The sequence below is a fragment of the Candidatus Baltobacteraceae bacterium genome (assembly GCA_036489885.1).
GTDB lineage: Bacteria > Vulcanimicrobiota > Vulcanimicrobiia > Vulcanimicrobiales > Vulcanimicrobiaceae > JAFAMS01.
In genome coordinates, this window is record DASXEW010000003.1 from 1720349 (window position 1) to 1835691 (window position 115343).

At 60.0% G+C, this 115343-nt stretch carries 113 protein-coding genes and 3 tRNA genes (2 of these 116 running past the window's edge); 77 read left to right on the forward strand and 39 right to left on the reverse strand.

The window, feature by feature from the left end:
* Positions 1-878, reverse strand: the 5' portion of a protein-coding gene (locus VGG22_14425) for an NADH:flavin oxidoreductase/NADH oxidase (protein HEY1729571.1). Its footprint begins 211 nt before the window's first position; only the first 878 of its 1089 coding nucleotides appear in the window; it begins with the start codon at positions 876-878; its stop codon lies beyond the left edge, outside the window.
* A 1-nt stretch (position 879) separates the two neighbouring features.
* On the reverse strand, positions 880-1605 hold the full coding sequence (locus VGG22_14430; protein ID HEY1729572.1) for an SDR family oxidoreductase: 726 nt from the start codon (positions 1603-1605) through the stop codon (positions 880-882).
* 42 nt (positions 1606-1647) lie between these two features.
* Here VGG22_14430 and VGG22_14435 point away from each other — a divergent pair, with 42 nt between their 5' ends.
* Together VGG22_14435 and VGG22_14440 are read left to right on the forward strand one after the other, a co-directional pair.
* A complete protein-coding gene (locus VGG22_14435) occupies positions 1648-2097 on the forward strand; it encodes a MaoC family dehydratase (protein ID HEY1729573.1) in 450 nt (149 codons plus the stop codon).
* A gap of 20 nt (positions 2098-2117) precedes the next feature.
* On the forward strand, positions 2118-2759 hold the full coding sequence (locus tag VGG22_14440) for a hypothetical protein (GenBank protein HEY1729574.1): 642 nt from the start codon (positions 2118-2120) through the stop codon (positions 2757-2759).
* A gap of 135 nt (positions 2760-2894) precedes the next feature.
* Here the strand turns inward: VGG22_14440 and VGG22_14445 are convergent, their stop codons facing one another.
* A complete protein-coding gene (locus tag VGG22_14445) occupies positions 2895-4400 on the reverse strand; it encodes an aldehyde dehydrogenase (protein ID HEY1729575.1) in 1506 nt (501 codons plus the stop codon).
* Between VGG22_14445 and VGG22_14450 the strand changes: the two genes are divergently transcribed.
* Together VGG22_14450 and VGG22_14455 are read left to right on the forward strand one after the other, a co-directional pair.
* A complete protein-coding gene (locus VGG22_14450; protein HEY1729576.1) occupies positions 4399-5349 on the forward strand; it encodes a CoA ester lyase in 951 nt (316 codons plus the stop codon). The genes VGG22_14445 and VGG22_14450 overlap by 2 nt on opposite strands.
* 35 nt (positions 5350-5384) lie before the next feature.
* A complete protein-coding gene (locus tag VGG22_14455; GenBank protein ID HEY1729577.1) occupies positions 5385-5774 on the forward strand; it encodes a hypothetical protein in 390 nt (129 codons plus the stop codon).
* On the opposite strand, the gene VGG22_14460 is transcribed toward VGG22_14455, so the two are convergent.
* On the reverse strand, positions 5760-6674 hold the full coding sequence (locus VGG22_14460; GenBank protein ID HEY1729578.1) for a pseudouridine-5'-phosphate glycosidase: 915 nt from the start codon (positions 6672-6674) through the stop codon (positions 5760-5762). The two genes, VGG22_14455 and VGG22_14460, sit on opposite strands and share 15 nt — an antisense overlap.
* 35 nt (positions 6675-6709) lie before the next feature.
* On the opposite strand from VGG22_14460, the gene VGG22_14465 reads away from it, so the two are divergent.
* The 6 genes from VGG22_14465 to VGG22_14490 are packed head-to-tail and all read left to right on the forward strand — an operon-like array spanning position 6710 to position 11432.
* Entirely contained in the window at positions 6710-7666 is a 957-nt protein-coding gene (locus tag VGG22_14465) for a 2-dehydropantoate 2-reductase (protein HEY1729579.1), read from the forward strand.
* 14 nt (positions 7667-7680) lie between these two features.
* Positions 7681-8067: a hypothetical protein gene (locus VGG22_14470; GenBank protein HEY1729580.1), complete on the forward strand. Its 387-nt coding sequence runs from the start codon at positions 7681-7683 to the stop codon at positions 8065-8067.
* Positions 8064-8975, forward strand: a complete 912-nt coding sequence (gene dapA, locus VGG22_14475; GenBank protein HEY1729581.1) for a 4-hydroxy-tetrahydrodipicolinate synthase — start codon at positions 8064-8066, stop codon at positions 8973-8975. The genes VGG22_14470 and dapA (VGG22_14475) overlap by 4 nt, the downstream gene beginning before the upstream one ends.
* The gene (locus VGG22_14480) at positions 8972-9670 is read left to right on the forward strand and encodes a fumarylacetoacetate hydrolase family protein (protein HEY1729582.1); all 699 of its coding nucleotides are present in this window, start codon (positions 8972-8974) and stop codon (positions 9668-9670) included. The genes dapA (VGG22_14475) and VGG22_14480 overlap by 4 nt, the downstream gene beginning before the upstream one ends.
* 11 nt (positions 9671-9681) lie before the next feature.
* Positions 9682-10548, forward strand: a complete 867-nt coding sequence (locus VGG22_14485; GenBank protein ID HEY1729583.1) for a hypothetical protein — start codon at positions 9682-9684, stop codon at positions 10546-10548.
* Positions 10549-10553: 5 nt separating this feature from the next.
* On the forward strand, positions 10554-11432 hold the full coding sequence (locus VGG22_14490; GenBank protein ID HEY1729584.1) for a hypothetical protein: 879 nt from the start codon (positions 10554-10556) through the stop codon (positions 11430-11432).
* Here the strand turns inward: VGG22_14490 and VGG22_14495 are convergent.
* From VGG22_14495 to VGG22_14505, 3 genes are read right to left on the reverse strand one after another with little or no spacing between them, the layout of a single operon-like run.
* Positions 11421-11864, reverse strand: coding sequence for a hypothetical protein (locus tag VGG22_14495; GenBank protein ID HEY1729585.1), 444 nt, complete (start codon positions 11862-11864; stop codon positions 11421-11423). The two genes, VGG22_14490 and VGG22_14495, sit on opposite strands and share 12 nt — an antisense overlap.
* A gap of 21 nt (positions 11865-11885) precedes the next feature.
* Complete coding sequence (locus VGG22_14500) at positions 11886-12446, reverse strand: CoA pyrophosphatase (protein ID HEY1729586.1); 561 nt, start codon at positions 12444-12446, stop codon at positions 11886-11888.
* A complete protein-coding gene (locus tag VGG22_14505; protein HEY1729587.1) occupies positions 12427-12927 on the reverse strand; it encodes a MaoC family dehydratase in 501 nt (166 codons plus the stop codon). The genes VGG22_14500 and VGG22_14505 overlap by 20 nt, the downstream gene beginning before the upstream one ends.
* A gap of 11 nt (positions 12928-12938) precedes the next feature.
* Between VGG22_14505 and VGG22_14510 the strand changes: the two genes are divergently transcribed.
* Entirely contained in the window at positions 12939-13694 is a 756-nt protein-coding gene (locus tag VGG22_14510; GenBank protein HEY1729588.1) for a sulfite exporter TauE/SafE family protein, read from the forward strand.
* On the opposite strand, the gene sdhC is transcribed toward VGG22_14510, so the two are convergent.
* The 5 genes from sdhC to VGG22_14535 are packed head-to-tail and all read right to left on the reverse strand — an operon-like array spanning position 13691 to position 18449.
* Positions 13691-14530, reverse strand: a complete 840-nt coding sequence (gene sdhC / locus VGG22_14515) for a succinate dehydrogenase, cytochrome b556 subunit (protein ID HEY1729589.1) — start codon at positions 14528-14530, stop codon at positions 13691-13693. The genes VGG22_14510 and sdhC overlap by 4 nt on opposite strands.
* Positions 14520-15239, reverse strand: coding sequence for a succinate dehydrogenase iron-sulfur subunit (gene sdhB, locus VGG22_14520; GenBank protein HEY1729590.1), 720 nt, complete (start codon positions 15237-15239; stop codon positions 14520-14522). The genes sdhC and sdhB overlap by 11 nt, the downstream gene beginning before the upstream one ends.
* A complete protein-coding gene (locus VGG22_14525; GenBank protein HEY1729591.1) occupies positions 15236-16942 on the reverse strand; it encodes an FAD-dependent oxidoreductase in 1707 nt (568 codons plus the stop codon). Before VGG22_14525 ends, sdhB begins: the two co-directional genes overlap by 4 nt.
* A complete protein-coding gene (locus tag VGG22_14530) occupies positions 16939-17532 on the reverse strand; it encodes a FumA C-terminus/TtdB family hydratase beta subunit (GenBank protein ID HEY1729592.1) in 594 nt (197 codons plus the stop codon). The genes VGG22_14525 and VGG22_14530 overlap by 4 nt, the downstream gene beginning before the upstream one ends.
* Positions 17532-18449 (reverse strand): fumarate hydratase, encoded by a 918-nt coding sequence (locus VGG22_14535; GenBank protein ID HEY1729593.1) that lies wholly within the window; start codon positions 18447-18449, stop codon positions 17532-17534. The genes VGG22_14530 and VGG22_14535 overlap by 1 nt, the downstream gene beginning before the upstream one ends.
* A gap of 67 nt (positions 18450-18516) precedes the next feature.
* On the opposite strand from VGG22_14535, the gene VGG22_14540 reads away from it, so the two are divergent.
* Genes VGG22_14540 through VGG22_14555 form a run of 4 tightly spaced genes read left to right on the forward strand, consistent with a single transcriptional unit; the run spans position 18517 to position 23133 of the window.
* Positions 18517-19848, forward strand: coding sequence for a M28 family metallopeptidase (locus tag VGG22_14540; protein HEY1729594.1), 1332 nt, complete (start codon positions 18517-18519; stop codon positions 19846-19848).
* The gene (locus VGG22_14545) at positions 19836-21404 is read left to right on the forward strand and encodes an ABC transporter substrate-binding protein (protein ID HEY1729595.1); all 1569 of its coding nucleotides are present in this window, start codon (positions 19836-19838) and stop codon (positions 21402-21404) included. The genes VGG22_14540 and VGG22_14545 overlap by 13 nt, the downstream gene beginning before the upstream one ends.
* Entirely contained in the window at positions 21380-22339 is a 960-nt protein-coding gene (locus VGG22_14550; protein ID HEY1729596.1) for an ABC transporter permease, read from the forward strand. Before VGG22_14545 ends, VGG22_14550 begins: the two co-directional genes overlap by 25 nt.
* On the forward strand, positions 22336-23133 hold the full coding sequence (locus tag VGG22_14555; protein ID HEY1729597.1) for an ABC transporter permease: 798 nt from the start codon (positions 22336-22338) through the stop codon (positions 23131-23133). Before VGG22_14550 ends, VGG22_14555 begins: the two co-directional genes overlap by 4 nt.
* Here the strand turns inward: VGG22_14555 and VGG22_14560 are convergent.
* On the reverse strand, positions 23130-23936 hold the full coding sequence (locus VGG22_14560; protein HEY1729598.1) for an ABC transporter substrate-binding protein: 807 nt from the start codon (positions 23934-23936) through the stop codon (positions 23130-23132). The two genes, VGG22_14555 and VGG22_14560, sit on opposite strands and share 4 nt — an antisense overlap.
* Before the next feature lie 15 nt (positions 23937-23951).
* Here VGG22_14560 and VGG22_14565 point away from each other — a divergent pair, with 15 nt between their 5' ends.
* The 5 genes from VGG22_14565 to VGG22_14585 all read left to right on the forward strand — a co-directional run bounded on the left by VGG22_14565 (position 23952) and on the right by VGG22_14585 (position 29994).
* Complete coding sequence (locus tag VGG22_14565) at positions 23952-24749, forward strand: amino acid ABC transporter permease (GenBank protein HEY1729599.1); 798 nt, start codon at positions 23952-23954, stop codon at positions 24747-24749.
* Positions 24749-25588: an MBL fold metallo-hydrolase gene (locus tag VGG22_14570; protein HEY1729600.1), complete on the forward strand. Its 840-nt coding sequence runs from the start codon at positions 24749-24751 to the stop codon at positions 25586-25588. Before VGG22_14565 ends, VGG22_14570 begins: the two co-directional genes overlap by 1 nt.
* A gap of 17 nt (positions 25589-25605) precedes the next feature.
* Entirely contained in the window at positions 25606-27249 is a 1644-nt protein-coding gene (pgi, locus tag VGG22_14575) for a glucose-6-phosphate isomerase (protein HEY1729601.1), read from the forward strand.
* 188 nt (positions 27250-27437) lie between these two features.
* Positions 27438-28952, forward strand: a complete 1515-nt coding sequence (locus VGG22_14580; protein ID HEY1729602.1) for a serine protease — start codon at positions 27438-27440, stop codon at positions 28950-28952.
* A gap of 31 nt (positions 28953-28983) precedes the next feature.
* On the forward strand, positions 28984-29994 hold the full coding sequence (locus tag VGG22_14585) for a mechanosensitive ion channel family protein (protein HEY1729603.1): 1011 nt from the start codon (positions 28984-28986) through the stop codon (positions 29992-29994).
* Here VGG22_14585 and VGG22_14590 read toward each other — a convergent pair.
* Complete coding sequence (locus VGG22_14590) at positions 29991-30734, reverse strand: flagellar hook basal-body protein (protein HEY1729604.1); 744 nt, start codon at positions 30732-30734, stop codon at positions 29991-29993. The two genes, VGG22_14585 and VGG22_14590, sit on opposite strands and share 4 nt — an antisense overlap.
* 251 nt (positions 30735-30985) lie before the next feature.
* Between VGG22_14590 and VGG22_14595 the strand changes: the two genes are divergently transcribed.
* The gene (locus VGG22_14595) at positions 30986-31402 is read left to right on the forward strand and encodes a DUF1761 domain-containing protein (GenBank protein HEY1729605.1); all 417 of its coding nucleotides are present in this window, start codon (positions 30986-30988) and stop codon (positions 31400-31402) included.
* Here VGG22_14595 and VGG22_14600 read toward each other — a convergent pair.
* The 3 genes from VGG22_14600 to VGG22_14610 form a co-directional block, all read right to left on the reverse strand.
* On the reverse strand, positions 31399-31947 hold the full coding sequence (locus VGG22_14600) for a mismatch-specific DNA-glycosylase (protein HEY1729606.1): 549 nt from the start codon (positions 31945-31947) through the stop codon (positions 31399-31401). The two genes, VGG22_14595 and VGG22_14600, sit on opposite strands and share 4 nt — an antisense overlap.
* A 37-nt stretch (positions 31948-31984) precedes the next feature.
* Positions 31985-32061: transfer RNA gene (locus VGG22_14605), tRNA-Glu, on the reverse strand.
* 1 nt (position 32062) lies between these two features.
* A tRNA-Gln gene (locus VGG22_14610) sits at positions 32063-32136 on the reverse strand.
* Positions 32137-32830: 694 nt separating this feature from the next.
* Between VGG22_14610 and VGG22_14615 the strand changes: the two genes are divergently transcribed.
* From VGG22_14615 to VGG22_14735, 25 genes are all read left to right on the forward strand, one after another.
* Positions 32831-33901 (forward strand): NDP-sugar synthase, encoded by a 1071-nt coding sequence (locus VGG22_14615; GenBank protein HEY1729607.1) that lies wholly within the window; start codon positions 32831-32833, stop codon positions 33899-33901.
* Positions 33902-34140: 239 nt separating this feature from the next.
* Positions 34141-35199: a glycosyltransferase gene (locus VGG22_14620; protein HEY1729608.1), complete on the forward strand. Its 1059-nt coding sequence runs from the start codon at positions 34141-34143 to the stop codon at positions 35197-35199.
* 10 nt (positions 35200-35209) lie between these two features.
* Complete coding sequence (locus VGG22_14625; GenBank protein HEY1729609.1) at positions 35210-36256, forward strand: hypothetical protein; 1047 nt, start codon at positions 35210-35212, stop codon at positions 36254-36256.
* Positions 36257-36297: 41 nt separating this feature from the next.
* Entirely contained in the window at positions 36298-38457 is a 2160-nt protein-coding gene (locus VGG22_14630) for a DUF3553 domain-containing protein (protein ID HEY1729610.1), read from the forward strand.
* A 4-nt stretch (positions 38458-38461) separates the two neighbouring features.
* The gene (locus VGG22_14635) at positions 38462-39157 is read left to right on the forward strand and encodes a dihydrodipicolinate reductase C-terminal domain-containing protein (protein ID HEY1729611.1); all 696 of its coding nucleotides are present in this window, start codon (positions 38462-38464) and stop codon (positions 39155-39157) included.
* The gene (locus VGG22_14640) at positions 39154-40176 is read left to right on the forward strand and encodes an aspartate-semialdehyde dehydrogenase (GenBank protein HEY1729612.1); all 1023 of its coding nucleotides are present in this window, start codon (positions 39154-39156) and stop codon (positions 40174-40176) included. The genes VGG22_14635 and VGG22_14640 overlap by 4 nt, the downstream gene beginning before the upstream one ends.
* On the forward strand, positions 40173-41408 hold the full coding sequence (locus VGG22_14645; protein ID HEY1729613.1) for an aspartate kinase: 1236 nt from the start codon (positions 40173-40175) through the stop codon (positions 41406-41408). The genes VGG22_14640 and VGG22_14645 overlap by 4 nt, the downstream gene beginning before the upstream one ends.
* Before the next feature lie 10 nt (positions 41409-41418).
* Positions 41419-42312: a 4-hydroxy-tetrahydrodipicolinate synthase gene (gene dapA, locus VGG22_14650; GenBank protein ID HEY1729614.1), complete on the forward strand. Its 894-nt coding sequence runs from the start codon at positions 41419-41421 to the stop codon at positions 42310-42312.
* Entirely contained in the window at positions 42309-43073 is a 765-nt protein-coding gene (locus VGG22_14655) for a WecB/TagA/CpsF family glycosyltransferase (protein HEY1729615.1), read from the forward strand. Before dapA (VGG22_14650) ends, VGG22_14655 begins: the two co-directional genes overlap by 4 nt.
* A 5-nt stretch (positions 43074-43078) precedes the next feature.
* The gene (locus VGG22_14660; GenBank protein HEY1729616.1) at positions 43079-44098 is read left to right on the forward strand and encodes an NDP-sugar synthase; all 1020 of its coding nucleotides are present in this window, start codon (positions 43079-43081) and stop codon (positions 44096-44098) included.
* 37 nt (positions 44099-44135) lie between these two features.
* Positions 44136-44741 (forward strand): hypothetical protein, encoded by a 606-nt coding sequence (locus VGG22_14665; protein HEY1729617.1) that lies wholly within the window; start codon positions 44136-44138, stop codon positions 44739-44741.
* Entirely contained in the window at positions 44738-45019 is a 282-nt protein-coding gene (locus tag VGG22_14670; protein HEY1729618.1) for a DUF427 domain-containing protein, read from the forward strand. The genes VGG22_14665 and VGG22_14670 overlap by 4 nt, the downstream gene beginning before the upstream one ends.
* The gene (ribD, locus tag VGG22_14675; protein HEY1729619.1) at positions 44992-46113 is read left to right on the forward strand and encodes a bifunctional diaminohydroxyphosphoribosylaminopyrimidine deaminase/5-amino-6-(5-phosphoribosylamino)uracil reductase RibD; all 1122 of its coding nucleotides are present in this window, start codon (positions 44992-44994) and stop codon (positions 46111-46113) included. The genes VGG22_14670 and ribD overlap by 28 nt, the downstream gene beginning before the upstream one ends.
* Positions 46106-46711 carry a riboflavin synthase gene (locus VGG22_14680; protein ID HEY1729620.1) on the forward strand — a complete coding sequence of 202 codons (606 nt, stop codon included), beginning with the start codon at positions 46106-46108 and terminating at the stop codon, positions 46709-46711. The genes ribD and VGG22_14680 overlap by 8 nt, the downstream gene beginning before the upstream one ends.
* Before the next feature lie 113 nt (positions 46712-46824).
* Positions 46825-48234: a bifunctional 3,4-dihydroxy-2-butanone-4-phosphate synthase/GTP cyclohydrolase II gene (locus tag VGG22_14685; GenBank protein HEY1729621.1), complete on the forward strand. Its 1410-nt coding sequence runs from the start codon at positions 46825-46827 to the stop codon at positions 48232-48234.
* Entirely contained in the window at positions 48231-48698 is a 468-nt protein-coding gene (ribH, locus tag VGG22_14690) for a 6,7-dimethyl-8-ribityllumazine synthase (protein HEY1729622.1), read from the forward strand. The genes VGG22_14685 and ribH overlap by 4 nt, the downstream gene beginning before the upstream one ends.
* 412 nt (positions 48699-49110) lie before the next feature.
* Positions 49111-50151 carry an S-methyl-5-thioribose-1-phosphate isomerase gene (gene mtnA / locus VGG22_14695; protein ID HEY1729623.1) on the forward strand — a complete coding sequence of 347 codons (1041 nt, stop codon included), beginning with the start codon at positions 49111-49113 and terminating at the stop codon, positions 50149-50151.
* Positions 50111-51109, forward strand: a complete 999-nt coding sequence (locus VGG22_14700) for a hypothetical protein (protein HEY1729624.1) — start codon at positions 50111-50113, stop codon at positions 51107-51109. The genes mtnA and VGG22_14700 overlap by 41 nt, the downstream gene beginning before the upstream one ends.
* Positions 51106-52503 (forward strand): adenylosuccinate lyase, encoded by a 1398-nt coding sequence (purB, locus tag VGG22_14705; protein ID HEY1729625.1) that lies wholly within the window; start codon positions 51106-51108, stop codon positions 52501-52503. Before VGG22_14700 ends, purB begins: the two co-directional genes overlap by 4 nt.
* Entirely contained in the window at positions 52500-53696 is a 1197-nt protein-coding gene (locus tag VGG22_14710; GenBank protein ID HEY1729626.1) for a phosphoribosylaminoimidazolesuccinocarboxamide synthase, read from the forward strand. Before purB ends, VGG22_14710 begins: the two co-directional genes overlap by 4 nt.
* A complete protein-coding gene (gene purL / locus VGG22_14715; protein HEY1729627.1) occupies positions 53644-55947 on the forward strand; it encodes a phosphoribosylformylglycinamidine synthase subunit PurL in 2304 nt (767 codons plus the stop codon). The genes VGG22_14710 and purL overlap by 53 nt, the downstream gene beginning before the upstream one ends.
* Complete coding sequence (gene purQ, locus VGG22_14720; GenBank protein ID HEY1729628.1) at positions 55944-56720, forward strand: phosphoribosylformylglycinamidine synthase I; 777 nt, start codon at positions 55944-55946, stop codon at positions 56718-56720. Before purL ends, purQ begins: the two co-directional genes overlap by 4 nt.
* The gene (locus VGG22_14725; protein HEY1729629.1) at positions 56717-57172 is read left to right on the forward strand and encodes a hypothetical protein; all 456 of its coding nucleotides are present in this window, start codon (positions 56717-56719) and stop codon (positions 57170-57172) included. Before purQ ends, VGG22_14725 begins: the two co-directional genes overlap by 4 nt.
* A 2-nt stretch (positions 57173-57174) precedes the next feature.
* Positions 57175-58236 (forward strand): formate--phosphoribosylaminoimidazolecarboxamide ligase, encoded by a 1062-nt coding sequence (locus tag VGG22_14730; protein ID HEY1729630.1) that lies wholly within the window; start codon positions 57175-57177, stop codon positions 58234-58236.
* On the forward strand, positions 58229-59341 hold the full coding sequence (locus tag VGG22_14735; GenBank protein ID HEY1729631.1) for a DUF1297 domain-containing protein: 1113 nt from the start codon (positions 58229-58231) through the stop codon (positions 59339-59341). The genes VGG22_14730 and VGG22_14735 overlap by 8 nt, the downstream gene beginning before the upstream one ends.
* Here the strand turns inward: VGG22_14735 and VGG22_14740 are convergent.
* Positions 59334-59717 (reverse strand): hypothetical protein, encoded by a 384-nt coding sequence (locus tag VGG22_14740; protein ID HEY1729632.1) that lies wholly within the window; start codon positions 59715-59717, stop codon positions 59334-59336. The genes VGG22_14735 and VGG22_14740 overlap by 8 nt on opposite strands.
* Positions 59718-59885: 168 nt before the next feature.
* Here VGG22_14740 and guaA point away from each other — a divergent pair, with 168 nt between their 5' ends.
* Together guaA and purD are read left to right on the forward strand one after the other, a co-directional pair.
* Entirely contained in the window at positions 59886-61442 is a 1557-nt protein-coding gene (guaA, locus tag VGG22_14745; protein HEY1729633.1) for a glutamine-hydrolyzing GMP synthase, read from the forward strand.
* 2 nt (positions 61443-61444) lie between these two features.
* Complete coding sequence (purD, locus tag VGG22_14750) at positions 61445-62713, forward strand: phosphoribosylamine--glycine ligase (GenBank protein ID HEY1729634.1); 1269 nt, start codon at positions 61445-61447, stop codon at positions 62711-62713.
* A gap of 1 nt (position 62714) precedes the next feature.
* Here the strand turns inward: purD and VGG22_14755 are convergent, their stop codons facing one another.
* The gene (locus tag VGG22_14755; protein HEY1729635.1) at positions 62715-63068 is read right to left on the reverse strand and encodes a hypothetical protein; all 354 of its coding nucleotides are present in this window, start codon (positions 63066-63068) and stop codon (positions 62715-62717) included.
* Between the two features lie 104 nt (positions 63069-63172).
* Here VGG22_14755 and VGG22_14760 point away from each other — a divergent pair, with 104 nt between their 5' ends.
* Positions 63173-63505, forward strand: coding sequence for a metalloregulator ArsR/SmtB family transcription factor (locus VGG22_14760; GenBank protein HEY1729636.1), 333 nt, complete (start codon positions 63173-63175; stop codon positions 63503-63505).
* Here VGG22_14760 and VGG22_14765 read toward each other — a convergent pair.
* Positions 63493-64137 (reverse strand): hypothetical protein, encoded by a 645-nt coding sequence (locus tag VGG22_14765; protein ID HEY1729637.1) that lies wholly within the window; start codon positions 64135-64137, stop codon positions 63493-63495. The two genes, VGG22_14760 and VGG22_14765, sit on opposite strands and share 13 nt — an antisense overlap.
* Before the next feature lie 43 nt (positions 64138-64180).
* On the opposite strand from VGG22_14765, the gene VGG22_14770 reads away from it, so the two are divergent.
* Genes VGG22_14770 through VGG22_14785 form a run of 4 tightly spaced genes read left to right on the forward strand, consistent with a single transcriptional unit; the run spans position 64181 to position 67862 of the window.
* Positions 64181-64849 (forward strand): Bax inhibitor-1 family protein, encoded by a 669-nt coding sequence (locus tag VGG22_14770; protein HEY1729638.1) that lies wholly within the window; start codon positions 64181-64183, stop codon positions 64847-64849.
* Between the two features lie 15 nt (positions 64850-64864).
* Positions 64865-66223 carry an amidophosphoribosyltransferase gene (gene purF, locus VGG22_14775; GenBank protein HEY1729639.1) on the forward strand — a complete coding sequence of 453 codons (1359 nt, stop codon included), beginning with the start codon at positions 64865-64867 and terminating at the stop codon, positions 66221-66223.
* Positions 66220-66969 carry an NAD(P)-dependent oxidoreductase gene (locus VGG22_14780; protein HEY1729640.1) on the forward strand — a complete coding sequence of 250 codons (750 nt, stop codon included), beginning with the start codon at positions 66220-66222 and terminating at the stop codon, positions 66967-66969. The genes purF and VGG22_14780 overlap by 4 nt, the downstream gene beginning before the upstream one ends.
* Positions 66966-67862 carry an NAD(P)-dependent oxidoreductase gene (locus tag VGG22_14785; protein ID HEY1729641.1) on the forward strand — a complete coding sequence of 299 codons (897 nt, stop codon included), beginning with the start codon at positions 66966-66968 and terminating at the stop codon, positions 67860-67862. Before VGG22_14780 ends, VGG22_14785 begins: the two co-directional genes overlap by 4 nt.
* On the opposite strand, the gene VGG22_14790 is transcribed toward VGG22_14785, so the two are convergent.
* Both VGG22_14790 and VGG22_14795 read right to left on the reverse strand, forming a co-directional pair.
* Complete coding sequence (locus VGG22_14790) at positions 67863-69929, reverse strand: DUF6600 domain-containing protein (protein ID HEY1729642.1); 2067 nt, start codon at positions 69927-69929, stop codon at positions 67863-67865.
* Between the two features lie 141 nt (positions 69930-70070).
* On the reverse strand, positions 70071-71612 hold the full coding sequence (locus VGG22_14795; GenBank protein ID HEY1729643.1) for a leucyl aminopeptidase: 1542 nt from the start codon (positions 71610-71612) through the stop codon (positions 70071-70073).
* 40 nt (positions 71613-71652) lie between these two features.
* On the opposite strand from VGG22_14795, the gene purM reads away from it, so the two are divergent.
* Positions 71653-72687, forward strand: coding sequence for a phosphoribosylformylglycinamidine cyclo-ligase (gene purM / locus VGG22_14800; protein HEY1729644.1), 1035 nt, complete (start codon positions 71653-71655; stop codon positions 72685-72687).
* Positions 72677-73819: a formyltransferase family protein gene (locus tag VGG22_14805; protein HEY1729645.1), complete on the forward strand. Its 1143-nt coding sequence runs from the start codon at positions 72677-72679 to the stop codon at positions 73817-73819. Before purM ends, VGG22_14805 begins: the two co-directional genes overlap by 11 nt.
* Here VGG22_14805 and tsaD read toward each other — a convergent pair.
* The 3 genes from tsaD to VGG22_14820 are packed head-to-tail and all read right to left on the reverse strand — an operon-like array spanning position 73791 to position 75779.
* Positions 73791-74813, reverse strand: coding sequence for a tRNA (adenosine(37)-N6)-threonylcarbamoyltransferase complex transferase subunit TsaD (gene tsaD, locus VGG22_14810; GenBank protein ID HEY1729646.1), 1023 nt, complete (start codon positions 74811-74813; stop codon positions 73791-73793). The genes VGG22_14805 and tsaD overlap by 29 nt on opposite strands.
* Before the next feature lie 4 nt (positions 74814-74817).
* Positions 74818-75297 (reverse strand): phosphohistidine phosphatase SixA, encoded by a 480-nt coding sequence (sixA, locus tag VGG22_14815; protein ID HEY1729647.1) that lies wholly within the window; start codon positions 75295-75297, stop codon positions 74818-74820.
* Positions 75294-75779 (reverse strand): 4a-hydroxytetrahydrobiopterin dehydratase, encoded by a 486-nt coding sequence (locus VGG22_14820; protein ID HEY1729648.1) that lies wholly within the window; start codon positions 75777-75779, stop codon positions 75294-75296. The genes sixA and VGG22_14820 overlap by 4 nt, the downstream gene beginning before the upstream one ends.
* On the opposite strand from VGG22_14820, the gene VGG22_14825 reads away from it, so the two are divergent.
* Entirely contained in the window at positions 75713-77179 is a 1467-nt protein-coding gene (locus VGG22_14825; GenBank protein HEY1729649.1) for an aldehyde dehydrogenase family protein, read from the forward strand. The two genes, VGG22_14820 and VGG22_14825, sit on opposite strands and share 67 nt — an antisense overlap.
* A gap of 40 nt (positions 77180-77219) precedes the next feature.
* Positions 77220-77534, forward strand: coding sequence for a hypothetical protein (locus tag VGG22_14830; GenBank protein ID HEY1729650.1), 315 nt, complete (start codon positions 77220-77222; stop codon positions 77532-77534).
* A gap of 4 nt (positions 77535-77538) precedes the next feature.
* On the opposite strand, the gene thrS is transcribed toward VGG22_14830, so the two are convergent.
* The 6 genes from thrS to VGG22_14860 form a co-directional block, all read right to left on the reverse strand.
* Positions 77539-79269, reverse strand: coding sequence for a threonine--tRNA ligase (gene thrS, locus VGG22_14835; protein ID HEY1729651.1), 1731 nt, complete (start codon positions 79267-79269; stop codon positions 77539-77541).
* A 46-nt stretch (positions 79270-79315) separates the two neighbouring features.
* A tRNA-Val gene (locus VGG22_14840) sits at positions 79316-79390 on the reverse strand.
* A gap of 118 nt (positions 79391-79508) precedes the next feature.
* Positions 79509-80276, reverse strand: coding sequence for a hypothetical protein (locus VGG22_14845; GenBank protein HEY1729652.1), 768 nt, complete (start codon positions 80274-80276; stop codon positions 79509-79511).
* Between the two features lie 1151 nt (positions 80277-81427).
* A complete protein-coding gene (locus tag VGG22_14850; protein HEY1729653.1) occupies positions 81428-81961 on the reverse strand; it encodes a hypothetical protein in 534 nt (177 codons plus the stop codon).
* A gap of 89 nt (positions 81962-82050) precedes the next feature.
* Entirely contained in the window at positions 82051-82353 is a 303-nt protein-coding gene (locus tag VGG22_14855; GenBank protein HEY1729654.1) for a hypothetical protein, read from the reverse strand.
* Between the two features lie 78 nt (positions 82354-82431).
* Positions 82432-82953, reverse strand: coding sequence for a hypothetical protein (locus tag VGG22_14860; GenBank protein ID HEY1729655.1), 522 nt, complete (start codon positions 82951-82953; stop codon positions 82432-82434).
* Positions 82954-83875: 922 nt separating this feature from the next.
* Here VGG22_14860 and VGG22_14865 point away from each other — a divergent pair.
* The 3 genes from VGG22_14865 to VGG22_14875 all read left to right on the forward strand — a co-directional run bounded on the left by VGG22_14865 (position 83876) and on the right by VGG22_14875 (position 87149).
* On the forward strand, positions 83876-85165 hold the full coding sequence (locus VGG22_14865) for a LanC-like protein (protein ID HEY1729656.1): 1290 nt from the start codon (positions 83876-83878) through the stop codon (positions 85163-85165).
* 18 nt (positions 85166-85183) lie between these two features.
* Positions 85184-85792: a YqiA/YcfP family alpha/beta fold hydrolase gene (locus VGG22_14870; protein HEY1729657.1), complete on the forward strand. Its 609-nt coding sequence runs from the start codon at positions 85184-85186 to the stop codon at positions 85790-85792.
* An 862-nt stretch (positions 85793-86654) separates the two neighbouring features.
* Positions 86655-87149: a hypothetical protein gene (locus VGG22_14875; GenBank protein ID HEY1729658.1), complete on the forward strand. Its 495-nt coding sequence runs from the start codon at positions 86655-86657 to the stop codon at positions 87147-87149.
* A gap of 836 nt (positions 87150-87985) precedes the next feature.
* On the opposite strand, the gene VGG22_14880 is transcribed toward VGG22_14875, so the two are convergent.
* Positions 87986-88375: a VOC family protein gene (locus VGG22_14880; protein HEY1729659.1), complete on the reverse strand. Its 390-nt coding sequence runs from the start codon at positions 88373-88375 to the stop codon at positions 87986-87988.
* Positions 88376-88719: 344 nt separating this feature from the next.
* Here VGG22_14880 and VGG22_14885 point away from each other — a divergent pair, with 344 nt between their 5' ends.
* Positions 88720-89136 carry a nuclear transport factor 2 family protein gene (locus VGG22_14885; GenBank protein ID HEY1729660.1) on the forward strand — a complete coding sequence of 139 codons (417 nt, stop codon included), beginning with the start codon at positions 88720-88722 and terminating at the stop codon, positions 89134-89136.
* Positions 89137-89261: 125 nt separating this feature from the next.
* On the opposite strand, the gene VGG22_14890 is transcribed toward VGG22_14885, so the two are convergent.
* The 4 genes from VGG22_14890 to VGG22_14905 form a co-directional block, all read right to left on the reverse strand.
* Positions 89262-90551, reverse strand: coding sequence for a sulfotransferase (locus tag VGG22_14890; GenBank protein ID HEY1729661.1), 1290 nt, complete (start codon positions 90549-90551; stop codon positions 89262-89264).
* Positions 90552-91068: 517 nt separating this feature from the next.
* Positions 91069-92097, reverse strand: a complete 1029-nt coding sequence (locus VGG22_14895) for an NDP-sugar synthase (protein HEY1729662.1) — start codon at positions 92095-92097, stop codon at positions 91069-91071.
* A gap of 5 nt (positions 92098-92102) precedes the next feature.
* The gene (locus tag VGG22_14900) at positions 92103-92726 is read right to left on the reverse strand and encodes a helix-turn-helix transcriptional regulator (protein HEY1729663.1); all 624 of its coding nucleotides are present in this window, start codon (positions 92724-92726) and stop codon (positions 92103-92105) included.
* Between the two features lie 230 nt (positions 92727-92956).
* Positions 92957-93832 carry a DUF6492 family protein gene (locus VGG22_14905; protein HEY1729664.1) on the reverse strand — a complete coding sequence of 292 codons (876 nt, stop codon included), beginning with the start codon at positions 93830-93832 and terminating at the stop codon, positions 92957-92959.
* Between the two features lie 92 nt (positions 93833-93924).
* On the opposite strand from VGG22_14905, the gene VGG22_14910 reads away from it, so the two are divergent.
* The 13 genes from VGG22_14910 to VGG22_14970 all read left to right on the forward strand — a co-directional run bounded on the left by VGG22_14910 (position 93925) and on the right by VGG22_14970 (position 107761).
* Positions 93925-95064 (forward strand): SLBB domain-containing protein, encoded by a 1140-nt coding sequence (locus VGG22_14910; GenBank protein HEY1729665.1) that lies wholly within the window; start codon positions 93925-93927, stop codon positions 95062-95064.
* A 46-nt stretch (positions 95065-95110) separates the two neighbouring features.
* The gene (locus VGG22_14915; GenBank protein ID HEY1729666.1) at positions 95111-95683 is read left to right on the forward strand and encodes a sugar transferase; all 573 of its coding nucleotides are present in this window, start codon (positions 95111-95113) and stop codon (positions 95681-95683) included.
* Entirely contained in the window at positions 95683-97005 is a 1323-nt protein-coding gene (locus tag VGG22_14920) for a UDP-glucose/GDP-mannose dehydrogenase family protein (GenBank protein ID HEY1729667.1), read from the forward strand. Before VGG22_14915 ends, VGG22_14920 begins: the two co-directional genes overlap by 1 nt.
* Position 97006: 1 nt before the next feature.
* Positions 97007-98350, forward strand: coding sequence for a Wzz/FepE/Etk N-terminal domain-containing protein (locus VGG22_14925; protein ID HEY1729668.1), 1344 nt, complete (start codon positions 97007-97009; stop codon positions 98348-98350).
* Positions 98351-98364: 14 nt separating this feature from the next.
* Positions 98365-99003: a hypothetical protein gene (locus VGG22_14930; protein ID HEY1729669.1), complete on the forward strand. Its 639-nt coding sequence runs from the start codon at positions 98365-98367 to the stop codon at positions 99001-99003.
* A 4-nt stretch (positions 99004-99007) separates the two neighbouring features.
* Positions 99008-99979, forward strand: a complete 972-nt coding sequence (locus VGG22_14935) for an NAD-dependent epimerase/dehydratase family protein (protein HEY1729670.1) — start codon at positions 99008-99010, stop codon at positions 99977-99979.
* Between the two features lie 102 nt (positions 99980-100081).
* On the forward strand, positions 100082-100822 hold the full coding sequence (locus VGG22_14940; GenBank protein HEY1729671.1) for a hypothetical protein: 741 nt from the start codon (positions 100082-100084) through the stop codon (positions 100820-100822).
* Positions 100810-102234, forward strand: coding sequence for a lipopolysaccharide biosynthesis protein (locus tag VGG22_14945; protein ID HEY1729672.1), 1425 nt, complete (start codon positions 100810-100812; stop codon positions 102232-102234). Before VGG22_14940 ends, VGG22_14945 begins: the two co-directional genes overlap by 13 nt.
* On the forward strand, positions 102219-102992 hold the full coding sequence (locus VGG22_14950; protein HEY1729673.1) for a WecB/TagA/CpsF family glycosyltransferase: 774 nt from the start codon (positions 102219-102221) through the stop codon (positions 102990-102992). The genes VGG22_14945 and VGG22_14950 overlap by 16 nt, the downstream gene beginning before the upstream one ends.
* Positions 102989-104239, forward strand: coding sequence for a glycosyltransferase (locus VGG22_14955; GenBank protein HEY1729674.1), 1251 nt, complete (start codon positions 102989-102991; stop codon positions 104237-104239). The genes VGG22_14950 and VGG22_14955 overlap by 4 nt, the downstream gene beginning before the upstream one ends.
* Positions 104236-105159, forward strand: coding sequence for a glycosyltransferase family 2 protein (locus VGG22_14960; GenBank protein ID HEY1729675.1), 924 nt, complete (start codon positions 104236-104238; stop codon positions 105157-105159). Before VGG22_14955 ends, VGG22_14960 begins: the two co-directional genes overlap by 4 nt.
* Before the next feature lie 77 nt (positions 105160-105236).
* Positions 105237-106511, forward strand: a complete 1275-nt coding sequence (locus VGG22_14965) for a hypothetical protein (protein HEY1729676.1) — start codon at positions 105237-105239, stop codon at positions 106509-106511.
* Entirely contained in the window at positions 106508-107761 is a 1254-nt protein-coding gene (locus VGG22_14970; protein ID HEY1729677.1) for an O-antigen ligase, read from the forward strand. The genes VGG22_14965 and VGG22_14970 overlap by 4 nt, the downstream gene beginning before the upstream one ends.
* Here VGG22_14970 and VGG22_14975 read toward each other — a convergent pair.
* The gene (locus tag VGG22_14975; GenBank protein ID HEY1729678.1) at positions 107709-108878 is read right to left on the reverse strand and encodes a hypothetical protein; all 1170 of its coding nucleotides are present in this window, start codon (positions 108876-108878) and stop codon (positions 107709-107711) included. The genes VGG22_14970 and VGG22_14975 overlap by 53 nt on opposite strands.
* Positions 108879-109764: 886 nt before the next feature.
* Here VGG22_14975 and VGG22_14980 point away from each other — a divergent pair.
* Positions 109765-110874 carry a diguanylate cyclase gene (locus tag VGG22_14980; GenBank protein HEY1729679.1) on the forward strand — a complete coding sequence of 370 codons (1110 nt, stop codon included), beginning with the start codon at positions 109765-109767 and terminating at the stop codon, positions 110872-110874.
* Between the two features lie 223 nt (positions 110875-111097).
* Here VGG22_14980 and VGG22_14985 read toward each other — a convergent pair whose 3' ends face one another.
* Together VGG22_14985 and VGG22_14990 are read right to left on the reverse strand one after the other, a co-directional pair.
* Positions 111098-112051 (reverse strand): alpha/beta fold hydrolase, encoded by a 954-nt coding sequence (locus VGG22_14985; GenBank protein HEY1729680.1) that lies wholly within the window; start codon positions 112049-112051, stop codon positions 111098-111100.
* 122 nt (positions 112052-112173) lie between these two features.
* Entirely contained in the window at positions 112174-112695 is a 522-nt protein-coding gene (locus tag VGG22_14990; GenBank protein HEY1729681.1) for a GNAT family N-acetyltransferase, read from the reverse strand.
* Positions 112696-112706: 11 nt separating this feature from the next.
* On the opposite strand from VGG22_14990, the gene VGG22_14995 reads away from it, so the two are divergent.
* Together VGG22_14995 and VGG22_15000 are read left to right on the forward strand one after the other, a co-directional pair.
* Positions 112707-114692, forward strand: a complete 1986-nt coding sequence (locus VGG22_14995; GenBank protein HEY1729682.1) for a S9 family peptidase — start codon at positions 112707-112709, stop codon at positions 114690-114692.
* A gap of 51 nt (positions 114693-114743) precedes the next feature.
* Positions 114744-115343, forward strand: partial view of a tetratricopeptide repeat protein gene (locus tag VGG22_15000; GenBank protein HEY1729683.1) — the 5' portion only. It continues 60 nt past the right edge of the window; the window shows 600 of its 660 coding nt (coding positions 1-600); its start codon is at positions 114744-114746; its stop codon lies beyond the right edge, outside the window.

Here is a 115343-nt window from a genome sequence, read left to right on the forward strand (position 1 = left end):
GGGACTTTGGCGTCACGCCGGATTTGCTCTGCAAATGGAACCTGATAGAGCGGAACCGCCGGAATCTTGGCGTCTGCGACGTTGCCGCCCGACGAGCAATCGATGAGGTCAACGCCGCGAGCCTTCAGCTGCTTTGCAAGCTCGACCGAGTGCGTGATGTCCCAACCGCCTTCCACCCAGTCGGTTGACGAAATGCGCGCAAAGAGCGGTAACCGCTCGGGCCAGACTTTGCGGACTGCTTCCGTCGTCTCCAGCGCGAAACGAATGCGATTCTCGAGCGACCCGCCGTATTTGTCGGTACGCGTGTTGCTGAGCGGTGAATAAAATTCGTGAGCGAGATATCCGTGCGCGAAATGGAGTTCGATCAGCTCGAAGCCTGCTGCGAGCGCGCGTTTTGCGGCTGCAACGAAATCTTGTGTGATCGCGGCGATTCCGGCTTCGTCGAGCGCGATCGGGACCGGATAGTTCGACGCGAACTGCGCGGTAGTCGGGCCGACCGTCGTCCATCCGCCTTCTTCGGGCTTGATGACACCCGCGGGTTGCTCCCATGGACGCCGGGTTGAGGCTTTGCGTCCGGCGTGAGCGATCTGCATTGCGGGAATCGCGCCTTGACCCTTGATGAATTTCGTGATGCGCGAGAGCATCTCGATGTGCTCGTCCTTGTAGATGCCGAGATCTTGCGGCGAGATACGTCCGCGTGGTTCGACTGCGGCAGCTTCGGTGAAGACGACGGAGGCGCCACCGACAGCGCGGCTTCCGAGATGAACGAGATGCCAATCGTTCGCAAACCCATCCTCGGAAGAGTATTCACACATCGGCGAGACGACGATGCGGTTGCGCAGGGTTAAGTCACGGAGCTTATACGGTTCGAATAACATCCTATTCCGTTTCGCGTGCGTTGAGATCGACGAGGTCGCCGTTGATGCCGTCGGAGGCCGAGCTCGCTAGAAACGCCAGAACACGCGCTACTTCATCAGGGGATGCAGCCTTCTCGAAATCTTCGGCATCCAGGTACGAGCGCGCGGCCTCCGTCGCGACGCCGCCCAGGACGACGGCATTTGCGACAATTCCGTCAGCTTTGTGTTCGCGCGCGATGGCCCGCATGAACGTATTCACGGCGGCCTTGGCGGCGCCGAAGAGCCCGAAGCGCGGTTGCGGGTCCTTCGAGCTGCCCGCAGTTACGGTGACGAGGTGGCCGCGCGAGCGTCGTCCTGGGCGATACTCTTGTTTGAGCATCACGCGCAGTCCGGCGACCGCGAGGTTGTAGGCGGTGACGACGAAACCGTCGAGATTGACTCGCAGATCGTCGAGCGTCGAGTCGACGATCGGCACGAACTTGCCGCGTCCCGCCATGTTGACGATTGCATCGATGCGGCCGAACTTTTCGGCGGCGTCGGTGACGAGTTTTTCGGTGGAAGCCGCGTCGGCCAGATCGGCGACGAACGGCGTCGCGCGCTCAAAACCGCTGCAGAGCTTCTCGGCGGCCTCGCGCGTACGCGAGACAACGGCGATTCGGGCCCCGTTTTCGTGCAAAGTCCGCAAGGTTGCGCCGCCGACACGCCCCGTTGCGCCGGCTAGGATGATGACGTCGTCTTCAAAAAGCACGCGGCGAAACTCCGGTGACCATACGGTAAGTCCTGCGGAACGATGAAAGACGGACCATATTTCGAGGACTTGCCCGTCGGGACGGTTTGCGAGACCGGGACGTACACGATGTCGCGCGAGGCGATCATCGAGTACGCGAAAGTCTATGACCCGCAGCCGTTCCACTTGACCGACGAGGGTGCGGCGAAGTCATTTTTTGGCCGGCTCGTCGCAAGCGGTTGGCACAGCGCATCGGTCACGATGAAATTGATGGTCGAATCCGGGTTTTTCGGGACGACGGGCTTGATCGGTCTTGGGGTCGACGAGCTGCGCTGGCCAAAACCGGTTTTGCCGGGCGACGTGGTGCGCGTTCGCGCCGAAGTCACCGAAAACACGCCGACGAAAAGCGGAGGCCGCGCACGATTGCGCTGGGAGACCACGTTGCTCAACCAGCGCGATGAAGTCGTCTTCTCATTTGTCTCGCTGACGCTCTTCCCAGGACGTCCGCGCTAAGTCACGAACATTGTTCGTCCATGAGAACATCATCCTCATGGGCTAGTCTGATCACCGCCGTCGCACTCGTTTTGTGCAGCTTCGTAGCGGTTCGAGCAGATGTCCCCGCAGGCACCAACGTTTTCGCAACGTTGCAGCAAACGCTCGATACGCGCAGCGCCAGGTCCGGTGATGCCGTCGTCTTGACGGTAACAGGAGTCGTGCCGCAGGACGCGGCGGACGCCGGCGCCCTACAAGGCGCGACGATTCGCGGTCACGTTCAACAAGCTTTTGCCGCAACCCCGACCAAGAAAGCTTACATCGGCATCGCGTTCGACACGATCACGCTTGCAGATGGGCGTACATTTCCGTATCCCGCGAAGATCCTCGCGTTGCAAAAGAAGAAGAGCGTGAACGCGGTTCAAGCCGCGGGCGAGATCCTCACCGGTATGGTCGTCGGCAACATGCTCTTCAAGAGCGTCGGATCACCTGCGGGTGGTGCGGTCGGTGCGATGGGCGGCGTCGTGTACGCGTCGCAGATGTCGCAGAATTTCAAGATTCCCGCGAGCTCGACCGTGAAGATGCAGACGACGGACGTCCTCGGAACGGTGCCGCATCCGCAAGCCCCCGCGAACGGAATGCAGCCTCCACCGGCCATGCCGATGCCCGCAGCGACGCACTAGCCGCGCTTGTCATCCCGAGCGTAGCGCCGAAGGCGCGTAGTCGAGGGACCGCAGTAGTCTTGAGACTGCGGAAGCCTCCATGGTCGTTGTCCCTCGACTACGGAACGCTGCGCGTTCCTACGCTCGGGATGACAGTTAAATTTTGATGCTGAACGGGTCCCCGGCGACCGGTTCGGTTTCGATCCAGACCGATTTCGTCTGCGTCCAGTCGTAGATCGCTTCGACGCCGTTCTCGCGCCCGATGCCGCTGTTCTTGTAGCCGCCGAACGGCATCTGATACGACATTGCTCGGTACGTATTGACCCACACCGTACCAGCTTTGATGCCGCGCGCCATGCGGATCGCGCGCCCGATATTCGTCGTCCACACACCTGAGCCAAGTCCATACATCGTGTCGTTGGCGATGCTGAGAGCTTCGTCTTCATCCGTGAACGGAATCAGCGAAAGAATCGGGCCAAAGACTTCTTCGCGAGCGATCCGCATGGTGTTGTTCACGTCTGCGAAGATCGTCGGCTCGTAATAGAAACCGCGCTGCAGGGCGGGGTCGGCCGGACGACGTCCGCCGGCGACGAGCTTTGCGCCGTCGCCTTTGCCGACCTCAACGTACTGCTGGACCTTCGCGTACTGCGGCTCGTTCGATATCGGGCCCATCTCCGTCTCCGGAAGCAGCGGATCGCCGATCTTGACGGTTTTGGCGCGTGCCATCAACCGTTCTTGCACTTCGGCGTAAATCTCGCGCTGCACGAGCGCACGCGAACCCGCGATGCAGGTTTGTCCGGCCGCAGCAAAGATGCCGGAGAGCAGTCCGGAGACCGCCGCGTCGAGCGGTGCGTCGGCGAAGACGATGTTCGGCGATTTTCCACCAAGCTCGAGTCCGACCGTGGCATAGTGTCCGGCGGCGGCTTGCGCGACACGCGCGCCCGTACCGGCGCTGCCCGTGAACGCGATGCGCGCCACCGACGGATGCTTCGTGAGCGCATCGCCGGAGACGGCGCCGCTGCCGGTCACGACGTTGAACACGCCTTTCGGGAAACCGGCGGCTTCGATGCATTTCGCGAACTCGAGTGATGAGACCGATGCGAATTCACTCGGTTTGAGGACGACGGTGTTTCCGGCTGCGAGGGCAGGCGCGAGCGTGAACGCGAGGATGAGGAGCGGCGAGTTCCACGGCGTGATGAATCCGACAACGCCGAGCGGCTCGCGCAGCGTGAAATTGAAGAGCGTCGGACGTTCCATCGGGATCGTCTCGCCTTCGATCTTGTCCGAGAGGCCCGCGTAGTAGCGATACCAGCCGGGAATCGCGCGCAATTGCGCGCCCATCTCGCGCAGCAGCTTCCCGTTGTCTCGTACTTCGATCTCGGCAAGCTCAGCGGCACGTGCTTCGATGGCGTCCGCGAGCTTGTGCAGCAGTCGTCCGCGCGTGGCGGGCGTCGTTTTGGACCACTCGCCTTCGAATGCGCGTTTCGCAGCTCGTACGGCTGCGTCGACGTCCTCGGCGCTCGCATCGACAATCGTCGCCCACGTCTCGCCGTTGGCCGGATTGATGACGGGAAGCGTCTTCGCGCCGCCCGAGTTCCGGTATTCACCGTCGATGTAGAGACCGTACTCGGTGACCTTTGCGTCGCGAACCTCGACTGCCATGACCGCGCTCCTCTCTGCAGGGCGCCGAGCCTTCGCGAAACCAGGCGGAGGAATCCCCCGTGGGCTGCTCTATCTCGCGAGCATGAGATCGATGTTGTTCACGCCCGGAAATCATGCGCGCCGGATGGAGAAGACGCTGGAGGTCGATTGCGATGGGGTCATTCTCGATCTCGAAGACGCGGTCGCGACTGCGGAAAAGCCCGCAGCGCGTTCGACGATCCTCGACTGGCTGGAGCGGCCGCGCGGTCGCCGTCTCGCGTACGTGCGCGTGAATGCGCTTGGAACGCCGTTTGCCTTCGACGATTTTGCGGCCGTCATCGTGCCCAAGCTCGATGGCGTCATCCTCCCGAAGGTCGAGATCGCGAGCGATCTTGCGATAGCCGACTACATCATGGCTGCTCACGAACGTGCGCGCGGAATCGAAATCGGAACGATCGATTTGATGCCGATCATCGAAACCGCGAAGGGTGCCCTGAACATGTTCGAGATCGCAAGCGCGGTCAAACGTGTGCGGCGGCTTTGCTTCGGCAGCGGCGATTATACGAACGACACCGGAACGGCGTGGACACTCGACAATCCGCTCACGACCCTCTATCGCGCGCAGCTCGTCAACGCCAGTCGTGCGGCCGGGATCGAGCCGCCCATCGATACCGTGTGGCCGCATCTCGAAGACGAGCCCGGCCTCGTGGTTGAGGCCAAGCAAGGCCGCGCCATGGGGTTCCAAGGGAAGATGTCAATCCACCCCAAGCAGCTCGAAATCATCAATCGAACCTACTCGCCGACGCCCGAAGAGCTGGCATTTGCTCGCAAGGTCAGCGCCGCGTTCGAGGCTGCAGAGGAGGCCGGCTCCTCGGCGCTGGTCGTGGATGGGGTCTTTGTCGACTATCCGGTCGTCTATCGGGCCCGAGCCCTGCTGCGGGAAGCGCAGCGGGCCGCGGCCGCGTCCTAAGGCCGGCTTTCCCAGGGGCCGATTCTACCTATAACGTGTCTGTAGGTCCGATCGCCGGCATTATCCAGATTCCGCCCGCTATGGTCGCGGCCGCGGAAGCGGCAGCACAAGAGTCGATGTCGGGCGCGTTACAGCAGGCTGTTCTCCAACAAGAGGCGGCGGCTACGCGTTCGGGAGGCGGCGGTGGCGGTCACGGCGGCCCGCACAAAGATGCGCTCGATGCGATCACGCGTCTTGCCGCGAGCATCGATGCAAAACCGACGCAGCGCGTCAAGACGATTGCGGAACGTCAAGCCGAAGTCGAAAAGATGAAGCGCGAAGCGCAACAGAATCCGCAGCAGCGCGATCTCGCCGACGATCGTCAGCCGGACCAACAACAGCAGCAGCAAGCGTTCGAGAAGAATCCGCTTCTAGCGTTTTTCTGATAGCGCGAGCGCGAGCAGCGCTGCGAGTCGCGCGTTTGCACGCAACAACGCGATGTTCGTTGCGAGACTTCGGCCGGATGTCGACGTCGCGATGCGATCGAGGAGAAACGGCGTCAGCGCCTTTCCACTGATCTTGCGCGTCTGCGCCTCTTTTGTCGCGGCTTCGATGTGTGCGGTGATCGCGCTGAGCGGGATCTCGTCGGCTTCGGACGCCGGATTTGCGACGATGATGCCGCTGCGGAGCCCCAGCGAGCGTTTCGTGCGAACGATGCGCGCAAGCTGGTCGACCGATTCGGTTCGGAGTGGCGACGGTATTCCGCTCGAGCGGCTCCAGAACGCGGGGAAATCGTCGCTGCGATACGTGATCAAGGTGACGCCGAGCGTTTCGAGCATCTCGAGCGTCTTGGGGAGGTCGAGGATCGCTTTCGCGCCGCTGCAGACGACCGTCACCGGCGTCTTTGCGAGCTGCACAAGATCCGCCGAAACATCGTAGGTCGTTTCGGCGCCGCGGTGTACGCCGCCGATTCCGCCGGTGGCGACGACTTCGATGCCGGCCATCTCTGCGCAAACAATCGTGGCTGCGACGGTTGTCGCGCCATCGGCGCCAGTTGCCACCGCGTAGGCTAGATCGGCGCTGCTGAGCTTGTGAATTCCCGTTCCGGTTGCGAAACGTTCGAGCTCGGGATCACCCAGTCCAACGCGAATCCGCCCCGCGAGCACGCCGATTGTCGCGGGCATTGCGCCAAGTCCGCGCACGGCCGCTTCGAGTTCGCGCGCCGTCTCCAAATTCTCGGGGTGCGGCAATCCGTGACTGATTACCGTCGTCTCGAGCGCGACGACGGGGCCTTTTCGTTCGATGACCGCGCGAACTTCGGGATCGATCGAGAGCGCGTCGTTCACGGGACCCCCTTTGCCGTGCTGCGAAGGCGGCCTGCATGCGATTTGCGATTCTTGGTGCGGGTGGTATCGGAGCGTATTTAGGCGCGCGGCTCGCGACGGCCGGAGAAGACGTCGTTCTCGTCGCGCGCGGCGATCATCAGCGAGCGATGGCGGCGCGTGGCGTGCAAGTGCACGATGCGGATGGCACGCGTACCGTGAAGCTACCGGCACTCGCGCCGAACGAGTCGTTCGCGCCGGCCGACGTCGTCGTCATCACCGCCAAAGCGCACGACATCACGGCGATGCTTCCGCAGATTCGCGCGGCCGGAAAACCGAACGCGCTGATCGTTGCTGCGCAAAATGGAATTCCGTGGTGGTATTTTCAGTGTCACGGCGGCAAGCTCGAAGACCTCGTGCTCGAATCGGTCGATCCCAGCGGAGTACTGGCGAAAGAGATCGATCCGAATCGCGTCGTCGGCTGCGTCATTTATTGTCCGATCACGCTCATGGGTCCAGGAATCGTCGAACACCAAGGTCCCAAGCGTCTCGAAATCGGACGGCCCGACGGAAAGATCACGCCGGAGCTCGATACACTCGCGGAAGCGTTTGAACGCGCCGGCTTCGCCGCGCCGCGCAGTGAAAATTTGCGCAAAGAGATTTGGGTCAAGCTGCTTGCTAACGCACCACTCAACCCGATCGGCGCGCTCGTGCGCAAGACCTCGGGTGAGATTGCCGAGGTTCCCGCCGGGAAGCAGCTGGTCGGCGAGATCATGCACGAATGCCTGGCGGTCGCCGCCGCGACCGGCCTGCGGCTCGATATCAGCGTCGAAGCACGTCTGGCGCAGATACCCGGCCAGGTCGGAAGGCACAAATCATCGATGCTGCAAGACGTCGAAAAAGGCCGGCGCGTCGAAATCGACGGCTTGGTCGGCGCGGTCGTCGAGCTCGGGGATCGCCTCGGCGTCGACATTAAAGCCTTACGCTACGTCTACATGCTTGCGCAACTGCTTTAAGGACGGACCTTACGATGCCGCACATCACGATCGAATGTTCCGAAAACGTACGAGATCACGTCAACGTCGATAAGCTTCTCCGGCATGTCCATGACGCAGCGATCGAGACGGGTGTTTTCCCGCCGGACGGAATTCGTTCGCGCATCCACATTCTGGAACATTACCGCGTGGCCGAATCCGGGAAGAATGCATTCGTCCACGCCGTACTGCGCATCGGTCCCGGCCGGGATCAGGAAACGAAACGGCGCGTGCTCGATCACGTCTTCGCCGCGCTGACGGAGTCTTTGCAGAAGATGTATGATTCGCAACCGCTCGCGATCTCGATCGAGCTGCAAGAGCTGGATTCCGATCTGCGGCGCAACCAGAACAATCTCAAAGCGAGCGTGGCGGCCGCGCGATGAATCCTCCCGAATGGCTGCGCGGCTCGATGCCCCCGCTGGTCACGCCGTTCGCCGACGGGAACGTCGATACAGTAGCGTACGCGCGGCTCGTCGAGCTGCAAATTGCGGGCGGCTCGCAGGGTATCGTGGTCAACGGTACGACCTCTGAGCCTTCGACGCTCTCCGTCGACGAGCGCAACGCGCTGATTGACGTTGCGGTGAAGACGGCGAACAAGCGCATTCCGATCGTCGCCGCGACCGGTTCACAGTCGCTTGCCGAGACCGCCCTGTTGACGCAACATGCCATGCGCGCCGGCGTCGATGCACTCTTGATCGTGACGCCGTATTATATCCGTCCGCCGCAACGGGGGCTCATCGAATATTATCTGAGCGTCACGCGCGGGCTGCATATCCCGTGGATGATCTATCACATTCCAGGACGCACGGCAGTAAGCGTCGAGGTGGAGACGGTTCGAAAACTCGCCGAGCTTTCGCCCACGTTCGTTGGGATGAAACATGCCTCGACCGATCTCGCGTACGTTTCCGATCTGCTCGCACACTTGCCCGAGCTGCGCATCTTCGTCGGGTTGGAAGAACTCAGTTTCCCGATGATGGCGCTCGGCGCCGTCGGATTGATGAATGCCGTCGGGAATCTCAATCCGCGTGTCCTCGCCGAGATGTGTGATGCCGTCTGGAGCGGCGATCTCGCGCGCGGGCGCGAGATGCACGAACGATTGCTCGAAGTGAACAAAGCCGTCTTCTTCGATACGAACCCGATCCCGATCAAGTACATGATGAAGCGGCTCGGCATTCTTGCGCGAAACGAGCATCGTCTGCCGATGGTACCGGCCACGCCGGAGCTTGAGCGAAGGCTCGACGGCGTTTTGGAACGTGCCGGGATGTTGGCTGAGGCCGCTCGGACGGCGTGAGGGTTGCAGAATTCGAGGCTCAGCGCTTCACGCCGCCGATCGCACTGCGCGGCAAGATATTTTGCATAGGCGTCAATTACGGCAATCGAAACGCGGAATATAAGGACGGCACCGACCAACCGAAATATCCGAGCGTCTTCATGCGCACGTCCGGATCGCTCGTCGGCGACGGCGAGAAGATTCTGCGTCCACCCGAATCGGAGCAGCTCGACTATGAAGGCGAGATCGTGCTCGTGATCGGAAAGCGCGGGCGGCGCATTCCGCGCGAATCGGCGCTCACCCACATCGGTGGGCTGACGTGCGGCAACGAGGGCAGCGTTCGCGACTGGATGCGTCACGGCAAGTTCAACGTCACTCAGGGTAAGAATTTCGAGCGCTCCGGTGCGATCGGACCGGCGCTGGTAACAGCCGATGAGTTCAAGCGCTTCGACGATCTTCGTGTCACGACGCGCGTCAACGGCGAGGTTCGCCAAGACGACACGACCGCGAATCTGATCTTCCCGTTCGATTATCTGATCTCATATATCTCGACGTTCTCCGAGCTCGCACCGGGCGACGTCATCTTCACAGGCACGCCCGTAGGCTCCGGCGCGCGTTTCGATCCGCCGCGGTATCTGCGGGCGGGAGACGTGGTCGAAGTCGAAGTAGGCGGGATCGGCGTGCTGCGCAATACAGTCGCCGACGAGCAGGTGTAAGGAGCAAGCGCATGTCCTACCTCACGAACGTCAACGTCATCCCGTCCCACATCCCGGCCGAGGATCTAAAAACGTTCGGAACGCTCGAATCGTACGAAGAGTACATTCAGAATCAGGCGCGCGACACCGAGCAGTTGCTGCAAAAATATCGTGCCGCGAAAGTCCACGACCCCAAGCTTTCCAAAGAATATCGTGAAGCGATGCGCCCGATCATGGTGACGACGTGTTGGGGCGAAGCCCAGACGGCCAGCCAAGTTGCGCAGATCATCACCAAAACCAACAAGCCGAGCGTGCAGTATTTCTATACGACGCACGCGATCGACGAAACGCGCCACACGCAAATCGAGTGGCGGCGCATCGAAGACCTGCAGCTGGCGGATTCGCTCGACGTGCCGTACGAACAAACGGAACTCTTCCGTTTCGTGAACGGGCTGCCGACTTTCCTAGAGATCGTGTACGGTCAAGTCTGCACGCTCGAAGCCTACTCGGCGCACGTTCTCTTCAACTCGATCATCGAGCTTGCGAAGAATGCTGGTGATCTCGCCACCGCAGTAACCTACGAGCACGTCATGCACGACGAAGTCCGGCATATCGGCGTCGGCTTACGCCTGGTGCGCGAAGCGATCGAATCGGCGCCCGACCCGGAAGAAGCAAAGTTCCGCATTCTCGATCTCGAGGAGAAGCTCTTGCCGATTACGATTCGCAAACTCGGCCGCGAGTCGAAGATCGCGGAGTCACTCTACGAGTACGGGCTCATCAAGAGCAAAGCCACCTTCGAAGAAGACGGCTGGCGGCAATTCCTCACGTTTCGCTCGAAGATCGGCGTTCTGCCGCCGATGCGTTTCAAAGGTCCGTTGCCCGAACCCAGCGTCGCCTAAGCCGCGTGCTCGTCGCAGGTCTGTTCTCGACGCACGTTCCGCGCCTGATGATCCTCGATCCCGAGGCGCGGCGCGCCTACATGGGAAAAAACGTCACGACGTTTTACGACGCGCTCGAAGAGATTCGTGCCAAACGCATTGCGTCGCTCGATTTCGATACGTTCGTCATCGTTGATACGCATTGGCACACGACCCTGGATTTCGTCGTGAACGCTGGCGAGCGTTTACAGGGCGTCTATACGTCGGATGAGATTCCCGACATGCTGCACGAGTACGAGTACGACTATCCCGGCGATCCGGAGCTCGCCGATGCGATCGTAGCCGAGGCGCAAGCCGGCGGCGTCCCGGCCGTTACGTCGCGCCATCGCGGATTGCCGGTACATTACGGGACCCTCAATCCGATGCACTACTACAACCCGGGTCCGAACAGGAAGCGCGTCCTCTCGATCAGCGTCTGCGACACGGCGGAGGTCGAGCCGAATCTCACGCTCGGTGAAGCGATTGCTCGTGCGGCGCAACGCATCGGCCGTCGCGCGCTTCTGATCGCGAGCGGCGGAATGTCACATCGCTTTTGGCCGCTTGCGACGATCCGTGCTCGCGCAAGCGCCGATCCTTCCGATATCTCCTCGCCGAAGTTGCGCGAGTGGGACGAGCGGATCATGGAATGGTGGAAAAACGGCGATCACAAGAGCGTGCTCGCTGCAGCCGAAGAATTCCGTCGCGAATGTTCACCCGAAGGACGCTTTGCGCACTACCTCGTGCTCGCCGGTGCATTCGGACGCGAGTCGTTCAAGACGCGGGGCGAGCAATTCGGCCGTTATGAGGCCGCTATAGGAACCGGGCAGAGCAATTTCTGGTTTGCCGTCAATGGATCAGAGCGTTAAGCGCAATCCCGCGAACACGGACGTCGGCCGGTTGCTCCCAAGGTACACGCGGCCTTCGACGGCGAGATGCGGCGCGATCGATTGTGCGACGATTCCGTCGTAGAGAAAGCGCGATTGTCCGAGTGCCACCTGTCCGATGTTGCCCGCGCCGGCACCGGCGCCGATCGTCGTGCCGCCCAGTTTGAAACGCGCATCGGCGGTTGCAGCGAATCCGTGACCGTTAAATGGCGCAGCCGCGGTTGCTTCGACGCTGAGCGGTATGACCGGCGTCTTGAACAGCTGGAGTGAGACCGCCGCGCCGACCGATCCATTTCCGCTCGTATCGAAATAGCCGCCGTCGACGGAGACTTGCGCGCGTGCGGCTTGTGAAGAAGCCACGACGAGCACCGTCGCCAGCGTTGCAACAAATGAAAATTGTGTGAAGAAACGCATGCTGATTTCCTTCAACAAATGCTACGCGAATGCCGCTTCGACGTCGGCCCGCAGCGTCGAATTCTCAGCATTCCAAGCATCCGAGAAATGTTTGAGAATTCTCGCCGTCAGGCCCCAGATATGGCGGCCCTCGAAATCGAGCGCGTAGCTGATGCGTCCACGCTCTTTCGTCATCACGGCGTCCTCGTAGATTCCGTCGCTCGCAAGTATCGTCGCGAGCGGGACGGTGAACACGCCGACGATCTCATCTTGATCGATGGTAAGCGGTGTGCCGGGCTCGATGACGCCGACGACCGGCGTCACGAGAAAACGATTCGAAACTTGCTGCACGTCGGGCAATCGCCCAACGATGCGAACGCGATCGGGTTTTACGCCGAGCTCTTCGTAGAGCTCGCGCAATGCGGTCGTCGCAGGCTCGTCGCCGTCGATCGGATCCGCGCTGCCGCCGGGAAGGCCGATTTGGCCCGCGTGTTTGCGAAGATGCGGCGAACGCTCGATAAAGACGACGGCGTGCGGCGCCGACGCGTAGATCGCCAAGATTACGGCGGCTTTAGTCCAGACCTCAGGTGTTGAGCTCGACACGCGGAATCTTCGGCGCTTGGCCGCGTTTGTACACCATGATAGTGCGGTTGAAGCTGATGACGACGGTTCCGTTTTGGTTGAAGCCGTGCGTCCGTACCGTCACGATGCCGACGTTCTTGCGCGATTTGGACTCGCGCTTCTCCAGAACCTCGCTCTGCGAGTAGAGCGTGTCACCTTCGAACACCGGTGCGGGAAGACGAATCTCGTCCCAGCCGAGATTTGCCATGACGTTCATAGAGACATCAATGACACTTTGTCCGGTTACCAGCGCTAGCGTGAACGTCGAGTCCACGAGAGGTTTCCCGAATTCGGTCTGCGCCGCGTAGTGATGGTCGAGGTGAACCGGGGCAACGTTTTGGGTCAGCAACGTGAACCACATGTTGTCCGTGGTAATCACGGTGCGTCCGAACGGATGTCGATAAATGTCGCCGACTTCGAAATCCTCGTAGAATCTGCCGGACCAGCCAGGTTTTTCACCCATGACGCTTGACTATGTTCGACGTGCTGCATTTCCTCGTTTCGCTCGCAATCGGCGCCGGCGCGGGGCTTATGGGGGGAGTTTTCGGCGTCAGCGGAGGGACGGTCGCGATCTCCGCGATGGCGCTCCTCGGTTTCAAGCAGCAGCTGGCGCAAGGCACCAGCATGGTGATGCAGCTTCCGAATCTCGCCATCGGGGCGTATCAGTACACGCGCCGCGGAAGCGTCAACGTTCGAGCCGCCTTGACGATGTCGGGGGTCGCTCTGCCCTTCACGTTCGCGGGCGCGTTCATTGCAACGCACGTCCCAAGTCACAATCTGCGGATCGCGTTCTGCTGTTTTTTCTACTTCATAGGGTCGTTCTCGCTATGGAATGCGCTCCGAAAGAAAAAGCAGCTGATGAACCTTCCGCTGCGCTGGTATTACCTCACCGTGCTCGGCGCGCTCGGCGGTATCGCAACGGGACTGTTCGGAATCGGTGGGCCGGCGCTCGCGGCGCCGTCGCTGGTCGTGTTCTTCGGATTCACGCAAACGGCGGCACAGGGCATGTCGATCTATCTCTCTGTCCCTTCGACGATCATCAGCATCACGCAGTACGCGCGAACGCACGACGTCGACTGGCCCGCGGGGATTCTTCTTGCTATCGGTGGTGCGCTTCTCGTCAATGTGGGAGTTACGATCGCGCACCGGCTATCGGAGAAGGCGCTGCGTATCGCCTTCTCGTGTTTTATCTACGGGATGGCCACGCTGCTATTGATCAAAGGGCATTAGCTGCCTCGGACCAGCACAAAGATGCTGGGCAAGACCAGCGCGACCGTGATGATGATGACGCACGCGAACGTGCCGATTGCAGCTTTCGAGGTCTGCTGATCGAGGAATTCAAGAATCCATAGGCGCGTGCCGTTGAGCGCATGATAAATGACTGCGCATACGAGCCCGATCTCCATCGGCATCAAGAACGGATTTGCGTAGCTCGCAACCGTGGCGTCATAGAGGTTCGGCGCGAGCGGTAAAAGTGCGAGATCGAGCACGTGCACGAAGAGGAAGAAGAAAATCCCGATGCCGGTTGCGCGATGCAACGCCCAGGCCCATTGTCCGTGAAACTGCCACCAGCCGATCGGCAAGCGCAGCGTTGCACGTACGATGAAGGCGATTGCGATTGCAACGATGGCCAGATACGTGATGACGGCCAGCAGACCCAGCAATGTGTCAAGCGTCGGAACGATCCAGGTCGAGCCCGAGAGCGGGCCGCGGGTTTCTACGCCGCGCGCAACGCTCACGATCGATACGGTTCCGAGAGCCAGAAAGCCGGCAGCGAGCACCCCGAGAACGCCTTCGCCGGCGCGGCGGCCAATACGGCTCGGCACCGCATCCGCGATAACATTGCGCATCCCGACCAACCCGTGCGTGAGCGCAAGTAGTAGGAGTCCCCAGTCGAAGTCGCGCCAGAAGGCGTCGGACCAGCGCACTAGTACGAACGCGCTCGTCGTCCTGGAGGGCGCGTTCGCGTAGTGCATTACGAACAGGTGTCCGAGCACGAGCGAAATCACGAGCAAGCCCGAAATGCGAAGATACCACCACGCGATTCCCGTCGCGTTAGGTTGCACTCGCCGACTTTCCGCGTCGCAAGAGCTGAATTGCGGCGAGTGGCGCGACGCCGGCCGGACAAACGCTGACGCAGTTGCCGATAGAACGGCAGCTATACGCACCCTCGGGGCCACTGATGAGCGCGAAGCGATCGGCTTCACGATCGCGTTCGTCGGCCGCGAGCGCGAAGGCGCGATTGAGCGCGGCGGGCCCAAGATATGCGGGATTGCTTGCGACCGTCGGGCAGGCCGAGTAGCATGCGCCGCACGAGATGCAGTCGATCGCGCGATTCGCGCTCTGCCGTAGCGGCTGTGTGGGATCGACGCGCAGCGGCTCGGGCGTTTGCTCCGCAAACGAGGGCGAGTCTCCGACGAAGAACGGATCGATCTTGCGGTATTTATCGAAGAACGGCGTCATGTCGGTCGTGAGATCTTTGACGATCGGCAGCGAGCGCAGCGGCTCGACGCTGATCGTCGCACCAAGGTTCTCGAGACGGATCCGGCACGCGAGGCCTTCGCGTCCGTCGATCCGCATCGCACACGAGCCACACATTCCGGCGCGGCATGAATAACGGAATCCTAGCGTCCCGTCCTGATTTTCGAGAATCGCAAAGAGACCGTCGAGCACGCTGAATTTCGGCTTGGCTTCGATCGTGTACGTCGCCCAATAGGGATGCGCGTCGTTGCTTGGATCGAAGCGGCGGATGCGAAAGGTCTTGTGAACGCTCATGCCGGGACGGCGGCATCCGGCTTGAGGCGCGTCATCACGACCGGAACCTCGAAGATGCGATCGTTTTGCAGATGGATGTTGACGAGCCAGCGACCGTCATCGCGCTTCGCGAAGTCGCTGCGCGCATGCGAGCCGCGCGTCTCGGTACGATGCTCGGCAGCACGGGCGGTGAGCGATGCAACCGTAATCAGATTGCGTACGTCGAGGACTTGCTGCCACGCGAGATTCCAACGGCGTTCGTTAGGTGCGGCGCAGTGCAGGGCGCGATCCGAAAGCTCGTCGAGCGTCGCACGCGCACGCGCAAGTTGCGGGCCGCTTCGGACGAGACCCGCATCCTCCCACATCACCGCTTGCACGCGATCGCGAATCGCGAACGGATTCTCACCTTCTGGACGCGTCAGGGGCGCAAGTGCTGCGTCCAGCGCCGTATTGACTGCGGATGCGTCAACAGCGTGCATGTCAAGTTCGGAACAGATTTGCGCGGCTGTAACGCCGGCGCGTGCGCCGAACACGCACGATTCGGCAACCCCGTTGCCACCGAGACGATTCGCGCCGTGGACGCCGCCTGAATCCTCTCCCGCGACGAGGAGCCCGGGCATCGCGGTACGGCAGCGATCGTCGATTGCCACGCCGCCCATGTGAAAGTGCGCGGTCGGAGTGACCTCGACCGGTCTGCGCGTCAGATCGTAGCCGACCTCGGCGCAACGCCGGACCATCCCGGGAAAGGTTTTCGCAACGAAATCGGCGCCGAGATGCGATGCATCGATGTAAACGCCGCCCGCGGGCGTGCCGCGTCCTTCCATGATCTCGATATATGCCGAGCGTGAGACGACATCGCGTGTCGCGCGCTCCATGCGTTCCGGATCGTAACGCTGCATGAAGCGCTCGCCGTGTGCATTGAGCAGATAGGCGCCGGCGCCGCGCAAGCCTTCTTCGAGGACCATTCCGGAAAGCCGCGATGCGCCCGCTAAAATCCCCGTCGGATGAAATTGCATCATCTCCATGTCGACGAGATCGCAGCCGGCGCGATACGCCATCGCATATCCGTCGCCGACCTTTTCGATCGACGGCGCGGAGAATTTGTACATACGCGGACCGCCGCCGGTCGCCAGCAACGTCGTTCGCGCGCGCGCCAGCGTGAACGCGCCGGTACGTTGGTGAAGAAGCAGGGCGCCGGCAATGCCGCTGCCGTCTTTGGTTGGAATCAGATCGAGCGCGCGTGTCTCATCGATCAGCGTGATCTTGCGCGCGAAGAGTTGATCGTGCAGCCGGCTGACGATTTCGATGCCGGTGAGGTCGCCGCGATGAACGGTGCGATCGAAAGATTGTCCGGCAAATGCCTTCTGATGAATCGTTCCATCCGGACGGCGATCGAAGAAGACCCCAACCTTGGTCTCCAGTTTCCGGATGATTTCGGGCGCGTCGGAAACGAGCGCCCACGCCAAGTCCTGATTGTTGAGGAAGGCGCCGCCCTTAACCGTATCGAGAAAATGTTTTTCGACCGAGTCTTTCGGATCGAGCGCGGCGTTGAAGCCGCCTTGGACGAGGCGCGTGCAGCCGCTCTTGCCAACCAGGCCTTTGGCAACGACGACGATGTTGAGGCGCGGATTCAGATCGTAGGCGTGCAGCGCCGCCATCAAGCCCGCGCCGCCGCTCCCGATGATCAGAAAATCACAGGTGAGCTCGTCGTAACCGGGGCTCATGTGATGCCGAGTTTAGCGTAGATCGACGCGAGACGTTCTTGTGCGGTCGCCGCAACGTCACGGTAAATGCTGGCCCCGTGGGCGTCCATCGCGACTGTAAGCGGTCCGAAATCGCGAACGCGAAATTCCCACAGGCACTCCGGCATTAGGTCTTCGAAATAGACGTTTTCGATTGCTTCGACTTGCTCGGTTTCGACCGAGGCAGCTCCACCGACGATTGCGAGGTAGACGCCGCCCAGCGATTTGAGCGCCGCGCTAGCTTCCTCGGAGAGCCCGCCTTTCCCGATGATGGCGCGAACGCCGGTTTCTCGCAGCGATGGTTCCGTGAAACGATCCATTCGCATGCTGGTCGTGGTGCCGACGGTCATTGGTTCGTACTTGCCGTTCGGCAGCTTGCGCACGTTTGGCGCAACATGCAAGAATACGCTCCCGCTCAGGTCGACGGGGGAGGGTCGCTTGCGATCGTACATGGCGATGTACGTTGCGTCGCGGATGCCCCAGATCGTCCCTGTGAAATAGACGACGTCGCCCGTGCGCATCGCGCGCACGTCGTCCTCGGAGAGTGGTGGCGTTAGACGATGCTCGGCCATCAGTATCCGAATTCGTATTCGCCGTCGGCATAGATCTTGGCGCGCCGGCGTTCGCCGCGCCAACATTGGAAATTGATCGCGACGGGATTGCACGTGATGTGCGTCCAGGCAGCTTCGATGTGAACGTCGAGTGCCGTCGTGTCGCCCCCGAGCCCCATCGGCCCGATTCCGGTCGCGTTGATCGCCTCGAGCAGCTCGAGCTCGAGCGCCGCGATCTGCGGATCGGGATTACGCTCACCGAGCGGTCGAATCGAGGCTTTCTTGGCAAGCAGCGTGCAAAGATCGGAGGTTCCGCCGATTCCGACGCCGACAATCGTCGGCGGACACGGCTTACCGCCCGCGCCGACCGTCATTTCCATGACGAATTTCTTGACGCCGTTGATTCCGTCGGAGGGCGAAAGCATTTTCAGGAACGACATGTTCTCGGAGCCCGATCCTTTCGGGATCATCAAGAGGTCGATGTAGTCGATCTCTTTCGAGAACTCGATGTGCACGACGGGGATGCCGTCGCCCGTGCTCGTTTGGCGGTTCTCGCGCGTGATCGGCGAGACGATGCTGCTGCGCAGCGGATGGTCGACCGTTGCGCGTTCGATGCCGCGCGTGAGCGCATCGATCAAACGTGCCCCGTCGATCAAGAACCCCCGGCCGATCGTCACGAAGAAGATCGGAAACCCGGTGTCTTGACAGACGAGCGTGTGTTTCTTGTCGGAGATCGCCATGGCGCGCAGCATCGTGTTTACGATGCCTCGCGCTACCTGGCTGCTCTCTCGCTCCATCGCCGCGTCGATGGCCGCTCGAACGTCCGGTGGAATATCGATTTGAGATTCGATGTACAAGCGTTTTCCGAGCTCTTCGAGCTGATCGTAAAACGCATCGGTATTGATCGCGGCTCCCATCATGATTGGGAGATAGCACACCCCGCGGAACCATCCCTATGTGGCAATCTTGCGCAGGAGTTTCAGGGAAGCATTCGTAGGCTCAAACGTGGATAATAGCTTTGAGCAGGCGTTTTCGTTGGAAGAGCTTCGCTCCGATCTGAACGCGCTGTGCGACTTCGGAGGCCGGTTCGCCGGATCGGAGAGCGAAATGCGCGCGCGTCGATTCGTTGAAGCGCGCCTCGACGAGATCGGCGCCGGCCAGTCGCGCAGCATCGATTATCCCTATTCGGGATGGGCGAGAGGAGCGAGCAGCGTCCAACTCAGCGGCGGAACCGCCATCGAGAGCACGAGCCTCGTCCTATCGCCGTCGACGCCGCCGGAGGGACAGGAGCTGGAGCTCATCGATCTCGGTCGTGGCACATCGGACGACTTCGTCCGCGAGCGCGAAAGGCTGCGAGGACGTGCCGTCCTGGTGCGACACGAGTTTCCATTCAGCGTGCACCATGTGCACCGCCGGCGAAAGTACGATTGGGCAAAGCGCGGGGGCGCGGCCGCGTTCTGCATCGCCAATTACCTGCCCGAGGTCGGCGTCGTGAGCGGTTCGTCCGGTCGCGGCGAGTCGGACGACATTCCAGCTGTGGGGCTTTCTTACGAAGGTGGCGCGAAGATCGCCGCATCGACATCGGATGGCATAACGAGAATACGTTTACGCGTCGATGCTCATCGCGTTCCGCTGGAAGGCCGGCACATCGTCTACGAGATCCCGGCTCTAACGGATGAGTGGGTGATCGTTTGCGCGCATCTCGATGGGCACCATCTTGCCGAAAGCGCCCTCGACAATGCCAGCGGTGTCGCGTCGGTGCTCGAGATTGGACGCCGCCTTGCCCCTTTGGTGGGCTCTTTGCGGCGTGGTTTGCGTTTGATGCTCTTCACGTTCGAGGAATGGGGATTGTACGGGTCAAGCGTGTATGTCAACGAGCTCTCGCCGGAAGAGCGCGAGAAGATCGCGCTCGTCGTGAATCTCGATACCATCGTCGGGGCCGACCGTCTTTCGGCACTGATCAGCGGGATGGAAGACGTCGGCCGTTTTGTCCAGCGCCACACGGAGAACGCTCCGATACCTGTTGATCTCATTCGTCCGGTTATGGGCAACTCGGATCACTACAATTTCTTCTTGGGCGGGATCCCGTCGTTCCGGCTGATCGCCGGCTACGAAGACCCGGGTGCACAGACACGCTTCCTTCTAACCCCCGGCGACACACGTGCACGTATCGATGTCGAGCGGCTGCTCGTCGCCGCACAGATGGCAGGGCGTATTGCGTATGAGGCGTGCGCGTCGGACCAGCCGATCGCCGAGCATCTCGACGCGGAAGCCGTGCGCTCGCGGCTCGACATCGAAGATCCCTGGGTTTCGGACCGAGTCAAATGCGCATCATAGTCGTCGGGGCGTTCATCCTCGCACTCCTCGCGCCGCTCAGTGCAGCGCAGGGACAAGCGCCGGTTCATGGCGGAACGTTTGTCTTTGCGATCGGCTCGGACCCCGAGACGCTCAATCCTGCCATCACGACCGGAGTCGAAGCGCTATCTACCGATTGCAAGATGTTCAACGGGCTAACATATCGCGATCGCCAAGGGAAATCGCACCCCGAGCTTGCGACCGACTGGTTCATCCCGCCCGACGGAATGCAATACACGTTCAAACTGCGTCGCGACGTGCTTTGGCACGATGGCCAACCGTTCACGTCGGCTGACGTGAAGTACACATTCGTCAACGTGCTTGCAAAATTTCATCCGCGAGCGAAGGTTGCGTTTTCGAACGTCGCAAGCGTCGAAACGCCTGACGCCTACACTGTCGTCGTCAAGATGAAGAAGCCGTACGGGCCGTTCCTGGAGCAGATGACGTGTCAGGACGGCGCAATTCTTCCGCGTCACATTTACGAAGGAACCGACGTTCTTCGTAACCCGCACAACACCGACAACCCCATCGGTACCGGGCCCTTCAAGTTTTCGAGCTACACGCGCGGCGACCGCGTCGTAATGGTGCGCAATCCCAATTACTTCCGCAAGGGGCTGCCGTATTTCGATACGGTGATCGCAAAAGTGGTGCCTGACGCGGGCTCGCGCGTGCAAGGGCTCGATACCGGCGAGATCGACTACGTGCAGAGTTTCTTTTTGCCCAAAGAGCAAATTGGTTCACTTCGTAGCCATCACAAGATCCAGCTCAAGTACGATACCGACGTTCCGGGAAACTATCTTTTGTTCCTAAACGACGCGAAGCCGCCGCTCAACGACCCGCGGGTACGCGCGGCTGTGCTACAAGGCATCAACCGCAAGCAAATTCTGGATCAAGCGTACTTTGGGATCGGTTATGTTGCCAAGAGCGCATTTCACCAGAAGCTTTGGGCATACGATCCACAGGTCGATCTAACGAAGTTGTACCCATACGATCCAAAAGCGGCGAACGCAGCGCTCGACAAATTGGGCTTGACGCGCAAGAACGGAACCCGCTTCACGTTCCGGTTGGTATACAACGTTGCGCAAGCGGGCTTCCCGGCGACCGCGCAGATCATTCGCGACGACTTGCAAGCTGTTGGCGTCGCCGTAACGCTCTTGCCGCTCGAGCGCAACGTCCTGAACGATGTCGAGTTCACGAAACGCGACTTCGAGGGAGCGATCGAGGCCTATACGACCGGCGGGGATCCCGCAATCGGTATTGCGCGCGAGTACATCACGACGGCGCCGGGAATCCCGTTCTCGAATCCGACCGGCTATTCCAACTCCAAAGTTGACGAATTGTTCCGCGAGGGAGCGCTCACGGTGCGCATCGCCGACCGGAAAAGGTATTACGATGAGTTGCAGGTTTTGCTTTCTCATGAGTTGCCGCTGTTTCCGCTGATCGACCGAACCGAAGTCGATGCGGCGCAAGCAAATCTGCACGGCTTGTGGGAGAGCGGTCAGCCCTACGACGAATGGGATCAAGCCTGGCGCGGATAGCGCTGGTCGTACCGCAGCTTTTCGGCGTGATCGCTATCGTCTTTGCGATCACACATCTGCTCCCGGGAGATCCGATCACCGCGCTCGTCGGTGACTATCCGGCTCCGCCGGATTACGTTGCGCAGCTACGTCACGATCTCGGCCTCGATCAATCCGTCTGGGTGCAGTTCCTCGATTACGGCGGGCGTTTGCTGCACGGCGATTTAGGTTTTTCGTTCTCGTACAACGCGCCGGTCGTGAGCGTGATCGGTGAGCGTATCGGGCCGACGTTCGTCTTGGCGGCCTCCGCGTTCGTACTCGGGACGTTCGGGGGAATCATCTTCGGAACGGTTGCCGCGGTACGGCATCTGCGCCTGGCCGATCGGCTCGTCACCGTTCTAGCTCTGGTTGGATTCTCGATTCCGGGATTTTGGCTCAGTCAGCTGCTGATTTTGGCATTCGCCGTGAAGCTCGCCTGGTTGCCCTCGCTCGGTATGCACTCGCTGCATACGGCGCCGTCAGCATTCGGCGAACTCGCTGACGTTGCGCGGCATCTGGTGCTTCCGGTGCTGGCGCTCTCGACCGGTCACTTGGCGCTCATGACGCGGTTGGTGCGTACGAGCATGATCGAGACGCTGCAGTTCGATTTCGTGCGCACCGCCCGCGCGAAGGGCTTGAGCACATACCTCGTCGTCTTCAAGCACACTCTTCGTAACGCGCTCATACCGGTGATCGCGGCAGGAGGCTACAGCGTCGGCCTGCTGTTGTCGACGTCGGCGCTCGTGGAGACGGTGTTCAGCTGGCCGGGCATGGGCCGCTTGCTGTACGACTCACTCTTTAAACGCGACTATCCGGTGTTGATCGGGATATTCATCGTCACCAGTCTGGCTGCTATCTTGGCGAATCTTGCCGCCGACATGCTTCAAGCGCGGGTCGATCCGCGCTCGCGCGCATGAGAACCGGCGCCCTTCTCGTCGCGCTCGTGACCCTCGCCGCAATCGCGGCTCCGTTAATCGCGCATCGCGATCCGCTTGCAACAAGCGCATTTGCGTTTGCGCCGCCGCTCACGAATGGAGCGTTCGGCACGGACAATCTGGGACGCGACGTGTGGAGCGAGGTCGTGTACGGCGGTCGAGTCTCGTTGATCGTCGGCATCGGCGCGTCGCTGCTGCAGACAGTCATCGGTATCGTCATCGGCGCCATCGCGGGTTACCGCGGCGGCATCGTCGACCTCATTTTAATGCGTGTCTCCGAGTTCTTTCAGATAATTCCGCAGTTCTTTTTGGCATTGGTGCTGGTCGCAATCATCGGACGTGGACTCGACAAAGTCATCCTCGTGCTCGGCATCGTGGCGTGGCCGCTGACGGCGCGCGTCGTTCGTGCGCAGTTCATAGCTCTGCGGTCGTCGGAGTTCGTGGAAGCAGCGCGCGCCATTGGTGCCGGAAATTGGTACATTGGCGTTCGCGTGATGCTTCCAAACGCGCTTGCACCGGTAATTGTGACGGCGACGCAGGGCATCGCCCACGCCATCCTGCTCGAAGCGGGCATCAGCTTCTTCGGTCTCGGTGATCCTGCGCTCATCAGTTGGGGTCAGATGCTGAACAATGCCCAACCGTTTTTGGGGCAGAGCTGGTGGATAAGCGTGTTCCCCGGTGCGGCAATCTTAGCCAGCGTTCTCGGATTCAGCTTGCTGGGAGATGGCCTCAACGATCTGCTCAATCCGCGCCTGCGAGGCGCTCTCCGCGCTTAGCTCTTAGCTCCGTTGATCGTCGGGTCGCTGAGCGCGCCGTTCGCGACACCGTAGTTTTCGAGTATCCTCTTATACGTGCCGTCCGCGATGATCGCGCGCAATGCTTTTTGCAGCTCGTCGCGCAGGGCGACGTTCGATTTCGCAATGCCGATGCCGAGCGGGACGGGCTGATACTCTTTGCCCGTGACGACGTCGAAGATCGTTCCGCCGCCCGCCGTCTTCGCAAGATAGATCATGACGGGCGAGTTCCCGAGGAACGCGGCGACGCGACCGTTCTGCAGCTGCAAGCGCGCATCGGCAGGCTGCGTGTACTCGAGATTCTCGACGAGCGGTTTACGATCGGCCGTGCAGCGAGCGTTTTGTTCGTCGATGAGTAAGATCTGCGTCGAGCCGCGTACGGTCGACACGGTCTTACCGCAGAGACTCTCGAGCCCGGTGATCTTCTGCGGATTGCCCTTTTGGATGAGCAGCATCGTGCTCAAGCGAAAGAAGTCGACGAAGTCGAGGACCTTCTCGCGTTCGAGCGTGTCGTTCATCAACGTGAACGCCACATCGATGCGTCCGGCCTGCAGTGCGGGGATCAAGCCGTCGAAGGTCGTTGGCGTGAATGCGATCGGGTGCGGCAGATGCTTGCTCATCGCGACCGCAAGATCGACGATGACGCCTTGTAGCGTCGTGCCGTCCGAGGCGTAGCTCACCAGCGGCGGACTGTTAGTGATGGTGCCTGCGGTAATCGTGTTGTCCGCCGCACCTGCGGGCGCCGTCAAGGCGAGTGCGAGCAGGAGCGCTGCGAAAAGGCGCATGTAAGAAGCTTTTGTATGCGCTATCTGTGGACCTGGATTGCGAGCGCGGTCGTGCTGGCCGCCATAATCGCGATCGGGCTCTCCATCGCCCAAAATCCGAATATCGATCACGCCGCGATCGCGCAGTATCAATTTGCACCTGCGATTTTGGCAGGTTTGCGCACCACGGTCGAGCTGGCCGTTATCTCCGGCGCCGTCGGGCTTGGGCTGGGCCTCGGGCTTGCGCTCATGCGGCTCTCGCACAATCCCGTGTTCCGGTGGGCGAGCAGCGCCTATACATGGGCATTCCGCGGTACGCCCCTGTTGGTTCAGATTTTATTTTGGGGAAATCTGGCACTGCTCTTCAAACGTGTCGGGATCTTCATTCCGTTCACGGATATCGCACTGATTTCGGCTGGAACGAATTTCATCGTCACGCCGTTCGTCGCGTCGATCCTCGCGCTGGGTCTCAATGAAGGCGCATACATGTCCGAGGTCATCCGCGCGGGGATCCTGGCCGTACCGCGAGGCCAGGTTGATGCCGCGCGGGCGCTGGGCATGTCGAGCGGTCTTGCGATGCGCAGAGTCGTTCTTCCGCAAGCATTTGCAGTGATCGTGCCGCCGACGGTCAATCAATTCACCAATCTCTTGAAGGCGACGTCGCTCGTCTCGGTGATTGCGGGGGGTGACTTGCTAACTGCGGCTGAGAACATCGCATCGTCGAATCTGCACACGATCGAGCTGCTCTTGGTCGCGACGTTTTGGTTCCTCGTCATCACCTCACTGTCGAGCGTCGCACAACACGCAGTCGAAACGCGATTGGCGCCGGCTTAGTGGCGACCCGAATCGTGCTCTTGGGGACGGCGGGCGGACCGTCTCCGAAACGTTCGCGTGCAGCGCCGGCCAATGTCGTCGTCGTTGACGACTCGCTGTACGTCGTCGATTGCGGGAACGGAGTCGCGCGTCAGATCGCACTGGCCGGTCTGGACATTCGCGGCTTGCGTGCGGTCTTCGTAACGCACCATCATTCGGATCACAACGTTGACGCCGGGACATTGATTCAGCTCGCTTGGAGCGCCGGATTCGATCGCGGCGTCGACGTCCTCGGGCCTCCGCCGCTTCGCTCCATGCTGGCTGCGTTTCGTCGCTTTGCCGACGTCGATATCCGAACGCGTCTGGAGGACGAAGGGCGCCCTGACATCGATGCGCTGGTTCGGATTCACGAAATCGCACAACCCGGTCTCGTCTATCGGGATGCGCGCGTGATCGTAAATGCTGCGCTGGTCGAGCACCCGCCGATGGTTCCATCCTTCGCGTTTCGGTTCGACACCGCGGATCGATCGGTCGTGTTCTCGGGAGACACCGCACCCTGCAAAGCGCTGATCGATCTTGCGAGCGGCGCGGATGTCTTGGTCCACGAGGTACTGCACGAAGGCGGGGCGGCCGAGATATTAGGACGTCTTAAGAATGCTACCAGACTTCGCGAACATTTGACGGCGAGTCACACGCGGCTCGAGGACGTCGGCACGGTTGCGACCCGAGCCGGGGTGCGCACGCTGGTGTTGAATCACTTTGTGCCGTCCGAGGGAATCGACGATGAGGTGTGGCGCAGCGGAGCGGCCCAGGGTTTCGCAGGGGAGATAATCGTCGGCAGCGATTTGATGGAAATATAAAAGAAGGAGAACGAAACGTGGCGACTGTCGTGGATGCATCGCTTAGAGAGTCCGCTTGGAGCGCTTTATCGGCGCACTGTGAGAAGATTCGCGGACAACATCTGCGTGAGCTGTTCGCGCAAGATCCGAAACGCGCCGAAAAGTTCAGCGTTGAGGGCGCCGGCGTCTTCATCGATTATTCCAAGAATCGCGTCACTACGGAGACGATGAGCCTACTCGTCGGTCTTGCAACGGCTTCCGGCCTGCGCGAGAAGATCGACGCAATGTTTAGTGGCGAGAAGATCAATATTTCGGAGCAGCGTGCGGTTCTGCACGTTGCGCTGCGCGCACCGAAGAATGCGTCGATCATGGTCGACGGCGTGAACGTCATTCCTGAAGTTCACAAAGTGCTCGACAAGATGAGCGCGTTCTCGGAGCGCATCCGTAGTGGCGCGTGGAAGGGTCATACCGGCAAGCGCATCAAGAACGTCGTTAACATCGGCATCGGCGGCTCCGATCTCGGTCCGGTCATGGCCTACGAAGCACTGCGGCACTACAGCGACCGTAACATGACGTTCCGGTTCGTTTCGAACGTTGACGGCACGGACTTCTGCGAAGCCGTTCGCGATCTCAAAGCCGATGAGACGCTCTTCGTCGTCTCGTCGAAAACGTTTACGACTTTGGAAACGATGACCAATGCGAAAGCGGCGCGCACATGGGCGCTCGAGGAGCTGGGCGGCGACGAAAAGGCGGTCGCCAAACATTTCGTAGCGGTTTCGACCAACGCGACTGAAGTCGCAAAATTCGGTATCGATACCGCGAACATGTTCGAGTTCTGGGATTGGGTCGGCGGCCGCTATTCGATGGATTCAGCGATCGGTCTCTCAACGATGATCGCAGTTGGTCCGGACAACTTCCGCGAGATGCTCGCGGGCTTCCATGAGATGGACGAACATTTCCGCACGACGCCGTTCGAGAAGAATCTGCCGGTACTCATGGGCTTACTCTCGCTCTGGTACAACGATTTCTTCGGTGCGCAAACGGTCGCCGTGCTTCCGTACGAGCAGTATCTCAAACGTTTCCCCGCCTATTTGCAGCAGCTCACGATGGAAAGCAACGGCAAGCACGTTACCGTCGACAGCAAGCCGGTCGCACACGACACGGGCCCGATCTACTGGGGCGAGCCGGGAACCAACGGACAGCATTCGTTCTATCAGCTGATCCATCAGGGGACGAGGCTGATTCCCTGCGATTTCATTGCGTTCATCGAGACCCTCAACCCGCTCGGCATGCAACATGACATGTTGATGGCAAACGTCTTTGCCCAAGGCGAAGCGCTTGCGTTCGGCAAGACACCCGAGGAAGTAAAAGCTGAAGGCTCGCCGGATTGGCTCGTGCCGCATCGCACGTTCGAAGGAGACCGGCCTTCGAATACGATCATGCTCCAGAAGCTCACGCCGGCTGCACTCGGCAAGCTGGTTGCGTTGTACGAGCATAGCGTCTTCACGCAGGGGATCATCTGGAACATTGATTCGTTCGACCAATGGGGAGTCGAGCTCGGTAAAGTTCTCGCGGTGCGCATCATCCCGGAGCTGGATACGTCGAAAGACGTGCCGCTCAAACACGATAGCTCGACCAACCAATTGATCACCCGCTACCGTAAATTGAAAAAGGGGACATAACGGCGCGACAAACGGCTGCCGCGCTTCTTGCGTTCGCTCTCTTTCTGACTGCGCCGTCCTACGCCGGCGCCGATACCCGAGCAAACCTCGCACAGTTTTTTCAATCGGCGTTTGCGCTGGCGGCAACCGATTTCAATACCGTGCGTGGCGCCGCCGTTAAGGATCGCGCAAACCTTTTCGTATCGTCAATGAGCGTCGATCCCGCGGTGGTGACGAACTGTGAGGTCACCGCCGGTAGAACGGGCCGCTTGACGTGCATCTTGACCGGCTATTCGGCCGATTCGCCGGATGCTGCGATCAAAGCGATCAGCGCCGCGCTGCCGAGCGACTTCGTGATGGCTCCGGCTCCCGCGCCGTTTCTGCCGTCGTGGGTGCGCGAACGCGACTACATGACGGTGTTGTTGTCCGCGACACGTTTGGGCCTTGCGATGTCGATCGAGCAAAGCATCAAAGCGCCGCCGGCGTCGTTCGTCCTGGACGGAAACGTCACGCCGATTCCGATCGTGACCGGGAAGGGCGACGCCGGAGGCTTCGCACGCACCCAAATCGCGGACGGCGTGGTCGTTGCAGCCGACGCGACCCACTCGTACGTGGCTACCGTCATTCCGCCGGGTGCGCTCGGCGCGCTGCGCGTCGGGAATCCGTATACGGTAACGCCGCGACAGATTTGGCGCTTGGAGAAAGCCACGGTCGTTGCCCGCGACGATCAAACGAATCTCACGCTGCTCTCCGTCGACAAGCTTCGCGTGATGCCGGCGACGTTTTCGCATCGATCGCGCGAGCTTGAAGATGTTCGCGTCTATTATTTCGACGGCACGGCGGGCGACGTCGCACGCTCGCTTGATTCAGATTGGGCGCGGGACGTCGCGAGCGACGAAGGTACGATTCGCGTGGTCCATGCCTCGCCGCCGGGGTTCGACTTCTCGGACGATCGCGGTGGCAATTGGAACGGTTCCGTCATCGTCGATAAAGGGACGCACCAGGTCCTCGGGATCACGAACAGCGCCGGCCGCTCGACGCAGAACATGTGGTTCGGCGCATCTGCCGCTCCGATCGTCGCGCTTGCGGCCAAAGCGCATCTCACGCTCGCATTCGGATCCGAAGAGCAAACGGGCGGCATGACGCTGTCAAACGTCCCGACGCCGGGCATGATGTTCATGCGTCGCGCGCTACCGTCGATCGCGCGCATTTCCGTTGAGGATAGCACCGGGAGCGGCGTCGTCGTCGCGCGCACCGGAAATTCGGCATATATTCTCACTGCCGCGCAAATATTGAAGAAGAAAACCTCTGCGACGGTCTATTTTGCGAACGCGACGAAGGGGACGCGCGCAACCGTCGTGCGGACCGATCCAAAATCGGATCTTGCCTTGTTGCGCGTTGAAGGGCTCAACGTTTCTGCGGTCAGCCTCGCGCGCACCGTGCTGCCCGGGCTTGACGTCGCCGTCGTCGCCTTCAACCCGGGCGACATTCAATTCAGCGGTGCTCCGCATCTCGCGCAGGGTGTCGTCAGCAGCACCGATGATGCGCACGGAACGTTCGAACACGATGCCCCGGTCGACGACGGAAATCTCGGTGCGCCGATCTTCGAGCTCTCGACGGGTTCGCTGGTCGGGCTTGCCGAGGGACAACCGAGCGCCGGCGAATTTGTGGGCATTTCCTTGGCGCCGATTCGTCGCTTGCTAAGCGGGTTAGCGGGTACGTAAAAGCCGTCCGAAGCCGGGAATAAGCGGCTTGATGCACGACAGGATACTGGCGCTCCTTTGGCCGCTGCTGTACGTCGCTCTCGGGGTCGCCGCGGGAGTCGCGACGCAACAACTTTGGATGTGGTCCGTCGGCCGGCGTATCGAGCGCCGCTTTGACGGAATTTCCGTTGCGACGAACGCCGCCGGAAATGCAATCTTTATTTGTTTCGTGCTGCTTGGCATCTACGCGGCGACGATCTCGTATCAGCTGCCGGAGCAGACCCTCGACTTCGTCCGTAAGCTGCTCTTGGGCATTGCGCTCATGACGGCGACGTGGGTCGCCGGCCGAACGTCGTATGGCGTTGTGGCATTCTACAGCCGGAGCGCTGCGGGCTTGCTGCCGCAAACATCGCTGATGTCGTCGATTGCGCAGCTCTCGATCTTCGTCATCGGCGGGTTGATCGTGCTCGGATCGCTCGGGATTGCGATTGCGCCGATCCTCACGGCACTTGGTGTCGGCGGCTTGGCCGTCGGCCTCGCGCTCTCAGCGCCGCTCGCAAATCTCTTCGCGGGAATTCAAATTATCGCGTCGCGCGAGCTCAGGCCGGGTCAGTATGTGAAGTTCGACGGTGGGGTCGAAGGTTGGGTCGTCGACATCGCGTGGAACAATACGTCGGTTCGCGATCGTTCGGACAGTTTGATCGTCATTCCGAATTCGAAAGTCACGACGACGTCGTTCACGAATTACGATTTACCCGACTCGCACATGACGATCGAGATCAAAGCCACGATTAGTGCCGATAGCGATCTCGATGCGGCCGAAAAGGTCATTCACGATGTAGCGGTCGAGGTTTTGAAGGCGTGTAAGGTTGCTTCGCAGTTTGATCCGCAAGTACGGTTCCTCGAGCTGACGGACAGCCGCATCGAATTCGTCGTGTTTCTGCGCTCGGAAACGTTTGTCGATCAGTTCCAGATCCGGCACGAATTTGTGAAAAGGCTGCACAAGCGCTTCCGGCACGATCCGAAAGCGCTGCCGATTCTTACCGGAGTCCCTGCGGCTTAATCCGGAAGATCGACAATCGTCTTGAGCGTCGAGCCGGCGACCTCAACGCTCTTCGCGTTGGCATCGAAGGCAGTCTTCGCCGCGATCATCTTGACGAACTCGCCGCCAACATCGACGTTCGAGCTTTCGAGCATCCCCGAGGCGAGCGTCCCAAAGCCCGCGGTTCCTGCGCGTCCAACTTGCGCCGCACCGCTTGCAGCCGAGGCCTGATATCCGCCGCTGACACGCCGCAGGCCGCCGGCATTGTGGAATGTCGCGAGCGCGACGGTTCCAAGTGCCGTCGTTTGACCGTTGGCGTAGACGCCGTAGATAGCGCCGTTTGCGCCGATCGAAATGCTTTGCACGCCCGGAGGAATCTGCAGCGGCGCAACGCCCCCGTCGGCTGTGATCGTCATGACGTCAAGACCGCTCGACGGATCGACGAGCGTTCCGTTTGCATCCAGCGTGAAGTTGCCGTCACGCGTGTAAACAGGGTCACCGTCGCCGCCTTGCAGCACGAAGAAGCCGGAGCCTGAGATCGCGACGTTCGTGCCCTGATCGCTTGGCACGAGACTTCCTTGCGCGGAATTGCTCGTGATCGTTGCGACCGTAACACCGCCGCCGGCTTGGTTTTGGAAATTTACGCTTTGAGCCTGAAAGCCCGTGCTGCCAACGTTTGCGACGTTGTTAGCATTTACGTCGAGTGCCTCGGCATACGCAGCGAGTCCTGAAGCTCCAATATTAAGTGGGTCGACCGACACAACGTCCTCCTCGTCGTGACGACTGAACGCGACGTACTTAGCTTGTTTCGCGTTCCTGACCTCTTAAACGCTTAGGAGGCGAGCAACGTTGCGCAGGTCCTTGATGAAGTTAGCAAGCTCACGTTTGCGTGCTTCGTAATCCGCTGGCAGCAGTGTCGCAAAAACGTCGCAACGAGAGGCCTTCAGGGAGGTATTCTTCAGGCGACCGAACCTCAGAATTCACGATCCATTTATAGATGGGGGGATTCCACATGCCAGCAGGGATCAATCACGTTGCCGCGTGGGTCGCGGCGATCGTCTATTTTCTCCTCGGGTGGGTTTGGTACACGATATTCGGTGCTGCGTGGGCGGCGGCAATGGGCAAGACTTCGATGGGTGAGGGATCGCCAATGACCTATTTCTGGTCGTTTCTGCTTGGACTCATCCTTGCGTATGCGACGGCTGTTGCGCTCGCGCGTCACCCTGAGGATCAAAGCGTGCAGCAAGGCGTGAGCTTTGCACTGTTCATGGGGATCGCGCTTTTTGCAACGCAGACGCTCAACCAAGTGCTGTATGCGGGGACGTCGTTTACGCTGTGGCTGATCAACACGGGCTACGTCGTCGTAGGGTTTGCGATCATCGGCGCGATCGTCGGCGGCTGGAAGAAGAAGCCGCTCGCGACCGCTTAGGGCCGCCTAAGCCACTTCGAGATTTCATCGTACGCGCGGACTTGATCCGCGCGCGTGAAGTGAGCGTTTGCGCCGCTTGGATTCGGCGCGAGGTAGATTCGTGTGTCGCCGAGCCGCAGCGGTTGAAAGCCGTGTTTTGCGACGGTCGATTTGTCGCCTAGCAGAGCGTGGACGTGGCGATAGCCGGTGATGCCGTGGAAGCACGCGACGCGCGGCTTGAATTTCTTGAGCTTGTCGAGCAAAGCGTCGACGCCGGCCGCGAGCTCTTTCAATGCGAGTTCGCTCGCTTTGGCGGTTGGGCGTTTGACGAGATCGGTGAAGCCGATCCCGTATTTTTGCAGCGCGCGATCGTGCTCGGGCGTCAGCACGTGTACGCGCAGACCCTTGCATGCTTCACTGCTGAGTTTCGATCGTGAGAGACACGGCCAGAATCGATTGCCGGGCCGCGCGAAATAATGTCCGTGCTCGACGGAATAAATCGACGGATTGATCCCGACGAAGATAACGTCGAGATTTCGGTTCAAGAGATCGCCGAGTGTTTTCAAAAGTGAAAGACCCTTATTGCTAAGGGTCTTTCTTTCATGGTAGCCCCAACCGGATTCGAACCGGTGTTACCGCCGTGAGAGGGCGACGTCCTAGGCCAGCTAGACGATGAGGCCTTGGCTCCCGGGCAGAGACTCGAACTCCAATAACGGCCTTCAGAGGACCGCGTCCTACCATTAGACGACCCGGGAATAAACTGTACTTGCCTCTATTTCTGCTCGCGAACGTCTCCGTTTGGCTATGACAATTCGGGCAAAGCATTCCGAGATTCTCAAGTCGATTATCGTCCCGAATGCCATTTACATGATCGATTTGAATCGATAGCCGCTTACCTCTCCATTCCGTTAGACCGCATTCCTCGCATCTATTCTGCAGGATGCCCGCCTCGAGAAGACGGTTTTTTAAATTCGTCCGGCTTTTCGCTTCGGCAGGCACACGGTCTATCGGCCGTTTCACCGGACGCGCGCGGATATCACCACGCACGACCGCTTTGTGCCAGGATCCGGCAGCAAAGCCGAAGCGGATTCGGCACTCTCGGTATGTGTGCCCTTCGTCGTAATATTGCTGAACAGCAAGCCAATCGTATTGACGTACGCGATTAGCCCATGCTCCGTCTTCCGGCAGAACGATGTCGCCGCGCCGGACTGCCTTTCGCCACGAGGCGTAACAGAAGCCGAACAAGCTGCGGCACTCCGTTATCGACTTGCCAGAGTCAAAGGCGTTTTGGATCGCGGGCCAGTTGAAGCGTTTGATTCGCATATCGAACAAATGTTCGCATGCTTGAGTGCCATCAGTCTTGCACGCTGAAAGGCTCGCCTCGATGCGCCGGGTATAGTCTCGTCCCTGGCGCTCAACTAAGAGGAGGCTTTTACGCAAGCTATTGTCCTGGTCGGCGGTGAGGGGACGCGTCTGCGGCCGCTGACGTACGGGACACCGAAGCCGATGATCCCGATCATGGGTGTTCCGTTCCTCGAGTTGATGCTGCGCCGCATCAAAGACGCCGGTATCGAGCATGCAATCTTGGCCTCCGGCTATCTGCCCGATGCAATCAGCTCGTATTTCGGCGACGGGTCAAAGCTCGGCTTGCGAATCACCTACGTAGTCGAAGAAACACCGATGGGCACCGCCGGCGCGATCAAGAACGTCGAGCAACACATCGTCGGGCCTTTCTTCGTCTTCAATGGCGACGTGCTCACTAGTCTCGATTTGCGCGCGATGATGGCGTTTCACGACAAGCACGGCGGAATAGGTGCGCTGCATTTGATCACCGTCGACGATCCGTCCGCGTTCGGCGCGGTCGTCCACGACGGGGACGGACGCATTGCAAAGTTCATCGAGAAGCCGCCCACGGGCACGTCACCTTCGAACGACGTGAACGCCGGGACGTATCTGCTCGAGCGCGAGATCCTCAACTACATTCCGGCCGGGCGCGCGGTCTCGATCGAGCGCGAAACTTTTCCGGCCGTCATCGACGGCGGCAATGCGCTGTACGCGTACGTCACAGGCGACTACTGGATCGATCTTGGGCGCCCCGAGCACTATCTCGACGCGCACCACCACATCTTCGACGGCGCAATGCCGCTCTCGATTCCGTTCGCCAAAGGCGAGGTCTCGGGTCCCGGCAAGGTGCAGCCGGCCGGTACCGTCACGGCGCCCGCCTTCATCGGCTCGAGCGTCGTCATCGAACCCGGCGCGCACGTCGGTCCATTCGTCGTTCTGGGCGACGGCTGCCGCGTCGCGCGCGGCGCGCGGGTCGAAGACTCTCTTCTCTGGGACGGCGTTTCGATTGGTCAGGACGCGGTCGTCGAGCAATCGATCCTTGCGAGCGGAACACGCGTCGGCGCGCGCGCACACGTGGCCCCGCGCTCGGTAATCGGACATAATGTCGTCATCGACGACGACACCAACCTACCGGAAGGTTCGCGTGTCGCGGTCGAGGGTGTGCCTACCGTCTAAGCTCCATTACCTCGCCGTTTGCAACCGAAAGCCCAGGGGTACGACTCAAACGATCACCGGGGTAAGTACCCCAAGGAGTCCGTTTCCTCTTGGACCTTTCACATCGTGCGGCTTCGCCAATAGAAGCGCCGCGAACACTGTTTATGGGGAGCTATCCTCCTCGTGAATGTGGCATCGCGACTTTTACGCGCGATACCGTTGACAGCTTCGATTCGCGTTTCGATACGAAGAGCGAGATCGTGGCAATCGACGAGCCCGGTGGCGAGATGCGCATTTATCCTCCGGAAGTCGTTGCACGTCTGATCGAAGAGGATCGCAACTCATACGCCGATATCGCAGCGATCGTCAACGCCCATCCGTGCGAGCTTTTCAACGTTCAGCACGAGTACGGTCTTTTCGGCGGTGAAGACGGTGAGTGGTTCCTCGACGTCCTAGCCGGCATAACGAAACCCGTCGTCGTCACGTTGCACACAGTGCTCCCGGAACCTAACGATCATCACCGCCATGTCGCACAATCGATTTGCGAGCAAGCGACGACGATCGTCGTCTTATCGCAGACCGGCAAAGACATTCTGATCGATCGCTACGGCGTTGAGCCGGCGAAGGTGCGTGTGATCCATCACGGCGTTCCGGACGTTCCGTTCCGCTCGACCGACGCGGCCAAAGCCGGTTTCGGGATAGGCCAGCGCATGGTGATCTCGACGTTCGGACTCATCAGCCGGGGCAAAGGTCTCGAGTTCGCAATCGAAGCGATGCGCCGCGTCGTGAAGACGCACCCCGAAGCGCTTTATCTTGTCTTAGGTCAAACCCATCCGGTCGTACGCCGTCACGAAGGCGAGTCGTATCGTGAATCGCTCGTCGAGATAGTCGAACGCTTTGGTCTGCGAAACAACGTGCAATTCGTCGACCGTTATCTCGACTTTCCGGAGCTTGTCGAATATCTGCAAGCGACGGACATCTATCTTACGCCGTATCTCAACCCGGTGCAGATCGTCAGCGGCACGCTTGCCTACGCGATCGGCATGGGGAAGGCAATCGTCTCGACGCCGTATCTCTATGCCGAAGAGTTGCTTTCGCATCATCGCGGTGCGCTCGTTCCATTCCGCGACGCCGATGCGATTGCGTCCGCGGTCGTCGCGCTGCTCGACGATCCGGCCCTTCGCCGTGCAACCGAGCGGCGTGCGTACCGGTTTGGACGTCAGATGACGTGGCCGAACGTATCGTTCGCGTATGGACGCCTCTTCTCTGAATTGACGCCGGCCCGCAACGCGCGGGCGGAGCTCGCGACGTCCGCTTAGGCGGACGCCCATGCGTTATCCCTCGCTCGAGCATCTCGAAACGCTGACGGACAACGTCGGCGTTATTCAGCACGCCATCTACGACGTGCCCAATCGTTCGACGGGCTACTGCACCGACGACGTTTCACGCGCGCTCATGGTAGCGATCGCGGCCACCAGCGACCGCCAGCAGCACGACATCGCGATGCGGCTCACGGAAACCTATCTCGCGTTCCTTTATGATGCGCAGTTGCGCGACGGACGCTTCCACAATTTCATGGGGTACGACCGGCGCTGGCTCGACATCGTCGGGACGCAAGACTCGATCGGCCGTGCGCTGTGGTCGGTCGGCTACGGGATGCGCTTTGCGCCACTCGAATCGTGGCGCCGGGTTTGCTCGCTGATTTTCGAACGAGCGTTCCAGGTCGTCTCGACCCTCGAAGCCCCGCGTTCGCGCGCCTACGCGCTGATCGGAATGGCACATGCCTTCGATGCGCGGCGCCGAGAAGACGCAACCCTCGAACACGCAATCCGTTGTGAAGCCGAAGCCCTCGTCCAAGCTTTCGAACAAAACGTCGGGCCGGATTGGCGATGGTTCGAAGGGATCATGACTTACGACAATGCGCGATTGCCCGAAGCAATATTGCGCGCCGGCGCCCTTTTAGAGGAAGACCGATTCGTCGAAGTCGGCCTCGATGCGCTGAATTTCTACGAAAGCGTCACAGTCGAGGAACGCATCTTCGTGCCCATTGGCAACCAGGGTTGGTACCGGCGCGGAGGCGAGCGGGCGCGTTATGGACAGCAGCCGCTGGAGGCTGCGGCGATGGTGAGCGCGGCCCTTGTCGCGGGCGACATAAGTCGCGATCCACGGTACGAAGGGCTCGCCGAGCTCACACACGGGTGGTACTTCGGACGCAACTCATTGGGTGCAACATTGGTCGTAGATGGGGCCTGCCGTGATGGAATCGACGACCACGGCGTCAGCACGAATATGGGTGCAGAATCGACGCTCGCCTACCTGTCGAGTGCGATTTCCCTTGCGGAACCCCGTGCAGAACGGCTGCGAGTGGCTCGTTAATCGAGGCAACGGGCCCTGGCGCGTCGAATTATTAGGGTGAAATGATCGTAAAAACTGAAGAGTTGAATAGCGTCCAAACGGCCGCTATCGAGCATACCGATGGCCCCTGCCTGATATTTGCAGGAGCCGGCAGCGGCAAAACGCGCGTGCTGACACACCGCATCGCGTACCTGCTGGAAAAGAAAAAAGTAATCCCGGATCGCATCCTTGCGATGACGTTTACCAATCGGGCAGCCGGCGAAATCAAGAGGCGCCTGCTCGAGATGGTCGGTGACGTTGCGCAAGACATTTGGACCGGCACTTTTCATTCGGTGTGCGTACGCATGCTGCGCCGCGACGGCAAGAAGGCCGGCATTTCGTCCAACTTCGTTATCATGGACGAGACCGATCAGCGCCAGATCATTAAAGACGTTCTCCACGATCTGAATTACGACGAGCGGCAGATGACGATGGGTCAAGCGCTCTCGGAGATCAGCAAGGCGAAGAATCAGCTTCTCGATCCCGACCAGTACGAGACAAAGAACGCCTCGTTCGCGGGTGAGCGGTATGCCGCCGTCTATCGCGAGTACGAGCGCCGGCTCTCCGAAAGCAACGGACTCGATTTCGACGACCTGATCATCCGCACGATTCGTTTGCTCGAATCGGATGAAGACGTCCGCACCCGCTATCAGAATAAGTTCCGCTACATCCTCGTCGACGAATATCAGGACATCAACTACGCGCAGTACAAGCTGTGCGCGATCCTGGCGGACGAGCATCGCAATATCACGGTTGTCGGCGACGACGATCAGTCGATCTATTCGTGGCGCGGCAGCGACTACAGAATGATCTTGAACTTTGAGCGCGACTTCAAGGGCGCCAAAGTCTTCAAGCTCGAGGAAAACTATCGCAGCACGCAGTCGATTCTCGATGCGGCGAACGAGCTGGTCGAAAAGAACGTAACGCGCCATCCGAAGAAACTCTTCACGCGCCGGGCGGAAGGTGACAGAGTCACCGTCTACGGCGCCGAGAGCGAACGCGCCGAAGCTCGCTACATCATCGAGAAGGTGAAGGAGCTCGTGCACGACGGTGCTTCTTACCGTGATGTGCTCGTTCTGTATCGCACGAACGCGCAATCACGCGTCTTCGAAGAAGCGATGCTTACGGAAGGCATTCCTTACCGGGTTGTGGGCGGCGTTGGCTTCTATGCACGCGCTGAGATCAAAGACATGCTTGCGTACCTGCGGTACGTGGTCAATCCGTCGGACGCGGTTGCGTTCCGCCGGATCGTCAACGTTCCGCGCCGCAGCATCGGACAGCAAACGCTGGCATCGCTCGTCGAAGCTGCGAACGCCGCCGGAATCTCCGTCGGCCAAGCCATCTTCGATCGCGATCTCCTGCGCCGCGTCGTACCGAAGAAACAACGCGAGCTGGAGCGCTTCGCGGAGCTCATCGAGAGCCTGCGCAGCCGCCGTGAAAGCTTCTCGATCTCGGATCTGCTCGTCGCGGTGATGGAAGAATCCGGCTACGTTCGCGAGCTGCGCGCCGATGATTCGGCCGAAGCACGCGGTCGTCTCGAAAATCTCCAAGAGCTCATCGGCGTCGCGCGCGAGTACGAAAGCGGCGAGAATGCCGGTTCCCTCGAGGATTTCCTGGCCAACGTTGCGTTGATCAGCGATCTCGATACGCTCGATGCCGACACGTCGTACATGACGCTCATGACGATGCACTCGGCCAAGGGCCTCGAGTTCCCGATCGTGTTCATGACCGGCCTGGAAGAAGGCGTCTTCCCGCACACGCGTGCGCTGACCGACAATGACGAGCTCGAAGAAGAGCGGCGTCTTGCATACGTCGGCGTAACGCGCGCGATGGACCGTCTCTTCCTTTCATATGCGATGCGCCGTTCGCTCTTCGGCAACACGTTCTCGCATCCGAAGTCGCGCTTCATCGAAGAGATGCCAAGCGTCGAGCACATCGGTGTCGTCCCCGCGGGCCCGCGTCCGCAGGGCGGCCGCTGGCGCGAGGTCGCGATCCACGAGAGCGCGGGTGCCGGCATCAACATGAATCTGAAAGCCGGCGACAAGGTCCGTCATCCCAAATGGGGTGAGGGCACGGTTGTCGATGCCGTTGGTGCGGGCGGCGATGGTTTGCTGACCATCAATTTCCCGAACGTCGGCCAGAAAATGCTGATGCTCAAATACGCACCGTTGGAGAAAGTCTGACGCAATGACGCCCGTGCGCGTCGGCGTCGCCGGCGCGCTTGGCCGTATGGGCCGCGTGACCTGCGCGGCGGTCGAATCTTCCGAAGATATGGAGCTCGTTGCCCGATTCTCACGCGGTGATGATCTGCAGACGTTCCTTGCCCAAAAACCGGACGTGGTCGTCGACTTCACGGTCTATCCTATCTCTCGCCAGGTGGCCGGTGAAGCGATCCGAGCGGGGGCACGGGTGGTCGTCGGCGCAACCGGATGGCCCGAAGCAGACGTTATTTCTTTTCGAGACGCGGTGGAGAACGCGAAGCTCGGCGCGCTGATCGTCCCGAACTTTGCAATCGGCGCAGTGCTGCTGATGCGACTAGCCGAGATTGCCGCCCCGCACTTCCGCGGCGTTGAAATCATCGAGATGCATCACGACCAAAAGAAAGACAAGCCGAGCGGAACCGCGCGTCTTACGGCGGAGCGGATAGAGTTCGTTGCGCCCGCGCTAGGCAAAGTCCCCATTCATAGCATTCGGCTTTCGGGATTGGTCGCGCACCAAAGCGTCCTGTTCGGTGCTCCCGGTCAGACGCTGGAGATTCGTCACGATTCGCTGGCTCGCGAATCGTTTGCCGACGGCATTCTGCTTGCGATTCGCGACGTCATGAAGCGCCGCGGTCTGAGGATTGGTCTCGATTCCGTTCTTTTTAGCGAGGCATCCCCGTGAAACTGGGACTTATCGGCGCGACTGGCGTCGTCGGTGGAACAGTTTTGCGCGTCCTCGAAGAGCGACGCGTTCCCATCGACGAGCTGCGCGCGTATGCGTCGCGCGACCGGGACATAACAGTTCGATTCCACGATCGTGACGTGCGCGTCTACGGCGCCACGCTCGAGCGGCTCAAGTCCGACGCCAACGACGTCGTCATCTTCGCGAGCAGCGATGACGCCAGCGCCGAGCTTGCGCAGGCGTTGGTGAACGCGGGTTCGCTGGTCGTCGACAACTCGTCGACCTTCCGAATGGATCCGAGCTGCCCGCTCGTGATTCCGGAAGTCAATCCGGGCGCGATCGAGCCCGGGCACAAGATCTTCCCGGTCGGCAACTGCACTGCGATCGTCCTTTGTGTCGCCTTGGCGCCGGTTACGAAAGCCGCGGGCCTGCGCAGCGTTCGCGTCGCGACATACCAGGCAGTCAGCGGCGCGGGACGCGCGGGACTCGAGACGCTCGAAGCCGAGGAGAACGGCAACAAGCCGAACGGCACGTTTGCGGCGCCGATCTTCCGCAACGTCGTTCCGCAAATCGGTTCCTTCGACGCCTTCGGCGACTCGGGCGAAGAAAAGAAAGTCGTTGCGGAGACACGCAAGATACTCGGGCTTCCGAACTTGCACGTCGCGGCGACGACGGTGCGCGTTCCGGTGCGGCGCGCTCATAGCGAGGCTGTTTTCTTCGAGACGGAACGTGCGGTCACGCGCGAAGAGTTGGCGCGCGCGTTCGATCTGGCCGACGGCGTCGTCTATCACGCGGATGGTATCGTGACGCCGATCGACATCGAAGACACCGATGACGTCCATGTTGCGCGCTTGCGTCCCGAGGCTGACTCGCTTCGCGACGAAGGCCTTCCCTCGACACACTTCCAGATGTGGATCGTCGGCGATCAGCTCCGCAAGGGGGCAGCCACGAACGGCGTGCAGATCATCGAGCTGTTGCTCGAAAAGGGCATGCTGCGCGCGCGAGCCCAAGCGTCATGAACAATCCGCGCGTCATCGTTCTGAAGTTCGGCGGGTCGTCGCTCTCGACAGCGGAGCTGCGCGAGATCGCGGCATCGCGCGTCCTCGAAGCACGCACGCGGGGATTTTCGCCGGTCGTGATCTGCTCGGCTTTGGGACGCGCCCCCGATCCGTACGCCACCGACACGCTGCTCTCGCTCCTCGGTCCCGCGCGCAGCAGCCCCAATCGCGATTTGATGCTCGCCGTCGGCGAGCTGATTTCGTGCGCAATCTTCGCCGAGCTGTTGACATCGTGGGGCGCGGAAGCCCAGGCGATGACGGGCGAACAAGCCGGCATTCTGACCGATAACAGCTGGTGCGACGCGAACATCAAGCGCGTCGATCCGCGCAATCTCGTCCGTGCCATCGTCAATAACGTCATCCCGGTCGTCGCCGGATTCCAAGGCGCCGACGAAAACAATGCGATCACGACGCTCGGCCGCGGCGGCAGCGATCTTTCGGCGATTTCCGTCGGTGAAGCGCTCGGTGCCGACAGCGTCGAGATTTACACCGACGTCTCGGGCGTGATGTCGGGCGATCCCCGCCGCATCGCGGGCGCGCATACGGTCGATCGCGTTAACTGGTCGGAGATGGTCGAGCTGGCCGGTAACGGCGCAAAAGTCATGCACGCGAAAGCGGCGACGCTCGCACAGCGCGGCAACACGCCGTACGTCATCAAGGGACTGCGCTCGAACTTCGGGACGGCGATCGACGAAGGCGTGGCGCTTGACCGCGATCGCCCGGTCACGGGCGTGACGGCGCTACGCGACATCGCGTTCGTGCGGATCATCGCCGGTGAAGAAGACGTTTCCAAGCGTGCGGAGCTCGACAAGCAACTGCTGCACCGTATCGCCGAGCGCGGTATCTCGATCGATATGATCAACGTCAACGCGGCCGGCGTGTTCTTCGTGTGCGATCACGAAAATATTGAGAACGTGCGGGATGAGCTGCGCGATTTGAACTTGGCCGTGCGCATCCGGCCGCATTGCGCGAAGATCTCGATTGTCGGTGCGGGCATGCGTGGAACGCCGGGTGTCATGTACCGCGTCGTGCGCTCCGTCTCGGACGCCGGCGTCGAAATCATTCACTCGACCGACTCGAATATCACCATTTCGGTGCTCGTACCGGAGGAGGACGCCCAGCGGGCGGAACAGGCTCTCCACGATGCCTTCCATCTCGGCCGGAGAAGTGCCGAAGAACCGGTTCGGGGCTAGGAGAAAGACGATGCTTGGACGGCTCCTGACAGCGATGCTCACGCCCTTCCGCCTAAGCGGAGAGGTGGACTACGGTGAGGCTGCGCGGCTCGCCGACCATCTGATCGAAATCGGAAACGAGGGTCTGGTGGTTTGCGGAACGACGGGCGAATCGCCGGCGCTCGAAAACGATGAAAAACTCCAGCTCTTCGAGGTCGTCAAGAAGAAGATCGGCAATCGCGGTTCGGTTATTGCCGGGACCGGGACGTACAACACGAGTCATTCGGTTAAGCTGACGCGCGAAGCCGCGAAATGCGGCGTCGACGGCATTCTTGCGGTCGTCCCCTATTACAACAAGCCGACACAAGACGGAATGTTGAGGCATTTCGGCGCGATTGCGGAATCGACCGAGCTGCCGGTGATCGTCTACAACATCCCCGGCCGCACGAACGCGAACATGCTTCCTGCGACGTTACGTACGTTGCAAGACCGTTATCCGAACATCGCCGGCGTCAAAGATTCGACGTCTGACATCGCGCAAATGACAGCGATCTTGCGCGATCGCCGCGACGGCTTCATGTTCTACAGCGGTGACGACCACATGTTCTTGCCGACGCTTGCGATCGGCGGCGACGGGCTCGTCGGCGTCGCCTCTCATTTGTGTGCGCCGCAGTTCAAGCAGATGATCGAAGCCTTTGATGCCGGTGACCATGCTCGTGCTGCGCGGATCCATCGCGAGCTTGCGCCACTCTTCTCGGCCTTGTTTGCAACGACGAGCCCGATTCCGGTGAAGTGGGCGATGGGCGAGCTGGGCTGGCATGTCGGAACGTGCCGTTCGCCGCTCGGTATGATGCCCGACGATCTCAAGCCGCGTTTGGGCGGATTGCTGGAAGCATACCGTCCGGCAAAAGCCGCCGCGGTTTGACATCGATCGAAATCCTCGGCTGTCGCGTCGACGCTGTCGGACGCGAGGCCGCAATTGAACGCGTCGTCGCGCTCGCGCATGGCACGACTCCTTCGATCGTCGTAACGCTCGGGACCGAGATGGTGATGGAAGCGCAGCACAATCTGCAATTTCGCGCCGTCATCGACGGAGCCGCGCTGGTCGTGTGCGATACGATTGGCTTGCTGCTTGCATCGCGTTTACGCGGAGGACCGCTGCGCGAACGCGTGACCGGCGTCGACCTCGTGCAGTTACTCGCGTCGCGTTCGCATCGCGAGAAGCTTCGCATGTTCTTGCTGGGCGGGCGCGCCGAAACCTCAGAACGCGCGTCGGCGTCGCTGGTTGCGAACGGCGCAATGGTCGCGGGCTCGCATCACGGTTACTTTACGAGCGGCGATGATGCTTCAGGCGATGATGCTTCAATCGTTGCGCAGATACGGGCCAGCGGCGCGAACGTGCTGCTCGTTGGACTCGGATCACCCAAGCAAGAACTCTGGCTTGCGCAGCACTTGGCGGCGACCGGTTGCAGCGTCGGAATCGGCATCGGCGGGACGCTCGACGTCCTAGCCGGAAGCGTTGAACGAGCGCCGGAAATCTGGCAAAAGCTGGGACTTGAGTGGTGTTACCGCTTGGTCCGTGAGCCGTGGCGCTGGCGCCGGCAATTGGCGCTGCCTGCATTCTTCATACTAGCGCTGCGCGAAGCGGCGCAACTCTGCGTATCGAGGGGTAAGACAACCGGGTGAAGGCCATGCTTCTCGCGGGCGGGATGAGTACACGACTCTATCCGCTGACGCGATCGGTTCCAAAACCGCTCGTGCCGATTGCCGGCGAGCCGGTCTCCGCCCAGATATTGCGTTATCTGCATTCGTTCGGTATCAACGACGTCGCGATCAACGTGCATTATCACGCCGACCAAATCAAGGAAGCATTCGGCGACGGTTCGCAGTACGGCGTGCGCTTGCATTATCTCTTCGAACCCGAGTTGATGGGTAGCGCAGGTGCTGTCAAGCAAATGGAAGACTTCTTCCGGGACGACACGTTCATCGTGATCGGCTGCGACATCCTCACCGACGCGAACCTCCACGACCTGGTTGCGTTCCATCGGATGCACGGAGCAATTGCGACGATTGCGCTCACGCACATGGAGCGTGTCGAGCAATACGGCGTCGTCATCACCGATCCGAATGGGTTGATCGTCGACTTCCAAGAGAAACCCGCGCCGGGAACCGAGCGCGCCAAAGATGTCAACACCGGCATTTACTGCTTCGATCCGGAGATTTTCAAACACATCGCGCCGAATGTCTTCATCGACTTCGGTAAGAATGTTTTCCCGGCGTTGCAGAAAGCGCGCGCACCGTTTTACGGTATGCCGGTCCCAAACGCGTACTGGTGCGACATCGGGACGCCCGAAGAATATCGGCGCGGTACCGACGACGTGTTGTCGGGGCGCCTCGGCACGCTGGCTGGCCGCGTTGGGATTCCCGCCGGGACGGCGATCGGCAAGAGCGTCCAGATCGACGAGAACGTGCACATCGGTGCGGGCGTGACGATCGGAGATCGTGTGCGCGTCGTTGGCCCGTCGGTCATCGGCGATCGTGCTCGAATCGCCGCCGACGCGTTCATCGAGCGTTCGATCCTGTGGGACGACGTCGTGGTCGGTGAGGGCGCGCATCTCGACTACGCAATCATCGGCAACAGCTATCAGATCGCGCGCGGCGCCAAAGTCAACGGCGTCATCATCGCGAACGGCGAGCGCGTCGCGGGCTAAGCTCTAGCCGGATCGTTCCGCCGCAACAACGAGGAGCATGCTCGACATGCTGCTCGGTTTGGTCTTTCCGCGCACCTGTATCGGATGCGATCGAGACGATGTGCTCCTGTGCTCGCAGTGCGCCCGGAGTGACGAGAATGCCCACACGAGCGTGCTTGCGGGCTTGCTCGTTCGTTCATGCGTCCCGTACGCCGGCGCCGTGCGTGATGCAATCACCGGCTTCAAGCACGGACGCCGCGCGTTTGCACGCGATCTAGCCGCGATTCTGATCCCGTTCGTCGACGCGGACATGACCTTGATTCCTGTCCCGACCACGCGGCGGCGACGCGCAGAGCGCGGTTTCGATCAGACCGTCGTGCTCGCGCGCGTCTTGCACCGCGAGTGCGGAGTCGGCGTATCAGAATTGCTCGGACGGCGGGGTGCCGGCGCGCAGCAAGGGCGCTCGCGCGCGGAGCGTCTTGCCGCGACCGGGCGGTTTTTCGTGCGCCCGAAACGGGCTGCATCCCGGGGCAGATTTGTTCTGTTCGATGATGTGCGCACGACGGGTGCAACGCTCGCCGATGCGGCGGGGACACTCGAGCGTAGCGGCCTGTGCGTCTCCGAAGCACTGACGCTCGCGTGGGCACCAAGGGAGAACTCGTGAAAGCGATCTGGAACGGCAAGGTCGTCGCCGAAAGCAACGATACGGTCGAAGTCGAGGGGAATCAGTATTTTCCGCGCACGTCGGTCAAAAGCGACTATCTCAAAGAATCACCGACGCACACGACCTGTCCGTGGAAGGGCGTTGCGAGCTATTACACGCTCGACGTCGACGGAAAGCAGAATGAAGACGCCGTGTGGTACTATCCGACGCCGAAAGACGAAGCAAAAATGGTTACCGATCGCGTCGCGTTTTGGCGCGGCGTCGAGGTTGTGCCGTAGCCTTCAATCCGTATCTTGCGCGAGCATGCGAACTCGCGCAGCGCGGCCTCGGTAGTACCTCACCGAATCCGCCCGTCGGTGCCGTCATCGTGCGCGACGGCATGACGCTCGGCGAAGGCTATCATCACGTTCGTGGTGCGCCGCACGCCGAGGTCGAGGCGCTCGCGGCCGCACGTGCCGCCGGTTGCGACGTGCGTGGAGCAACGCTCTACGTTTCGCTGGAGCCATGTAACCATCAGGGCGCAACGCCGCCCTGCACGGATGCGATCGTCGCGGCCGGAATCGCGCGCGTTACGATCGGCGCCGCAGATCCGAATCCGAAAACGAATCGTGCGGGCATCGAGCGCTTGCGCGCGAGCGGCATCGACGTCGCGCTTGTCGAGGATACATGGTCACGCGAGCTGATCGAGCAATTTCGCGTGTCGATTCGTTCACCGCGTCCGTACGTTACGCTCAAAATGGCCGCGTCGCTGGACGGATATGTTGCGCCTAAAGCCGGCTCGCACTGGTTGACCGGACCGCAAGCGCGTGAGCGCGTTCGCGAGCTGCGTTTTTGGCATGATGCGGTCATGGTCGGAGCCGGCACGGCGCGCGTCGACGATCCGCAGCTCACCGTTCGTCCGCCGCACGCACGCATGCATCCCTACGTGCGCGTCATCGTTTGCGAGGAGCACGCGATTCCATCGAGCTCGCGCGTCTTTCTCGGGGAACAAGGATATACGCGCACGATTCTGCTTGCGCCGTCCGGTGCTCGTAACGAATTCGGCGAGCTCGAAAGCCGCGCCGAATGCATTTTCGTCGGGCCAAAGAACGCGGGGCGGCTCGATATCGGTGAAGGCCTCGTCGCCTTGAAGGCTGCGGGGATCTCGAGCGTCCTATGCGAGGGTGGACCGACGTTCGCCGCGTTGCTGCTTGCGGGGGGGTTCGTTGACCGGCTGGTGTGGCTCGTCGCGCCGGTGTTCTTGCGGAATCCGCAAGCCGTCCCCGCCCTGGCCGGAGACGTCGCTGGGAAGCTCGACGACTGGCGTTTCGAGAGCGTCGAGCGTTGTGGAGACGATTTGCTCTTGACGGCGAAACTAAGCCCCGATGTTTAGCGGATTAATTGGATTTCGCGGTACCGTCGTTGCAAACGAGGATCGTCATGGTGGCCGCCATCTCGTCATTTCGGCTCCTGAGGCGATCGCGGACGGGATCGAGCCCAAAGACTCGGTTGCCATAAATGGCGTCTGCCTCACGGCGACCTCGGTCGGGAAAGAGCGGATCGCGTTCGATATCGTCCCTGAGACCGTCGGGCGCACGACACTGAGCACCCTGCACGAGGGCGACCGCGTCAACGTGGAGCTTTCGCTCAAGATGGGTGACCGTCTGGGCGGACACTTCGTCTACGGCCACGTCGATGCAGTGGCGCAGATCCTCGAACGCCGGCCCGAGGGCCAGGGCGAACGCATCGTTATCGCGACGCCGCCGTCCCTGGCGCGCTACATTATCGAGAAGGGCTACGTCGCGATCGACGGCGTCTCACTGACGATCGCCGCGGTCGATCAGAACCGCTTCGAGATCGCGCTGATCCCGGAGACCGCCGCCCGCACCACCCTCGGTAGCCGGCCGGCCGGCAAGCACGTCAACGTCGAGGTCGACCCGATCGCGCGCTACGCCCTCGGCGAAGCGCCCCTGCCCAGCCTTACGGGTTGAGGACCGCGTGTCATCCCGAGCGTAGGCGCGCATAGCGCGCCGTAGTCGAGGGACCGGCCACATCTCAAGCATATAAACTTGACAACTGTTAAGTCCAGGCATAGCCTGGGCTCGTGGGACAACGTTTCGCAGAAGATCTGAACGAGGCCATGAAGGCAGCCGGTCTGACGGCTGCCGAGCTGGCTGAACGAAGCGGCCTAACCGAGGCCGCGATCTCGCTCTTGCGTGCCGGCCGTCGCTCGCCGACGCTCGATTCGGCGCGCCGGCTTTCTTCGGTACTGCCGGCTCTCGCCGAGCGGCTGCGTTCCGACATGGACACGCCGAACCCGTTCGACGCGATCGAATCCGCAATCGCCGACGTCCGGGCCGGCAAGATGGTCGTCGTCCTCGATGACGAGGATCGTGAAAACGAAGGCGATCTCGTTATGGCCGCGCAGCTCGTGACCGCTGACGCGATCAACTTCATGCGCAAAGAAGGCGGTGGACTGATCTGCGTGCCGATGCTCGGCGAACGGCTCGACGAGCTTCACATTCCGCCGATGGTCCGCGAAAATTCATCGCTGCACGAAACGGCCTTCTCAGTGTCCGTCGAAGCGCGGGGACGCACGACGACCGGGATCTCCGCGCAGGATCGCGCTGCGACGATTCAAGCGCTGCTGGATCCGACGTCGCGGTCGACGGATTTCTTGCGTCCCGGTCACACCTTTCCGTTACGTGCACGCGACGGCGGAGTGCTGGTACGCGTCGGGCAAACCGAAGCCGCGGTCGACCTTGCCCGGCTTGCGAATTTGTATCCCGCGGGCGTCATCTGCGAGATCATGGATGATGACGGAACGATGATGCGGCTACCGGCGTTAAAAGAGTTCGCGAAGAAGCACCAGCTCAAACTGATCACGGTCAAAGATCTGATTGCGTACCGCATGCGCACGGAAAAATTGGTCGAGCGTATTGCAGAATTCGATCTCCCGACGCCGTTCGGTGTTTTTCGCGGATATGCGTACGAAAGTAAGATCGATGGGATCGCGCACGTCGCACTCGTCATGGGCGACGTCGGCGACGGAAAAGACATTCTGGTACGCGTGCATTCGGAGTGCTTGACCGGCGATGCGCTGCACTCGATTCGATGCGATTGCGGCGCGCAGCGCGATGCGGCGCTCGAAAAGATCGCGAAAGCAAAACGCGGCGTTTTTCTCTACCTTCACCAGGAAGGCCGTGGAATCGGACTTGCCAACAAGCTGCGCGCGTACGCGTTGCAGGACGGCGGCGCCGATACGGTCGAGGCGAATCTCGCGCTCGGGCTTCCCGTCGACAAACGCGACTACGGCATCGGCTCGCAGATCCTCAACGATCTGGGTGTACGTGAGATGAAGCTGCTTACGAACAACCCGAAGAAAATCGCGGGGCTCGAAGGCTATGGCTTGCGCATCCTCGAGTGGATTCCGCTCATGACGGAGCCGACGGAATTCAACGCGCGCTACCTCGATACGAAACGCGAGAAGATGGGACACGTCTTCACCGCGTGAAAATCGAAGAGCGCAATACCAAATCGCTGCCGCAAATCAGCGGAAAACGCATTGCTCTGCTGGTCGCGCGCTTCTACGACGATCTTGCAGCGCAGCTCGAAGGCGGCGCTCAACGTGCGCTGGCAGCCTGCGGCGTCGATGCAACCGACGTCGTGACATACGACCTTCCCGGCTGCTTTGAGATTCCACTCGCGGCGAAGCTCGCGTTCGAGCGCGGTTTCGATGCGTGTGTTGCACTAGGCGTTGTCATTCGCGGCGAGACGCCGCACTTCGATTACGTCGCCGGGGAATGTGCGCGCGGGATCATGGACGCTCAGCTCGCCGCCGGCAAGCCGATCGGCTTCGGAATCCTGACGACGAACACGCGCGAGCAAGCCGAAGAGCGCGCGGATCCCGAGCGTGGCGACAAGGGTTTCGAGGCCGCCGTGGCCGCTGCGACCCTCCTGGCGCTCCCGGCCGCCTAGTTCCCAAGAAAAGGCCTGTTTGCCCGGGGAGCTTTCTTGCCAATCCCCTGGGCCCTCGCTTATACTGCTGGCCTACGGTATGAAACCGGGGGTCCTATCTTTTGCCCGGACAGGGGCAAAGCGGCGGCAACTCGGCGGTCCGGGAGGTTCTGGTGGAAGACAAAAGTATCGCGTGCAAGGACTGTGGGGTCAATTTCACTTTCACGGTTCGTGAACAGCAATTCTACGTCGAAAAGGGTTTCGAGAACGAACCACAGCGTTGCAGGGATTGCCGAAACGCAAGGAAGGCCCAGCGAGCGCAGGGCGGCACCGGTGGCGGTGGCGGACCCCGCGAGATGTTCGAGGCGGTGTGCGCCTCGTGCGGAATCAATACGACCGTACCATTTAAGCCACGAGGTGATCGTCCGGTCTATTGCCGCACCTGCTACACGGCGAACGCGCCGCAGCCCGTAAGGGCCTAACATCCGACGTTCCCGTCGCTTGGGACGGGGATGGAATTGAGTTCATCGATCAACGCGCGCTTCCGCGCGAGTTCGTCGTGCTCAAAGCGCGCAACGTCGATGAAGTCGTCGATGCGATAGCGACGCTTGGCGTCCGCGGCGCACCGGCGATTGGCGTCTTTGGTGCGTACGGCTGCGCGCTTGCGGCGCAAGAGCACAACGGGACCGAGCTGGAGCGGGCCTTCGCCCGTATCCGCGATGCGCGCCCGACTGCAGTCAATCTCGCGTGGGCGGTCGATCGCGTGCGTGCCCGCGCTGACGGTGACTATCTGGCCGAGGCGCGCGTGATTCACGAGGAGCAAATCGAGATCGACCGGCTCATCGGCGAATCGGCGATCGAGCTGTTCCCGAGCAGCGGCAACATACTGACGCACTGCAATACCGGGCCGCTCGCGACAGCCGGAGGCGGAACGGCGCTCGGCGCCATCGTCGCCGCCTATCGCAGCGGAAAGTCGATTGCGGTCTTCGCCTGCGAAACGCGGCCGCTGCTGCAAGGCGCGCGTTTGACGATGTACGAGCTTGGCCAAGCCGGCGTTCCGGCGACCTTGATCGTCGACGGGGCGGCCGCGATTACGATGCAACAGAAAGATATTCAGCTCGTCATCGTCGGCGCGGACCGTATCGCGCGCAACGGCGACGTCGCGAACAAGATCGGCACGTACGCGCATGCGATTGCGGCTGCACATCACGGCATTCCCTTCTACGTCGCGGCACCGCGCTCGACGTTCGATTTCTCACTCGCATCCGGCGACGCAATTCCGATCGAGGAACGCCGCGCCGAAGAAGTGCGCATCTCCGAGGCCGACAAAGTCTACAATCCCGCCTTCGACGTCACGCCGGGCCGATTAGTCACAGCGTTCATCACGGAGTACGGCGTCATCCGGCCACCGTATTTCGATAGCATCACGGATATTGAAACGCGCCCGAACTTCTTGGCGGCGAGGCGCCATTAAGTACTACGAATTCGTCGACCGCTCTCCGAAGGTCGGGACGCTGGTCGTCGTCGACGGAAACGAACGGCTTTTCGCCGAGCGTGCGATCAACGCGATCGTCGACAAGCTGCTTCCGGGTGCCGAACGCGATCTGAATCTTGAAACGTTTACCCCGGAAACGTTCGATAGCGGACGACTCGAAGGCGCCGTGCAGGGCATGCCGTTTCTGGCCGAACGCCGCGTCGTCGTGGCACGCGATCTCGGCGCACTGCGTGTTGCAGACCGTCGCGTCGTTTGGGATATCGCGCAGAAGGTCCCCGAAGGCAATACGCTTTTGCTCGAAGATCTCGATGTCGTGCGGCGTGGCGCAAAACCCGAAAGCTTTGCAACGCTTGCGGGTCGCCACGCATTGCGCATCGATACGACCCCAAACGGCGACGCGCGCGTCCGCTTTATCGAGGAGACGCTCGAAGAACTCAAGATGACCGCCGAGCCGCGCGTCGTCGCAACGCTGGCGGCAAGCGAAGCCGACCTCGGCTCGGTGCGCACCGATCTCGAAAAACTTGCGCTTCTCGGCTCGAAGATCACTTTCGCGCAGCTCGAAGCCGAGACGCTCACGACCGTCGAACCGAAAGCCTGGCAGTACGCGGCCGCACTCGTCGAAGGTCGCGCTCGCGAAGCGCTTGCGATTGCGGTCGAACTCTTCGAGCGCGACTCACGCGGCGCCGCAATTCCATTGCTTGGCGCGCTTGCCGCCGAGTACGATTTGATTTGGCAAGTCGTTCGCGGTGCGGAATTGGAACCGCGCGTCCGATGGCGGGCCGGGAAGCTGGCGCCGCTTGCACGGCGCTTGGGCGAACGGCGCGCACGGCGCGGATTCGATCTTGCGGTGCGCGGGTTCGAAATGATCGTGACGGGACAAGCGGATGATCCACGCACGGTCGTCGAACTGGTCACCGCGGAAGCCGCAAAACTGTGAATCACGAATCATACACCTCACCGTTCGCATGGCGCTATGGACGCGAAGAGCTGCGCAAACTCTTTGGCGAGCGCGAACGGCGCCGGCTCTGGCGCGCAGTGTGGGTGGCGCTCGCGGAGTCGCAGATGCGAAGCGGGCTCGTGACGGAAGAAGAGCTGGCCGACATCAAAGCGCACGCAAACGATATCGACATCGATGCGGCGCTCGCGATCGAGCGCGAAATCGGCCACGATCTGATGGCCGAAATCCGCGTCTTCTCATCGCAGGCGACGGTCGGTGGCGGCAAGATTCACTTGGGCGCAACGTCGATGGACGTCGAGGACACCGTCGAGATGTTCCGAGTGCGCAAAGCGCTGGACGTCATCCTGCCGTCGATCGATCAGCTCTTGCTCGTCTTCGCCGAATCGATCGCGCGCTGGTCGCGGCTCGTCTGCATGGGATACACTCACGTGCAGCCGGCCGAACCGACGACCGTCGGATATCGGTTGGCGCTCTATGCGCAAGACGTACTCCTCGATCGTGCCCACCTGCACTTCGTTTGTGACAATCTCACGGCCAAGGGCATTCGTGGCGCCGTTGGGACGTCGGCCGCATATGCCGACTTGCTTGCCGGCGGCACGCGTACAGCGCGGCAACAAGAAGAAGAAGTCCTAAGCGCGTTCAATCTGCGGGCCGGCGAAGTCAGCTCGCAAACGTATCCGCGCAAGCTCGACTATTTACTACTCTCCGCGCTGGCCGGCCTGGGCGCATCGCTTTCGAAATTTGCGCTCGACGTGCGCATCCTCTCGTCACCCGCGATCGGCGAGATGTTCGAACCGTTCGGCGAACGCCAGGTCGGCAGCTCGGCGATGCCGTTCAAACGCAATCCGATTCTCTCCGAGCGGATCGGTTCGCTCGCACGGCTGCTGCCGGCCTACGCCGACGTGGCGTTCGCGAATGCGGCAACGAACATGCTCGAACGAACGCTCGACGACAGCGCGAACCGTCGCACGATTCTGCCGGAGGCGCTGCTCTGCACCGACGAGATCGTCGGCCTCGCAATCCGGGTCGCGCGTGGTCTGCGCCTCGACGAAGGTCGCATCTCGCAGAATCTGCGGACGTTCGGCCCCTTCGCCGGAACCGAAACGGTGATGATGATTGCGGCCAAGGCCGGTGCGAACCGCCAAGACCTGCACGAAGTAATCCGGCGCGCGTCGATGCAGGCGTGGGAGGCAATCGCGCGCGGCGAGGTCAACCCGTTGGCACGCAACCTCGCCGATGACGAGTCTATTTCGCAGTATGTCGACCCTGCGGAGATTCGTTCGCGGCTCGACCCCAGCACACACGTCGGAGACGCAGCGGAGCGGGCCGAAAACCTCGCAAAACAAATTGTGGAGACGATAGCAACACCGTGAACAAAGGGCTGGAGATCACCCGCGGCAAGACCAAGGCGCTCTTCGAGTCGCCCGAGCAGCCGGACGTCGCGATCATGAAAAGCATGGACAGCATCACGGCCGGTGACGGCGCGCGGCGCAACGTGATCGAAGGCAAGGGCCGCTTGGCTTCACAGACGACGGCCCGCGTGTTCCGCTTGCTGAACTTGTGCGGTTTCCCGACGCACTATATCTCCGGCGGAGAGGACGACGACGAGAATGAGATTCTCGTGCGGCGTTGTCAGATGATTCCGCTCGAAGTCGTCGTGCGCGGCGTCGCCGCCGGCTCGTATGTGAAGCGCAAAGGGATGGCGCGCGGGACACTGCTCTTGCCGCGCGTCCTCGAGTTCTTCATTAAAGACGATGCGAACCACGATCCACTGATCGAGCCTGAAGAGATTGTCGCCCGCGGCGTCGCGGCTCCGGGTGAGATTGCTGCAATGGGCGAGATCGCACGCATGGTCTTCGAGGTGCTAGCGCACGCATGGCGCCGCCGCGACGTACTCTTGATCGACCTCAAGATCGAGTTCGGACGATTGCTGAGCGGCGAAGGAAAAGGCTCGCTCGTGATCGCGGACGTCGTCGACAACGATGCGTGGCGCATTTGGCCGCAAGGCCGCGAAGAGATGATGCTCGACAAGCAGATGTACCGGAATCTGCAGGCCGTTACGCCCGAAGCGCTGGATCAGGTTCGCACCGCGTACGAGAAAGTCGCCGATATCGTCGGCTCGTTCCCGCAAATGCGGACCGGAATGGTCGCGCTATTCGCCGAGGATCAACGTCATCTGGACGCTGCCGGCGACGTGATGCGTCACGTTCAAGGCTACGGACTTCCGCTGGGACGTCACGTTGCTTCGAGCGCCGTCACGCCGCAGTATGTCGTGCAAATCGTGCAGCAACTGGATGCGACGTTCGCGCGACTGGTCTACGTGAGCAACGGACCTCCGGGACTGAATGCGATGATGAACGGCGCGACGACGAATCTCGTCGTCGATGCGACGAACCAATCGCCGGATGTCGTAGCGCAGAGCGTCGCTAAAGCCTTTGCGCTTGACGATACGGTGCTCTTTGGTCGCGTGATGCTCACGCAAGCCAATATGCGTTCGGCGTTGCTGCAGCTCGATGCGCAGCTCAACCAACCGCAGGCGACGCCTCCGGGCGCTGCGATTGCTTGACGTAAACGATCACGCCCTGCCCCTGGCGCTCTCGCCGGATGAACGCGAGCGCGTCAAACGCGGTCTAGGCCGCGAGCCTAGCGTCGTCGAGTGGTTCGCATTCGATGCGCAATGGAGCGAGCATTGCTCGTATAAGTCGAGCCGTCCGTTCTTGCGCCGTTTGCCGACAAGCGGGGACGCGGTCATCATCGGTCCCGGTGAGGATGCGGGCGTCGTCCGTCTGGGAGAGCACGAAGGCAAAACGTACGCCGTCGTCGTCGCGCATGAATCGCACAATCATCCTTCGCAAGTCGTCCCGTTCGAGGGCGCGGCGACGGGAATCGGGGGGATCGTCCGTGACGTGCTGTGTATGGGTGCGCAGCTGATCGGCGTCGCCGACCCGCTGCGTTTCGGCACGAGCAAAGAATCGCGCGCGATCGCGCAAGGCGTCGTCGACGGCGTTGCATCCTACGGCAATGCGATCGGGATTCCGAACGTTGGCGGTGACGTTTACTTCGACAATCGCTTTGATGACAACGTGCTCGTCAACGTCGTGGCGCTCGGGATCGTTGAGGAGAGCGCAATTATCCATTCAAGCGCGCCGCGCGAGAGTATTGGTTGGGACATCGTCCTGGTCGGAAAAGCAACGGATCGCAGCGGCTTCGGCGGTGCATCGTTTAGCTCGTTGCAGCTTGACGCTGCTGATGCGGAAGCCAACAAGGGCGCCGTGCAAGTACCGGACGCGTTTCTCAAGAGCGTCTTGATGCGCGCGAGCTATCGCGTCTTTGAGGTGCTGCGGGAAGAAGGGCTCGAGGTAGCATTCAAAGATCTTGGCGCGGGCGGCGTGATGGGCTGCAGCGCAGAGATTGTTGCGTCCGGTGGACTCGGTGCGCGCATCGAGCTCGACAAGGTTCCGCTCGCGGAGTCAAATCTGCCGCCGGCGGTTATTACGGTGGGTGAGACGCAGGAGCGCATGTGTTGGGTCGTTCCCCCGTCGTTCACGCCGCGCTTGCTCGCGATCTATAACGAAGAGTTCGATCTGCCCGGGGTCGCACGCGGTGCGCAAGCCGCGCGAATTGGCACGGTCACGCAAGAAAAACGTTACGTCGCGACCTATGGCGGTGAGACTGTCATGGACGTCGACATCGAGTTTCTCACTGGCGGCATCTTGCACGATCGCCCTTTCGAGCTGCCACAGGCGCCAAAGGGGAACGCGGTCGTTCGGGATGTCGATCTCGCCGAAGCGTTACCGCGGATTCTTGCGGATCATGACGTGTGTTCGCGCTCGCCGATCTTCGAACGCTACGACGGCGTCGTTCGCGGCACGACGGCAATTCCGCGCGGTTACGCCGATGCCGGCGTCGTCGTTCCCGTCCCCGGCGCGCCACTCGGTGTCGCGCTCGGTTTAGGCGGCAATCCCCGCTACGGCGCGCTCGATCCGAAACGTGCGGCGGGCCAAGCCGTCGTCGAAAGCGCTCGCAACGTCGCAGCGGTCGGCGCGCGTCCGGTTGCGCTCACGGATTGCTTGAATTTCGGCGACGCCGACGATCCACATCAGTTCGGTGAGTTCGTTGCGGCTATTGAGGGTCTCGCGCAAGCAGCAACGGCGCTGGACCTCCCATTCATTTCCGGCAATGTCAGCCTCTACAACACGAGCGCGAACGGAAAGGCGGTTCCCGCATCGCCGATCGTCGCGTGCATCGGCGCGATCGCGGACATCTCGAAGATCGCTTCGCCGGCGCTTAAAGCCAAAGGCTCGTCCTTATATTTGCTCGGTCCGCGTCAGGACGCGCTTGGTGCTTCGATCGTTTCGCGCATCGTCGGCGGCGATCTCGAACCGATGCCGGAACTCGATTTCGACGAAGCGCATCGCGAAATTGCGCTGTTGCTCGATGCCTACGCGAAGCGCGTTATTCTAGGTGCCCACGACATCTCGGATGGGGGTCTCGCGGTGGTGGTATGTGAGATGGCGTTCGGAGCACGCCGGCGCGGGTTAGGTGCGCGCATCGACGCGTCTGACCTATGGGCCAAAGAAATTGGAACCGCGGGTGCATGGTTCGGTGAGACGGGCGGATTCGTCGTAGAGGTCGCCGATGTTGCGGCTTGGGGGAAGCTCGCGCGTGCGCACGATCTTAGGCCGGCTCGTATCGGCGAAGTCACCGATGACTCGCGCATCCATCTCGGAGAGACGTCGTTCGATGCCATGACGCTGTTCGAAGTCTGGGCTGCACCGCTGCGCGGCTTCTACGATGCCTCGGAGGAGGCGCCGTGAAGCCGAAGGTCGTCGTCTACGTGTTCCCGGGGACGAATTCAGAACACGAAACGAAACGTGCGCTCGAAGCCAGTGGCGTCGACGTCACGCTCGTCCGTTCCGACGATAAAACGGACGTGGCGAAAAAGGCCGACGGCTACGTCCTTCCCGGGGGATTCGCGCACGAGGATCGTATCCGCGCCGGAGCGGTTGCCGCGCACGATCGCGCGATGGATGTCGTCATCGAGGCGGCTGAAAAAGGCAAGCCCGTGCTAGGTATTTGCAACGGCGCGCAGGTTTTGCTCGAGTCCGGTCTCGTTCCGGGAACGTCGAAAATTCGCCGTCCGAGCGCTGCGTTTGCGCCGAATATTCCCGGCGGTCGCTTCCGCTCCGTTCACGTCCACATGCGGTTGGTGATTCCGCCGTCACGTAGCGCGCTTTTGGCCGCACTTCCGAACGAAGCCGTCATTCCCGCGTGGGTTTCGCACGGCGAAGGCCGCCTTGCCGCCTCATTCGAGGAGCTGGCGCACATCGAGCTCGATCATCTCGCATTCGTCTACAGCGACGCAAACGGCGATGTGACGCCCGATGCCACTCCGAACGGTTCCGCACTGGGTGCCGCGGGCCTCATTAATAAAGCCGGCAATGTGCTCGCGATCATGCCGCACCCGGAACGTGACGCGTGGGCGTTCATGCACCGCTACGATCTCGTTCACGCGAAGACGGCGGAAGAAGCATTGCGCCCATCCGGTGGGATTGAGCTCATCCGAAGTTTCGCGAAAGCCTTCGCGTGATCGAACACGCTTTCGAGATACGTCTTGCGATACCGGACAACGAAGCCTCCACGGCGCTCGCGACGCTCCGGCGTCTGGGCATCGCATGCGCGGGGATCGCACGAACGGATATTCATGTTTTCGGTCTTGACGACGGCTCGAGCGCAATCGATCTCGAAACGCAGCTCAAGACGATCGCGACGATTTTCAATCCCAATAAGCACCGTCTAGGGACGCGTGAAGAGCCGCGCCCACGCGCGGGTGAAGTCTGGATATCTTCGGCCGACGTCCCGCCTGTGCACGAGCGCGTCATGATCGGCGGCGTCGAGCTGCGCGGCGTCCGCACGGCTTGGAGGGCTACCTCCTGGCGTCTCTTAGACAGCGCGGGGAAGGACGTTCCAGAACCGATCCTGGACCAAGCCGTTGAAACGCTTCTCTGCAATCCCGCGTTCCAACGAGCAATCAAATCATGATAATGACGCCTGAATTAAGCCCACTCAATGCCGATCCCATCGTCGGTAGACCTTACACGATCGCGACGCTCGGATCGCACTCCGCGCTTCAGATTCTCAAGGGCGCGCACGACGAGGGCTTCCGCACGCTCGCCGTTGCGAATCGCGAGACGGAACGGCTTTATCGTTCCTTCGCGTTCGTCGACGAAGTGATCGGGATCAACGAGTATTCCGACTTCATGGGAATCGTTCCCGAGTTGGAACGCCGAAAGGTCATCATCGTTCCGCACGGTTCGTTCGTCGCGTACCTTTCGCTCGAAGAGCACAAGCGCATGCGCATCCCATACTTTGGCAACAAAGCGGTTTTGGATTGGGAAGCGAGCCGCGAGCTGCAACGCGATTGGCTCTCGCGCGCAGGTTTGAATCTTCCGCGTCAATTCCGCACGGGTGCCGAAATCGATCGGCCCGTCATCGTCAAGTTATACGGCGCGCAAGGCGGGCGCGGATACATGTTCCTACGCGACGCGCAGGATTTTGAAGAGCGCGCAAGCATGCTCGCGAAGCGCAATTATGTTCTTCAGGAATACATCATCGGCGTTCCGTTCTATATCCACTATTTTTTCTCGCCGCTGAGCGGCAAGCTCGAAATCATGTCGATGGACCGGCGCTACGAGACGAACGTCGACTCGATCGGGCGCATCCCGTCTGCGGCACAAGAAAGCATGGACATCCAGCCGTCCTATGTCGTGGTTGGAAACTCGCCGCTCTCGCTGCGCGAATCGATGCTCGCCGAAGCCTATCGAATGGGTGAAGAAGTCGTGCGCGTATCCCGCGAGATCTGCCCGCCCAAGGGATTGTTCGGCGCATTCTGCATCGAGACGATCATCACGCCGGACGCACAGTTCTACATCATGGAAATCTCGGCGCGTATCGTCGCCGGCACGAATCTTTTCATCGACGGATCACCGTATTCGTACTTGAACTACAGCGAGCCGATGTCGACGGGTCGTCGCATCGCCCGCGAGATCAAGAACGCGCTCTTGGGGAATGCGCTTCACGTCGTCTTAGACGACACCGTTGCATAACCACGACAATAAGACGCTAACGCTCTGCGCGATTGGTAGCCACTCCGCGCTGGAAGTGGCGTCGGGCGCCCGTGCGCAGGGTCTCCGCAATCTTATCGTGGTCGCGAAAGGCCGCGATCAAACCTATACACGCCACTTCAAGCGCGTGATGGGTGCGCAGCCGCGCGGGTGTGTCGACGAGACGCTCGCGGTGGAAACGTTTCCGCAGATCCTCGAGGATCGAATACAAGAAGCCATGTTGGCGCGCAACGTTATCTTCGTTCCGAACCGCTCCTTCGAAGTCTATCTTCGTCAAAAGTTTTCATACGATCAGATCGAGACCGGAATGCGGGTCCCGTTTTTCGGGAGCCGGCGTCTGCTGCGCGCCGAAGAGCGCGATGAACCCAAGAACCAATACGCGATCATGGACGACGCCGGAATTCGCTATCCGCGCCGTTTCCTCTCACCGCGCGACATCGATCGCTTGGTCATGGTCAAAGCACCGCATAAGAAGATCAGCTTCGAGCGCGCGTTTTTTCTGGTGCGCTCGCCCGAGGAATACGAACGCGAGGCTGCGCGCTTGGCCGCGGCGGAGATTCTCGATCCTGCTACTCTCGGGAACGCCGTCATCGAGGAGTACCTGCTCGGGCCGACCGTCAACCTGAATTTCTTTTACTCGCCGATCCTCGGCGAACTGGAACTGATGGGCACGGATACGCGGCGGCAAACCAATGTCGACGGACTGCGCAGCTTGCCGTTCACGCAAGCCCAAGCTCTCGCCGACATTCCGCTGTCAATGGAAGAAGCCGGTCATATCGCGGCGACGCTGACGGAATCGATGCTCGAGCAAGCCTTCGATCTCGGAGAGCGGCTCGTCGTTGCGGCACGCAAGCTCGCGCCACCGGGAATCATCGGACCCTTCGCTTTGCAGTGCGCGATTGTCGCGGGGCCGCCGAAGAGCTTCGTCGTTTACGACGTCTCGCTGCGTATCCCGGGATCACCTGGGACGCGTTACACGCCGTATTCGTCTTATCGCTGGGGCCGCGATGTCTCCGTCGGCGAACGCATCGCGATGGAGATCGTGATGGCGCGCGACGCGGGTTCTCTCGAGAAGGTCCTTACCTAAGAGGCGAGGACTCGTGACCGAGCCAGATCGCGACGCGTCGCGCGCTGGCGGCGCCGCGTTCGGTGCGGATCTTCGCGTAGACGGTGCGCAGTGCGTTTAGCGAGCGTGCGATCCACGGATCGCGTGGATAGTGACGTTGCCAATCGCGAATCGCATCTTCTGTAAACGCGAGCGAATCGATCACAGCCATCGAGTCGGCACCTTGATCGAGATGAAGGCCGGCGTCTTTGATCGTGTTGGAGATGCCGAGAATGCTCATCTTCATCCGGCCGAAATATTCGTCGGCCGGGGCGAGGTCGGAAAAATGCTGGGCGGCGACCGGCGTGCTTGCGAGAAGCACGAACAATACGCCAAGAAAACCGATGCGTGTATGCACGGGCGCCAACTCCTTGGACCAGAGACCACTTGATTATGACTGCGGACCGAGCACCCAGTAATGAGAGAAGCCTAAGAATTTCCGGCGCAAGTGTTTAGCTCGTGTTAGGATCGTAGCCGGTCGGCGCGAGGATGACGCAGCCGGACCCCTAAAGTCGTCCTCGTGGCCGTGGGAACTCTCACGCGGCCGGCGACGGTCGTCATCATCGACTTCGGCGCGCAGTACGCGCAGCTGATTGCGCGCCGTGTCCGCGAAGCAAACGTCTATTCCGAGATCGTCCCGTTCGATACGCCGTGGGAAGAGATTCAGCGCCGCGAACCGGCCGCGATCATTCTGACCGGCGGTCCGGAAAGCACGCTTGCTTCCGACGCTCTTGGCGTCGATGCGAAAATTTGGGAAAGCGGTCTGCCGATTCTCGGCATCTGTTACGGCCTTCAGCTCATGGCGCGTGACCTAGGAGGGAAGCTCGAGCCTCTTGCGCACCGCGAATATGGTCCGGCGATGCTCGTCGTCGACGCCCGAGAGTCGCCGCTGCTGGGCGCCGTACCCACCGAGTCGCGGGTCTGGATGTCGCACGGCGACAGTGTCACCCAGGTTCCGTCCGGTTTCCGGCCTTTGGCGCATACCGAGCGTTGCGCCGTCGCTGCAATGGGCGACGAGCGCCGGCGTATGTACGCCGTGCAGTTCCATCCCGAAGTCTTTCACACCGACGCCGGCAAGACGGTATTCGAGAATTTCCTGCACGAGATCGCGCGCATTCCACCCGACTGGAAGATGGAGTCGTTCGTCGACCGTTCCGTCGCCGAGATTCGCGAGCGCGTCGGCAATGCGCAAGTGCTCTGTGCGCTTTCCGGGGGCGTCGATTCAGCCGTGGCGGCGACGCTCGTTGCGAAGGCGATCGGCAAGCAGTTGACGTGCGTGTTCGTGGATCACGGTTTGCTGCGAAAGAACGAGGCACGGGACGTCGTCGCAGCGTTTCGCGATCTCTTGCACCTGAGCGTCGTTCACGTCGACGCTTCGAAGCGGTTTCTCGAGCGTCTGCGCGATATCGTTGACCCTGAAGAGAAGCGTATTCGCATCGGCCACGAGTTCATCGCCGTCTTCGAAGAAGAGTCGAAGAAGATTCCCGGTGTCAAGTACCTGGTACAGGGCACGCTCTACCCCGACGTGATCGAATCGAAGACACCGAACTCCAAAGCCGGACACAAAATCAAATCGCACCACAACGTCGGTGGATTGCCCGAGCGCATGGAGCTCGAATTGATCGAGCCGCTACGCCTGTTATTCAAGGATGAAGTGCGCGCGGTCGGACGGGTCTTGGGCTTACCGGCGGGAATCGTCGAGCGGCAGCCGTTCCCGGGTCCCGGACTCGCGGTGCGCGTCCTCGGGGCAATCGATCGCGAGCGGCTCGAGACGGTGCGCGAAGCCGATTTTATCGTGACGACCGAGATCGAAGCCGCGACGCTCAACCCAAAACCGTGGCAATATTTCGCCGTGCTCACCCCGCTGCGCAGCGTCGGCGTCATGGGCGATGGACGGACGTACGCGAATCTCGTCGCCGTTCGGGCGATCGTCAGTGAGGACGGAATGACCGCGGACTGGGCGCGCTTGCCGCACGAGCTGCTCGAACGCATCAGCTCGCGCATCGTGAACGAAGTCCCGGGCGTCAATCGCGTCGCGTACGACATCACCTCGAAACCACCGGCGACCGTCGAATGGGAATGAGAGTGCTCGTCGTCGGCGGCGGGGGGCGCGAGGATGCGCTCTCGTGGGCGCTGTCGCGTTCGCAGTCGATCGAAACCGTCTTTGCGGCGCCCGGTAATGCCGGCACGGCAACGCGCGGCGAAAACTGGGATATCGTCGCGACCGACGGCAAAGCCATCGCAAGCCGGGCCCGCGACGAGCGCATTGATCTCGCCGTCCTTGGACCGGAAAGCTCGATCGCTGCCGGCGTCGGCGATCGTTTGCGTGAACTGGGCATTGCCGTCTTCGGTCCAAGCCGCTCGGCAGGGCGGCTCGAGTCGAGCAAGATTTTCGCGAAGCGCTTTTTAGAGCGCCACAAAGTTCCAACCGCGCGCGCACGCGTCGCGCACTCGTTGCCGCAAGCATTGACGATCATCGACGAGTGGCCGAACCTCGAGATCGTCATTAAAGCCGATGGGCTTGCTGCGGGGAAGGGCGTCGTCGTCGCGCCCGACGTCAAGGATGCTAGCGCCGTCGTCGCCGATTGGTTCGCAAACGCCGGCGTTCCGGGCGGCGGCACGGATATTTTGCTCGAAGAGCGACTCGAAGGACGCGAGGTCTCGGTCTTCGCGATTTGCGACGGGCGTGCAATGCTGCCGTTTGCCGCAGCCTGCGACTACAAGCGCGTCGGCGACGGCGATATTGGACCCAACACCGGGGGAATGGGCGCGTATTCACCGCCCGCGGGATTTCCGGGCGACTACATCGACATCGTTCGGCGCGAAATCATCGCGCCGGTGTTGAACGGTTTGCATCAAGATCGCGAAGAGTATATCGGCGTCTTGTATTTCGGTTTGATGTGGACCGCAGACGGGCCGAAGGTCCTGGAATTTAACGCACGTTTCGGCGATCCCGAAACGCAAGCGTTGATCCCGAGATTGCAAGGTGATTTCGCGCGTCTGCTGCATAGCGCCGCAACCGGCGCCCTCGAGGCCGACGCCGCGCGCATCGCCGGCGATGCATGCGTGTGCGTAACGCTCGTGACCGAAGATTATCCGGCGGTCAGCAAGCCCGCAAGCGGTCTCCCCGTATACCTCGATCTCCCGTCGAGTGCACTAGCCTTTTGGGGAAGCTCGAAAAAGGTGGATGGCGCCGTCAACGCCGGCGGCGGCCGCGTTTTGACGATTGCCGAAACGGGTCCGGGCATCAGCGAAGCGCGAGCGCGTGCCTATGAAGCAGTAGCGCGCGTCGCGAAACAGCTGGCGCCGGTTGTGCGCCTGAGCTATCGCAGCGATATCGCGAAAGACGTGTAGTCTACTCGCCTTCGCGCAGTATCTTTGCGGCGCGTCCGGCCGCGATACGAATTTGCGGCCAACGCGAATCTTGCAAGATCGCTTCGTCGCTTTCGTCCGACGGATGATCTTCGAGAAGTTTGTCGATGATCGTCACGGCGTTTTGCAGCGCGTGATGTTCTTGGCTGGTCAAACCGGACTCTCTTAGCGAAAGCGCGAGTAGGCCGCGCACGTCACCGGTGTCAAACAAGTCCGCGATCAGATCGTTGAAGCTCTGCGCGACTTGTGAGGGGACCCGGCGGACCCACGTATCGTACTGAAAGCGAACGTCGGCAAGAAGGTCGAGTGCATTGATGATTTCTGAACGACGCTGCAACGTTTGAGTCTCACCCGTGACTAAATGGCCCTAGGTATAAGCCGTGGGAAAAAAAAAGCGGAAGGTACCTGGCTTTGGCCGGGTAATATAGTAATATCACGATAATACGATATTCCTTCCAAGCGGAGTTTTTCAAAGCTCTTTCTCACCCGCTCCGCATACGCGTACTCGAAGCGCTCCGGCAGGGACCGGTCAGCGTGAACGAGCTGCGCGAGCGATTGGGAGTCGAGCAGTCGACCCTCTCGCAACAATTAGCGGTATTGCGCTCGCGACGGTTGGTGGTGACGCAACGCAGCGGAACGACCATCCGCTACCAAATCAGCGACCCCGCGATTTGGCGATTACTCGACTCTGCACGCGAGATTTTCGAGAATCAGCTCGTCACGGTGCAAACGGAAATCGAAGACCTGCGGCAAGCCTCGCGTCAGGCCGGCTGATCTCCGAGCGTCGCGATCAAATGATCGTGCGCCGATAAACCGATTGGTCCGGGTGCGTCGCGATGCGGCTTTCCGTCGCTGTTGTAGACGAGCGTAATCGCCCCTTGAAGATCGAGTGCCTGCGGCGTGCGCACGTCGAGCCTTGCCGATCCAACGGCATCAGCGGTGAATGCGCTGGTGCGGCCCGTTCCATCGAGCGGAACGAGCGCGATTCCCGATGCGCCTACGACGTGTTTGAATAACGAATACGTCCCGAACACGACGAGATTTTCGAACGAGAGCCCGATGCTTTGTGCGCCTTCTCCGAGATCGGCAATCGAGCCGGTGCCGTTCGCGCCGATCCAGTGCTTGCTCGTGACGCCCATGCGCACGCCGTCGGCCGTGTAGAGCGGCAAGTCCGGATCCTTGAGCTTGAGGGCGCGCAAGCCCGCGATGTGCTCGATGCTTTGGAGGCCGATCCCGCCGACGAGGACGCTTGGGTCATAGACGAAGACTTGCGGGTCGACCGGCGGGACGATCTGAAGGCGGCTCGAGTAGTAGCTCGCGTAGAGCTCGAAACGCAACTGCGATCTAGCCGCCCCCGGTGCGGCCGCGGTGGCCGCGGCTCCCGCCAGAAACTCCCCCCGGGTCACGCGCCGTAACCCCCGAGAAAGCCGCCGGGTACAAAGGAGCGAGATGTTTCTACAGCAGCAACAGCGTCCGACATATCAGCCGCCGGGTTACGCAGTCTCGACCCCAGGCCTTCTTGGGCAGGTGCTCGGGATTACCGCCGTCGGCTTCATTTTCACGGCAATCGCCGCGTATATGTTCCGGGACGTTTCGCCGGGCGTCGGATTTTTTGCGATGATCGCCGGCTTTGTGTTGCTTTTCGTCATGTCTGCCGTACGCCGCAATCAAGCAACCGCGCTGCTGCTGTTTTACGTGTTTACGTTCTTGTGGGGCATCGGCATCGCGCCCACGATCACGCGCTACGTCACGACGATCGGCCCGGACGTCGTCTTCGACGCCGCCGCAACGACGGCGCTTGGCATGCTTTGCTTGGGGCTGATCGCGTTCACGTTCAGCTTCGACTGGCGTCGATTGTCGTCGTTTGCCTTCGGCGCGCTTACTGCGCTCGTCATCGTCGGGCTCGTTTCGATTTTCTTTCACTTCATTCAGCCGGCGACGTACGACTGGATGGTGCTCGGCGTATTCACACTCTTGACGCTCGTCGACTTCGCACGAATTCGTGCCGGAGGCGGCGGCTTCACGGCGGTCGATCTCGCCATCTCGATCTACCTCGACGCGATCAACATCTTCTTGGCGCTCCTCGAGCTCATTGGGATGCGCCGGAGTCGCGACTAGCGAAGGTTAGAGTCCATGTGTGGCGTGGTAGGCGTTTTCGCACCGGGGCGAGACGCGGCTCGGCTCGCCTATTTTGCGCTATACGCCTTGCAGCACCGTGGCCAGGAATCGGCCGGGATCGCCGTCTCCGACGGCGGCAAAATGGTATCGCACGCCGAGATGGGGCTCGTCGGCGCGATCTTCGATGAGGACATCCTCAGCAAGCTGACCGGCTATCTCGCCGTCGGGCACACCCGGTACTCGACTAGCGGCGGATCGATCGTGGTCAACGCGCAGCCACTGCTCGAACAAAGCACGATCGGTGAGTTCGTCTTCGCGCACAACGGGAACCTCACCAACGACGACGAGCTGCGCCGACAACTCTCACCCGCGCTGACGCTCGTCGCTACCAGCGATTCCGAAGTCTTCGCAAAGTCGATCGTCGACGGCGATGGGGAATCGATGGTCGACCGGATTGCCGAGGTCATGTCGCGCGCCGACGGCGCTTACTCGTGCGTAATCGGTACGGAACGCGAGCTCTTCGGCTTCCGCGACGCGTGGGGAATTCGTCCACTCTGCCTCGGAAAATTCGAGGAGGGCGGCTACGTGATTGCTTCGGAGTCGTGCGCGCTGGCTACGGTCGGTGCGACCTACATGCGCGAGATCGAGGCGGGCGAAATCGTCCACGTCGACGCGGACGGCGGCTTGCACTCACACGTGACGTCGCGCAAAGAGCCGCCGGCGCTCTGCGTGTTCGAGTACATCTACTTCGCGCGTCCCGATTCGAAGCTCCAAGAACGCTCGTTCTACAAGTCCCGTCACGAATTGGGCCGTCAACTGGCTCGCGAGCATCCCGCCGATGCCGATGTCGTTATGGCTGTTCCGGACAGCGCTATCCCGGGCGGCATCGGGTACGCGACCGAATCCGGACTACCGTACGTCGAGGGTCTCATCAAGAACCGTTACATCGGACGCACCTTCATCGCGCCCGATCAAGGGATGCGCAGCCAAGGCGTCGCGCTGAAGTTCAATCCGATCTTGGAGAACTTGCAGGGCCAACGTGTCGTCGTGGTCGACGATTCGATCGTGCGTGCAACGACGACGCCGCGCATCGTCAAGTTGCTGCGTGATGCGGGCGCCACCGAAGTACACGTACGCGTAACGTCGCCACCGATCATCAACCCGTGTTATCTCGGCGTCGACATGGCGACGCACGAGGAGTTGATCGCAGCAAATCTGACCGTCGAACAGATCCGTCAGAAGATCGGCGCGGATTCGTTGTGCTACCTAAGCATCGAAGGACTCGTCTCTGCGACGGGCCGTACCAGCGGCGAGTTTTGTCTCGGTTGCCTCAACGGGAAGTATCCGCGGATTCCTGAACTGACCGCGGTATGAAGCTTGCGGTCACTGGCGCGGCGGGTACCATCGGCACCCGCTTGTGCGAGGATTTGTCGCGCGACAATGATGTCGTGCGCATCGACATTGTAGGCCCATCACCGGTCGACGTGCTGAAACTCGAGGAGCTGGAGCGGGCGGTCAGAGGTTGTGAGACGCTTATTCACTTGGCAGGCGTCGTCAAAGTAAAAGCCTCGTGGGACGAGACGCGCGAAAACCTGGAAGGCACGTATAACGCTTTCGAAGCAGCGCGCAGGGCTGGTTGCAAACGCGTGATCTTTGCTAGCTCGAATCACGCGGTCGGCATGTACGAAGTCGATCTTGCGCCGGGCGTCTACGAGGCTGCGAGCGGAACGCTTTTGACGAATGACGTTCCGTTCCGCCCCGACGGTCTCTACGGCGTATGGAAGTGCTTCGGCGAGAATCTCGGCCGCTATTATTCGGACGAGTACGGAATGCACGTGGCATGTCTTCGCATCGGCGGCATACGTACGGAAGACACGCCGACGCCGGGCGACGTAAAGAACGAAGCGACGTGGCTGAACATCAGCGATGAAAACAAACGCCGCCGGATGCGTGCGATCTGGATGTCGCATCGAGATTTGGCGCGGCTCGTGCGCGCGATCATCGTCAGCAACGTTCCCTACGGCGTCGTTTACGGCGTGGGCGACAACGCCACGCGGTTTTGGGATCTCGAAGCGGGACGCGCACTGTACGGATTTTGGCCGGTTGACGGCGTGAAATGAGTCTAACCGGCGAGAGCGTTCTTTTCATCGGGACCGGGAACATGGGCGGCCCGATGGCAACGCATCTGCTCGATGCCGGCGTGCAGCTCGCGGTCGCGGATCTCTCAGAGCGCGCGCTCGAGCCCTTTGCGGCGCGTGGCGTGCCGACGGCGACGAGTGCGGCCGATCTTCCGGGCGAGGTCGTCATCACGATTCTGCCAACCGACAAACACGTTCGCGAAGCGTTGCTCGGAAGCGGCGGAGCCATCGGGAAACGCAAGCGTGCGATCGTTATCGAGATGACCAGCGCCGCACCGACCGCGACGAAACGGCTGGCGGCCGAGCTCCAAGATATGGGCATTCCGCTCATCGACGCACCGGTAAGCGGCGGCGTACGAGGCGCGAAGGGTGCGAAACTGACGACGATGGTCGGCGGCGACGAGAAGCTCTTCGAGCGCTATCGCCCACTCTTAGCGTTGATGTGCAACAACATTCGGCACGTCGGTCCGGTCGGCAGCGGGCACACGCTCAAAGCGCTCAACAACTTTCTCTCGGGCGTGTCGTTGTGGGCGACATGCGAAGCGCTCTTGATCGGTGCGAAAGCCGGGCTTGATTTGCAGACGATGGTCGACGTGATCAAAACGAGCTCCGGACAAACGAACGCGCTCGATACGAAGATCGTCATGAGCGTGTTGCCACGGACCTTTGATTACGGCTTCAGCATGCGTCTCATATCGAAGGACGTCTCGATCGCTGCGCGGCTTGCGCGCGAGCTCGACGTCCCGGCTCCGGTCCTCGCCCAGGCTGAGGAGAATTGGATGCTTGCGAAATCTCAGCTTGGCGAGGACGCGGACTTTTCTGCGGTCATGCGGCTTCTCGAAACCTGGGCCGATTACGAGCTACCCAAGACCTAACTACTTGTTCTGATCCTGTTGCTTCGGCGGAGCGTGATGCGCCGGAGCCGGCCGCGCTGCAGGCGCCGCATGCTGAACCGGAGCTACGCGGGGTGCAGGCGCTGCGTGTTGCACCGGTGCTGCATAGTGTTGCACCGGAGCCGGAGGCGCGTAGTGCGGAACCGGTCGTACCGGCGCAGGTCGCTGAACCGGCGGCGCGGCGTAATGCGGCGCTACATGCTGCACTGGTGCCGGCGCTACGTGTTGCACTTGCGGTGCTGCATGATGAACAGGAGCAGTGTAGTGGCGCACGGGAGCAGCCGGAGCTGCATGGTGCACTTGCGGTGCCGCATGCTGGACCGGAGCAGTGTAGTGGCGCACGGGAGCAGCCGGTGCTGCGTGTTGCGCCGGAGCGGCGTGACGCTGCGGGGCCGTGAAGTGCTGTGCTTGTGGAGCTGCGTGTTGCGCCGGAGCGGCGTGACGCTGCGGAGCCGTGAAGTGCTGTGCTTGTGGAGCTGCGTGTTGCGCCGGAGCGGCGTGACGCTGCGGAGCCGTGAAGTGCTGCGCTTGCGGAGCTGCGTGTTGCGCCGGAGCGGTGTGACGCTGCGGGGCCGTGAAGTGCTGCGCTGGCGCCGCGATTGGTCGTGGTGCCGTGTGCGTAGCCGTGATGTGGACGTGACTTTGGTAGCTCACGACTTGCTTACGTTGCTGCGCGAACGTTGCCGGAGCATGCGGCGTGGTGCGGAACGCGTGGAACGTTCGTGTTTGCGCCGGATGGACCGCAGTCGTGCGAGCCGAGTAACGCATCGCTGACGTTTCCGGTGCGATCGGAAGTGCGCGGCGAACGATCGCGGCGTGTGCGTAGTAACGACTCGGAACGGATTGGAAGCTCGTGTAACGACCGCTTGCGAAGTTGGCGCGTCCAACCCAGCGGAGTGCGCGTCCACCGCCATAACGGGCGTTGCGGTAGTACGTTGGCGAGTACGCGTTGTAGGCGACGTTGTAGTTGCCGTAGGCCGAGTTGCCCCACCACGGATAAATCGGCTCAGACGGTGCGAGTGGTACCCAGCCAACGTTGTCGACGAGGTTCAAACCGAAGTTAAAGCCGCCGGAATTGAAACCGATGAAGGCAACGAGTGCCGGTGACCAGGTCTGCACGGGAGCGGCGGCTGGGCCAGGGACCCATGCCCAGTGGTTTGCGTTGTTGTCGAAGAACCAGCGCCCGTAATGGAACGGCGCGTAACCCCATGGATCGTTGTCGACCCAGGTCCAACCGTAGTACGGTTCCCAAACCCAACGGCCGCTAGAATACGGCGTCCAGTTTGCGGCGACGTCATTCGGAATCCAGACATTGCCGTATCCCGGATACTGCTGCCACGAACCATAGCCGGAAAGATCGTATGCGCCGGGCATCCAGCTCGGAACGTCTTGGTATGCGGTTTGCTGGAATGAGTCATCGCGCGCGACGTTCCACTGATCGAACGAATTCGACGCAACCGGTCCCACGAAGCGATACTGCGGATTGCTCGGGTCGCCCCACACTTCCATCGTACTGCCGGGTGTGAGCTGTTGCGCGCCTTGCGGCAAGAGAATGGCGGCGTCGCCGGAGCGTACCGTGATTGACGTTACGCCTTGCGAGTTGACGTCGACGCGATAAAATCCCATCTCGCGTGGACGGACGGTAACGGACGGCGTTTCAACTTGCTCGTACGTTCCCATCGGTCGAACGATACCGACCCCGACGGAACCCGATGCGAGTTGTACGGAGTCACCGTTCCCGTCCATTTCGTCGAATCGGACTTGCGTATTCGGAGCGACGCGCAAGACGTGACCGGAATCGAATTGGACTTCGGAGCGTGCGCTCCCATCAGTGGAAAGGTAGTCGCCCACCATCAGCGGCGCATTGATCGCCGCTGCTTCGGCGTTACCCGAGTCGCCGCGCGTGATCGCGACGTTTCCGGACATGTTGCTGACGTACGCGACATCAGGCGCTTGTTGCGCGGAGACGGCAGTTGGCAGCGCAAGTAATGCGCCGGAGACGAGCGCCGCCGCCGTTCCGAAGCTGAGAAGTCTAGCTAGTAACCGCATTGTTATCCCTTTCCCCTCTCTGCTGGTATGAAGAAACGTGACCCGCAGCGCAAAGGGCGGCGGGTCACGTTAGAGGGGGTTTAAAATTCCGATTCTGGCCGCCCAAGGCCAACCAGGCTTCTACCCTGGGCGAGCGACCGGTTAAACGGAAATGGGGATTTGTTCGAACGCCGGTTCTTTCGGCGCGCTTGCGGTTGCAGCGGCTTCAACGAACGCAACGAGCGCACGTAACGGAAGCCCGGTCGGACCTTTGGCTTGAAACGCTTGGTCTTTGTCCGTGTACGCCGTGCCGGCGATGTCGAGATGTATCCACGGCTTGCCGTCGACGAACTCGCGCAAGAACGCGGCCGCCGTAAGGCTCCCTGCCGGGCGACCGCCGGTATTCTTCAGATCGGCGATCTCGCTCTTCGTTGCGGTGAGGTAATCGTCGTACAACGGAAGACGCCAATAACGCTCGCCTGTGGTGTTTGCAACTTCAAGGAACGAATCGACGAACTCGTCATCGTTGCTGATCGCTCCCGCAGCCGCATGGCCAAGCGAGATCACCATTGCGCCCGTCAACGTGGCGCAATCGATAAGGCGGGTTGCGCCGAGCTTCATCGTCGCATATGCAAGCGCATCTGCGAGGACCAATCGGCCCTCGGCATCGGTGTTGATGATCTCGATCGTCTTTCCGTTCATCGCGCGATGGACGTCGCCCGGTTTGGTTGCGTCAGGTCCAGGCAGATTTTCGCTTGCCGGAACGAGACCGATGACATTGATCTTCGGACGCAGCTTGCCGATCGCGCGCATCGCGCCGATTACAGCCGCACCGCCGCTCATGTCGTATTTCATCTCGTGCATGTTGTCGGGAGGCTTGAGTGAGATGCCGCCGCTGTCGAACGTGATGCCTTTGCCGACGAGGGCGATACGTTCTTTGGAACTCGGATCCCCATCGTACGTTAGCACGATCAAGCGTGCGGGCTGCGAGCTGCCTTGCGAGACGCCGAGCAGTGCGCCCATGCCGAGATCTTTCATCCGGTCCTCGTCGAGCGAATCGAACCCGAGATCGTTTTTCTTGGCGATCTCTTCGGCGCGATCGGAGAGCACGCGCGGCGTCATGTCGTTGCCTGGCGTGAGCGCCAGGCGTCGCGTGAAGTTCACGGACTTGCCGATGATCTGTCCGTGCTTTGCGCCCGTAGTGAGCGCATTGCGGTCGAGCGCGCCAGCGACGATTGTGAGATTGCGGACGTCGATCGGACGCTCTTGTTCCTTGCGGTAGATCGTTGTATCGATCGTCGCAACGAATGCGCCCTCGACCAGAAAAGAAGCCGCCATCGCAGCATCTTTGACTTCGTAGGGAAGCGTGATCGCGATGTCGTGCACGTTGCGTTTGCCGAGGTAGCGAACCGCGGTGCCCGCGTAATGCGCGAGCTGCCAAGGCTGGAATTTGCTGCGTTCGCCGAGACCGACGACAAGAACGCGACGCACGCCCAAATCGGTTGTACCGGACGTATGGAAGAGCGCGACTTCGTTGTTTTTGCCTTGATGCTCGCCGTCGGCGAGCGCTGCAGCGATGACGCCGCCGAGCTTCGGATCGACGTCGGCGGCTGCGCCTTCGAGTTTTTTATCGGAGAAGACTGGGACCACAAGGGCACCGGAGGAAACGCTCCGCGCCAGGTCACCCGAAACCGTTACTTGCATGCGGCAGTCGTTTGTGCCGGTCGAAGCGAAGCCCTGGCTGATGGATCGCGCGACTGATGCGTACGCCGCGGCGGGCGTGGATATCTCCGCCGGGAACGCTGCGGTTTCGCTCTATAAGCAGCTGACGGGAGGCTGGAAGCACCCCGATCAGATCGGGGAGCTGGGCGCATTTAACGGGCTCTTTCGCCTACCCGGTGACCCAGAGCAGGCGCTCGTTGCGTCAACGGACGGAGTCGGGACGAAGATCCTCATCGCCGCACTGTTGCGGCGTTACAATTCCGTTGGCGCCGATTTGGTCAATCATTGCGTTAACGACATTTTGGTCGCAAACGCGACGCCGCTGTTTTTTCTTGACTATGTCGCAGTCGGCAAGCTCATTCCGGAAATGGCGGCTGAGATCGTAGCCGGCATACACAATGCCTGCCGCGAGAACCAGACGGCGCTGCTCGGCGGCGAGACCGCCGAAATGCCGGGACTCTACAAGCCCGGCGAATTCGATCTTGCCGGGACGATCGTCGGCATAGTGCGTCTGGCCGATCTACCACGCACCGATAGCGTTACAGCCGGCGACGCGATCATCGCGCTGCCTGCGATCGGCTTGCATACAAACGGGTACTCCTTGGCGCGGACGCTGGTGCCGGAAGACGAGTGGGGCGCCCTATTGCCGGATGCCGGCGTGACGTTCGCTGACGCGCTGCTCGCGCCGCATCCGTCGTATCTACAAGCCGTTAACGCAATTCGCGCCGTCGCGCACGTGAAGGCGATGTCGCACATAACGGGCGGCGGTCTGCTCGAGAATGTTCCGCGAACGTTACCCGCGTCGTGTAAAGCGATCTTCGAACAAACACGCTGGCAAGTTCCACCTTTGATGCGTGAACTGGTGCGACGTGGCGAGCTTAGTCATGAAGATCGCTATCGCACCTTCAACATGGGGATCGGATACACGCTGACTGTTGCGCTCAGTGAAGCGCCGAAAGCGCTGGCGGCTGCGCCGGGCGCGTTCGTCGCGGGGTGGATTGAAGCGCGAGGCGAGGGTGAGCCTGCGGTCGTGGTGCATCCCGCCCGTGAGCGCTAACGACCCCTCCCGCGAGTTCGTCAATCTCTTAGTCGACCTCGACGAGCGTTTCTCCGAACACGCAACTCAAAACGCGTTCGCGCGCGTGCGCGAACGCGGTTACAACATGATCGACGCGCCAACGGTCGGCGAGCGATACCTTTCGTGGATCGATCTGGTGTTCAACGGATCGTGGTCGAGCGAGGTCGCCACCGGATCTGCGACGATCATGACGCACGACGGCGACGACGCGCCTGTGGGTTTTGCAGCATATGGTGCGCACGGCCTACGATTCTATTGGTTGCGCGAATGGCAGAATCGTCCCGACGTCGGGTTTTTCGGTCCGGTCGGGATCATGCAAGCGCACCAGCGCGAGCGGCTGCAACCGGAGCTGATCTCAATCGCGCTCGGAAAAATGCGCGAGCTTGGTTATCGCCACGCGTTGATCGGCGCCGTTACCGAGCCGCTCTACGATCTCTTCGAGAGAGCCACCGGCGGGAAAGTCGTCGGGCGTGTCTCGATGGACCGCGATTTGCGTAGCCTGCGAACGACCGTTATGGCGTCGGGCAACGGCACGAATTTCCAAGCCGTGGTCGATGCACTTCCCGAAGGTCTCGGCATCGATGTTGAAGCGCTCGTCGTCAATCGTTCCGACGCGTTTGCGATCGAACGCGCGAAGAAGGCGGAGATTCCGGTTCACGTGCACATGTGGGACCGCAAGGCGACCTCTCGCGAGCGCTACGACGCCGAATTGATCGAGGTCATCGAGCGAACGAAGCCCGAATTGATTTTGATGCTTGGATGGATGCATCTGGTCTCACCAGATTTCTTTACGCGCTTACCGCAAGCGCTCAACATTCATCCCGCGTTCCTGCCGCACGACGTGAGCGCAGAAGAAATTACGATGCCCGATGGTGCCGTCATTCCGGCGTTTCGCGGCGCTCATGCGATTCGCGACGCCCTGCAGGCGAAGTCTCCTTGGTACGGTGCAACCGCGCATTACGTGACGCACGACGTGGATCGCGGCGCAGTTCTGATGCGTGCACCGCTGCCGCTCGTCGAAGAGGACGAAGCAACCGCACTTGCGGCACTGCATCCCTTCGAGCACAAGATTCTCCTTGGCGCTATTCGACGGATCTTCGCGGAAAGATAAACGGAAGATTCGGATCTGCGCCGAGCGTTTCAGGATCGCTGCGCACGGCGGCGCCCTGGCGATCTGCGGCGGCTGCAATCATGGCCGCATTGTCGGTGCAGTAACGCAGCGGCGGAACGACGGTTGGGACGCCGTTGCGTTCGCCCCACGCTCGGAACGCGCGCTGCAACGCGGAGTTCGCCGCGACGCCGCCGGACAGTACGGCAAGCTCGAAACGTTCCTGCGAGATGACACGATCCAGGCGATCGATCAAGATGTCGACGACGGCGGCTTGAAACGACGCTGCGACGTCGGCGGGTCGCGCGCCTTTCCCGCGCTCCGATTCCAGAAAGTAGCGCACCGACGTCTTCAATCCCGAAAACGAGAGATCGAGCGTCCCCGGATCGGGGCGATGCCGTGGAAAGCGAATCGCGTTCGGATCGCCGTCGCGCGCGAGCGCGTCGAGCTGCGGGCCGCCGGGATACGGAAGTCCGAGCAGCCGCGCGGTTTTGTCGAAGGCCTCACCCGCGGCGTCGTCCCGCGTCTTGCCGAGAATGCGCATTTCGAGCGGACTCTCGACCGCAACGAGCTGCGAGTGGCCGCCCGAGACGAGCAGAGCGAGAAATGGATAGCGCGGCGCGATGCCGTCATCGAGAAACGCTGCGAAGATGTGGCCGTGCAAATGGTTGACGCCGTAGAGCGGCTTGTCGATTCCGAATGCGAGCGCTTTGGCAGCGGCAACGCCGACGGCCAGGCTTCCGATCAAGCCAGGCCCGGCGGTTACCGCTATTCCGTCGAGGTCGGCGAGCGACGTCTTCGCGCGATCCAGCGCGTCTTCAATTGCGGCCGAAAGAAGCGCGGTGTGCCGGCGGCTTGCAATCTCGGGGACGATCCCGCCATAACGCGCGTGAAATTCGTCCTGATTCGTGGAGACGTTTGAGAGCACGGCCGTCCCGTCGCGGACGACTGCCGTCGCCGTATCGTCGCACGACGTTTCGATCCCGAGCAGCAGCATAGTCTTAGCGCGAAAGAACGCGCGGAGGGATCAGCCAGACAAGCTCGGCTGCAGGCGCGCTCGCGTCGATGATCTCGACGTATGCAAGTGCACCCTTCTTGAAATCGATCCGGGCGCCGCCGATGAGCTGACCGATCGTGCGGCTCATGCTCGGGTCGTGTCCAACGAGCATGATCGCAGCGGCTTTCGGATAGTGCTCCAAGATTTGCAAGAGACGCTGCACGTTGAACTCGAGCCCAAGATTCTCGTCTTCAACGAGGCTCTTGCGCAGCTTCAGACGCTTGGCAACGATCTCGCCGGTTTGTCGCGCGCGAACGAGCGGGCTCGTGACGATAGCTTCGACCTCTAAGTCGAGCTCAGCCATGGTGTCTGCTTCACGTTCCATTCGTTTGATGCCGTCGGTCGTGAGCGGCCGGTCGAAATCGTCTCCGTGCCAATCCTCCCGCTCACCGGCTTGACCGTGCCGCAGGAAGTAGAGTCTCATGCGAGGCCGTCGATCTTCACGGCCATGATGAAATCGTTCTCATGCAATCCCTTGATCTTGTGCGTGTACAACGATACGGTCGCATAACCCCAGCCGAAGGTTATGTCGGGATGATGACCCTCGCGTTCCGCGAGCTCGCCGATCTTGTTGACGAACGCTAGAGATTGGACGAAGTTTTCGAAACGAAATGTACGCTCGATCCGATGACTATCGTCGAGGAGCGCCCAGTCTGGTGCTTGTGCGCGCAATCGTTCTGCTTCGTCGTGACCGAGTGGTTGCACGCCGCCCCGACAAGGGGTGCACGTTTTCTGGGTCAGAGCCGGTTCCATAGTTCCTCTTGAAAACCGTACTGCTCTGGGGGGGCGTCCTATCCCTTGGCGGGGACAGGCCACCTGCGTACGGTATGCTGGCCAACATGATTGAGACCGGGATTCGTATGGTGCCCATGTTGATTGGCGGCGAGTGGGTTGAGAGCGTCGCATCAGAGATGATCGAGGTTGAAAACCCCGCAAAGAAAGAGCCGATTGCGCGCGTCCCACGGGGTCGGGCAGCCGACGTCGACCGCGCTGTGCGCGCTGCTCGCGCCGCTTTCCCCGCATGGAAGAAGACCGCCGCACGCGAGCGCGGACGCCTGTTGCTCACGATCGCCGAGAAATTCGACGCACGCGCCGAAGAAATCGGGCGCGTCATCGCACTCGAGACCGGTAATGCGTTGCGTACCCAATCACGCCCCGAGGCAAAAAATTCCGCGGATCTCTTCCGGTATTTTGGCGGCCTGTGCAGCGAGCTCAAGGGCGAGACGATTCCGCTCACCGATGAGATGTTGTGCTACACCCGTCGCGAGCCGTACGGTGTCGTCGGTGCGATCATCCCGTGGAACTCGCCGGTCATTCTTGGATCGATGAAGCTCGCGATGGCGATCGGCGCCGGTAACACGATCGTGCTCAAGGCTGCAGAAGACGCGCCGCTCGCGATGCTCGAGGTCGCGAAAATCTGCGATGAAGTCTTGCCGAAGGGCGTCGTCAACGTCATCACCGGCATCGGTGCAGAAGCAGGCGCGCCGCTCGCGCAGCATCCGGACGTAGACAAACTGTCGTTCACGGGCTCGACGGTAGTCGGTAAATCGATCATGCGCGCCGCGAGCGATCGGATCGTGCCGGTTTCGCTCGAGCTCGGCGGCAAGAGCCCGAACATCGTCTTTGCGGACGCGGATGAAGCTGTCGTCGTCGAGGGCGTCATAACCGCGATGCGTTTTACGCGTCAAGGCCAGTCATGCACGGCGGGTTCGCGGCTCTTTCTTCACGAGTCGATCTTCGATTCGTTCTTGGAGAAGCTGACCGCGAAAGTACGCACGCTTAAAGTCGGCGATCCGCTTGCGGAAGAAACCGACATGGGTTCGATCATCAATCGCAAGCAGTTCGACAAGGTCTGCGCATACATCCAAGATGGCTTGAATCAAAAGGAAGCAAAACTGCTCACCGGTGGGAAGCCGCCGTCAGACGGGCCGCTCTCACAAGGCTATTTCGTCGAGCCCACGATTTTCGGACACGCACAGAACGAGTGGCGGATCGCGCGCGAGGAAATCTTCGGGCCGGTGCTCGTCGCGATTCCGTGGCGCACCGAAGACGACGTCGTTCGGATGGCAAACGACAGCCACTACGGCCTCGCAGGCTTCGTTTGGACGCACGACGTGGGAAAAGGTCTGCGGACCTGCCACGCCATCGATTCCGGCTTCGTCCAGCTCAATCAGGGCTTCGGCCAGTTTGCGGGCCAGCCGTATGGGGGCTTCAAGGAGAGCGGGATAGGCAAGGAATTCGCCTTGGACGGGATGCTGCACAGCTTCACCCGGTCGAAAACCGTCACCGTAAGTTTGAAACTCTAGGGGTCCTGGGAATCGTCCTCTCTGACAGAGAGGAGCATTAATGCGTAGAATCCTATCCGCTGTCGCCCTTGTGCTTGCCGTCGCATCGCCGGCGTTTGCAAAAGATGACAGTACATTCTATGGGCGCATCGTGCACGTTTCCAGCAACAATCTCAAGGTTCAAAGCAAGTCCGGACAGATACTTAGCTTCCTGATTCTGCCGAAGTGGAAGAACATTTGGTCGGACGACGGTAAGACGACGTATCAGATGTCGTTCTTGCACGTTGGTACGCCGGTCGAAGTTCTCTACGACCAAAGCGTACTCGGCGCACGTCACGCCGACAAGGTTATCGTTCTACGTCATCTTCCTATGTAGTTCGTTAGTTCTTCTGGTTAACGCGGGTAGTTAGCTCGTCGGCGAAAGCCGCGACCGGTATGGGCGCGCGCTTTTCGCCGTCGGGCAATCCGCGTTCGTTGACGCTGACGGTACGATCTGCAAGCTCGCTCTTTCCGACAACGATGATGTACGGCAACTTTTGCATCTTCCAGTGCCGGATCTTGTAGCCAAGCTTTTCATTTGATGAATCGGCCTCGACACGGAAGCCGCGCTCGCGTAATTGATCGCGAATCTCGTACGCGTAATCGAGCTGTTGATCGCTGACCGGAACGATGATGGCTTGAACCGGCGCGAGCCAGACGGGAAATGCTCCGCCGAAATGCTCGATGAGCACGCCGAAGAAGCGTTCCATCGATCCCGCGAGCGCGCGATGGATCATAACCGGGCGATGATCTTTGCCGTCGTTGCCGCGATACTTTAGATCGAAGCGTTCGGGCAGCACGAAATCGACTTGCACGGTTCCGAGCTGCCACTTGCGCCCGATTGCATCGTGCAGGTTGATGTCGAGCTTCGGTCCGTAGAATGCACCGCCGCCTTCATCGACTTGATATGGCAGATTGTACTTCTCGAGTGCGGCACGGATCGCAGCCTCGGCGATCTCGTCCGTCTCGCCGCGCTGTTCGCGGGTCGAGAGAAAATATTCGAAGTCATCGAAATTGAACGCTCGCATCAGGCGCAGCGCCTCTTCGACGGTTTGTTCGAATTCGTACTGCAACTGCTCGGGCGTGCAGAAAAGATGCGCGTCGTCTTGCGTGAAACCGCGCACGCGCGTTAGTCCGTGCAGCGTGCCGCTGCGCTCGAAACGATAAACCGTGCCGAATTCCGAGAAACGCAGCGGGAGGTCGCGATACGAGTGCAGCTCGCTGCGATAGATGAGAATATGGCCGGGACAGTTCATCGGCTTGAGGCGGAAGCGTTGCCCCTCGACTTCAATCGGCCCGAACATCGATGCAGAGAAGTTTTCGAGGTGTCCTGAGATCTCGTAGAGCTTCTCGTGGACGATATGCGGGGTGACGACCGGCTTGTAGCCGCGCTCGCGAAGGCCTTCGCGGATGAAGTTCTCGACGATGCCGCGGACGATCGTGCCGTTCGGATGCCAGAAGACAAGGCCACCGCCGGCGTCCTCTTCAAGGGAAAAGAGACCGAGGTCGCGGCCGAGTTTGCGGTGATCGCGGCGTTCGGCTTCGGCGAGAAACTCGACATATGCATCGAGCTCGGATTGTTCCGGAAATGCCGTGCCGTAGATGCGCTGCAGTTGCGGCTTGTGCTCGTCGCCATGCCAGTAGGCGCCTGCGACGCTCAGCAGTTTGAGCGCGCGAATCTCACCCGTGCGATGCGCGTGTCCGCCGCGGCACAGATCGGTGAACTCGCCGATCGTGTAGAGCGTGATTGGCTCGCCTTCCGGGATGTCGCTTGCAAGCTCGACTTTGTACGGGTTGCTCTTGAAGTGCTCGATCGCGCCGGCGCGCGACACTTCACGGCCCGTCATCTCGTAGTTGGCGGTGACGATCTCGCGCATGCGGACTTCGAGCCGTTCGAGATCGGCCGGTGTGAACGGCTCCTTACGATCGAAGTCGTAGTAGAAGCCGTTTTCGATCGCGGGTCCGATCGTTGGCTTTGCTTCCGGAAAGAGATCTTGTACGGCGTACGCGAGTACGTGCGCCGCCGTGTGCCGCAGCTTTTGAAGATCTTCCGCGCGTTCCGATGCTATCATGATGCTCTTAAGAAGATACGACGCCCAGCGGGCGTCGTATCAGATATGGTGGGCACGATAGGTTTCGAACCTATGACCTCCACAGTGTCAATGTGGCGCTCTCCCCCTGAGCTACGCGCCCCTGAGAGAGCATTATACTACGGGCCCTCTAGTGCTGGCTCCCGTCGAGGGCCGGGCGCCTCCGGTGAGGTCGCTCCGATGGCGTCGGAGTTCGGCCTCAAGCTTGGTCAGTTACGCTGTTACGCTCCTCGGCTGTCATCCCGAGCGAAGTCGAGGGACAGCGCTAACTCTGGACCATCGCTGCCGGTGCTCGACTTCGAGCTGGGGTCGCTATCAGAATTTTCCAAAAAAGGAGGTGATGTCGACGTACAGTAGTCTCGTCGTTCCATCTGAGCACGATAACGTGGTACATCGTATTGCCGGTTGTTATGTTTTACAAGCGCCTGTTTCGTTTCTTGCCAGGGCCCGCTGGGGCAGCGTTGACTATGCAAATAAAAGCCCTCGTTTGCCACTCCACTCGGATCGTCTGCGGCGCCATCGACCAGCGCGTCATCGAATGATGTGCCCGCGTGCAATTTAAAGGTTGGCGCACGGGGCAGCGCCTCGATCATCGCATTCGATAACGCCACATAGATCCATTGCATCGTCTCTCCTCGAAACGAGTATCGCCACGTAAGGCCATCGGGCGTCATATATTCGTAGGTATCGAAGCCATTGGCCGATGCCATGCTGCCCTTGCCGAGCTTGGCTGCAACGTCGCTGCGCGACATTGCCAACGTGATTCCATGTGGATCTCCGTCAGAAGGAGCTCCGCCGCCTCGGATTGACCGTCCTAGCGCAATGGAGGAAACGCGACCGGCGTGGAAGCGCACTGCAAGCACGCCCGACGCGTCATGGATGTTGTACAAAATGTATGTTATCGAATCGATGGCCGGTCCCGACGTAAAGCCGGTCTCGCCTTTTGTTGACAGAACGTCCGCTTGAGTCTGCCCGAGCGTTAGTCCCATCCATGTTAGCGGAACGCTAGAAGCTGACGCGACCGCGAGCGTTTGAGTGATTGCGAGAACCGCGAGACCAACGGCAAATCGGAACATCAGTACCCTCCGTGGAATTTCGCACGTCACCGTCTTTTCGTAATATTACCACGATCGAATGACGATCTTCCGCCTAGTAAAGTGTCGACGGAAAAGCTCGTGCGATCGTAGCTTGCACTGGCGGTGGAAGCTACGTCGTTGGGTGGTGCGTAGCAAGATCTTCCGGCGAGTAGCTCAACGCGGGTCCTCGAAACGAGCTGCGCGTAACGCGCCTATTGGTTCTCGAACGTGACGATATAGAGATAGCTTCCTGCAGTTTTCGCGCAATTGTCGAGCGGGCGAGTACCTCGACTGCTGCGCGGCTTGGAGCGCGGCGTTGTCAAGCGCGCTGTTTCGCGTAGACGTGTAGACGGATGCAGAAACGACACGGCCGCTATCGTCCAAGTTAACCAGGATCTGCGCCGTGCCGCTTGCGCCCGCTTGACGTGCGATCTCGGGCATTTCGGGTGTAGCTTTATAAGTTGCCGCCGCCGGAGCCTTAGGCACAGCACACGCGGGCTTCATCGGCGTTGGCGCGAGTGTAGGCGCGAGCGTTGCCGGCGGACCGGTGTCAGCATTGGCCTGCGGGATTCCCTCAGGCGACCCAACGGTATTTGAGTAACTATGCTCGGACTCACTGTCGCCCTTTTCGGCTGACGTCTTCGGTAGGCGGGGGACGAATTGCGCAACCTTGTGTGGCCGCGGCGTCGCCGGCGATGGCGTCGAGCTCTGAGTGGGGACCGGAGTCGGCTCCGGCGTGTGAGGCATGGTCGTGATACTCACGGATTCCAGAGGTTCTGGCGTTCCGAGCGCTTGTGGCTTCCACTCGATGAGCGGTCCGAGAGTTCCGTGCACGAGCAGCGAGATGGCGAAGCCGTATAACAAAAAGCGCTTCGAATACGCGAGCACCATATCGGTGTTCAGCGGATGCTTCGAACCCGGCGTGTTCTGTGGCAAGAGATCGCCCCCGGCCACCAGCGTAGCGCATGAACCTTATAGAATACTCAGAGACGCGGCCTTACGCTGTTGCTGGTTTTCGATTTGCGTCGGGAGGTGTCGACACTGTCGTAGCCCACGGCAGCGCCTCACTGCTTGATCTTCCGACGCGTGGTGAACAGCGTTTCTCGCGTATGCCGATCCGCGACTAAGACGACGTACGGCAACAATATGAAGAAGGCACCAGCACCAACGATCCAGAGCGCGCTGTGTTTCATGCTCGATTCGAACCAAGCGGTTACGAGTCGCTCCACGCCGGGATCGTATAGTGTCGTAACAAGCCCGACGTTCAACGCGACGCTCGCTATTCCGCGTAATATCTCAGACGAAATTTCTCCCTGTGATACATGCTTTATTGCTTCCGCTTCGCTAGCGCCGCTCAAGACCTCGCCTTTGACGAGTTCGTCGAAGCTGGGAAGTCGAACCGAATAGAATCCCAAGTAAAGTCGCCGCGACATGAGTGCCGAGGTGATGAACAAAATGAGCAGTGATGCCAACCAATGGAAATGTAGAAGCGCAGCTGCTGAGCCGACAGCCGCCAGCCAAACAAAAGAGCGCACGATCCTGATGATCCGCGTTGCGGCAGGCGGAAGACCGACGGATGGTGCCTCTGCTCTCTTCATCAGGCGGGCGATGCCGTCGGCAACGGTGATGGTACGGGGTCGGCAAGTTGACCCCAATGCGTACCGTCGGCGTATTGCACTAACGTGACCTAGCATTTGGGTTGGGCTTCGCGCGATATCACAAAGTGAAGATCGCGCATGTTCCGAAATTGATGATCGACTGTAACACCCGGGCTGAATGTTCCAGAGTCAGTAATGGAAATCCAGTGTTGGTCGAGTTTGATCGCGAAGCGAACGCTCGTGACGGCCTTGTCGTCTTCGTTTGTAAACTTGATGACGAGCGGGCCGCTCTCTTTGGCAAGATCGAGGACAGCGCCAGCGAGTCCTAATAAGGCGCTCCCGGGAATGTTGACGTAGCTAAGTCTGCAGAGATCGATCTGTACGGGCGACACTCTTTGATCGCCAAGCGCGGGCCGCGCGCAGCTGACGATCACGATGAGAAGAAGAGCCCCCGCGAAGCGCATCCGGTCTTACGGGCTTGCACTCGGCGAGGGTGAGGCAACAGGGCTGATTTCGGGGAGTGGTTCGCCAGTTTCGCCCCAGACCGTGCCGTCGTCGAACTTGACGAAGGTAACCTGGCATGTCGGCTGCGGCTGACGCGAAAAAACCCACTGCATGTTACCCGCAAAATCCTTGAAGTTATGATTGACGGTTATTCCGGGCGCAAACTTGCCGACGTCCCGAATCGACGCTGTCTTCCCTTCGAGATCGATTGCGAAGCGTGCCACATCGATTTGCTTGTTGCTCTCGTTTGTAAAGCTGATCGTTAGCGCGCCCGAATTTTTTCCGAGCAGGCCGAACATGCCACCGACTTGATAGTCCAAGCGACAAGTAATGATGTGTACGGGTGCGAGTTGGCCGCCTGATGAAAACGCCGGTGATGTTGCGGCGCTCGGCGTCGGCGAGGCTTCATCCGCAAACGATGTCGCATGGACCGCGGCGACGGCGGCAACAACACACCACAATGACACGCTGCGTAAGAGTGTCTTCATGAAAACCCTCACAGTCCGTTACGGGGTGCTTCCCATAGGATACCAGCCAAGCCTTGCGTGACACTGGGAACTTAAGCGTCCGTACGATGATCGGTACTGTCGACACTGAGATCGAACGCACTTAACCGGGAGAGTGTCCTCGAGTCAGCGCATTAAGGAAACCGACATGCCGTTTACGTCAAATAGACGAGCGAACGTTGCAAGCTTTAGCATCCTGGCACTGGTCGTTGCGCTCATAGGTGCGAGCGCGCGTTCCGCTGATTTGGATGCGATGTGCCGTCCTTACTTCGGTGACGCCTGTAGCGAGGCAATAGGGAAGTGGTTGCCTCTGGTACCGAACGTCCTGATTGCGCCATCGCTAGCGACGAGGACGACGGTCCGTGACCGGATCATCGATTCTGCGGGCTCTGGTCCACTGACATTTTTGGGGATGCGCGGCGTTTATCGCGGAACCCACTTCGTATACGGCTCCGCAGGGCCCCCACAGGGCCATGCCGTGTACGATCCTGTGCACCGCATTGCGTACTACGACGAGGGTTGCTGTTCGTGGCATGAGCTCGTTATTGCATCTAATGCGAAAGCTCCACCAAAGACAATCGCGACGCGATCCCTGATCACGCTTAGAACTCAAAGCGGCATCCGACTCGGCGACGAGCCGTCACTAATTGAGGCAGTATACGGTCGCGCAGCACTCCGTCCGGTAGCGCGAGCCTTACATCAGCGGACGTTGTCATATTATCGAGTTATCAGGTATTCTCAAGTGTACTCCCCGTGTGGCGAGCGTACGACATTTCTGTTCGCCGACGGGCGATTGACGGCGATGAACATCACTGATGAATGTTAAGTCCCGTGTTGAACATGCCGATCGTAATCTCGCACAGTTACTAAACGAACGTCGTCGCCTCGAGACGGCGCTCTTGGGTTGAAGCCGTTGACGTTGTGGTCGCCAAATCGGCATGAGCCAGTCTCCACTACGCCGTGGAATGAGTCTGCGGCGCTCGACGCAGCCCGAACCATCGCGCGTGAGGCCATTGATGCATTTAGCGAGGCGGAACTCTGGCCGGCTCATCCCGATGACTTCGAAGATTCCGGTGCGGATCTCGGTCCTTTAACGTCGCTGTACAATGGTGCCGCCGGCGTCATCATGGGCCTGGCCGCACTACACTACACAGGCGCAGTTGACTTTGATCTCGGCCTCGCCGCGACGACGACGTATCGTTGCGCGAAGGCGGAGCTTGACCACAACCCATTTGCCAGAGGGTCCTACATGATCGGCATCGCCGGCCCGGCTTTGGTAGCGGCGGTCTACGCAGGCGATGATGGAGCTGCGGAAACGTTCTACGAAGACGCGGCTAACAACGTCGATCCCGAAGCCCGCGAGTTGTTCGCTGGTAGTCCGGGTCACTTGCACGCGGTTCGTTTTCTTTATGAACGTACCGGCGATGAGCGTTGGCGCAAACTTGCGTCGCGAATCGCTGCGGATCTTTTAAGCGACCTTGAGTTGTTTCCGGATGATTGCCGATTGTGGGTCCAACACATTTACCGGCTAGAGTGGTCGGCGTATCTCGGTGCCGCGCATGGTTTCGCTGGAACGGCTCAAGCAGTGCTAGCGGCCCGCGATTTAGTGGACGTCGATTTTGTTGAGTTTACCCGTCAGGTCGCTAAGACCGCTCGGAATCTCGCGGATACGGACGGCGAATATGTGAACTGGCGCAAGATCTACGGGGTCGAACCTTTGCCTAACACGTCCGTCGAGAGATATGCGCCGCGACTCCAGTGGTGTCATGGAGCGCCCGGCTTCATTGTTGCGCTGAACTCCATCCCACTGGACTTAGATTCGCTTTTTGATGAGTTGCTTCTCCAAGCTGGCGAATTGATCTGGTTGGCCGGTCCTCCCCGAGATGATGCCGGGCTTTGCCACGGCGCGGCTGGCAATGGTTGGTCTTTTCTGAAGCTCTACCGCCGCACCGGCGACGGGAAATGGCTCGACCGAGCACGATCTTTCGCGATGCACGCGTTGGAAGGCATCGAGCGGCGACGCGCGGCGAAAGACATACCGTGGTTCTCATTCTGGACAGGAGACGTCGGTACAGCCGCTTATTTGGGCGCCTGTGTCAGCGCGGTTACGGACCTCCCGATGATCGACTTTCTTCCAAGCGAGAGCGCCACATTTTCAGTCCGTAAACGCACCCTGATTCGTACCCTCGAATGAGCGCCCATAGTGCGCAAGATGCGCGCTATGCCCATTATGCGCAGAGAAAAAGCCCCGATTGTCAGCGTCAGTGAGGCTCTCGAAATCGCACGCGATTTGGGAGAGAACGTTCGCGTCGTTGGTTTTTCGCTCGGCGGATTGCTGGCCGCATGGGTCGCGCAACGTCACGCTGTAGAGCAGGTTTTGGCTATCTCCCCGTTTCTTGGGATCATGGGACTTTCGAGAATCGTCACGCCTGCGTTTTCGAAGGTGCTCGGGCGAATGCCAAACTTCTTTGTCTGGTGGGATCCGATCAAGCGCGAGAATCTAATGCCAGCCCACGGTTATCCTCGCTTCGCGACGCACGCGGTCGCTGAAACGCTAGCGCTCGCCGGAGATCTTTTGACGGTCGCGAGAACGCAGGCCCCTCGATCGCCGATTATACTGGCTTCAAATCAGGGAGAGTGTTGTGTCAATAATCGAGCTATCCGGTGCCTAACGTCGGTATGGCGTCATCATGAGGGTGCGCTTGTGGAACACCGCTCTCTAAGGGGGCTCGGATTCTCGCACGATATCATAGAGCCGCTGCGGATCGGGTCCAATACCAACCGAAGTTATCCATTTTTGCGCGAACTGCTTCAGGCATGATCTCGGGAGATCGTGGGCCGAGGCTTGTGCACACGTTTTCTGGGTGGCTTTGGACGCTAATGGTCATTGCGCTCGTTGCCTGCGCGCACGAAACATCGAAAGCGGTTAGCACCACATATCAGCCAGCCGTGTCAGTGATTGCTGCTTCGCCCAGACCACTCCACCGATCGTATCCCGTGAGCGCGGCTTTCAAGTCCCACGGGCCGCCGCTGACTCGCGAGCAACGCGCATGGATCGCGAAAATCGTCCATTCGCACAACTACGGATGGGAACGATCGAGATTGCGTTTTGCTCTCGTTGTCGACTACCACGTTCCAATTGTGGTGTATCGCGGGCACATGTCCGAGGGCAGGGCTCACAACACATGGCATGACGCGCTTTTGCGCTGACGTACACGCGCGCAATCTGCCGTCGATCAAGTTGTTGCAGCGCCTGGGTTTCACGGAACAGCCTTCAGGCGACGAAGAAGACCGGCACTTCGCCCTATTGTGGGCTCGCCCATCAAATTAGACGGAAATTGTTTTTCCTAAGAATGGAGCGCCACATTGAGGACGCTCAAACATACCCCGATTCGTACCCTCGAATGAGCGCCCATAGTGCGCAACATGCGCACTATGCCTATTATGCGCAAAGAAAAAGCCTCGATTTCTCGAGGCTTCTCCCATTTCGTGCGGGAGCGATCGTGAATTGAGCGCCAGTGTCAATGTGGCGCTCTCCCCCTGAGCTACGCGCCCCCAAGGGAGCATTATACTACGGCTCGCCAAACAAGGGCTCCCGCCGCGGACCCTAATCGCTACCCTAACAGACCCTGGAATCATAGGCGGAACGGGGACCCATCATCGCTCAGCCGGAAACGTCCCCGATGAAGTCTGTGACAGTCTTCCTTGCTGCGGCAATCATGGTTTTCGCAAGTGGTTGCGCGCAGAGTACCGAGGCCCGGCTTCAGGCCCAATATGCGCGAGCCGTCGCCCAAGACATTCTCACGCGGTTCGTCCTCGTTGATCCGAACAATCCGTCGAACCATATAGGCGCCTACGCGGTCGTTACGACCTCCCAAGATGACAAGGATGTCATCTCGTGCACATACAATCCCGGCCGAGCTTCAAACGCAAAGGGAAATGGACCGATTTCTTCCTACGTGCGAGTGTTCAACGTCGCGACGAGGAACCAACGGCTCTATTACACTCCTGTTTCCGTGGACGACGCTCTCGGTCTTATGGAACAAGCGCGAGTCTATGGCGAAGGACTCGGGGAGATTAGCCGGATCTTCGGGTCGCGCAAGCTTGGATACGAGCCGTTTACTGAAGACTCCTCAGGAGAAAGACACTTCATCTTTACCGAGTGTAAAGCACTTTAACGAGCTCGGTATCTGATGCATCTTCGTCAATGCGAGCCTTTCTGGCGCAATTCCACGAAGCAAACGTCCGGATCAACGTCTTCAGGTATCGGATCTCCCTCGTCGCGACGCACTTACAAACTGAGTTCGATCGCTTCGCGCGCATTGGCGAGCGCTTCGTCGACGTCGTCTCCCTGTGTTGCAACTTCGGGGCAGCGCTGGTACGGTGACGGAGAATCCGCCTGCCTCGGGTTCGCGTGTTCGATATCGGCCTTCGCGAAGTGATCGGAAGTCGACGCCGGCGTGATGTCGACGAGACCCGCGCGGGTTTAGGTCTTTGTTCTTGGAGTGCCACATGGAGGGCGCGCAAAACGTACCCCGATTTGTACCGTCGAAAGAGCGCCCATAGTGCGCATGATGCGCACTATGCTCACCATGCACAAAGAAAAAGCCTCGATTTCTCGAGGCTCTTCCAATTTCGTGCGTGAGCGATCGTAACGCGAACGCCAGTGTCAATGTGGCGCTCTCCCCCTGAGCTACGCGCCCCCTAAGGGAGCATTACACTACGGCCCGCCAAACGCGGGCTCCCTTTAGCGCGACCGGTCTCGCTTCGATCTGCGCCTCGCCCTGGTTGCTCGCGCCCTTCTCTTGTCATCCCGAGCGTAGCGCTCGAAAGGAGCGCGTAGTCGAGGGACAGTGACCAACTTGACGTAGTTGTGGCTCGTGCTCCACGCTGCGCTATCGGTCGCAGTTCTAATACTCGCTGTGTCGACGAAATTTTGGGCGAGATTGCAGCTGCTCGCAACCGGTTCAGAAGGCGACGCGAGACGACGCCGTCATATCGCGCTCGTTAGCGGCTAGCGCTCGCGGGCACCGTTCTGAACCGAGAGCTCCCAGCGATACCCGTCCGGATCGTGGAACCACAGGCCCATATGCGGCGAGCCCGGCGCCGCAGGGCCGATCTCGTTGTCCGGATCTTCCAGTTCTACGCCGTTTTTCTTCAACGTCTCGAGCGCTTCGCGCAGCGCGTGCATACTATCGAGGTTAAACGACATGTGGTCGATCGTGTCCGGATGTGGTACGCCTTTGAAGAAGCCGATGATAATCGCGTCGTTCGTCAGCGCGATGCTCTCACCGGACCGGAACATTTCCTGCAGATCGAAGTTCTCGGTCCAAAACTGCGCGCTCTTCTCCGGGTCTCTGACCGCAAGGCTGAAATGCCAGACTGCTCCAAGCTGTACTCTCACGTCCGTACCTCGTCATAACACATCAAGTCGCGCTTGTACGCGCGGATGATGCGATCGTAACGCACGCCCAGGCGATTCGCAAGCGCGAGAAAGCAGCAAGTTAAGGAACGCCCGAAACGACGACTCGGACATGCCTCGCGCCTCGTTGGTACCCCGCGCCTCTTTTTGACATCCCGAGCGAAGTCGAGGGACAGCGGCAATCGAAAACTCAAAATAGTAGCGATCCATCGAAACTCTTAGCTGGGTGCGCCGTAAAGGGTGCAGACGCCGAGCAGCAGCGGGATTTCAGATGCCGAGCATCACGAAGTTTATCTTTTCTCTTATAAGCACTGCCATGCTTACGGCTGGCCTCGCCGTCGCGGCCACCGACGCCCCCGACGGCCCAGAATGCGCTTGCGGCGGACGACCGCATCTCCCGCGCGTTGCTAGCGAACGACACGACGACACTGCGTCACCTTCTCGCGAGCGATTGGATCGTCGTCAGCGCCAACGGGAGCTGGGTCGGTCGTGACGATATTCTCCAAGCAATCAAAGCAGGCATCTGGACGCATACGATGGTGACGACTTCGAAACCGCGCGTGCGCATCTACGGCGTGACCGCACTGGTGACGGAGCGCGCAATAGTCAGCGGCATGTCGAAGCACAAGCCCTACGTCAACGTTCGGGAGTGCCAAACCGACGTGCTGGTGTGGAAGGACGGCCATTGGGTTTCGGAGCTGCTACACGAGTCGTTCAGCAAATCCGCGTCATCGAATTGCTGAGTGAAAACCGGATAGCCTAGACTCACGACATCGGTCTCGACGGTGATGATTTTATCGACGATTGTCATGGTCACGCAGTCGAGCGCGTTATCGGCGTCGGCAAGCTCTTGAAGGGCGGGTCCCCCCTAAGGAGCCTCCAAATCTAAAGGCACGTACGGCAACCACTCTTGCCCCCGTCCAACGCTGCTCGTATACATCGGTCGCCGCACTTGAGTAAGACTCGCTGTTCGCACCGGACGATCGGTCGCATAGAAAAGCAGACAGCGATCGTCCCAGGGCAAACGGCAAAAATCAATCAGGCGTCGCGTCGCATTTTCCGGTTCCGTGGTAAGTTTCTCATATTCGATTTCGAGAAATTGCTCGGGAGGTAGCACCGTGCGCCAGTGCGCCATGAGTCGTGCATACGCACGATAGAATCGCGACAGTTCATCTGGATCGTACGTGAACTCCAGGTGTTCTTCGAACAATGTAACGTAGGCAGAAAGGCATGTGTCAACGGGGTCACGCCGGCAATGGATGATTCGAGCTCGAGGCAACATTAGATGGATGAGGCCCGCGTGAAAGAAGTTAAGCGGCATCTTATCGACGATCCGCGTCGCGCTTGACGCGAGTGCCGACGCGCGTTCGACGTATCTTTCACCCATTTCGCGGAGCTGCTCGAAGCCATTCGCTCCGAACCGTTGCGCGATGGAGGCAACGAAACCAAGCTCGCCCGCTCCGAAGACAAGAGGATGCGAGGCGAGGATCTGCTCGACGAGGCTTGTCCCAGATCGAGGCATCCCAATGACGAAGATGGGGATATCGGATTTGCAGGCGTTGCCACCCCAATCACTCATAGTCGTTGCGGAGTAGCGTTGGATCAAGTCTTCAACTATGGATTCATCCGTCGTTACGTCGTACCGAATGGATGAGCGCTTCAGCTTATTGGCCAGATTGAGATGGACAAAAGCGATAGGGAGGTCGCTCTTCGACAAATATGATCGGCCAAGCGCAAATTCTAAGCGCACACGATCCTCGAAGGAAAGCGATTGTGTCGACTGCAGCGCTCGTTCCATCGCAGCAATGTGCTCATCGTCTAACTGAAAGTCCGAGGCAAATGCTCGTATATACATTGCCGATACGAGGTGTGGTTCTCGGCTGAGGACGGCCTCCAAATCAGCGATCGCCTTGTTCTGCATTCCCATTTCAAGGAGCGCCCTCGCTTTGTACACGGCGATGTCGCCGTCTGACGAAAGCGACTCTGCATGTTCGAACGCCATCAAGGCTTCGTCATAGCGTCGCGCGGCTGCGAGTGAAAGACCAAGAAAACTATGCGCTTGACCATTCTTAGGTTCGAGCGAAACGGCGATGCCGCTTAATGTGACCGCTTCATCGCACATCCCCAGCCTTGCGAGAGATCTCGCGTGCAGAAGCATTGCGCCAACATGTGTGGGATCGATGGCGAGCGCGGCCTCTGTCCAAAAAAGCGTGCCCTCGGCTCCGAACAGGTATCCCGCGATGACGGCGGCGTTTACGTAGATGGCCGGGTTCTTCGGTCGCAATTCGACCGCTTTTTTGATTTCCGCGAAAGCCTCGTTGTGTTCTCCGAGGACGCAGAGTGTCACGGCCAAATCGTTCCGCAAAAATGCGTCGTCGGAAGAGCGCGCTACCGCTTTCCGAAGACGCTCGCACTGAGCTTCCACTCACCTAACATGGCAGGTCTAGTTTAGAGGCACTGTAGACGAGCTCCCAGGAATGTTAGGCGCCCGCATTCGCGAGACGGGCTCTGCTTGAGCGCCACATTGAGACTGCTCAAACGAGGGTCGCTGTTCGTGGCATGAGCTCGTTATTGCATCGAACGCGAAAGCTGCGCCAGGCCCTCGAACGTCGCATTCCGAGCCTTCGTCTCCGCTGAGCTACGCTCAGGATAACCTCCGTCGAGGTATGCCGCGACTAACCCGCTAGGAGTTCTCCATTTGCGACGACTTCGTCCGTAACCGTAGCGCCGGGTGCGATGCGGCTACACGTTCCCAAAACCGACGCGCTCACGATTGCGCCATCTCCGACGGCGACATCGTCCCAGAGAATCGATCGCTCGATTGTGACTCCGTGCCCGAGCCGTGCACCGTTTCCGATCACTGCAGGACCAACGATTTGAGCGAAGTCCCCAATGCGCACTTCGTCGCCTATCACGACGTTGCCACGGATAACGACCTCTTTGCCGATGTAAGCGTCAGCTGGGATATTGCTGCGGCGTACCCCGTCGAGCCGGAACCGGTCCTCGAGAATGTCCTCGGTGGCGCGGCGATATTCGTCCAGAGTGCCGATGTCTTTCCAATATGCCCCTGGCTCGAGAGAGCCGTAAAAAGCAGCGCCTTGACGTTGGAGAACCGGGAAAACATCTTTCCCCCAATCGACGAATTCGTGCGCGGCGATGCGCTCGAAGATCGCTGGATCGAAGCAGTATATCCCCGTGTTGACGAGGTGCGAACGCTCGGTGCCTTTTGGGGGCTTCTCCTGAAAATCCCTAATACGGCCCGTGTCGTCGATGAGAACCACGCCAAATGCATGGACCTGTGTGGCTTCGTAGAGTGCAATCGTTGCGAGCGCGTCTTTCGATTCGTGGGTTTGCCGCAGAACCCCAAGATCCACATTCGTAACATCATCGCAGCCAATCACGATGAATGGCTCGTTATCATTCCGGAAGAAGTGCTCCATCTGCTTAACTGCTCCGGCGCTGCCCATGAGTTTCCGCTCGTGCAGATAGTGAAGCCGAACGCCTAAATCAGATCCATCGCCCAAGCGATCGCGAATCTTCTCGGCGTGGTAGTGGACGTTTATCGCGACATCGAGGATTCCAAAGGATCGCAGATAGCTCAGGATGTGTTCCACAACTGGCTTACCGACCAATGGGATCAAAGGTTTGGGGACATCTCGAGTAAGCGGGTAGAGGCGGCTGCTCATCCCCCCGGCTAGAATCATTGCCTTCACGCGAGTCGCCTCGACGGCTTGATCTCGTCTCGGCTGGTGGCGCGCGCCGATGGCCAATCGAAAACCTTCGCGACCATCTCGGCGCGATTCCGCGCACTTGTCTTCACGAGTAGCGTCTTGAGGTATCCCTGCGCGGTATATTCCGAGATCTGCAGAATTCTCGCAACGTCGCTCGCGCCTGCACCTTCGAGAATCAGAAGAAGCACCTCGACTTGCCGGATGGTTAAGCGATAACGGCTCGCCGCTCGCGTAATGCAATCTTCGTTGCGATCGGATTCGATGACGACCGCAAACATCTGCTCGCCGGCGCTGCTCAACGGCGACAGCCGAATCGTGCGGTCATCATCGAGCAGAACCAATAAATCTCCAGTTCCTGGATCGCGTGCAAGCTTTTCTAAGAGCGGTACGACCGCGGCTTGGAGTTCCGGAAGCAGCCGAGTCCCGCCCTCGCAAACAAAGGACATCCCATCGTAGCCTCGCTGCGACTCAACGAATGTAGATCTCACGTCGCAAGCTGCATCGATGAGAATGAGCGCCCAATATGCAGCCGCCCGATGTTGTCGTCTCTGATCGGCGCCGAGATTGCTCCGATGCTGAACCTGCGCCGTACGCGGCTTCACCGTGTCTACTCCTTGGTTGGAATTTTGGGAACGCAAAAGATCGGAACCCGCTTACGATCATCGCGTATATTCCGCTTGAAGTGTTAGACCGAGCTATCCTCTGTACAAAGGGTTTAAGGCACGGTATGAAAGTTAAGTCTTCGCAATGTGTTCGAAAAGACACAGCACGTGACTCAAGATTACCGTGCGTTGCTCATAGCGTGGAAGTTTGTACCACGCGACACATTGCGTCAGAGACGTCCATTTGTGGCTAGAGAGATGGCTGCGGCACGCGTGTCGTGTGTTGTTCCGGAATGGGCGCTAATCATGAGAGCAAGCTCGTCTGCTTCGAGAGACCCAACGAAATCCGTGATGTCGGTCTCGGACAATTTCGATGTTGCCCAGTGCGAATTGCAACGAGCGCGTTCGTCGATCCAAACATTCCCTTCGGTCCCGAGGACGCGCTGGATGAAGATTCCGTAAAGCAAGTACTCCGAGAATTGTCGTATCCGCGCGATCGCGTCGTACCAACGATGCCCGCTGACCTGCTCCAGCCTCTCGCACATGCGCAAAACGAGTTCTCTCTTCCAACTAATCACCTGACCAATGTAATCGTCGAGCGGAAGCGTTTGCTTGGGAAGGCCCAGGAGAACACAAGCATTGCGGTGCCATGCGATGTGAGCAGTCATGTCGGGAGTGATCCCGTCACGGTTGCAATAGAGTCTCGTCTTACCGTCACGGGCGAATATCGATGGTTCGACGTCTCGAACGAAGACTGCGTCCGAGTCGACCATCAGCAGAGTGGACTCCGACAAAAGTGATGCCATTGCGATTTTGGCTATCTGCTGTACCAGCCATCCACTAATAGGAAGAACAGTTGCGGTCGTAAGCCAGCGATTCATGCGCGGCAGCTGGATGATACTTTTCGGCAAAACGTCTTCTTTACACAAAACGATTGTTCGCCGGCTGCTCAGAGGAAGAAAATTCCGTAGATCGCGACGGTCGACGACGATATAGTGTCGGACCGCTTCCGGCAGAAACTCCTGAACGCTGCGATTAAGCGCGCGACATAGTTCGAGGTCTCGTTTGAAGCTAGGCGTGACGATCGCGATCTGCTCACTGTACATACGTTGCTTGATACTCCTACAAAAGTGGCTGATGCACAATAGCCCAATTCGGGCTATAGTGCGTCACGACGCCGTGGCTTATTCTTTTGCAGATGCAACAACAGCGCGGCTTATCGTTTGTCCTCGGCGCGATATCGACGCTAATCCTGACTTTTCTCGTATGCGCGCCCGCTGTTGCGATGGTTCATGCCGGCGATGAGCTGCAGGTTACCGTTTACAATCATCCGGAGCTCTCGCGCAAGGTCACGGTCGATGCATCCTCTGCATTGTCCTTGCCGCTCGTCGGTACGATCAATGTCCGTGGACTAGAGCCTGCTCAAATCTCAGCGCGCGTCGCCAGCGCCCTCGGCGCTTATGTGCGCAACGCTGCGGTCGACATCGAGTTGGTTGCACAGAGCGAATCAATCTTCGTTTCCGGCGGCCCGGGCGGCGTTCTGAAATACTTGCCGGGCGAGACACTCGCCGGCGGGCTGGCCGATCTTTCGACGGTCATGAGCGGGAGTACGGGCCTAAACGCAAATCCAGCCAAAGGGACGGATCTGGCGGGGCTCGAGCGCTCGCGCATCGACCTTCGCCGCGTCGCAGTTCGGCGCGACGGCGTCGTTCTTGGAAGCTATGACGCGATCGCATTATCTGCGCGCGGTGACAGCGGGCCCTCACTCGTCCCCGGCGATACGATCGTTCTCGTCAATAAACCGAACGCGGTTCGCGTTCTGGGTGACGTCGCGCGCCCCGGCATGACGTTCGTCTCCGGCGATGAGACCCTCGCTGATGCCATCGACCAAGCCGGAGGCGTCACCGCCAACGCAGCATCAACGCACCTCGAGCTTCAGCGCAACGATAAGACGCAGCTACTTGCTTTGGGCGACCTGCAAATGCATCAGCCCGCACAAGATGGTGACGTCCTTGTCGTTCCCACGGCGCCGCGCGTCAGCGTCGTCGGTATGGTGGATAAGCCTGGCCCGGTCGTCCTGAAAACGGATTTCTCGCTGCTCGACGCTCTTTATAGCGCCGGCGGTCCGACGAAGTGGGGCGATCTCTCAAAGGTCACCGTCATTCAAAACGGCACGAGCCATATCTACAACATCGCCGCGCTGACTCACGGCGATACATCGCAGAACCCCGCGCTCACTGACGGCGACACGGTCTTCGTGCCAGAGGGACACAGGGTCGACTACGGCGGCGTCTTTGCGGCCCTGGCACCGTTGCTCTACCTTGTCAGGCCGTTCTAAGATGCCAACCGACATTGGATCGACATTTGTCTATCGCGAAAACCGCATGACCCGCCGAATTCGCCGCGCTGTCGACGCGTTTCTCGCGCTGACGTTCCTTTTTCTTGCGGGAGCGATCCTCATACTTGCCGCCATCGCAATCTTGATCGAGGACGGCCGCCCTATGTTCTTCACGCAACGCCGCGTCGGGCGTTTCGAGCGCCTGTTCGTCATGTATAAGTTGCGGACCATGAAGAAAGAATTTTGCGGCGATTCTCCGTCACCGACGACAGCCGGTGACGATCGCATAACCCGCGTCGGGCGCATCTTACGACGAACGTCGATCGATGAGATCCCGCAGCTCATCAACGTCCTGCGCGGCGAGATGTCATTGATCGGCCCGCGGCCTGAGATGGGGATCATTATGAAACGCTACGAGCCGTGGCAGCACTTGCGGCACGTGATCTCTCCCGGAATCACGTGTCTTTGGCAGATCACGTGCCGGTCCACAATTCCACTCGATCGACCGGAAGCGACCGCCCTCGATCTCGACTACATCAGAAATGCATCGCCGTTACTTGACGGCGCGATCCTCTTACGTACGGTCAACTCACTGGTCTCCGCCAAAGGCGCATATTAATGAGTTCTTCCCGTGCCGTCTGCATCGTCGGTACTGGCTATGTCGGCATGGCTTGCATGATTGGCCTCGCCGAGCTCGGCTGGCGCGTTCATGGCTATGACATCAGCGCGGAGCGCGTAGAACGTCTGAAGCTAGGGATTCCGCCATATCGCGAGCCCGGCATCCTCGAGGCTCTGCGCGAGCATCTGGACGCCGGCAAAATGCATTTCTTCGAAGATCTCGACGCCGCCGCGCGCGATGCGCAAATCGTGATCGTCGCCGTTGGAACGCCTTCGCGAGAAGACGGCTCGGCCGACATCAGCGCGCTGCAATCGGTGATCCATGAGCTCGCGAAGGTAAAGTTCGCATCGTGGCCCACAATTGTCATTCGATCGACCGTTCCACCCGGAACCACGGACGCGTTGGCGCATCTGGCAAGAGACTGGGGCGACGTCGTCTACGCACCGGAGTTCTTACGCGAGGGCACAGCCGTTCGAGATTTCCTCGATCCGGATCGTGTCGTGGTCGGCTGCGAGACACCCGCGTCGGCCGTTGGGTACGTTCGCTTGTTTGAACGGTTGCAGCGACCAGTTCTGTTTACGTCGCGTTCCAGCGCGGAACTGATCAAGTGTTGTTCTAACGCCTTCTTGGCGCTTAAAATCAGCTTTGCCAACGAAGTTGCGAACCTATGCGACGCCTGCGATGGAATGGCGGACGACGTCCTACGAGGCATCGGTTACGATCAAAGAATTGGTTCGCAGTTTCTTCGACCTGGTATCGGCTTCGGCGGCCCATGCTTCGAAAAGGACGTCAAAAGTATGGAGTTCGTCGCGCGCGAACGAGGCGTCGGTCGGGAATTGCTTTCCGCTATGCTGCGCGTCAATGATGCCCAGCCCAAGAAAATCATCGACTTGCTCGAGAACGAAATCGGCGCACTTGCCGAGGCGAAAATCGGAGTCTGGGGCCTTGCATTCAAAGCAGGCACCGACGACATCCGCAACTCCCTGGCCCTCATCATCGTAGAAGAATTGAGTCGACGAGGAGCGTCCACTGTGGTGTTCGATCCTGCCGTGCACGTTGCACCCCTTCCGCGCGACAGCCGGCTCGTGACATCCGCGCTGGAGGCTGCGAAGGCTGACGCGCTTCTCGTGCTGACCGAGTGGCCCGAATTCGCGCGCATCGATCCGAATCTCTATGCCGCGACGCTCAATTTAGGCGTCGTCATCGATGGGCGGAACATCCTCGATCCGGATCGCGTCGCTTCTGCGGGTCTCAATTATCGTGGCGTAGGGCGGGGCGTATGGGCTCCCGTCGATCGCCCTCGCGTCGCGTCGGTCGTTTGATATGGGACTGCTGCACGATCTCTACAAAATACTCGACGTCCTCCAACGTCGGCGAATCTTGGTGTACGTCAGCTTAGCGGTTGGTTTGGTCGTTATGGTCTTGGCTCTGCGCGTCATTCCCAAGTCCTATGAGTCGAGCTCACGGGTCCTCATCGTCGCCGATAACAACGGGCGCGACCCCTCAGTTACCTCGATCGATTTGCCCGCGGTCGCAACGAGCACCGCCGTGCTGTCGCGAGTAATGGAGGATTTAAAGCTCCCCGTCAGCCTCTCGTCGCTCAAACACTCCGTGAAAGCGCGCGTGAGCCCTCGGTCGAGCATCATGGAGATCACGTATCGCGATACGCAGCCGGATCGCGCGGTCGCCGTACCAAATGCAATTGCTGACGAGCTCAGCCTCTATTACGAAACGATCTCAACGAGCAGGGCCGACTCGACGATCGCGAAGCTTGATGCTGCCATCGCTGCATCGTTGCAACGCATAGAACTGCTGAGTCGTCGGATTGCCGTCCAGTCCGCGCACGACCCTCTCGTCCAATCGGACCATGCGTTCACAGCGCTAACCGCAAGGCTGGACGACCTAACCAGCCAGCGTCAATTTGCGCGAGTAGCGCTCGAGGCCGACATGGCGGCCCGAAACGCGCTCTCGGGAAGTCCAGCTCTCTCAAAGATCGCGCGTCATGAAGAACTTCAGAATGATTCGACGTATGGAGAACTTGCTGCCGGAACGGCAAAAGACGCCGCAGCACTAGCTTTCACGAAGGCGGCCTATACCGGGCGATACCCTGGACTTCCAGGATTGAAAACTAAAGTCGAGGCTGAGCGACAGGCAACCGAATCACGTGAGAGAGCGACGATCGCGTCTCCGAACGCCTATAGTCCGTCGCTTGCCGCAAACGAACTCGAGCAGCGGAAGGCTGAAGGCGTTATTATCGGCGACCGGGCGAAGGTCGCCGCAATCGATACTCTTGTAGCGCAGACGAAGGCGCAGCTGCGCGACTTGCCGAGCGCAACGGCGACTGAGGAACAGTTGAGGCTGAAGCAGGACGCTGCAAAGGCGGATTATCTCGCGCTGACCGGCCAACGAACGGCGGCCGTCGCGAGTCGCGCGGAAGCGTTGTCGCTAGGCTCAGTCGTCGTCGTCGATCGTGCGGTTCGGGCCGACGCAGCCGTCGTTGGTTTGAGCGGGATCCGACTCGCTGCAATGGTTTTCTTACTTGTCCTAAGCTTCGCGCTTGCGAGCGCCTACGTGGCTGAGATGCTGGATCCGCACCTGCGCCGCCCAAGTCAAATCGAGGACATGTATGGCGCGCATCTGATCGCGACCTTGAGCATGGATCAGTAAGCGCTATGAATGAAATGCTCGCATCACACTTTCAAACCGTTCGCACGCGTGTCGAAGCCGAAGTCAAACTGCATTCCATCATTATGGTGACCTCGGCAAAGGCCGACGATGGAGCTAAGCTCACGGCCTTCGGTCTCGCTGAATGCCTCGCGTCGGCCGGACATCAGACCGCACTCATCGACGCGGCGGCCAATCCGGATGCTGCAGTCAACGGTCGCTTCAAGACGAAGGCACGCTGCGGCTTTCCAATTTATGCGATGCCGGAAGGCGACGGCACGCAATCGCGTGCACGCGACGCGCTCGAGTCGCTCGAGCGTCAAGTGCGTGAAGAATTTGATTACACGATCATCGATGCGCCGCCGTTCATGCATCACAACGTTACCGTGGCTCTGGCTCGGACCGTTGATGCGGTAGTCGTTACGTTGCGCCTCGGCCGCAAGCCGAGCAAAGCCGATCAGTTCACGCTTCATGCGCTGGGCCGCGCCGGCGCGCGCGTACTCGGTATAATCGCCGTGACCCCTGAGAGTATCGAGCATTTCGATGAAGTCGGCGGCGCGCAATACATTGCAGACCCAATTCGGCGAGTTGCCGCGCACGCAGCCAATGGAACCACAGGTGCCGGGATGCAAATCCGTGCTCGACGAGCTCGTTGATTAGATGCTCCACCTCGTAACCGGCGGAGCCGGCTTCTTAGGCGCTCATCTTACAAATGCTCTCGTAGACGACGGTCACTCGGTTATCATAGCCGACAACTTTTCTACCGGTCACGTTCGCAACCTCGAATACGCGATCTCCACGGGACGTGCTACGCTCGTCTACGTGGACGTGGCGCAACCATATGCGGACCTTTGCCACATCCTTGCCGACGCCGTAAAGACTCGAATCGAGCGCATTTATCACCTCGCGTCGCCCGCGAGTCCGAAAGCGTACGGCGAGCACCCGTGGGAAACGCTGCAAGTCAATGCAATTGGCACCATGGCGCTTATAGATCTTGCGCTCGAACACGAGGCGCGCTTTCTGTTCGCATCGACTTCCGAAATCTATGGCGATCCGCTCGTGCATCCGCAGCCGGAGAGTTACTTCGGCAACGTGGATCCGATTGGACCGCGGAGCTGCTATGACGAGGGCAAGCGGTTCGGCGAAGCCGCGGTAGCGACCGCAGTACGAACTCGTCAGCTCGACGGGCGCGTCGTGCGGTTTTTCAATTGTTATGGACCGGCAATGGACGAGAGCGATGGACGTTTGGTCCCAGAGCTATTCCACGCGGCCGAGGCAGGTTTACCACTTCCCATCCACGGCACCGGAAAACAAACGCGGTCGATGACATACGTCGACGATGCGATGGTCATGTTACGAGCGGTTATGGATCGGACGCAGCCCGAACTTCAACCCGTCAACATCGGCAGTGACGAGGAACTCACAGTGGAGGAGATTGCGCGTGTCGTCGCTCGCGTTTGCGGCGTCGCTTTCGAAACGCAATATCTGCCGGCGCGTGAGGGGGATCCGCAGATGCGTAAGCCCGACCTCACCCGAATTCGGTCCTATGGCGTGCCGCCCCCGACGACACTCGAAGAAGGCTTGCGTGCGACATATCGGTGGCTTCGCGACGAACGTCGTGCTTTCGCCTAAATGCTGGTTCAACCGACAACTGCGGAGTACTTAGACTTTCATTTCGCGGGGACAGACGCACGCGTAAGCGCGCCGCAGCGTATCCTCTCGGTTCTCAACCAAATGCTCGCTCCTCTTTCGAGCACATGGGTAGGGCTAAAGTCTCCCATCGCGATCGAGATCGCGTTCGATGAAGAAGTCTGGCGTATTACCGGGAGCTCGCCCAGCGCCGGCAAGGCGCTCGGGCGTTTGACACCTCTGCCTCAGGTGGCGGGAGCCGCGATCTCGTCGTTGCTCGCGGAGCTCGCGCATCACCGAGCGGTTAGCGTATGGCGTGCTACGATTGTCGAATCCCAAGGTAACGCGCTCGCGTTTGTCGGCGACGATTGGGAGTCTTGCATCACGTTGACCGCGCATCTGCACGCTCGAGGCTGGCGAATTCTCAGCGGAGATTACGCGTTGGTCGACATTCCCACGATGACGGCGATCCCATTTCAGAAATTGCTTCACGTCAACTCGTCGAGTCTTTCTTCGTTTCCCTTAGCGTACCGCCGCGCAGTCGAAGCGTCGCCATGGTACTCGTTGGCACATACGATCGCCTTCTATGCAATCGACCCGACACTTGTCACCGGGACGGTCGCTTGGGCGGAGCAGTGCGTCATCAGATCGATTCTCAAAGTAGACGGGCGCATCGCCGACCATCCCACCCTTGAAGCCGCCGAAGACTTCGCAATTACCGAAACTCTGCGCCTCAGTGACCTCGGCGTGGGCCTGGACAGCGCAATGTTAATCCCGGGCAGCTTTATCGAGACTGCCGATTTCGTGGAACGCTGGTTCCATACGTTGTCACCATGCGGCTCCTAACACAATCGGGGTTTTATCTCATCGGGCGTGTCGGCCCCGCGGCTATCGGCGTCTGTGGCATCGCAATCTATACGCGTTTGCTTGATCCTGCGAGCATCGGCACGTATGCGATACTGCTGAGCACCTCGCTCTTGGCGAGCGGGATCGGCTTCACGTGGCTTCGCATTGCTGCGCTTCGAGTTGCCGCGGGAGAGAAGAAGCTCGAGACTGACTTTACGACGACGGTAGGGCTCCTATTTGTGGGAACGGCGATCGTGGTCGCGGTTATCGAGGGTGTCGCTCTGCATTTTTATCAGCGGGGCTTCTCGGTGGACTTGATCGTGCTCGCAGCCGCCGCGGCAATATCGGCTGCATGGTACGACCTCAACGCAAGCCTGCTTCAGGCGCGCCTCAAAGTCGTCTCGTGGGGCCTCCTGAATTTGGCCCGTGCTGTGGTGGCCGTTACGTGTTCGGTTGTGCTGATTTATGCCGGTTTCAGAGAGGAAGCATTGCTGGGCGGTTTCGTGTTCGGCAATGCGTCGACGCTAGCGTTCATGAAGATGTGGCGTCCGGCAGTCACCGGTCGCTTTGACGCCGCGCTGTTTTGGCGCTGTTTTCATTTTGGCTGGCCCCAAAGCGTAAACGCCGCCCAAGCCCTTATCGCGCCAACCTTCCAGCGCTGGACGCTGCAGCTCATCGCCGGGAGCGGAGCAGTCGGAATTTTCGCGGTCTCACAAGACTTTTCAACTCAAACGATCGCGAGCATTGTCGGAGCGATAAGCCTTGCCGGCATTCCGCTCGCATACCGGGAAAAAGAACGCGGCGACGTCGCGGCGCTCAACGCTCAGCTGCGCGAGAATGCCGGCCTCATTTTCGCAATCGCGCTTCCCGCGACGGTCGGGTTTGCGATCCTCTCATCGCCGATCGCACACTCGCTCTTTGGTATGCGCTTCTGGAGCGGAGCTTCGCTCATTCTCACGCTCGTCGGCGTCTCGGCGTTCGCTGTCAATCTACGGACGTACTACTTCGATCAAGCATTCGAATTGGCGATGGAGACGCGTCCCCAGGCCGCGATCTCGGTTATCGGAACGGTCCTCGCAGTGGCAGCCACGCTGATCTTGGTGCCGCGTTTCGCGGCAGTGGGTGCCGCCGTCGGCGGATTGCTTGCAAGTATTGTCTGTCTTGTGCTCAGCATTGTCTGGGGCATGCGTATTCTGAGAATGCCGCTTCCGATTCGCGACTGGAGTCGTACCGCAATCGCGACTATCGGTATGGGACTCGTCCTTGTCCTCGTTCCGAAGGAAAACAATCTTCTTGGTCTATTTTTCGCAATCTCCGGCGGAACGATAGTCTACATCGTGCTCTCATCCGCAATGCGTTTTTCACTCCTCCGCACGCATTTCGGCGGGCGGTTTGTGTGGCTGCAGCGATGACGGCAACTCCGCGTCACGTTGATTCGTACGATCTCTATGGTGGGAAGATTACGCCGGTGACGATCGACGATTTGCTTAGCTTGCTCGAATCTTACGTCGATTGTGGGCAACAGTGCATTGTGGCGTCGCAAAACATGCATGGACTGCGCGTTCGTCTCCAAGACGCGGCCATGAGGCGTCTGCACGAACTCCCGCAGACATACGTCCACATCGACGGAATGCCGTTAGTATTGCTTTCCCGTCTGCGCGGCATTCAGGCCAGCCGCCGTCATCGCGTTACGCTCGTCGACTTCATCTGGCCGCTGCTTGCGCTCGCCGAACGTCGTGCTTGGCGCGTCTATTTTCTCGGTGGCAGCGATGCGGTGGTTCAGGCTGCGAGTGGTCGCATCGGGGCTCGGTTCCCCCGGTTGGACTTTCGGGCGCGTCAGGGATATTTCGAAGAGTCCTCGTCATCGGCGGTGGCGAGCCAGATTGCGAGCTTTGCGCCGCACGTCGTTCTGGTCGGCATGGGTATGGGGCGTCAGGAAAGTTGGATCCTAGACCACTACGAAGCGCTTGCGCCGGCATCAATCGTGACGGTCGGTGCCTGCATGGAATACATCGCCGGCACCGTAGGCACTCCGCCCCGCTGGATGGGGCGTACGGGTCTAGAGTGGCTTTACCGGTTTGCGGAAAATCCGTCTCGGTTTTGGCGCCGCTATCTGATCGAACCGTGGATCGTGTTGGCTTATGTCCTGTGGTACACGGTTTCGCGTTGAAAGTTCTCGTCGTCACCGATCAGGTTCCGGGTCACGATCTCGCGTTTCAGAAGTCGGGGCACGCGCAGTATCTCGGTTCTTTGCTCAAGCACTTTGCTGTTCGCGGCGACAATGTCACACTGGTAGTATTCCGGCCAAAGGTCGACTTCTTGGCTCTATCTTCACGCCGTCTTGGCTATGACTTGATCGGGCCGTCCTTTGCGCACATCGGTGCGTCGATCGTTCTGCTTTCTCCGATTGGAATCTGTCGATGGATCGCCTGGAAGATCTTCGCGCGCCTACCACAACGCTGGCAGTCCGCGATCGACAGCGTCCGCCAGCGCTTCCGCCGAGCTCGCAAAACCGTACACCACCTTGGTACCTTCATCGCCGAAGCAGAGATCGAATTCGTTCGTGTAGCCATTCGAACAGCGAAGTTCGATCTCGTCGTGTACGATGGTATATTCAATAGCTGCGGTCGCATCGAAGATGCGCAGCACTGGCTGCTCGCCCATGAGGTCAAACATGAGCGGACGGCGATCTTCGCACGACAGGGGGTTGACGTCACGGCTTCCGCCGTAAGCGCCGAGGTCGAGAGCCGGATTCTCGCAGACGTAGACACGGTAATCGCCATTCAACAGGAAGATGCGCGAGAGTTCCGGCGGTTATCACCGGGCTCGCGAGTTATCGTCCTCCCGGCGACGATTGCTATGTCTCCGCGGCGCAGCGTTGTCGAAGCGACGCGCCGTCGCTGTATGTTCGTCGGCAGCGGTTCGTACCACAACTATGATGGCATAAGTTGGTTCATCCGCGAATGCTGGCCGCAAATTCGCGCCGCGATCCCTGCCGCAACGCTTGATATCTTTGGCAGCGTGTGCTATCGCCTAGGCGAGCCTCCGCCCGGAGTGACTCTACACGGTGTCGTGGACGACCTTTCTCCCGAGTATGCATCGGCTTCAGTTACCATTGTTCCACTCCGCGTCGGAAGTGGTCTAAAAGTAAAGTTAGTCGAGGCATTCGCTCACGAGCAGGCGATCGTGACGACGCCGGTCGGAGCGCAGGGTCTCATGGAGATCGAGCCGCGTCCCTTCGTGATCGCGCATCCGAGTGCAGAGTTCGCCGCTGCGACTGTTGCTCTTCTAAGTGATCCTGAGCGGCAACGTGTGCTTCGCGCTGTTGCGCGACGCTGCGCCCAATCATTTGCTCCCGACACTGCCTTCGGCGAGTTTGACGATGCACTGGCATCCGACACGCGAGTATCCGCATGACGCGCGTCTGCATTGCAGTGCCGACGTTCCGAAGGGTAGAGTACCTCGGCAAGCTGTTGACAACGCTCTCGAATCTGACGCCCCTTGATCGCGAGTTCACAGTCGGCGTCGTCATCTTGGACAACGATCCGGACGGCAGCGCGCGAAGCACGGTAAGCGGAACCGCTGCGACATTCCCGTTTGCGCTGCATTACGAGCACGTTCCCAGCCGCGGGTTGTCGACCGTTCGCAATTACGCACTAGCTTATGCGCTGCAGCATGCGGACGTCCTGGTTATGCTCGATGACGATGAGCTGCCGGAGCCGCAGTGGTTAAGTGAGCTGCTTCGGGTTGCGCGAGCCACAGCCGCGGATGCCGTGATCGGTCCCGTGCAAGCGCTGTTGCCCGACGACGCTCCACGTTGGATTCGCGAATTTCGCGCTCGCGAATACCCACGCTTTCGCGACGGAGAACTCGTCGCCGACGGCTGGACGAGCAATTGTTTGGTTCGTGTCCAGCGAATGTCCGATGCCGGTCTTTCGTTTGATACGTCGCTCGATTTTGCAGGGGGCGAAGACCAGCTCTTTTTCCGCGAGTTGCTGGCGCGCGACGGGACGATCGCTTACGCCGCGCAAGCAACGGTCTGGGAGATTCTTCCGGCCGCGCGGCGGTCGATCGGCTGTGTTCTCAAGCGCAGCTTTCGGCGGGGCAATTCTTTAGCAATGTGCGATCGCCGTCTCAAGGGAGATTTTTTCGGCCTCGCGATTCGCGCTGCAAAGGGCTTGGCTATCATGGCCATAGGAGCCGCGCAGCTCGTCCCCCTGGCTCTCTTTCGCGGCAAGGCGGCGGCGGTAATGAGTTCGTTTGAAATTGCGCGCGGAGCCGGAATGCTCGCCGGACTCGCCGGTGTTTCGTATCAAGCATATCGACGGCAAGCATGACGAGATCGGACCTCGTATATCTACTGTTGACCTGCTGCGCGCTGATTGCATCGGTTTTCGTCCGGTCCCCTTTCCCCATGGGCGATCCGGCCATTTTCGAGTACATCGGACATTCGATTACGCGCGGAGCGCATCTTTATACCGATCTATGGGACAATAAGCTGCCTAGCATCTATTACGTCAATGCTCTTTGGTGGCTGGCGTTTGGAGCGGATTATCGGCTACACGCGTTGGCGGAATCCGCGATCAACGCGGGAACGTTTGCGCTCTTCGCCCTTATCGCGCGTACTTTGGGCGTAACTCGATGGGCGGCGGCTACGCTCGTCTTCGCTCTGCTTTACCTTTTTGTCGGCGGCGCGCTCGATCAAACTGAACAGTATGCGACGCCGTTGATCTTGGCAGGTATTCTTCTCGGTCTGCGGCGTCAGGGTGTTCTCGCTGCGGTGGCTTTGGTCGCTGCTTCCACATTTTGGCTGCCGGCAATCGTAGTTGGAATCGTTCCGCTCTTTGCGATTGGCGGCCGGCGGGAGCGCCTCGAACTCGTGCTAATGAGCATTGTCGCGACGATGGGCTGCGCCGTAGCGTTTGCCGCGCTGTTCGGGCCGTCCATCTCCAGCGAGCTCGTGCGCAGCTGGTTTTCGTATCAGGCCGGAAACTACGTCACCGCCGATAGCGTCCAAGTGCATCGCTATCCGTTTCCGTTTCTTTCGCCGCGCTATTACATTGAGTCGGGTCTTGGTGTAATGCTTTGCATGATCGCAATCTTTTGGACTCATGGCCGGACCCGAGCGTTGCGCTTCACTCTTTGGTGGTCGGTCGCGACGCTGGCAATCGTTTTTGCTTTGGGAAGACCGTCGATCCACTTTTTCCTGCCGTTGTATGCACCTCTCGTGCTAGTTCTTGGGCTTCAGACGCTTGACGTCCATGCGTTCCTAAAGCGGTGGTATTTTTCAAGTGTCGCCGTCGTCTGCGCTGCACTAATGATCGTCTTCGCGGTACGCGACAGTCGTCGAGACTTTTTCGGAACGCCGGCGGCCATCACATATACCGGTGATCTCGTTCGGGATGCCTTCGGTCCTCGTGTCGTAGCTCTTTTACCATGGGAAATCTATCTGACATCGGACGCCGTCCCACCGAGTCGTTTCTTTCTTGCGCAAGGGAACGTCAAGTTCGCCAAGGATCGGGATCTCTGGGTACGAGAGCCAACCGTGTTCGTCGATGCCGCAGATTTGCGGTTCAACGGCGTGCAGCCGCCTGATAATCTCCGGTTCGTATGCCGGAATAGCCGGACGCTTCCGTATGTGATCCATGCGGAACGCCCGATTAGCGGAATTTCATGCGAACACACATGATCGCGCGAGTGCTCCTCGTACTTTTCGTACTGCTGCTTTTCGGCATACTCGAATCTCCGGATAGCACGGAGAGCGGTTCGGGAATTCAACAGGCAATCTGGACGCTTACTTACGTGGTCTCCATCTTGGGCCTGTACGTGGAGCGTCGGCGTGCGTGGCCGCTCATTCGCAATTCTTGGCCGATCGTCGCTTTGATTGGTTTGATCGTCGTATCTTCCGTTTGGTCGGATTACCACGCGATCAGTCTCAAGCGTGCGCTCGAGCTCGTTGGCACATCGGCATCTGCGTACTTCATCGCCGTACATTTCAAGCTATTCGAATTTCTCGAAGGCTGGGTTGCCGCCACTGCCACGGCGGCTGTTGCCAGTCTGTCGCTGATACTCGCGGTGCCGTCACGCGGCGTCATGCAGGACGCGTACGCCGGTGCATGGCAAGGCATCTTCGTACATAAGAATAGTCTAGGGCAAGCGATGGCCTTCGGCATCATAACGATTCTCATCGTCGCATTTGCCAAGGACCGGGCTCAACGCCGCAATCGCCTTCTGGTTGGAGCCGCGCTCCTGTGTTGTGTGCTGCTGCTCGGTTCAGCTTCCGTAACGAGCTATCTAATATTTGCCGTTCTGGCATTGGCTCCGCTGATGTTTTGGATGTCGCAATCAGTGCGTGCCCGCCGCGCGCTGCCATGGATGATAGTCTTTGGCATTGTTGCCGCTTTGTGCATCGGTCTCAACTTCGACACGTTTATCAACTTACTCGGTCGCGACTCGAGCTTGACCGGCCGCACGGATCTTTGGACGTCGGTTATGGAAGCAATTGGAAAACGTCCGCTACTCGGTTACGGATACGGCACGTTTTGGCTCCCTGACGGTACAGGTTCGGCGTATCTGTCGACCCTCTTGGATTGGACGCCGTATCACGCTCACAACGGGGTGCTCGAGTTGTTGCTCGACGTCGGTTTCGTCGGGACAGGACTTTTTCTCTTCGTTCTGGCTTTTGGGCTATGGCGGGCGTGGAAGTTCGCGTGGGGTCAACACGATATCACGCGCCTCTGGCCACTCGTCGCGATGATCTATTTCATCGCGGGAAATATTACCGAAGCGAACATAGCGAAGTATAACGAGATGAATTGGGTAATCTTCCTCGTCGCGTTTCTCTTCGTAAGTCAGCCGTTGACGGCCAAGGCTCCAAGCATTCGTGTCAACGAGAGATTAGATACGCGGCCACAGCGTAGGGAGGCAGTGTTACGGTGATGGGAGACGTCCAAGGCCCTGTGTGTTCGGCGGCAGGGCCCGCCCACGTTCCGTCGCGCGAGAGATCGTATTGCGTTTTCCCGTAGGTAAGTGAGTGAATTCCCGAACCGTGCGACACGGAATCGATCGTAATCGGGACGGATACCGTTTTCTGGTCATCGAGGTTGAATAGGAGAAGAGCAAAGTTTTTGCCGTGCGTCGCGGCGTACGCCCGCACGGATCGAAGGTTTGGTGGAACGGTCACGCCGATCATGCGTTCGCCGTCCGTCACGAAACCTGACTGCGACAATACCTGATAGACGCGAGCCGTCGGAAGCAGGGTGCCAAAGGGAATCGTCTCGATGACATTGCTGCACCCACCATAGGGCGGCGTCGGAAGACCGTCCGAAAATATTGCGTAACCGCCAAACTCTTGCCACCCATACAGTGACGCGGAGAGATTGCCGTTCGTGCCGCAACCGCCGTTTCCGAGCCACCACGTCGAGCGCCGTACGCCGGCAAGGAGCATCTCGCTGAGGGCTTGTCCAGCGAACAAGGCCTGTGTAATCGATACGGTCTGTTTTCCGGGCTTATCATATACTGAGCCGATTTCGCCGATATCAATAGGGGAATCGGGCTTTCCGGCGGTCGCGAGCTCCGCTTTCAATTTTGCTAGAATGCCGGCAAATGCTCCGGGCGCATCCCTGACGAGGAATCCGTCGTCTTCTTTCCCTGGCTGTTGGGCATAGAAGTGGAGATCGACGTAGTCGAATTGTGTGTGCGCGAGAACGTAGGCGTCCCAATTTCTCCCGGACGGATCGACGGCACCGGGCGAGACAGGGATGCCAACGCGAATCGTCGGGTCCTGAGCCTTCATCAGTTTTAGGTAATTCCCAAACGATGACGCGTACGTTGCCGCGTCGTGAGGAAGGGCATGCTGATCCGTCTCCCACGAACCATAGACTTCGTTGCCGACTTCCCACCACCGAACACCATAGTGCCTCGTCGTGTTCGCGTAATGCACCCAGGCTGCGGCTATTTGCGGATCGCCGGGCGCGATACACGCCGGCTGCCCCGAGCTCCCGTAGTTTACCGTCACCGCGACGTCGAGGCCAGCGGGTCGGGCGATGAGAGTCATATAGTGATCGAATGTTGCCGACGGCCACACGTACGATTTGGCTCGGCAACCTGTAGTCGTTTGCCAATTAAACTCATCGGAATCTGATCCACCTGGCCAACGCCCAGCTTTCATACCTGCGCGTCTGAAGGCTTCACTCTGCCCGGGGATGGCGGTATCAAAGGATACCGTCGAATTTGCTCCGAGAACGGTCGCATGAATTGCTTGTCCGATCACCGCGGGATGAATTGAGATCGTCGCGCCTGCTCTAGCGTCACTCGTCTGCGCGCTCCCCGAGCCGCAACCGGTAATGACAGCGATCAAACATAACGCGACTGCCGAAATCATTAACGATTCTCGACGGCGTGAAATTGTTGGAGAAGAATGTTTATGCACAGTGTTTTCGGATCGGAACAATCTGAAATCGTTGGAGATCATTTGCGGACCCAATAACGAATGCCCTTGGTAGAGCGCCACATTGACGATGCCTAAATCCACCCCGATTCGTGCCCTAGAATAGGCGCCCATAGCGCGCTCGATGCGCATTCTGCCTATTATGCGCAGACGAAACGCCTCGACTGCTCGGGGCTCTTCCATTCCGTGCGGGCTGCGCGTTCAGTTCAGCGCCAAAGTCAACGTGGCGCTCTCCCCTAAGCTACGTCAATGTCGCGTGGTTGAACGGACCGTCGAGGGCCCGTGCCTCTGGGCACCGTCCGAGGCCTGGTTGCTCGCTGTCAGTTAGTTGTCGGACCAGTTTTTTTGCGCACAAAACCGGAAGCGAGCCTGGCCGGAGTGAAACCGTATCGGACCACAACACCTGTGCACTGGGGATAGCTCTCGCTGACAAGCCAGTGATACTCATTGTGGATTCGACCACGGTCTTGTTCTTTTATTGAGTTGGGATGTTGTGATTTCTTATCTACCGGTCTCTATTGGCTATCTTGCATCCGCGCTCGTCTTCGCGACATTCTGGATGCGCACGCCGGTTCGGTTGCGTCAGGTGGCGATCGCAAGCAATGTTGTCTTTTTCATCTACGGCATCCTGATGGCCGCCTGGCCAATCGCAATACTCCATGCAATTCTGCTGCCGCTAAATCTCTTGCGTCTGCGCGAGTTGCGCGACCTGATCAAAAAAGTTCAGGCGGCGCTAACCGGTGACTTGAACATGGACTGGCTCCGGCCGTTCATGCAGTCTCGTAAATTCGCAGCCGGAGAGTATATCTTCCACAAAGGCGACTCGCAGATCGACGTGCTCTACATCGTGAGCGGCAACGTGCGCCTGCCCGAGATCGAGGTCGCCGTCGGCACCGGCGAGCTGATCGGCGAGATGGCGATCTTTTCGCAGGAGAAGGAGCGGAGTCTCTCCGCGCTGTGCGTCACCGATGTTGAAGTCCTTCACATGCCGGCCGACGCCTTCCTTAAACTCTATTTTCAGAACCACGAATTCGGTCTGTTTCTGGTGCGGCTGATCACGCGCCGGCTGCTCCAGGACACGCAACTGCTCGGGAGCATGATCAACGAACGCAACTCGCAATTGGAGAGACTAAGATTCCACACTGACGTCGACGAAGCGACGGGAATCGCGAACCGGCGAGCGTGCGAAGCCCGCTTGAACATGGAATGGTCGCGCGCGCTCCGGACGCCGGCTCCGCTCTCGCTGATTGTCGCGCGGATCGAAGATCGTCATGGCCGTGCGTGGAGTGACGAGGTGTTGGCCGCAGTCGCGCTGGCGCTCGGTTCATGCGCCTCGCGCGCGTCCGATCTGTTGGCTCGGTACGACGGCGAGTTCGTTGCGATTCTCCCCAACACGGCGCAGGGTGCCAAGCCGATTGCTGATGAGATGGCGCGTGCTATCGCCGACCTCGAGGTACCGACTGCGAGCATTTCGGCGGGTGATCTCTATCTGAGCAGCGGCTTGGCGACACGCACTCCTCAAAAAGATATCCCGTCTAAGGTGTTGCTCGAAGAAGCGTATCGCGATCTCGCCGGCGCCGGCGACATGCTCGCATCGGCTTAATCTGCTCGCGCCCCTTTGTCATCCCGAGCGAAGTCGAGGGACTGCGACGGTTACGACCTAGCTGTTGTCGCATGCTCGTCGCCGTGGTATCCGTAGGTCATCAAGACCACGCGGGACGGTATAGTAGTCCTCGCCCATCGAACTGGATTGTGGTGGGTAGATGCGACAGCGTGATTATTCTTAGTGGTTATCGTTCTCGGAGTTGCAATGCTGGCTCGTCCGGTCATGGTTCGGATAGCGTCCGGACAAGGGTACTGTCGATGGGCAGGCGCGGATCGGTGTAAACTGTTGTTTGCTGCACGGATAAGGAATCGCTTGAAGTGTCCTTAAGGACGTGGCTCATTCCGGCGATCATAACGAGTCGCGCACGCGGTAACGCATCGCGCAGCGCTTTCCCGTTGTCGACGGAAACCTGAAGATCCGCGGTGCCTTGAATGATCGTCACGGGGCACGACAACTTCGCAATCTCGGTACGCGGGTCGTATCGGAACCACGAAATGAGATAGGGTTGAATCGAGGGACGATACAAAGCGAGAAGCTGAGACGGTACGTCAGGCGTGGTTTGGCCTGCCGACAGAGCTTTGAGAATTCGATCATTAGCAGCTTTAAGATCGGGATATGCCGAGAGTTGCTCGGCGAGCTGCGTGCGGAGAATCGCAGCCGCAGGAAACGCCGGACCTTCTAAGCTCGCGTATCCATCGGCGCTTTCATTCCGCGCGGCGATCATCCCGATCAGCGAACCTTCACTATGCCCCGCGATCGTCACGTGTTTAAAGCGTCCGTCTGAACGGAGCCGTCTGACCCACGCTTGGGCATCGGAGATGTAGGTCTCGAAACGCAAGTCCGACTCGGAGCTGGCTGCAGCGGCGCTTGCGGCAATGCCACGCTTATCAAATCTGACACTCGCGATACCGCGCTCCGCGAGCCCTTTGGCGAGAAGAAGATAGGCGTCCGTATGTATCCCCGCCGGCGAATTGCAATTCCGATCTGTAGGCCCGGAGCCGGCGATAATCAAGACGACCTTCTTCACCTCGGAAGGGGCCGGCATCGTGAGTGACCCGTAAATCGTGCCCGTCGGCGTTTGGAGATCGTAGTTTTCGTCGGTTGGCGCCGCCATGCAGACGCCAGACGGAATCAGCGAAACAATCGTGCCGCTAAGAAAAGCTGATCGCTTCATTCGAAAGCACCGAGATGCATATGGGAAAATTTAAGCCGTAGACCTCATTGCCCTTGGCAGTTTCTACTGTCGACACTGTGCGCTGTCCTCAGGCTAATCGATGGCAGCTTTGTGAATAGCCGTCAGGTCAATTCCTTCGATAAGATTATGTGGCGAAAGGATGTATCGGCGTATTGAAAGTGGTCCACCATCACGTAGCCTCGCTTCTGATAGAACGCGATGAGCTCATGTGCGGGCTCCGCAGTGTCAAGCGCTAGATGCAGTTTCCCCCAGCCTTTTGCTTGCCGTTCCAAAATCTCGAGTAGTTCTGATCCGATCCCGTGACGTTGCAGCCCGGGTGAGACGGCCAGCTGAGCAGCGACACCAACGTCCGCTCCCGAAAACCATGATGGCAGGTCGGGCCGCGCCTGGAGTTTCTCATAGATGATGCCCGTTGCGACGACCGCGTCTTCGCGAAAGCCGATTAGTGCGGTCGCGCTGGCGAGGCGTTTGTGCGTGGTTTCATCGTCCTGCGTCGCCGCGGAAAAGTGAAAGCCGTTTGCAAGATGCTGCGCATAAGCCTCATGCAACAGCGCCGTAGTCTTCTCAACCAAATCGGACGTGTACGTCGATCCGGGAGAGAAGGAGCGCCAATCAACTAACACAACCACTGCTTATGCGCAACACGAATCGAGCCTCTCTGCTTGCCGTCGCCCTCGCACTTGGATTCGTTTTCGTGCCGAACGTCGGACAGAGTGCGCCGGCGCGGCCGGCGCTGCGTGATATTCTACGTGCTGGCGCTGCGGTGCATGACTTTGATGCAGTCGAACTTTCGCCGGACGGTCGCCGGGTCGCGTGGAGCGAGACGTTTCGTGACGGCGCGGATCCATTAACGTCGCCGCGTCAAACCGCCGTGTACGTTCGCGCGCTCGCGTCGGGAAGCGCTATTCGTATCAGTGCCGCTACGCAAGCGGGTGCGTATGACGAAGAAAACCCGGTTTGGTCGCCCGACGGAAAACAGATTGCGTTTCTCTCCGACGCGCGCTCGCCGCACCAGACGCAGATCTTCGTAGCGAGCGCCGACGGATCGAACGTACGCCAGATCGGACAGCTCAACGGTGAGGCGCAGGGCCTCTCGTGGTCGCCCCGCGGCGACCGGCTTGGGCTTCTCTACATTTCGCACGCGACGCGAAAAGCGGGCGCGACAAATGCGGGCGCTCGCGAAGTCGGGGACATTGGTGCAAAGACCGACGAGCAGCGCCTTACGACGGTCGACGTCGTATCAGGTAGCGTCCGCGTGCTGACGCCGCCGAACGTGTATGTTTACGAATACGGATGGTCGCCGGATGGACGGCAATGCGTGGCGACATACGCGCTCGGTAACGGCGACGATAACTGGTGGATCGCCAAGTTATCGCGCATCGATGCACGCACCGGCGCGATGCACCAGCTGCTGGCTCCCAATTATCAAATCGCCGATCCGCAGTGGTCGCCGGATGGGAAACACATTGCGTTCATCGGCGGGCTCATGAGCGACTTCACCATTACCGGCGGAGACGTGTATCTCGTCGACGCGGCAACCGGTGCGACCCGAAACGCGACGGCCGGGCAGCCGATTTCTTTTGAATCACTGCGCTGGACGGACGCCACGCATCTGGACGCGGTCGCCTATATACCCGGCGCAATGCATCTCGTTCGCTTGGAGACGTCAACGGGTTCGTTGCAGACATTGACCGCTCGTGCCGAGTCTGTGTGGAACTGGTCAAGCGCGCTGCATGGTGGCGTCGTCGCGCTAGTGCGCGAATCGTTCAGCGAACCGGCCGAGTTGTGGGCAGGTCCGCCATCGTCGCTTCGGCAGATCTCACACATCAATGCGCGCGCCCCGCGCTACGTCGGCAAAACCGTCTCGATTCGATGGAAGAGTGACAGTGCCGAAGCGCAAGGCTGGCTCATCTACCCGCGCGGCTACGATCCGCGTCGGCGCTATCCGATGGTGACGCTTATCCACGGTGGACCGGCGTGGGAGTGGGTGCCGCTTTTTAGCGGCACGACGATCAGCGCGCTCTCGTCGAGCGGATACGTCATCTTTCTTCCCAATCCGCGCGGCAGCTACGGCCAAGGTGAGGCCTTCACACGCGGCAACGTCAAAGATTTTGGTTACGGCGATTGGCGCGACGATCTTCGTGGAGTCGACGCGGCGATCAGAACGGCGTCGATCGATCCGCACCGCTTGGGGTTAACCGGATGGAGCTACGGCGGTTACATGGCGATGTGGGCGGAGACGCAGACGACGCGCTTCAAGGCGCTCGTCGCGGGCGCTGGGATCTTCAACTACCAGTCGTATTACGGCGAGAACCAAATCGACCGGTGGATGATTCCATTCTTCGGCTCGTCCGTCTATGAGGATCCGTCTATTTACGCGAAGAGCTCACCGATCACGTTCGTGCTGCATTCCAAGACGCCGATTCTCGTTTTGGCGGGGGAGCTCGACGAGGAAACTCCGGCGGCGCAAGCTCTCGAGTGCTGGCACGCGATGCGGACGCTCGGGGTGCCGGTGAAGCTCGTCGTTTACGCCGGCGAGGGTCATCATCCGAGGAAGGTCGCAAACCAGATCGATATCGTGCGACAAACGATCGCGTGGTTTGACCACTATCTTCGCTAGTGTGATTGCGCTTACCGAGGACGTTCTCCGGCGGATGAAGGAGAGAAGCCCATGAAAAGGCTTCTGTTCGCGCTTATCCCTTTAATGGTAGCGACGTTTGGGGTATCGGCTGTATTGCCGGCTTCGGCGCAGACACAACAACAGCACGATTGGTGCTACGCCGATAGCGCGACCGACGCACAGACCATAGAAGGATGCACCGCTCTGATCAAGGCCGGCACTCTGACCGGGCCCGATCTGGCGATCGTCTACCGTGACCGCGGGCTCAGCTACTACCACATGCAGCAAAACGAGCTCGCGATGGCAGACTACTCACAGGCGATCGGACTCGACCCGAATTACGCCGAGGCGTACGACGATCGCGGTATCATCTTCTCAAAACTTGGACAGACCGACCGGGCTCTCGAAGAGTACAACACCTCGATTCGCGTGAAACCGACATTCGCGTATGCATTTAACAACCGCGGAAACTTATTCTTCAAACGTGGCGACCTGGCTGCGGCGTTAAGCGACACCAACCAAGCTATAACGCTCAACTCGAACGTCGGACTGTTCTATACCAATCGCGCTCTGATTTATGTAAAACTGCGTCAGTGCCCGCAAGCGGCGCAAGACTTTGTAAGCGCCAAGCACCTCAATCGGGTTTTTACG

Excerpts from the sequence above, each read along its gene's own strand:
- purF (HEY1729639.1), top strand. The coding sequence starts at position 64,865 with ATGTGTGGCGTGGTAGGCGTTTTCGCACCGGGGCGAGACGCGGCTCGG.
- VGG22_14595 (HEY1729605.1), top strand. The coding sequence starts at position 30,986 with ATGCCAGCAGGGATCAATCACGTTGCCGCGTGGGTCGCGGCGATCGTC.
- VGG22_14495 (HEY1729585.1), bottom strand. The coding sequence starts at position 11,864 with ATGCGTTTCTTCACACAATTTTCATTTGTTGCAACGCTGGCGACGGTG.
- VGG22_14550 (HEY1729596.1), top strand. The coding sequence starts at position 21,380 with ATGGGATCAAGCCTGGCGCGGATAGCGCTGGTCGTACCGCAGCTTTTC.
- VGG22_14945 (HEY1729672.1), top strand. The coding sequence starts at position 100,810 with ATGCGGCTCCTAACACAATCGGGGTTTTATCTCATCGGGCGTGTCGGC.
- dapA (HEY1729614.1), top strand. The coding sequence starts at position 41,419 with ATGCTTGGACGGCTCCTGACAGCGATGCTCACGCCCTTCCGCCTAAGC.
- VGG22_14485 (HEY1729583.1), top strand. The coding sequence starts at position 9,682 with ATGTCCTACCTCACGAACGTCAACGTCATCCCGTCCCACATCCCGGCC.
- tsaD (HEY1729646.1), bottom strand. The coding sequence starts at position 74,813 with ATGCTGCTGCTCGGGATCGAAACGTCGTGCGACGATACGGCGACGGCA.
- VGG22_14795 (HEY1729643.1), bottom strand. The coding sequence starts at position 71,612 with ATGCAAGTAACGGTTTCGGGTGACCTGGCGCGGAGCGTTTCCTCCGGT.
- VGG22_14825 (HEY1729649.1), top strand. The coding sequence starts at position 75,713 with ATGATTGAGACCGGGATTCGTATGGTGCCCATGTTGATTGGCGGCGAG.
- sixA (HEY1729647.1), bottom strand. The coding sequence starts at position 75,297 with ATGAGACTCTACTTCCTGCGGCACGGTCAAGCCGGTGAGCGGGAGGAT.
- VGG22_14985 (HEY1729680.1), bottom strand. The coding sequence starts at position 112,051 with ATGAAGCGATCAGCTTTTCTTAGCGGCACGATTGTTTCGCTGATTCCG.
- VGG22_14580 (HEY1729602.1), top strand. The coding sequence starts at position 27,438 with ATGAGCGTCGATCCCGCGGTGGTGACGAACTGTGAGGTCACCGCCGGT.
- VGG22_14895 (HEY1729662.1), bottom strand. The coding sequence starts at position 92,097 with ATGATTCTAGCCGGGGGGATGAGCAGCCGCCTCTACCCGCTTACTCGA.
- VGG22_14665 (HEY1729617.1), top strand. The coding sequence starts at position 44,136 with ATGCTCGACATGCTGCTCGGTTTGGTCTTTCCGCGCACCTGTATCGGA.
- VGG22_14975 (HEY1729678.1), bottom strand. The coding sequence starts at position 108,878 with ATGACTCTCATCGCCCGACCCGCTGGCCTCGACGTCGCGGTGACGGTA.
- VGG22_14625 (HEY1729609.1), top strand. The coding sequence starts at position 35,210 with ATGCGTTATCCCTCGCTCGAGCATCTCGAAACGCTGACGGACAACGTC.
- purL (HEY1729627.1), top strand. The coding sequence starts at position 53,644 with ATGCGCAGCTCAACCAACCGCAGGCGACGCCTCCGGGCGCTGCGATTG.
- VGG22_14645 (HEY1729613.1), top strand. The coding sequence starts at position 40,173 with ATGAACAATCCGCGCGTCATCGTTCTGAAGTTCGGCGGGTCGTCGCTC.
- VGG22_14790 (HEY1729642.1), bottom strand. The coding sequence starts at position 69,929 with ATGCGGTTACTAGCTAGACTTCTCAGCTTCGGAACGGCGGCGGCGCTC.
- VGG22_14870 (HEY1729657.1), top strand. The coding sequence starts at position 85,184 with ATGCGCGCTATGCCCATTATGCGCAGAGAAAAAGCCCCGATTGTCAGC.
- VGG22_14450 (HEY1729576.1), top strand. The coding sequence starts at position 4,399 with ATGACCGCGCTCCTCTCTGCAGGGCGCCGAGCCTTCGCGAAACCAGGC.
- VGG22_14935 (HEY1729670.1), top strand. The coding sequence starts at position 99,008 with ATGCTCCACCTCGTAACCGGCGGAGCCGGCTTCTTAGGCGCTCATCTT.
- VGG22_14585 (HEY1729603.1), top strand. The coding sequence starts at position 28,984 with ATGCACGACAGGATACTGGCGCTCCTTTGGCCGCTGCTGTACGTCGCT.
- VGG22_14830 (HEY1729650.1), top strand. The coding sequence starts at position 77,220 with ATGCGTAGAATCCTATCCGCTGTCGCCCTTGTGCTTGCCGTCGCATCG.
- VGG22_14970 (HEY1729677.1), top strand. The coding sequence starts at position 106,508 with ATGATCGCGCGAGTGCTCCTCGTACTTTTCGTACTGCTGCTTTTCGGC.
- VGG22_14445 (HEY1729575.1), bottom strand. The coding sequence starts at position 4,400 with ATGGCAGTCGAGGTTCGCGACGCAAAGGTCACCGAGTACGGTCTCTAC.
- VGG22_14630 (HEY1729610.1), top strand. The coding sequence starts at position 36,298 with ATGATCGTAAAAACTGAAGAGTTGAATAGCGTCCAAACGGCCGCTATC.
- VGG22_14915 (HEY1729666.1), top strand. The coding sequence starts at position 95,111 with ATGACCCGCCGAATTCGCCGCGCTGTCGACGCGTTTCTCGCGCTGACG.
- VGG22_14530 (HEY1729592.1), bottom strand. The coding sequence starts at position 17,532 with ATGGCCGAGCATCGTCTAACGCCACCACTCTCCGAGGACGACGTGCGC.
- VGG22_14560 (HEY1729598.1), bottom strand. The coding sequence starts at position 23,936 with ATGCGCCTTTTCGCAGCGCTCCTGCTCGCACTCGCCTTGACGGCGCCC.
- VGG22_14860 (HEY1729655.1), bottom strand. The coding sequence starts at position 82,953 with ATGAAGACACTCTTACGCAGCGTGTCATTGTGGTGTGTTGTTGCCGCC.
- VGG22_14890 (HEY1729661.1), bottom strand. The coding sequence starts at position 90,551 with ATGCTTCTGCACGCGAGATCTCTCGCAAGGCTGGGGATGTGCGATGAA.
- thrS (HEY1729651.1), bottom strand. The coding sequence starts at position 79,269 with ATGATAGCATCGGAACGCGCGGAAGATCTTCAAAAGCTGCGGCACACG.
- VGG22_14930 (HEY1729669.1), top strand. The coding sequence starts at position 98,365 with ATGCTCGCATCACACTTTCAAACCGTTCGCACGCGTGTCGAAGCCGAA.
- VGG22_14925 (HEY1729668.1), top strand. The coding sequence starts at position 97,007 with ATGGGACTGCTGCACGATCTCTACAAAATACTCGACGTCCTCCAACGT.
- VGG22_14905 (HEY1729664.1), bottom strand. The coding sequence starts at position 93,832 with ATGTACAGTGAGCAGATCGCGATCGTCACGCCTAGCTTCAAACGAGAC.
- VGG22_14920 (HEY1729667.1), top strand. The coding sequence starts at position 95,683 with ATGAGTTCTTCCCGTGCCGTCTGCATCGTCGGTACTGGCTATGTCGGC.
- VGG22_14680 (HEY1729620.1), top strand. The coding sequence starts at position 46,106 with ATGTTTAGCGGATTAATTGGATTTCGCGGTACCGTCGTTGCAAACGAG.
- VGG22_14730 (HEY1729630.1), top strand. The coding sequence starts at position 57,175 with ATGACGCCTGAATTAAGCCCACTCAATGCCGATCCCATCGTCGGTAGA.
- VGG22_14435 (HEY1729573.1), top strand. The coding sequence starts at position 1,648 with ATGAAAGACGGACCATATTTCGAGGACTTGCCCGTCGGGACGGTTTGC.
- VGG22_14770 (HEY1729638.1), top strand. The coding sequence starts at position 64,181 with ATGTTTCTACAGCAGCAACAGCGTCCGACATATCAGCCGCCGGGTTAC.
- VGG22_14910 (HEY1729665.1), top strand. The coding sequence starts at position 93,925 with ATGCAACAACAGCGCGGCTTATCGTTTGTCCTCGGCGCGATATCGACG.
- VGG22_14965 (HEY1729676.1), top strand. The coding sequence starts at position 105,237 with ATGGGCGATCCGGCCATTTTCGAGTACATCGGACATTCGATTACGCGC.
- VGG22_14510 (HEY1729588.1), top strand. The coding sequence starts at position 12,939 with ATGTTCGACGTGCTGCATTTCCTCGTTTCGCTCGCAATCGGCGCCGGC.
- VGG22_14960 (HEY1729675.1), top strand. The coding sequence starts at position 104,236 with ATGACGCGCGTCTGCATTGCAGTGCCGACGTTCCGAAGGGTAGAGTAC.
- sdhB (HEY1729590.1), bottom strand. The coding sequence starts at position 15,239 with ATGAGCGTTCACAAGACCTTTCGCATCCGCCGCTTCGATCCAAGCAAC.
- VGG22_14785 (HEY1729641.1), top strand. The coding sequence starts at position 66,966 with ATGAGTCTAACCGGCGAGAGCGTTCTTTTCATCGGGACCGGGAACATG.
- VGG22_14440 (HEY1729574.1), top strand. The coding sequence starts at position 2,118 with ATGAGAACATCATCCTCATGGGCTAGTCTGATCACCGCCGTCGCACTC.
- VGG22_14635 (HEY1729611.1), top strand. The coding sequence starts at position 38,462 with ATGACGCCCGTGCGCGTCGGCGTCGCCGGCGCGCTTGGCCGTATGGGC.
- VGG22_14525 (HEY1729591.1), bottom strand. The coding sequence starts at position 16,942 with ATGAGCCCCGGTTACGACGAGCTCACCTGTGATTTTCTGATCATCGGG.
- VGG22_14780 (HEY1729640.1), top strand. The coding sequence starts at position 66,220 with ATGAAGCTTGCGGTCACTGGCGCGGCGGGTACCATCGGCACCCGCTTG.
- VGG22_14660 (HEY1729616.1), top strand. The coding sequence starts at position 43,079 with ATGCTTCTCGCGGGCGGGATGAGTACACGACTCTATCCGCTGACGCGA.
- VGG22_14505 (HEY1729587.1), bottom strand. The coding sequence starts at position 12,927 with ATGGGTGAAAAACCTGGCTGGTCCGGCAGATTCTACGAGGATTTCGAA.
- VGG22_14820 (HEY1729648.1), bottom strand. The coding sequence starts at position 75,779 with ATGCGACGCTCTCAACCCACTCGCCGCCAATCAACATGGGCACCATAC.
- purM (HEY1729644.1), top strand. The coding sequence starts at position 71,653 with ATGGATCGCGCGACTGATGCGTACGCCGCGGCGGGCGTGGATATCTCC.
- dapA (HEY1729581.1), top strand. The coding sequence starts at position 8,064 with ATGAATCCTCCCGAATGGCTGCGCGGCTCGATGCCCCCGCTGGTCACG.
- VGG22_14845 (HEY1729652.1), bottom strand. The coding sequence starts at position 80,276 with ATGGGACTAACGCTCGGGCAGACTCAAGCGGACGTTCTGTCAACAAAA.
- VGG22_14545 (HEY1729595.1), top strand. The coding sequence starts at position 19,836 with ATGCGCATCATAGTCGTCGGGGCGTTCATCCTCGCACTCCTCGCGCCG.
- VGG22_14875 (HEY1729658.1), top strand. The coding sequence starts at position 86,655 with ATGAAGTCTGTGACAGTCTTCCTTGCTGCGGCAATCATGGTTTTCGCA.
- VGG22_14555 (HEY1729597.1), top strand. The coding sequence starts at position 22,336 with ATGAGAACCGGCGCCCTTCTCGTCGCGCTCGTGACCCTCGCCGCAATC.
- VGG22_14565 (HEY1729599.1), top strand. The coding sequence starts at position 23,952 with ATGCGCTATCTGTGGACCTGGATTGCGAGCGCGGTCGTGCTGGCCGCC.
- VGG22_14465 (HEY1729579.1), top strand. The coding sequence starts at position 6,710 with ATGCGATTTGCGATTCTTGGTGCGGGTGGTATCGGAGCGTATTTAGGC.
- VGG22_14470 (HEY1729580.1), top strand. The coding sequence starts at position 7,681 with ATGCCGCACATCACGATCGAATGTTCCGAAAACGTACGAGATCACGTC.
- VGG22_14850 (HEY1729653.1), bottom strand. The coding sequence starts at position 81,961 with ATGAAGAGAGCAGAGGCACCATCCGTCGGTCTTCCGCCTGCCGCAACG.
- VGG22_14995 (HEY1729682.1), top strand. The coding sequence starts at position 112,707 with ATGCGCAACACGAATCGAGCCTCTCTGCTTGCCGTCGCCCTCGCACTT.
- VGG22_14940 (HEY1729671.1), top strand. The coding sequence starts at position 100,082 with ATGCTCGCTCCTCTTTCGAGCACATGGGTAGGGCTAAAGTCTCCCATC.